This window comes from Anoxybacillus sp. LAT27 (assembly GCF_022030075.1).
Taxonomy (GTDB): domain Bacteria; phylum Bacillota; class Bacilli; order Bacillales; family Anoxybacillaceae; genus Anoxybacillus; species Anoxybacillus kestanbolensis.
In genome coordinates, this window is sequence record NZ_JAIWYK010000422.1 from 1 (window position 1) to 115,343 (window position 115,343).

Genomic DNA, 115,343 nt, shown 5'->3' on the forward strand with positions numbered 1-115,343 from the left:
CACCCCTCATCATTGATAGATTTACTGTACATTTCTCTATTCGTTGTGTCTATAATCTAGACTAACATCACTTCTCTGAATCGGGGGATTATATTGTTCTCACTCCCGGAAATTTCAAAGAAAATGGGGGAATAAAATCTAAGGGAGAAAAGGAAAAGTTCTATAATGGTGATTTTCCAAAACAATATTTACTAAATGAAGGCGATTTATTAGTTGTGATGACAGATTTAGTGGCTGAAGCACCTTTGCTTGGCAGTCCTGCGTTTATTAACGAAAATGATAAATATCTCCACAATCAGAGACTAGGGAAGGTAATTTTAAAAGATGAAAATCAAACGGATATCTTCTATATTTATGAAACTTTAAACTCACCGTATGTTAGGAATATTATTAGAGCAGGGGCCTCGGGAACGACGGTTAAACATACATCACCTTCGAGAATTGAAGAAATCAAGGTTATTAATCCTCCAAGCGAGATTCAAAAACAATTTGGTCAATACCTATCAGGATTTTTTAACTTAATAAAAAATAATGAGAAAGAAGTAAGAGATTTACAGGCAACAAGAGATTTTCTCCTCCCTCGCCTTTTATCCGGTGAAATTGATTTATCTAAAGCAGAAAAGCAAGTAGAAAAAGTGCTTTAAATAGACTTACATTCGACTAGGAGGTGCAAGCAACATGACGAGACCTCTAGGTGAAACGGAATTTGAAGAAACGACGATTGAACGTTTAAAGAGATTAGGTTATGACTATCTTCATGCGCAGGAATTGTTTCAGCGTGGAGAGCGTAATAGTCTTCACGAAGTAGTTCTTTATGGTCGGTTGGAAGCCTTCTTAAAGAAGGCTTATCCGGCCATACCTGAACATGAAATAAAAGGACTTGCTCAAGTACTAACAGCGCCAGATGGTGTAAAATTGATTAACCGCAATATGCATTTTCACAAAATGTTGACGAAAGGCCTCGAATTCTCTTATGAGGTAAACGATGAAACATACACACCTCATGTTTTCCCGATCGATTGGGAACATCCAGAGAACAATGACTTTTTAGTGGTTAATCAATTGCCGATTGAAGGGCGCATGTCCCGTAGGCCAGATATCGTTATATATATTAACGGTTTACCGCTGATTGTATTTGAGTTAAAAAATCCAAACAACGAGCAAGCGACTGTTTATGATGCGTATACTCAAATTCAAAACTATACGTATGATATCTCACAATTATTTAACTACAACGCTTTTGTTGTCATTTCCGATAACGTGGAAACGAAGCATGGAATGCCGTTTGCCGATTACGATTTCTTTGCTTCATGGAAATCGATTGATGGACGAAATATTGATAACAACCGTGCCAATACGATGCGTACGCTGATTGAAGGATTATTCCCGAAAGATCGTCTACTAAATTATATTCGTAATTTCATTGTCTTTTTGGAGGAAGGTAGTAAAATTACGAAAGTTGGCGCGAAATATCATCAGTTTTTTGGTGTGAACTTCGCTGTTAATGAAGCGATACGTGCGACGCGGCCTGACGGAGACCGAAAAATCGGGGTTATGTATCATACAACGGGTTCGGGTAAATCGCTAAGTATGTTATTTTTCGCAGGAATTTTGTCTCGTCACCCAGAAATGGAAAATCCATCTATTGTTATTCAAGTAGATCGCAATGATTTAGATGAACAACTCTACGATACTTTTGTTCAGGCAGAATCATTTATTGGGAAGGTAAAACGTGCAAAGAATGTTGAAGAATTGCGTACATATCTCAGAGCAGAGGCAACTCCCGTTATATTCTCTACGATTGAAAAATTCCGTAAGAAAGAAGGAGAAACTAAGCACCCAGTTTTATCCGAAAGACGAAACATTGTTGTGATTGCTGATGAAGCACATCGCACCCAAGCCGGTTTTGCAGGTGGATTTGCTGCTCAATTGCGTTATGCTTTGCCGAACGCTTCCCATATTGGATTTACAGGAACTCCAGTCGATTTTGTTGATAACAATACGGAGGAGATTTTTGGACATATTATCCATCGTTACGATATGGCTCAGGCAGTGGCAGATAAAGCGACATTACCAATCTACTATGAAAGTCGCTTAATCCCGCTTGATTTATCGGCTGACGACATTGATGAAAAATACAAGGAAATTATCGTAGAGGCTGGTGGAGACGATGAAGAGTCAGAGAACTATAAAAGAAAATGGGCCGCTCTGGAAAAAGTCGTCGGTACTCCAAAACGGCTCCGTCGTTTAGCCAAAGATATCGTATCACATTTTAACCAAGTCGCCAATCCGTTTCAAAAAGCAATGATTGTCTGTATGAGCCGGCGAATTGCGGTAGATTTGTATAATTATCTAAGAGAGATTCCAGAATGCCCTCCTGTTGAAGTGATAATGACAGGAGATGTATCAAAGGATCCTAAAGAGTGGCGCGAAGTTCAGCCGGGAAGCAAATATGCGCATATTAAATCGAAAAAAGAACAAGAAGAAGTGAAAGCCAAACTTCGTGATCCAGAAGATCCTTTGAAATTTGTCATTGTCGTTGATATGTGGTTAACAGGAATGGACGCCAAACCGCTTTCTTATCTTTATATCGATAAGCCAATGAAGGGACACAACCTGATGCAGGCCATTGCCCGTGTAAACCGTGTGTTTCCGGGAAAAGAAGGCGGAGTAGTCGTTGATTATATTGGAATTGCTACTTTACTGAAAGAAGCAACTCATAAATATACGCAAAGTGGCGGCACGGGAAGTCCTACTTATGATATTTCAGAGGCCGTTAATATCTTCATGGATCATCTGAAGGCAGTAAGAGGATTTATTCCAAGCGAGATTGATGTGCAAAACTGGCGCACAAAACCAAAAATAGAACGAGAGGACTTCATTGCTGACCTTGTTAATGTCCTTTTAAATAGTGATCCGGAAGAATATATTCAAACAGCCACCAAACTAGAAAAATCGTATCAGTTGGTGAAACATCAACCGGAAGTACTTGAACTTGCAGATGAAGTTATGCTCTATTTCATGATGAAAGCACAACTTCGCAAACATTTGCGGCCACCAATTGAAAAACCGAGTGAAAATAAAACATTAGAAGAGCGATTATCAGAACTCATTGATAACAGTCTGTTAGCAAAAGAAACCGTTGACATTTTCCAAATAGCAGGAATTGAACGCCCAGATATCAGCATATTGGACGATGCGTTCTTGGCAGATTTAACAAAAAAAGAGCATGTAGACTTGCGTTTAAAGTTGCTGAAAAAACTTTTAGAGGATCAAATCAAAGTGACATTTAGCCAAGGAAGCCCACAGTCAAAGGCGTTAAGCGAACTTCTAGAGAAAACGTTAAGGGATTATCATAATCGGGTTATTCAGGCTGCCGATGTGGTCAGGGTTATGATTAAAATGCGCAAAGAAATGGAAGAAGAAATACGCAAGCGACACGACTTAGGATTGTCAGAGGAAGAAATTGAATTTTACAAAGCGATCACTGCTATGGAGCAGGAAGCGTTCTCAAACGAGTTTCTTGCTAGTTTAATCCATAAGGTGGTTAAAGCCTTAAAGAAACAATTAGCCGTAGACTGGACAAGTCCTCACCGTCGAGATGTCTACGCTAAAGTGAAATTAGCCGTCAAGCAAGTGCTCATGAAAGAGAAAATTACGGGGCAACAATTACAATTCTTAACAAATAAATTCATGGAACAAGCCGAACAACAATATAAAGACTGGCCAATGAATGCGTAACAACTAGAACAGATGTCTCTTATAGGGGCATCTGTTTTTGTATCCTTTTTCTAAAAAATTGTTGCTTTTGAGCAAAAACTTAAATAATTATTAAGTATATTAAAAAATTTTTGCGTTTTTTTACAAATATGATATAATACACAAAACAGGGTGTATTACAAAACGTCATATAGCATTTCTTCAAAACACGAATTAAAGCAGTCTCCCCTGAGAAAGAGATAAGGAGGAGATAGCGATGGAACAAACTATTAAGTTAAAAAATGTTACTTTGTTAAAGGAAATTTTAAGAAACGAGGGTTATAACAAAATTATTTTTTGGAAAGACGGGTCATGGGATCTCGTAAGCACTAGTTATCGTGGTGAGACAAGTGGAGAACAACCACTGTTTTCAATTCAAAGTGTTCATAATTACAATCTTACGTGGCGTCAAATCAATGAACTTGTCGCAAAGATTAAATGGAGACTTAATAACCCTAAAGAGTATTGGCACTTTTATGAGTAAATTACAAAAACACCCCAGTAAATGAAGATTACGCTTCATTCACTGGGGGTTTTCTATTTTACCCATAAATCACTTACTGCTTTCATCTTGTCCTCATCAGTTGGAGCAGAGTAACGCAGCACCATATCGGCTGAGGAGTGGCCGCTAAGGGCTTGAATAATGCTAATATCCTCGCCATTTCTTACCAGTCTGGTAATAAAAGTATGACGAAGGGCATGAACATTAACCCCGTATTTTTGGAATATGTGCTGAACAGTTCGAGGAGAAATTCGCTTATTTCTGTTTGATAAGAAAAGAGCAGAATTATCATCAGTGCGATGTTCTAGGTATTTTGTAATTGCTCGCCGGGTTTCAGAGTTTAATGGAATCTTCCGTTCTTTCGCTCCTTTTCCCTTTCTAATAATTACTTCTCCTTTGCGTTCGGATATGACAACATCCGTTTTTTCTAAAGCAACTAATTCGCTGAGTCTTATACCAGTATTAATGAGTAGTTGTGCAATTGCCATATCTCTAAGGTTTCCTGTTCGATCAATTTCTCCAAGTAGGCGATTAACCTCATTTCTTTCGAGAGCCTTCGGAGCCTCATGCAATATGTTTCTCGGCTTTACGACAGAGATGTCTTCAATAGTTTGTTCTTTATTCGCCCAAATGCTGAATTTTTTTATAGCATTCCAAATTTTATTAATCGTAGCCGCACTTTTCCCACGACTAGCCAAAAAATCAATATACTGTTGAACGTCCATGCGTGAGTAATGTTGTAAATCTGTTCCGGCACCTTCTAACCACTTTGAAAACTGTTCTAAAGCATGACAATACGTTTTAATGGTCTCTTTTGACTTTCCTCTCAATGCTTCTTGGGCAAACTGCTGTATCATGTTTCACTCTCCCAGAAAAATTAGGATAAATAATTCTACGACAAAATTTTCTTTTGTTAATGGCTAAAAAAAGAGCATAAAACCATGAAAAATGAGTCTAGAATGGCGTAGAATGCTAATTCTATGCCAGAAATCTACGCAATTCTCATCTCCTTTCTTTAGTAAAGTTATACTTTATGTACTTTATAATTCGGCATTCACAAATGATTCCCTTGAAAAAACTATTTTTGACAAATATATTATGAAATATCTATATTGCATATTGACTGACAATTCTAACTTCTATTAAAATCAAAACACAGTCCAATGATATGACAAAATATCTTTTGTTGAACCAATTTTTAAAACAGAAAGGAGAGTTCTCATAACACAATTTAAAAACATGTAATTAAAAGACCGATCATAGCATTATAACTCTCCCTTTTTAAGAAAAAGGGGGAATGTCGTATGTTAAAAGAAACATTACCAAAAGTGAAAATTAGTCTCGATTCACAGCGCTTTCAGCGAAAGCCTGAAAAATGGGAAACAGCGATTATTTCTAATCGCATTGCTAGTTTACCGACAGAAGTAACGATGCAAGAATTTGCGCAGGCTGTTGTCATTCCAAATGGAAGAAGTTTTGCACCTGCTGTTTTTAGAGAAGGGATTAGAAAAAATGCTTACTGGCTTAGTCAACAGGTTTTTGCTCTTGATATTGATGAGGATTTATCGGTGGCTGATGCTATAAACAGATGCGAGCGATACGATATCATGCCAAACTTTGTTTATACAACATTCCGCTCTACTCCGGAACATGAAAAATTTAGAATGGTGTTCTTGGTAAATGAAGAAATTCATGATATCCGAGTACGAGAGTTGATACAACGTTCGTTAATGACACTCTTCTCGGAAGCAGATATCCAAGCAAAGGATGCTTCAAGACTGTTATTTGGAGGCAAGGAACTGGTCTATGAAGCATATGACAACGTCATAAGCGTTCCAGACTTATTAAATGCTGTTATATTGCACATAAAAGCAGGTTCTAATCCATCACGTGATATGGAACGTTTCTGTCGAAATGTTGGCATTGATTTAATCAACGGTTACCCGAATTATAAGTTGATTGATGAGAATGATGAAATAGCATCAGAAGATAACTTGTTTATTTCAATGACTAAAAAGCGCACCAATCCTATTATATTTAATAGGGAACGCCCGAAAATTAGTCATGGTTCCTATATGATTAAGTTTTCTAAAGAAAATACCGAGGAGTACCATAGAAAAGACGAAGGGGAATTGCTTAAAGATCATTGTTTTAAGATTGATAAGTTGAAAGAAAGTTTTACGCAAATTAGAGACTTTCCATTTGAAAAACTAGAAGAGAACTGTAAACTTTATCGCCAGTCCATATGTGGAGAGTATTGGTTGTATCACAACGAGATGTTTGGAGTTATGACTAACTTGTTGAGAGTAAAAGGTGGTAAAACGAAAGTCGAACAGATCCTCAACAGCAGACCAGAATACGCACAAAAGAAAACGGAATGGAAGGTCATGATTAATCAAATACAGAAGTCGAATTATGCTCCAAGCCGGTGTGATTCGTACTGTCCTTTTGCTACGGAGTGTGAACATGCCCTCAACATGATTGAACAAGGGAAACTGTTCAGAGGCAGAATTCAAGTGACTCAAAAACCGAATTTTCAACCTTTGGAGGATGCGGAAAAGAAACTGAAGCAGTATTTTCACGAAGCGCTTAATTCTGAAGAAAATGGCGTATTTGTGATTAAAGCGCCGACCGGAATTGGAAAAACTCAGTTGTACGTCAACGCTGCTCAAACTCATACGTTTACGATTGCATTACCTACCCATCGGTTGAAGGAAGAAGTTTCACAGCGATTGAACCGCTTAGGCTGCAAGCATGTAAAAGTGCCACAACTACCGGATTTAGATATTGAGTTTGCTGAAAAGATTGAACGTTTGTACAACAATGGTGCATATAAAGCAGTGAATGCTTTTTTAAAGAAAATGGCTCGGCAAAATGAAAAGATTCAAGAGTATCTTCAGGAACTTGAAAACGTTCATAAAGCCCGAAACCAAATTATTTTAACTACTCATCAACGAATTTTATTTACAAAAGATGATACGAACGACACATTAGTCATTGATGAAGATATCATACCAAGTCTGTTGGCTGTTTCAAAAATGAGTGTTTCAGATTTTACGCTTGTGTGTTCCAAGTTAATGCAGAGTAAAGAAAATAGAGCCGCTATCTTTACGATTCAAAACATGGTCTTAAATGCACCTACCGACCTCGTTCAAGAGAGAGCGTCCTACTTGCTCCCCAATGCTAACGAGGTAGAAAAGATTATTGTAGAAGACAGCGCTATAAAATCAGACATTTTGGGCTTCTTAAATTGCTCATATTTTGTAAAAACAAAAGGTCCAAATGGAAATGAGTTCATCTACTTCATTCAACGTCATCAGTTGCCTAAAAAGAAAGTGATTATTCTCAGCGCTACTATCAGCGAAGCGATTGCCAAAATGATGTTTGGTCCAGAAGTTAAATACCGTGATATTGGATTAACGGAATCAAAAGGAGAAATTGTACAAATTCCCATCAAAAGTTTTAGCCGCTACGCGATAAAAGAAAACCAAGAACTCTTGGACTTGGCAAAAAAGTTAATAGACATGTACAATCCTAACAGCGCTATCATTACCTATAAAGGCTTTATGGAGCAAGATGAAACGATTCCTACGTTTGGAAATACAGAAGGGATCGATTCGCTCAAAGGGCAGAACATTACGGTGTTAGGAACGCCTCATGTTAATCCAATCACATATTTGCTCTATTCAGCCGTACTAGGGTATAAACTTGGATTAAATGACAGCGAAATGGAGTATCAACCCGTTCAGCGCAATGGATTTAGATTTTTCTTCAATACGTATGGAAGTAACGAAATATTGCAAGAAATCCAATTTTACTTGATAGAAAGTCAGTTGATTCAAGCCATTGGCAGAGCGCGAATACTTAGAGAAGACGCAAAAGTATTAGTTTTAAGCAATCTTCCGGTACAAGGTGCTCGGTTTATCCATTTATCTCAACGAGACATACAAAATTTATTGCATTCCTAAGTTTTAGAAAAAATGGAGTTACTGGTTGGCACGGAGGCCACTTTCAAATAATATTACGTTACATATTACTATTCATCATACATAACCACTTCACCTGCTTAAAGTTTTAACTACGAAACACTGCGTATTCCACTTCATACAGCACCATTTAGCACTACTACACAAACTGTCTCCTTAAATTGCAAATCCGCTTACATATTTTATCCCTTTGTATTTTAAACATTCATATTGATTATCGTTTATTAATAATGAATATGAACATTTATAATGATTAGTATTGATTAGATTAAATAGTATTCATTCTAAGTGATTAATAACAAAGCATAATCATTATTTACAATAAAATTTTTTCGTGAAGAAGATGAAAAAAATGATTTTTTTCATGTATGTGTCTCATACATAGGTAAATTAGTCTGAAGAAATAAGATAAAAAACGAATAAATTAGGAGAAAATAGATTTATAGCAGCATAAAATCATTTTGGCTTTAAAACGGCTCATATTGCCTAAAATGGTGGATTTCTCACTACTTGTAACAATTGATGAGAGAACGGAATTAGACACACGTTCACACAGTTGGCACGTAAAATTATTAGATTAACTTCTTAAACAGTTTACATTTTTGGCTTAAAAAACAAGGAAATCCCCCCTCCTATTTTGAATCAGATGAGTTAAAAGGGGGGATTTTTATGGTTAAAATTTTGCTTGAGTATAATTTGCTTATATTTCAATGTTGTTTTAAATATACCGTGTTCAAATTCACAAACATTGATAAAACGTATTATGCCGCTGTGGTGGAAATGTCTAATCGTGGGGGAGAATTTGAAATCATTCAGAGCAAAGTGCTGGATCGTTTGTCTGATGCAAAAAAATATTTGCTGGAGTTAAACGAATTCAACTTTCGAACGGATGATATTGATGAATTGAACGAGTTTATTCATTTTTTAGAGGAATAGAGTTTTCGATAAAAGCAATTCAAATGATGCAGCCGATTGTGGGCTGCTTTTTTGTTTAGATAAAAAAAGGAATGTATGTTCGGTGTCTAATTATAAATGTGTAAAATAATTAACAAATGAAAGGATTGAGCGTACTCATGTCAAATAAGGACAAACAACATGGATTAAGGGAAACAAGTTTTATTAAGTTTAGACATGATGATTATATGATTATCATTGCTAGGCATAGCCGCTTCGCTTGGATACAGCATACAGACAGTAAGTACATGTACTTTATGTACATCACACGTTTACAAAAACGTTTAATTGGAGACAACACATCCGAAGTCGCAGAATTTAACATTTTATGCTTTTTCGGTATGTATAACAGTTTTAGTCATTTAATTCAAAACGTGCAGCCGATTCTATCCGAATATATTTTAGACTCAAAAAAGATAGTGGAGATAGTGATGTTATGCGAAGAGTTGTATGACAATGAAGAAGATCATGTAGATGGAGAAGGAATACGGTAAAACAGCAAGGGGAGTCCTTGCTGTTTTGTATTTTATAAACATAAATGGAACAATCGTATAAATTAGGTCCTGTTTTTTGATTTTGGTCGAGATATAATCATATTAAGCGAAAGAGGAATCGTAGGAGAGTGATTAGGGTGGAAAGAATTTTGCCTAAAAAGCAGGAGAGGCTCGTCTTTTATATGTATAACTTTGTTTTAAGGATATTTTTAATCTTGCTCGCTGCTAAATTGAGTCAAAAATATTTTCTACATGGTTTTTGGCTATATGCATTCATTGCTTATCTTAGTATGACAGGGGGCGCTTTTATTTATAGGCGAATGTATATTCCAACATACCAGATGCTTGTTATACAAGATGGGAAAGAGAAAATACCAGTAATCTTCGTTTATTGTATGCTCACATTGATCATGATTGTTTGTATATTTGGTGGACTGATTTTATTTTTTCAACAAAAGGATATTTTTACGGTCATTTTTGTGCCCTTTTTCTTTTTTATGGGAGCGTTGATTTGGGAGATAACGATTAGCCGGATGATTACTCTTTTGGGCAGAACATGAGTGAAAAATCTTAATATTGCTACTAAAATACCATTACATTAAAATGGTTATTTAGTATAATTTAGTTATATTTATCTTTAATTTACCTTATCAGTAAAAAAGGGGTGCCAATAGTGGAGCAACTAGAACTAATAAGAAAAATACTCATGTGGGGGTCAATTGTACTACTCATTTTATCTGTTGCTTTTTTTAGAAAAGGTAAAAAAATGTCTAGACTTTATGGAAAAAATCATATGGGTAGGATGAACAAAGTCAACCTACGAGCGACAATGCCAGTTAAGTTTTCTGAAGACAGCATTATAAAGGCAGCACATGTTATAAAGAGTTTACCTAACTGCTATCTTGCTTTTGATACAAACATTTTGCTTGATTATCCGTACGTGCTTGTCAATTTGGTGGAAGATACCAAAATTTTAATTAGTGAGCAAGTTCGCAGGGAACTAGATAAGATTAAAGATAGTGGTTCAGAAGCGAGCGACGCCGCTAGAATTGCTCTAAAAAACATTTCTAATCTTCATAAAGACAACAGGCTCGAAATTGTCCAAGTGGATAAAAAGAAAGCGGAGGAATTAGGGCTTGATCCTAATTCGGGAGACGATTTGATTATCGGTTCCTATCTTGAAAGAGTAAAGAATGGAAGACAAGTTGTTTTTATTACGAATGACAATAATGCTAGAACAACCGCTAGAACAACAAAATTGAAAGTGCTAGAACTTGATTGGGAAGAAAAACTATTGAGAGAAAACAAAAAACGGAAAACGTCTGTATATCGCCCCGGATATGCCTATAAACTTTTTGCGATTATTTCGTTTTCTTTGTTTATTGGATTCTTAGCAGGAATGGGACACATAGAGAAAAAGATGGAGCAAGAAGCCCAACCAGCAATGGCCACCTCTTCTGGAAAAGGAGGACCAGCATATGTAAAAGGAGATTATCCTTATGTCATCAAGAATGAGTACGGAAACTCGTTTCAAGGAAAAAAAGCAGGGGATTGGGGCGCAAGCGCGATTGTAGATATTCGTTATTCTGACTCATTTTTTGCACGTACTCTCGGAAATTACAAAGTGACACTTGGGGTTTGGAATACAAAACAAGTTGAGGAAAAAACAAATAAGTTGACATATTTGATTGTCTTGAAAAATGGAAAGCAATATGAGCCGCAGTCAACAAACTTTTTTAATTATGATAAGAAGCAAGGAATTGAAATTCCTAGCGTTAACAGCCGTGTTAAGTTTGAAAACGTTAACGGATATGACAGCGTTGGTTTCAATATAGAGAAAACTGAATTGAAAGATTTAGAGAATGCTGAACTTCGTTTAGTACATAAAGTGACGAAAGAAGTCATCCAAACATTGCCGTTGAAAGTCTTGAAAAAATAATGGAAAGGACAGATACAGATGTCATTTTCGGACTGGTTATCATTGGCTTGGCACATCTTATACCCAAGTGTTGTGATTTTTGTTGTTTTGTTTTCCTTATGGAGAATTACCGCATTTTTGATGAATGGTTTTAATCGCTTAGTCCAAAAAATTGATGGTACTGATCTAGCAAGTGGAAGTAATCTGACAGGTAGATATAATACTAAACGATATCATGTATTTTCAAAAACAGACAAGTACGATGGATTAGATGAACTAATGGATGATATGGATAGGAAGTTTCAAGAAGATAGTTTGCGATTTAGCGAGGAAAGTTTAAGGGAAAGTATGCGGTTTCAAGAAGAGTCGCTGCGTTCGTTTAACGAAGATTCTATGCGCTTTAACGATCATCATGACCACCATAACCATCATCAGTGGTAGTCATGCTTTAGGAAAAATCACGCATTTTTTGCACCAAAGAGGTGAGTATCCTAGAAATGTCCGTGATAAAAGTTGTGCAAACAGCATTAAGATGGCTTTTCCCATTTTCAAATAAACATGAAATAGAAATTGTTGACCAGTTTCATGAACATTGCGCTGATGAGCGTATGCCAATCACAGTTGAAGACGTTAAATGGTATGTAGAGCAAGTCGAAAAAAAAGATCCGCACGCATTAAAAGGCATTAAATCAATCATCTTGTGCAATATGGAGCCTCAATTTCATCCGAATATTCGAGGAAGTTATACTCCTACAAAAAAAGGGGCAATTATTCGATTGTATGGAATGGCGTATTGTTCTAATGTTGATAAATATACGCTCGATTTTAATAATAGAGAAGAAATAAAATTAGGGTTTACACCTGTGCAAGCGAGAGACCTCATGCTTTCAACTTTAGGACATGAAATTGGCCATAATGTAGAATACAGAAGATCAGGCCGATTGTTTGGCGACGATGTTGAAAAGTTTTGCGATCAATACGCAGATGAATTGAATATTGTTGTAGACCCTGAGCGTAGTGGGCAAGGGAAAGTGGTTTACGTTGACGATATCCTCCTATCGCGAGTTTAGTAACGATTTTGGAAAAGAATGCTTAGAAGGAGTGACTCCATGTGAATATGATAAAGCGTGTAGCCGCCATTATTGTCACCTTATCTTTGTGTTTTACATTATTCGTAATGAATGGCTCAGCCCAATCCAAATTTAAAGACATTCCTAACAACTATTGGGCGAAGAAAGAAATTGAAGAACTAGTATCCAAAGGGATTATCAATGGATATCCAGATGGCACTTTTAAACCTAACCAATATGTTACGAGAGCACAAGCCGCCGTTATCGTTGGTAAAGCGATGCAAATCAACACGAAATACCGCCCAAATCCGGGATTCATAGATGTCAAATCGAAAGATGCTGCTTATCCATATATTGCGGCTTTAGTGGAACGTGGGATTTTTTCGAAAGGAAAGAAGTTTAATCCTAATAACTCATTAACACGGGAACAGTTGGCAAAGATTTTAGTAGAAGCATTTGCTTTACAAGGTACAACAAAAACAGAGTTTAAGGATGTTCCGAAAAATCACTGGGCATATAAATATATCAATACGCTAGTAGCAACAGGAATTACAACAGGCAAAACATCTGACAAATTTGACCCGACTGGAAAAGTAACAAGAGCGCAAATGGCGGTGTTTGTAAAACGAGCATTAGATTACCAAGAAAAACAAATTGCTAATCTAAATCCTTTTGTGAAAGAAGTAGTATCTTTGGTTAATAAAGAACGTGCAAAAGAAAAACGTCCTCCATTAAAGTTAGCGTTAGATGTAACGAGAGTTGCTCAATTGAAAGCCGAAGACATGAGAGATAACGATTATTTTGCTCATGTTTCTCCGAAATATGGAGATCCACGAGATATGTTAAGTAAATTTAATGTATACTATCAGTACGCTGGCGAAAATATTGCAGGTGGTCAAAGGACCCCAGAAGAAGTAATGACTGATTGGATGAACAGTCCGGGGCATCGGAGTAATATTTTAGACCCAGTTTATACAGAGATAGGTGTTGGAGTTGTTGAAATAGGAAGTATAGGAGAGGGGCAATCGGTATATTATTGGGTGCAAATGTTTGTAGCAAGATAATTATTCGCAATCTCCTATTCTTTATGTTCTTCACACGGGGCTTTGGCTCCGTGTTTTTGTTTTGCATATAACAACCGATAAAAAGCAGGATTGGGATCTTCAAAGTCTAAATGATGCTCAGTAAGCGAAATAGCGTAAGACAAAGGAGGAATTCTCATGTCAGCACTGTATTCACTGATTACATGGGCAGAAAAGGCTTCAGACGTTTGTTTGCTGCTGTTTGTTTTTATACTTATAGTTGCACTTGCTGATTTATTTATTAATCTTTGTTTTAAAAATTTGTCTAAAACGAAGGTTTACAGATACGTGAAGTATGTTATTGGGATTTTAATTTTATTATCGATTTTTTGCATAGTTATTTATTCTTTTTTAATGATTTGAGCAGAAGGAAAACGATAGAAGTGGAATTAAGTGTCTTATTAGTTTAATTACTTTGATCATTTTGTATTACATTCGAGATTTACTGAAATGACACACGAATTAAGGTAGAGAACAGTGGGCTTTTTAAGGCTTAACTGTTCTTTATTTTATTCATGAGGATATGATATAAGACTTTTGCGATAAAAACAGGTAATTTTCTATGAATATGTAAACATATAAAGTAAGAGATGAGTTATTAAGAGGGGAGGGAACGGACAATGAAGTACACAGTAGAAGAATTAATCGAAATTAATTTTCTGTACAAAAATTCTGCATTGAAAAGTGTTGTAGAGATTGAGCCGTACAAAAAGGTATCTTTGGTACTTAAAACAGTAGAAGGAACAGTTTTGCACTGGGTCTTGCCGTATTTTGAATACATACAGATTAGTAAGAATTTTTACATAGAGGAAATTCCGATGTTAATTGATTTATTTAAACAAGATATCATTTATGAAATCATAAAAATTCCAAAGTATAACTACTACAAATTAAATTTTCGGGAAATTAAAAGGGACTATATATTGCAGGAAAAAGTGTTTCGTTACGTCATGAGTAATTATTTAATGGAAACGAACCGTAATTAACAATAAGTGGTTCAGGCAGAGAGCGAAGACCAGAGCCGTTTGAGTTGAATTTAATGAACTTTATAAAATAAATTCCACTAATAAATGAAATGCATATCTATAACACAGAAGTTCTTCCTTTACATATGGAGAGATTTCAATAGTTTATTGTAATGTATAATTTCCAACCTAAACACTAAATACACTTTGATAAACAGTAGCAGTTCATCGTAACCAATAATTGTGATGAACTGCCTTTTTGTTTGTAAGAAAAGATTGAGTGTAAGTTCTCGCTACTTACTAATTGTTTAAAATGTTCTTTATTAGGAAAATTTAGTAATAAAAAGCATGCGGAGGAGTATGTATGAGGATACTCTCTAAAATTTCTTTTTATGTTTCAGTGATTTCTAGTGTAGTTCTTTTATCAGCAATTGTGTTGGATTTAGCAATTAATAAACAAAGATTGTTTAATGCTAAGGAGTATTTACAATGTTTTTTATTAATTCTGATTGCAATTACAATGAAGTTTATAATAATTCCCTATTATGAAAGGAAGAAGGGGACAAGGCATGTCTAGTGATTTTCATCTCAGTTAACGGTGCTTATTAGTTATGTAATTTGTCTTAACAACTTCAGATAATAGTCAACAAATAGCGATTGTTAGCAATTATTCACAATCATTTTAATTGTTGTAATGATTATTTTATTATTCGTGAAATAGTTCATGGAATTTTTTAACAATAAAAAGCGAAGAAATAAATCAAGAAGAGGTTGTTTAACGGAAGATTGAAAACGGGGCAATCGCTCCGTTTTTAATTTTTTATAGGAGTTGTCTTTTGCAAAAAGGACAAAATAAGATATGTGTTGAATGTAATAATATATAGTAAATACTACAAAATTTCGATATGTTATACATAAAGTAAGTTCTACTGTTATAATCGTATTTACGGAGGTGACGATATTGAATGAAATAGAACTAAAAAAATTATTGGATGAGTTTAGAAGCCTCCCCTCCGAAAATGAATGGGTAGAGTTTAAAGAAGCCAAGAGTAATTTCCATTTTGATGATTTAGGTGAATACTTTTCAGCGTTGAGCAATGAGGCTAACTTAAAAAATCAGCCTTATGGGTGGCTTATTTTTGGAGTAAAAGATAAAAATAAAGAAATTGTTGGAACACAATACAGAGAAAATAGAGCAGATTTAGATCGCCTTAAATATGAGATATCAAGGCATACAAACGATGGATTATCGTTTGTTGAGATTTATGAACTTTTTTATCCAGAGGGCAGGGTGATTATGTTTCAGATTCCTGCTGCGCCAAAAGGAATGCCAACATCTTGGAAAGGTCATTATTTTGGCCGAAATGGTGAGTCGAAAGGTCCACTCAACATACAAGAAATCGAAAGTATTCGCAATCAACGTATGAAAGAAGATTGGTCGGCTGGGATTTGCCCCGGTGCTACGATTGACGACTTAGATAAAACCGCCATTGAGAAGGCAAGAGAAGAGTATAAAAAGAAGAATCCGCGTTTAGCCGAAGATGTCGATAAATGGGATGATATAACGTTTCTGAATAAAGCAAGGGTAACGATTAACGGACAAATTACAAGAGCAGCCATTATATTGCTTGGTAAACCTGAATCCGAACATTTTTTGGCGCCGGCTGTTGCAAAAATGACATGGATTTTGAAAGACGAACATAATATTGAGAGGGACTATGAGCATTTTGGACCGCCATTTATTTTAAACACAAATGAACTTTTTGCAAAAATCCGCAATTTAAAATATCGCTATATGCCGGACCAAAGTTTGTTCCCTATTGAAGTGAATCAGTATGATCCTTATGTCATTCGTGAAGCGTTGCATAACTGTATTGCTCATCAAGATTACACTCTTCAAGGACGAATTAATGTTGTTGAAAAACCAGAGGAATTAATTTTTACAAATCTTGGTGAGTTTATTCCTAAAACGATTGAGAATGTGATTGAACGTGATGCACCTCAAGAATATTATCGAAATCGCTTTTTAGCCGAAGCAATGGTCAATCTGAATATGATTGATACAATTGGTTCGGGAATTAAGAAAATGTTTTTAGAGCAACGAAAAAGATTCTTTCCAATGCCAGATTATGATTTAAGTGAGCCAAATAAAGTTAAGGTAACTATTTACGGCAAAATACTGGATTACAACTATACTCGCATGCTGATCAATCATACAGATCTGGATCTCAGCGTAGTAATTGCATTAGATAAGGTACAAAAAAAGCAGCGCATCACACAAGAAGAAGCAAAGAAATTAAGGGCATTAAAATTAGTGGAAGGCAGATATCCAAACCTATATGTTTCCGCTAAAATTGCTGAACTTACAGGAGATAAGACTACTTATATTAAAAACAGGGCTTTTAACAAAGAGCATTATAAGCAGATGATTATTTCGTTTTTGCGTCAGTATAAAGTGGCAAGTAGGAAAGATATTGATGATTTGTTGCTAGATAAACTATCTGATGCTCTTGATGAGAAGCAGAAAAGAAAGTACATCGGCAATTTGCTTCAAGAAATGTCTAAAAAGGATAAAACCATTGTCAATCAAGGATCTACCCGCTATCCAAAATGGGTATTAACTAATTAGTTAAACTTAGTTTTAAATTAGTTATAGGTTTAGTTAATAAAATTAGTTATAAAAATGCTTGAATGTTGATTTTACGCGGTTTTTCCATTAACTAATTAGTTATAGGAATAGTTATTGTTAGTTGTAGGATTTAGTTAAAGACATCGGTTAGATTTAAACCGGTGTCTTTAATTTTATGGAGGTTTTTATTTAGGAATGTTGAATTCTAAAATCATAGGGTAATTATTTTGAAGAGAGTAAGGGGGATTTCAGTATTTTAACTGATTCTTTAGCAGAACCGCAGTTGAATAGGTTTATCAGAGGTTAACTCCAGAATAAAGAGAATTAATCATTAATCCATTTGTGAAAAGTAGGTAAAAAGCAAAATAGATAAATGCTGAATAAAATAAGGAAGGGAGTTACATCCTTGTGTATTGTAAATAAGAGTAATCCATATTTTGATATTTTAAAGGACCGGTATAAGGAATTTAAAGAAAATATAGTTGAAAAATTTCCTGTTGAATTTATTGAAGTAGATAATCGAGTAACTGTTGTCTTATCAGATGCAGGTACTGAGTGGTTTCAAATAACTAGAGGAAAAGGGAATTCTGTTATTGTTTCAATAAGTTCTTATTGCAGCAGTTTTGAGTCGACAGATGAAAGTGGGATTTACTACGATGATTTTCAGATAAATCTCATTAATTCAATAGGTATATCTAATTTTGATTTTAATTTTGTGAAAGTATATGGAAAAAAAGATATGGTCGAATTGATTTTCAATAATGAGAAAGATTTAGCCGTATTTGAATTTCATAAATCTCAATGGCTAAAAAAATTACTTGAGGTAACGTATGAATTTCTTGTAAAAATGAGTCTATTTACTTCTATAAATGATGACATAGAAAGTTATGATGAAAATTCAACAGTAAATAAAACTATGGAAAGGCATATTTCTACACTTAAAGATAAAGATATCGAATCGATCCTTAAAAAGATTGAAAACAATCTTGATTTAAATGTTGAAAATAAATCAAGACGTGAGCAAGGCATTCTGCGCAGATACTTATTTAGGGATAAGCGCATTGGAAAATGTGGTATATGTCAAAAAGAATTTCCAATTAATTTCCTTGTTACAGCACATATAAAAAAGAGATCAGAATGTCAATTGGAAGAAAAAATAGATTTTAGGAATATTGTCATGCCTATGTGTAAATTCGGTTGTGATGATTTATTTGAAAAGGGATATATTTCAGTTGTAGATGGTATTGTAGTTAGCATGAAGCATAAAAATAGAACGCCTAGCATTGATGAAATAATTTCAAACATAGAAGGGAAGAAGTGTCCATATTGGAACAAAACAAGCAAGAAATATTTTGAATGGCATTATAAATTCCACTTAAGTAACAATATCTAAAGCACATAACACAATATTTTGGAATTCGATTTAATAAAATGAGTGTATTTTATAATTCGCTATTCTAATTAAAAAAGACCTTACAAATTATGAATGAATGGAAATTATCAGATAGGTATTTATAATTTATTTTTACGTTTTGTTTGCTGATTACATTTTCATTAGCAGAAATAAAAATACGTTAACAATTCAGTCCAATTAGAAAGCCCTCTAATCTCCTAAAAAACGAGATTAGAGGGTTTATTTTATATGTGAACATAAAAGTTTTTAACGAGAACAAAATAGCAAACAATACTCAAGTTTCATGATTAACATTTTAAAATTCTCTGTAAATCGCAATAGGTGTAACAGCAACATTAGGATAACAAACTGTTGCAACAAGTTCTTTGAAGGAGTTTGTCACTTCTACTAGTTCATCTATAATTGTATTTACTGAAGACATTTTTGAGAAAGGGGATAATTTGTGTTTATTTCGTTCATCAATAATACGTTTAGCATTATCTAAGGCGTCTTTGGACGGAATACGACTAATTTGGCAAAACATTTTCCAATCGTAATCTAAATAATTTCCGTATTTGAATAATATATCAGACATGTTTTCACGCAAATATTCTCTCTTTAAATTGCCGATAAATGAGCGTTCCATCCCTGTTTCATCAACAAATTGCATTTTATAAACTATTAAATCAGGCATAACGTTCTCCATGAAAGTCGCCAGTTGCGTAAAAACACTATCCTTAACACGATTTCGTCGCTTTGTTGAACCTGTTTGGAATAAAGATTCAATCTTATCACCGTTGGCTGCCAGAGACCTTAGTTCACTGTAATCCAAAATATTACTATATCCACTAACGATAACAAAAGTTCCTACTTCTACTTGATTCATACAAATTTTATCGTTTTCAGTATCCAATTCTACTAAATTTTTTAAGGATTTCTTAGCCACTTCAAATGAATAGTCGTGGAAAATTTTATTTTCAGTGGTGTTTTTTGCTAGTTCGCCACTTAATCCTAATTTCCATTTTAAAAGAATTTCAGTAATTGAAGATGAGACTTCAGAATTCCCTGTAACTTTTTTCGACTTTTGACTTATGATTGACTCGACCATTCCACTATTTAATTGAGCAATAATCGAATCAATACGATGTCTGTCTAGATAAATAAATTCCTTAAAGGAGCCACTCATGTTTCACACCTCCGGCTATTAGATATTTATATAGTACACAATAATTCAATATATATCAAACGTATGTTCTATATAATCTCACTATAGATTTTAAGTTTTAAACACTAGCCAAAATCAATATTAAAAACCAATCTAATGATTTACGGAATTTACAAGAATTTCTCTAATGGTAATACTTGTTTGTTATTGGATAAATTTATATAATTAACTATATGTAAATAAAAATCTTAGCAAGTGGTTGCCTTTACAACACAATTGGTTAATAAGTATTTACAGAACGATTCAAACTACGGTTTAAACTCCATATGTAAAACAATAATGCTAAAAACACAATTTAAACTACATATTTACAGTACTGTTTAAAATACATACCACTCCTGCTAGCACAGGGGGTATGTGTATGTACGTTAAGGAAAGAATATTACACGAAAATCAGACTCTTCACCTGCATACGATGTATAAACGGCATCGTGCAGGGGTGAAGGAAATGGAAACAGTCACTCAACCTTCCCAACAAATCAAAGAGATCGAGGGGAAGTATGGAGCAATCAAAGTATTTCAATCCCAGAGGGAAGTTTCAAAGACAGACGAGGATATCCATTCTTTAATTGCAAGAGTTCTGCTGATGAAACAGAAAAGACTGGCCAACAACGGCTAGTCTTTTTTGTTTATGAGTGAAATAGATACATATTTTCGTATTTTAGTAGATATCATACTATCACTGATGAATTGATTGTTGCTCATACGAATGAAACAGAGTATCGTTCATTTATTGCGAATAAAAAGAACGAGGCGCTTCATTCGCGAATTATTGTCATGCCGATTCCGTACAACTTAAAAGTGTCAGAAGAAGAGCGCATTTATGAAAAAATGATTCGTGAAAGCGATGTGGCAGATGTGCATATTGCCCCGCATACGCTACGAGTTGCTGCGATGTTTACCATTTTAACGCGATTGAAAGAGCCGAAGCGCGGTGATATCGACCTTGTGAAAAAAATGCGCTTATATGATGGAGAGTTAATCGAAGGATTTAATGAAGTGGATGTCGAAGAGCTGAAAAAAGAATATCCAGACGAAGGAATGAGTGGTATTGATCCACGTTATGTTATTAATCGTATTTCGTCTTGTATCATTCGAAAAGAAGTGCCGTCCATTAATGCATTAGATGTATTGCGAGCATTAAAAGAAGGGCTAGAGCATCATCCGTCTATTTCAAAAGAAGATCGGGAACGTTATTTAAATTTCATTTCGATTGCAAGAAAAGAATACGATGAAATTGCAAAACGTGAAGTACAAAAAGCGTTCGTTTATTCGTATGAAGAATCAGCAAAAACGTTAATGGATAACTATTTAGATAATGTAGAAGCGTATTGTAACAAAGCGAAAATTCGGGACCCGCTCACAGGAGAAGAAATGAATCCAGATGAAAAACTGATGCGTTCGATTGAAGAGCAAATTGGCATTTCGGAGAATGCGAAAAAAGCATTTCGTGAAGAAATTTTAATTCGTATCTCAGCATATGCCCGCAAAGGTCAACGATTCGATTACAATTCGCACGAACGGTTGCGTGAAGCGATCCAGAAAAAGTTGTTTGCAGACTTAAAAGATATTGTCAAAATTACGACGTCTACAAAAACACCTGATGAACAACAACTCAAGAAAATTAATGAAGTTGTTGCGCGGTTAATTGATGAGTATGGTTATAACTCCACTTCAGCAAATGAGTTGCTTCGTTATGTCGGAAGTTTGTTAAACCGATAAAGCATGCCGCACTTGGCATGCTTTGTTTTATCATCGTATAAAACAGGCTTGTCCTTCAGAAAGGGATTTGAACAATTTTCGAAATCATTTGTCAATTTTTTTCGGTCGTCGCATAGGATAAAGTAACCAACCATTCATTTATGATTTTTATTAGCCAACATAGTGTATGCGAGGAAAAAGAATTTGTGCATGATTATTTCATATGTAGGAGGGGAAAAAATGAGTAGAAACTTCATTGTGTCAAAGGAAGATTGGTCCCTCCATCGAAAAGGCCACGATGATCAAAAACGGCACGAAGAAAAAGTGAAAGAGGCGATTAAAAATAATCTCGGTGACTTAATTACAGAAGAAAGCATCATTATGTCCAACGGTCGCGACGTCATTAAAATACCGATTCGTTCGTTAGATGAATATAAAATTCGTTACAACTATGATAAAAATAAACATGTCGGCCAAGGCGATGGGGACAGTCAAGTTGGTGATGTTATTGCGCGAGACGGTTCTGGTGACGGTCAAAAAGGACCCGGAAAAGGGCAAGGAGCAGGTGATTTGGCAGGGCAAGATTATTATGAAGCAGAAGTATCTTTAATGGAACTAGAAGAAGCTCTGTTTGGTCAATTAGAGCTTCCTGATTTAAAGAAAAAGCAACACGCCGACCATGTTGTTCAACATATTGAGTTTAACGATATTCGCCGAACGGGATTGATGGGGAACATCGACAAGAAAAAAACAATGATGGCTGCGTTTAAACGAAATGCATTAAGTGGTAATCCAAGTTTTTATCCAATTTATCCCGAAGATTTAAAATTTAAAACGTGGAATGAAGTCATTAAGCCGGATTCGAAAGCGGTTGTCATCGCAATGATGGACACGAGCGGATCGATGGGTGTATGGGAAAAGTATATGGCTAGAAGCTTCTTCTTCTGGATGACGCGATTTTTACGGACGAAATACGAAACGGTCGATATTGTTTTTATCGCGCATCATACCGAAGCGAAAATTGTAACGGAAGAAGAATTTTTTACAAAAGGGGAAAGTGGCGGGACGATATGTTCATCAGCGTATCGAAAGGCACTTGAAGTAATCGAAACAAAATACTCGCCGACAAAATATAATATTTATCCGTTCCATTTTTCCGATGGCGATAATTTAACGTCCGATAACGCCCGCTGTGTCAAGCTTGTGCAAGAGTTAATGAAAGTTTCAAATATGTTCGGATACGGGGAAGTGAATCAGTACAATCGCCACTCGACTCTCATGTCAGCATATAAACATATTAAAGATGAAAAATTTCGCTACTACATTTTGAAGCAAAAGTCGGATGTGTTACAGGCAATGAGGACGTTTTTCCGGAAAGAAGAATTGAAAACACTCGTTTAAATCCTTGTGTCATGCAAGGTTTTTTTTTGGAGAAAAAACAGTTGACAAACGGGTGGGGGTTTTGTAATATACTCATAGAGGTAATGGTAATAAATTATTTTTTGAGATTAAAAATACCCTTATGAGTATAGAGAGGTGAGCGAAATGAAACACATACTTCCACAAGAAGTCGAACAACAATTAAAAGAAGGGCGTGCGCTAAGTATTATTGATGTGCGCGAAGATGAGGAAGTAGCTCAAGGAAAAATCCCAGGGGCTCGTCATATTCCGCTCGGTCAACTGCTTGAGCGGATGAATGAAATTGATAAAAACGAAGAGCATATTCTTGTTTGCCGTTCAGGAAATCGAAGTGGTATGGCTTGTCAACTGTTAGAAAGTTACGGATACCGCGTTGTAAATATGACAGGCGGTATGCTTGAATGGACAGGTGAAATTGAACGATAGGGGGGAATGGAATGACGATTCACGTCGATCTTGTCGTGGATGCAAAGGGACTTACGTGTCCGATGCCGATTGTTCGCACGAAAAAGGCGATGGAACAGCTACAACCTGGCCAAGTGCTTGAAGTGCAAGCGACAGATAAAGGTTCACTTGCGGATATTCAAGGTTGGGCGAAAAACACAGGGCATCAATATATCGGCACGATTGAGGAAGGTGATGTACTGAAACATTATCTTCGTAAAGCAAATCCTACAGAAGTAAGAGAAGAAACAAAATATCCTCACGTTATTGCTTTAGAGGACTTACAAAAGAAAGTAGAAAACAACGAACAACTATTTATTTTAGATGTGCGCGAGGAAGCGGAATATGCGTTTGGTCATATTCCAGGAGCATATCATATCCCGCTCGGACAATTAGAAGAGCGATTAAATGAATTAAATAAAGATGAAACGATTTATGTGATTTGTCGAACAGGTAATCGTAGTGATTTGGCTGCACAGCAACTCGCTGAAAAAGGATTTACACATGTATTTAACGTTATTCCAGGTATGACACAATGGAAAGGAACAATTACTAAAGGGGGAAATGAACAATGAAAAAACGTGTAGCTATTATTGCAGCAAATGGTGGTTTATTTGACGCATATAAAGTATTTAACATTGCAACAGCAGCAGCAGCAACAGAAGCAGAGGTAGCCATTTTCTTTACATTCGAAGGATTAAATTTAATTCATAAAGAAGCGTATAAACAATTGCCACTTCCAGAAGGAAAAGAACAAATTCAACAAGGATTTGCCCAAGCAAACGTGCCATCTATACCAGAACTTGTAAGCATGGCGCAAGAAATGGGTGTGAAATTTATCGCTTGTCAAATGACAATGGATGTTATGGGGCTAACAAAAGAACATTTTGTTGACGGCATTGATGTAGGTGGAGCTGTTACATTCCTTGACTTTGCGAAAGATGCTGACATCACGTTAACATTTTAAGGAGGAAGAACATGAAAGCAGATCTTCTCGTTGATGCAAAGGGTCTTGCATGTCCAATGCCAATCGTTCGCACGAAAAAAGGAATGGACACATTACAATCTGGTCAAGTTTTGGAAATTCATGTAACGGATAAAGGGGCTAAAAACGACTTATCTGCATGGGCAAAGTCAGCTGGTCATGAAATGATCGATATGGTCGAAGAAGGAGACGTACTAAAATTTTGGATTCGGAAAGCGTAATAAGCATCGGGCATATGTCCCGATGCTTCATATAAGGAGTGAATAAGCATGGCCATCGGTTTTATTATTACAATTTTTTTAATTGGATTTATCGGTTCGTTTATTTCAGGGATGGTTGGAATTGGCGGATCGATTATTAAATATCCGATGTTGCTTTACATCCCACCATTGCTAGGTTACGCCGCGTTTAGCGCCCATGAAGTATCAGGAATTAGCGCCATTCAAGTATTGTTTGCGACGATTGGAGGCGTTTGGGCGTACCGTAAAGGTGGATATTTAAATAAAACGTTAATTATTTATATGGGAACGAGCATTTTAATCGGTAGTTTCATTGGTGGTTATGGTTCGAAATTAATGAGCGAAGGTGGCATTAACATCGTTTATGCGGTGTTAGCGACGATTGCTGCGGTGATGATGTTTGTGCCGAAAAAAGGAATTGATAATATTCCACTCGATCAAGTTACATTCAATAAATGGCTTGCAACAGCGTTAGCATTCGCTGTCGGAGTGAGCGCTGGTATTGTTGGTGCCGCAGGGGCATTTATTCTTGTACCAATTATGCTTGTTGTATTAAAAATTCCAACGCGTATGACGATCGCTACATCATTAGCGATTACGTTTATTTCATCCATTGGAGCAACTGTAGGGAAAATTACAACAGGTCAATTTGACTTTTGGACGGCGTTTATTATGGTTGTTGCCAGTTTAATTGCTTCTCCGATCGGAGCGAATGTCGGAAAAAAAGTAAATACAAAAGTATTGCAGTTTATTTTAGCTGCGCTTATTGTAGCAACAGCAATAAAAATTTGGTTGGATATTTTGTAAAAGTTGTTGAAAAGTTCATCCTTTATGTTATAATACGTATAGGGGTATATGGAATACCGAGACATAAAGGAGGAATAATCATATGATTACAGTATATACGACAACAACATGTCCATATTGTACATTATTGAAAAACTTTTTAGCTGAACGCGGCATCCCATTTAAAGAAGTGAATTTGCATCAACATCCTGAGGCTATTGATTATGTTGTTCGCTCAACTGGACAAATGGGTGTGCCACAAACTGAAATTAATGGACGTTGGGTGATTGGATTTGATCCGCAACGCATTATGCAATTGTTACAACAATAATTTTTTTATCTATAAAAATACCCTATAAGGTATAAAGGAGAGGTGGAGAGTATATGGCAGTACATGCATTAACAGCACAGCAAATAAATGAGATGATTGTAAACAAAGAACCATTTTTCTTATTTGACGTTCGCAACGAATCTGATTTTGCTGACTGGAAAATCGAAGGAGAACATATTGAATATTTAAACGTTCCTTATTTTGAACTTATTGATGGTGTGGAGCCTGTGTTAGAGCGTTTACCGAAAGACAAAAAAATCGTCGTCGTTTGTGCTAAAGAAGGTTCTTCGATGATGGTCGCTGACATGCTTGCTGAAAAAGGATTAGAAGTGTTTTATTTAAAAGGCGGCATGAAAGCTTGGAGCGAATATTTATATCCAGTTGTTGTTTACCAAGATAACGACATAAAAGTATATCAATTTATTCGTGTCGGTAAAGGTTGTCTTTCTTACATGGTCGTATCAGGAAAAGAAGCGCTAATCGTCGATCCATCTCGCTTTATTGATGTGTATAAAGAAGTGGCGCAAAAAGAAAACGTAGCGATTACACATATCGTTGATTCGCATTTACACGCGGACCATATTTCTGGTGGATATGAATTAGCGAAACAAACAGGTGCGACGTATTATTTAATGAAGAGTGAAGGGGCAGTATTTGAATTTGAACCGTTAGAAAACCACGATCGCATCGAATTTGAAAAAGTAAGCTTAGAAGTGTTAGCGATTAAAACACCAGGCCATACACCAGGCAGTGTATCGTTTTTCGTAAATAATAAATTGTTGTTCTCTGGCGATACGATTTTCGTTAGCGGTCTCGGGCGACCAGACTTAGGCGGAAAAGCACGTGAGTGGGCAAAAGACTTATACGACACAGTATATAACAAAGTCGCACAAATTGCAGATGATGTCATTGTCCTGCCTGCACACTATGCAAACTTCGATCAAGAAGTGAATGAGCAAGGATATATTGGCAATACGTTAGGAAACATTCGTCAAATGAATGAAATTATGCAAGGAAAAACAGAAGAAGAATTTGTGGAACATGTGGCACAATCGGCATCTTCTGAAACACCGCCAAACTTTGAAGACATTATTGCTATTAACCGCGGCGTAAAAGATGCTACACAAGAGCAACAACAAGAACTTGAAATCGGTCCAAACCGTTGTGCTGTTCACCATACGCATTAAAAAGGAATTTGATTTAACCTCGCGATTTGCGAGGTTTTTTTTCGATGTTGTGAAACTTTTTGGACACAATAGTCGTATGTAATGTATGTGAAGGCATTCTCTTTCATTTTCATTCACTTTCCATTAAAATATAAAGTAACGGAGGGATGATTGTATGTTTTTTCATCCAATGGATTTTTTAATTTTAATCGCCTTCGGGGTATCGATTTGGGCGCAATTTAAAGTAAAAGGAAACTTCAGCAAGTGGTCAGACGTACCTGCTTCGTCTGGTTTGACAGGTGCAGAAGTGGCGCGTCTCATTTTAGATCGCAACGGACTATACGATGTGCCAGTTGAGCTCGTTCCTGGTACGTTGACAGATCATTATGATCCGATTGCACGTGCGGTTCGTTTATCAGAGCCGGTTTACTACGGCCGTTCAATCGCGGCTGTGTCTGTAGCTGCCCATGAAGTTGGCCATGCGGTGCAACATCAACAAGCGTATGGTGCGCTCGTTTTACGTCATCGTATGTTTCCGCTTGTGAATTTTACATCTGGCATTGCGCCGTTCCTTCTTCTTGGTGGCTTTTTAATGCAACAGTTTTCATTGATTGGATTAGGGATCATTTTATTCTCGTTTGCCGTTGCATTCCAAGTTATTACATTGCCAGTTGAGTTTAATGCAAGCTCACGCGCCAAAGACTTTATGATTGCGGAAGGCATTATTCGCAACGAAGAAGAGCGTGGGGTAAATAAAGTATTAAACGCCGCAGCGTTAACATATGTTGCTGCAGCGCTTATTTCGGTGTTAGAATTAATTAAGTATGTGCTTATTTTTGCACAAGGAAACGATGAAGATTAATCAATAGGAGGTGACATCCGCACGCATTCATGCGTGCGGACGTTCGTTGGACATATTTAGTTTATGGATGATTGTTTTTCTTATTGCCTTGACCGGTTTTTTTGTCGCTTCAGAATTTGCGATTGTAAAAGTGCGCCCATCGCGCATCGATCAACTCATGGAGGAAGGAAACAAAAAAGCAGTAGCAGCCAAACATGTCATCACCCATTTAGATGAGTATTTATCTGCAAATCAATTAGGAATTACAATGACATCACTCGGGCTCGGTTGGCTTGGGGAACCGACGGTAGAACGAGCACTTCGCCCACTTTTTGATCAGTGGAACGTATCTTCATCATTTGCACATGGTGCATCATTTATTGTTGCATTTGCAACGATTACGTTCATTCATGTCGTTGTTGGTGAATTAGCACCGAAGACGATCGCTATTCAAAAGGCAGAGGCGATTACATTGTGGACAGCTCGTCCGCTCATGTTATTTTATCGCGTCATGTATCCGTTCATTTGGTTGTTAAATGGGTCTGCGCGTTTAGTCGTCCGTTTATTTGGTTTTCAATTGTCGAATGAAAAAGAATTAGCACATTCCGAAGAGGAATTGCGCCTGCTTTTATCAGCGAGTTATAAGAGCGGGGAAATTAACCACACGGAATATAAATACGTCAATAACATTTTCCGCTTTGACGATCGTGTCGCAAAGGAAATTATGGTTCCGCGCAAAGAAATTATTGCATTAGATGTGAATGACTCCATGGATCACGTGTTGCAAACCATTCGTGAAGAAAAGTATACACGTTATCCTGTCATTGATGGCGATAAAGATCATATTCTTGGATTAGTAAACGTAAAAGAGTTGTTTACGGATCTCGTTGCGAATTGTCACGAACGCAAACAGCTGCGTGATTATATTCGTCCAATTATTCAAGTGATTGAAACGATCCCGATTCAAGATTTGCTTGTGCAAATGCAAAAAGAACGTATTCATATGGCCATTTTAGTTGATGAATATGGGGGTACATCTGGTTTAGTGACCGTCGAAGATATTTTGGAAGAAATTGTAGGGGAAATTCGAGACGAATTTGATACTGATGAAACCCCGCTTATTCAAATGATCGATGACAATCGTGCGATCGTCGATGGAAAAGTGCTTATTAGTGAAATTAACGATTTATTCGGCTTAGAAATTGACGACACAGACGTCGACACGATTGGTGGATGGATGTTAACAGAGCGCTATAACATTCGCCCTGGAGAGCAAATTGAATTTGGTGGCTACGTTTTTAAAGTCTTGCAATTGGACGGTCATCATGTGAAAAAAATTGAAGTAACACGTCTTCCACATAACGTAGATGTGGCAACTGACGTGAATGAAGAGGCAGCGTTATAATAACGTGCCTCTTTTTATGTGACCGAAAATGGTTTCATCAGGCAAAGCGGAACAAGTGATACGCTCCCCAGTAAACGGATGTAGGAACGATAAAGAGAACGCATGTAACGCTTGCCGATCAATCCACGGTTTTCCTCCATATAACGTATCACCAACTAATGGATGGCCAATATAGCTCATGTGGACACGAATTTGGTGCGTTCGCCCTGTATCAAGCGTGAGACGAACAAGTGATACGTGCTTTTGTTTGTCATATTGGAGACGTTCATAGTGCGTGATAGCTGTATCTCCTGTTTTTGATACGCGGCGTCTTGTTGGATGATGGCGATCACGGCCAATCGGTGCTTCGATCGTTCCTTTTTTTTGTTTGACATATCCGTGAACAAGTGCAATATATGTGCGACGAATCGTTCGTTTCGCTAAATATTGATCCAGAATAGCCCCAGCCAGTGCATGCTTGGCGAATAAAATAACGCCGCTTGTATCGCGATCGAGCCGATGAATATGACGAACTTTACTATAAATGCCTTCACATTGAAAGTGGAAGGCTACAGCGTTTGCTAATGTATTTGTTTGATTCGGCTGAGTTGGATGGACATCTATATGCGCTCGTTTGTTAACGACAAGCACATGATCGTCTTCAAATACAATATGAAGCGGTGCGTATGTCGGAGTTGGTTCGATTTGTTCTTCTTTTATACGAACACGAATGCGATCGTTCGGTGAAATGATTGTATGAAAAGGAACGATGTTGTCGTTGATGGCTACACCTTTTGTCATTCGCCATTCGTGTAACATTTTTTTAGGAACGAACCATTTCGTTTGGAATGCTTGTTCGAGCGATAAACCGCTCCATGATTTTGGCGCTTCAAACAGAAGCCAATTTCCTTTCTTTTGCACATTCATTCGTCTCACTCTTTCTGTACAATAAATTACCAACACCATAAAGTGCGTTGATATGTTACAATTTCGTTATACATTAGGAAATGAAATGGAAAAAAGGTGAGGCAATTGAAAACCGTTTACGTTGCTACGGAAGAACAAAAGCAATATATTCATTCGCTTATTGAACAGTTTTATACATGTATTTTTCCAAAATATTTTACAGACGATGAAATTGAAACGTTTCAATCGCTCGGTGTATTACAATTTGAAGCGTCCACATATGACGGAACGTTGAAAGAGGCATTTACGATTATTTCTGCATTGCAATCACTACAAGCCATCATTGAGTTTGTTTCGTTCCATCATCGTTCCGCTCATTATGAACAGCTATTTCAGCGAAATATTGAGCAGCTAGAACAGCATGGTATTAGTTTTCCACTCACTCTTGAACATTTTTTGCATCAAAGAGATGAGTATGTAAGCATGTATATGAAGCCTATTCATGCTTGGGTGATGTAAAAAAGCCTTCGTGATGAAGGCTTTTTATTCCATTTGTTCAAACCATTTTCGAAATACGTCTTCCTCGTAATATCCTTCAATACGCGCGACTTCTTGTCCATTTTTAAAGTGAACAATGGTCGGTGTTGCCTCGATATGATACTCATCCCAACCTTCTTCAAATTCAAGCAGGTTAAATTGTTTTAAGTCAATGCCCATCTTCTGCGCGAGTGGAGCAACGATTGGTGTCGTTTTTTTACAAAATTCACATGTGGAACTGTAAAAGTAAACGGTTATCGTTTCTTTCTTGTTTAATGCTTCTCTTAATTCGTTAGGTAAAATAATGTTTTGATAGTTCGGGTCATCGAGAAGATCGATCGTCGCTGGGTGCAACTCTTCTTTTCCGAATGGATTTCCTTCTGCTTTTTGTTTTTGCGTATAAGACGTAATCCAAGCGAGCGCCCCGAATAAAATGATAATGATCCCACCGAAAATAAGCAATTTTTTCATTCGTCTTTCCCTTCTTTCTCCATTTTTATAAGACGATAGCTTATGATGCTAATGAAAATAAAAGCAATAAGTGCTAAAAACGGAATGGTAATAAATCCGAACCAGTTGATGTACTGTCCTGTACATGGTACAATGCCGCACGATGGAGCTGTATCACGGAAAAATGTTATTTTTTGAATGAGATAATGATAAGAAGAAATCGTGCCACCGATAATAGATAACATTAGTGTGTAACGGGCGATTTTAAAATCTTTGCGCACAAAAGCCATGCCAAGTAAAAATACTTGCGGATACATAAAAATGCGCTGATACCAGCAAAGTTCACATGGAATAAACTTCATTATTTCGGAAAAATAAAGGCTGCCAAGTGTAGCGATTAGCGCAACGATCCACGCAGTTAATAAATGATTTTCTTTCTGCGCCATGATTCCACCTTCTTATTTTTTACTCTTTGTTCATTATAGTACATCAAAAGAAATAATGTAAATTGCGACGATATTTTACTTACATAATGAACGCATGAACGCACACAATAAAAAGCGAAAGGGGAGGATGATATTGAATCATACAGTTGAATCGATTATGACGCGCCAAGTGGCAACGGTCACACCAGATCAGTCCGTTCAAGAGGCAGCACAGTTAATGAACGAACATAACATCGGTGCCATTCCTGTTGTTGAAAACGGAAAAGTAAAAGGAATGATTACTGACCGTGACATCACTCTTCGTACAACAGCACAAGGGTTAACCCCTTCGACACCTGTTTCACAAGTGATGACAAGCGATGTTGTCACAGGTACGCCAAACATGAGCGTGAATGAAGCAGCGAAAGTGATGGCGAAAAATCAAATTCGTCGTTTGCCGATCGTACAAAATAATGAGCTTTGTGGTATTGTTGCACTTGGTGATATCGCAACAAACCAAGCATATGATGAGGCGGCAGAACAAGCGTTATCTGAGATTTCCGAACCTTCATATCATTAAACAAAAAAGGGGCTTCTTTTGAAGGAGCTCCTTTTTATAATTAATTAAAGGATAAAATTTCGGATTCAGGGAGCTGTCTAGCTTCAAGCGCCATCGGCTCGAGTCGCTCCGCCCCACACTGCGGCGGCGACAGCCTCCTCGGTGGGGCTTGTGCGCTCTTCGCCGATAGGCGAGCGCTTTGCGCTTTTCTTATTAAAAAAGGAATTTGTATAAAAAAGCGAGAATAAGTTACAATGAGCAACGGATATGGAGGGATAAACGTGACTTGGAAAACAGTATACGAACGTTGGAAAGAAGCGCAGTTAGATGAAGAACTGCGTGCACATTTAGAGCAACTAGAGCAAGATGAAAAATTGCTAGAAGACTGCTTTTACAAAACGTTAGAGTTCGGTACAGGAGGCATGCGCGGCGAAATCGGGCCGGGAACGAACCGCATGAACATATATACGGTGCGAAAAGCATCGGCAGGATTAGCACGATACATCGCGTCGTTTGGGGAGGAGGCGAAAAGAAGAGGAGTTGTGATCGCGTACGACTCGCGTCACAAGTCGCAACAGTTTGCGATGGAAGCAGCCAAAACGCTTGCCACCCATGGTATTCAGACGTACGTATTCGATGAGCTTCGCCCGACACCGGAGCTTTCATTTGCCGTCCGTCATTTACATGCTTTTTCGGGCATTGTCATTACCGCAAGCCACAATCCACCGGAGTATAACGGTTATAAAGTATACGGAGAAGATGGTGCACAGTTACCGCCACATATTGCTGATGTTGTTATAGAACATGTCAATGCAATTGAAAATGAATGGGAGCTTGCGGTTGAACAAGAAGATGTATTAAAAGAAAAAGGGTTGATTCAAATCATCGGTGCCGAGATTGACGATGCATACATACAAAAATTAAAAACGATTTCGCTACACCCAGAACTCTCTCACGAAGTTGATGTCAAAGTCGTATTTACACCGCTTCATGGCACAGCAAATAAACTCGTTCAACGTGGATTAAAGGAATTCGGCTATGAACACGTGTTTGTTGTAAAGGAACAAGAACAACCGGACCCGAATTTTTCAACGGTAAAGTCACCAAATCCAGAAGAACATGCTGCGTTTGAATTAGCGATTCAGCTTGGAAAACAAGTCGATGCAGACGTGTTAATTGCAACAGACCCGGATGCGGATCGTTTAGGCATTGCGGTAAAAAATGAACAAGGAGAATACATCGTTTTAACAGGCAATCAAACAGGTGGATTGCTACTTCATTACATTCTTTCACAAAAAAAAGAAAAAGGGATATTGCCACCAAACGGGATTGTATTTAAAACGATCGTCACATCTGAATTTGGGCGTGCGATTGCCAAGTCGTTTGGAATCGAAACGATGGATACATTGACAGGGTTTAAATTTATCGGTGAAAAAATTAAACAATATGAACAAACAGGAGAATATGTATTCCAATTTGGATACGAAGAAAGCTACGGCTATTTAATCGGTGATTTTGCCCGTGATAAAGACGCGATTCAAGCTGCTGTGTTAGCTGTTGAAGTGTGCGCGTTTTATAAAAAGCAGGGCTTATCTTTATATGAAGCGCTTATGCAATTGTTTGAGCAATACGGGTATTACCAAGAAGGATTACGCTCGCTCACACTAAAAGGAAAAGAAGGAGCGGAGCGAATCGAGGCGTTACTCGCCACGTTCCGAAATGAACCGCCAACAGTTGTCGGAAAGCAACGTGTCGTTATTCGCGAAGACTACAAAGCGAGCGAACGAGTGTATGTGGATACAGGTAAAAAAGAAACGATCCATTTGCCGAAATCGAACGTATTAAAATATGTGCTAGAAGATGGCTCGTGGTTTTGTGCGCGCCCGTCTGGCACAGAGCCAAAAATGAAATTTTATTTTGGTGTAAAAGGGCAGACACTTGCAGAAGCAAAACAACAATTGGAACAATTAGAAACAGCGGTGATGGAGCGAGTATATACGTTAACAGCTGATAAGGTGTAATGCCTTATCAGTTGTTTTTTGAATGTAGAACAAGTAATATGAAGGCGATGATGTGGAAAGGGTGAGTTCAGCATGTTACAAGGACAAGTAGCAATTGTGACGGGGGCATCTCGTGGCATCGGTTTAGCGATTGCACATAAATTAGCGGAACAAGGGATGCAGCTCGTATTAATCGGTAGTTCGTCGGATATTCACCGTGTAGGTGAGCAATTAAAAGATGTAAAAACGTTTCAAGCAGATGTATCAAATGAACAACAAATGAATGAAGTGGTTGAAGCGACCATAGCTGCATTCGGTCGCATTGATTTGCTTGTGAATAATGCAGGTATTGGTGTATTTAAATCGGTTGAAGAAACGACTGTCGAAGAATGGAAGCGATTGTTTGAAGTAAATGTACAAGGTGTATTTATCGGGACGAAAGCCGTTCTCCCACAAATGAAAAAGCAACGTTCTGGTACGATTATTACCGTTTCATCCGACGTTGGACGATACACCATCGCAAACGGTTCCGCATATACAGCGACGAAATATGCGGTTCAAGGATTTTCAGGAAGTGTGGCTCAAGAAGTGCGCCCATACGGCATTCGTGTCGGTACGATCAATCCGGGGATGGTTGATACATACTTTGCTAACTCGACGCAAGGATTGCCTGAAAAAGCAGAATGGTTAAAGGCAGAAGACGTCGCCGAAGCCGTTGTCTATATGGCAAGCGCACCGAAACATATGTTGGTCGATGAAATCGTATTACATCCGCTTATTCAAACGTATCCGGTCGTATAAAAAGCGAAAGGAGAACGTTCCTTTCGCTCTAATAATCATATTGCATCGTAAGTGTTGGCTCTTGTTCGTACACATCCAACGCGTGGTCGATGTAACGCAACAATGCATTTAATCGCTTTTGGACGACGGTATAATCTTTTTCGAAGTTGTATGCATGAAGAAACTGTTCAATTTTTTTTGAAAGTAAATCGTCTTTTGTGCGTACCATAAGAATGAGTAAATGATCCCATTCCGATCGGTACGTATAGTAAAGCGCTTTGTCGTAATCGGCTGTATGCACCGCAAACCCTCCTTATCGTGAGGAGCTATATGTAGTTTATGAAAAAACGGTCATTTTTCTCGCTGTAAATGTTGTGCGATTTGGCAGAGGAGAGTTGGACATGGAGAAACACGTTGTGTATTATGAATCACCGATCGGTTGGTTACAAATCGTTGGAACGAATGAAGGAATCGAGCGGATTGATGTCGTTGAACGAGGTGAAGATCAGAACGAAAAAGTGGCGGAGCCTCTCATGCAATCGCTAGAAGAACTTGAACAATACTTCCAAAAGAAACGGACGTCGTTTTCGATGCCCTTAAAGCTCGTGGGCACTCCGTTTCAACTGCGTGTATGGGAAGCATTACAAACGATTCCTTATGGACAAACGGTTTCATATGCCGATATTGCCAAACAAATTGGGCAACCGAAAGCGGTACGAGCGGTTGGCAACGCTGTCGGCAACAATCCCATAACGATCGTTGTTCCTTGCCATCGCGTCGTTCGTACGGGTGGGGGACTTGGTGGATATGCATGGGGAATCGAAAGAAAAAAATGGTTACTTACACATGAAACGCGCTGAAAGCTCAGCGCGTTTGTCCCAATAGCCATTTCGCATACGGTGAGTTGGCTGGTAAAATGACAACCGTATCTTCGCCGATCGTTGTCTTATACGATTCGAGCGTACGGTAAAATGAGTAAAATTCAGGATCTTTTGCGAATGTTTCGTTATAAATGCGTGCTGCTTCTTGTTCACCTGCTGCGCGAATGCGCTCCGCATCTGCTTGCGCTTTAGCGAGCATTTCTTTCACTTCGCGGTCTGTTTGCGCGATAATACGTTGTTTTTGGGCATCCCCCATTGATAAATATTCTTGTGCTTTTGATTCGCGCTCGGAAATCATACGTTTGTAAACAGACTGTTCGTTTTCTTCCGGTAAGTCAATACGTTTTAAGCGCACATCTACAACGCGAATGCCGTAGCTGTCTTTTTGTAGTAAGTCGTTTACTTTCGCTGTTACTTCGTCATTTAAACTACCGCGTGATGATTTTTCGTCGTTAATAATTTCATCGTAATTTAACCGTCCAAGCTCGGTGCGGACAATGGAGAAAATAAATTCATCCATTTTCGATTCTGCATTTTCTAACGTACGCGCGTTTTGAATCATCTCTTTTGGATTTGTAATTTCCCAAATGGCATAATGATTGACGAGAATACGCTTTTTATCTTTTGTATTAATTTCTGCTTCGGCGACGTCATAAAAAATTTGGGCTTTTGGCAACGATGTTACGCTTTGAATAAAAGGAATTTTAAAGCGTAATCCTGGCGTTTGATCAATGCGAACAATTTCACCAAATTGGCGTACGACTTTATATTCATTTTCATGAACAATGTAGACGTTTGTTAAAGCGATAACGAGTAAAACAAGTCCAATGCCTCCTCCGATGATGAAACGAAACCATTTTGTTGGTAGTTTATCTTTAAAGTGAATGACGTTTTGATCATCTTGGAAGTTTGTCATTCGTTACCACTCCCTTGCTCTTTCTTTTTCTCTGTCGTTTGTTTTTCGATCGGTTGGATTGGTAAATATTTTAACGTATTGCCATCGTCATTCATAATGTAAATGCGCGTGTACGGTAAGACTTGTTCAAGCGTTTCAATCATTAACCGCTGTTTTGTAATGTCTTTTGCGTTTTTATATTCTTCGTATAAGGCATTAAATTTAGCGACATCTCCATACGCTTTTTCAATGCGTGCTACTTTGTCAGCTTCCGCTTGGGAAATGAGAGCGTCTTTTTCCCCTTCGGCTTCTTTCGTTCGTTTGTTGCGATATTTATTCGCTTCGTTAATTTTTGTGTTCATTGTTTCGCGCGCATCTGTGACATTTGTAAATGCTTTGCGCACTTCGTCGTTCGGTAAGTCAACGTCCTGTAATTTCACAGCTAAAATGGAAATACCGATATCATATTTTTTCATTAATGCGGTGAGCGATTCGCGCACATCCGCTTCAATTTTTGCTTTACCTGACGTTAACGCGTCATCAATTTTTGAACTGCCGATGACGCTACGCAAAGAAGCAGACGTCGCATTATATAAAATTTGTTCCGGTTCGTATGAGCGATAAAGAAATTTTGCAGGATCAGTAATTTTCCATTGAACAACCATATCGGCAAGAACAATATTTTCATCGCCTGTAATCATTTTTGTATCGCCTTGGTTTGTAGCGACAACTTTTCCGTTTTCTTCTTTGTAGCCAAACTGTAAACTAAACGTTTCTCGCGACAACGTTTCGACCGTTTGAATCGGCCAAGGAAGTTTAAAATGTAGTCCAGGTGTCGTCACTTCTTCGTCGATTTTTCCAAATGTTAAAATAATGGCTTGTTCTGACTCATCGACGGTGTACCATGATGTTAGTGCAGCAACAAGAAGAAAAATGCCAGCAATCGCCCCGATGACGATGCCTGTAATAGAGCGCTTACCCATATAAACCCACCTTTCTTGTTATTTATATGTATGTACGGAAAAAACAGAAAAAAGTTTCAATAAAAAAGCTACTGATGTGCTCAGTAGCTTATATATATTTTCTTTGTACGTTTCTTCCGTCGTATGTGAATAGCGTCGGTTTGTTTTCAATGATCGTTTCCATATGAACCGCTCGGCCCCAAAGTTGATAAATGTACGGAAGCACTTTTTCTAAATATTTGACGTCTAGTTCAATGCCTTCGTACGAATGTTTTAAATATAGCTCCCCATTGCGCATATAGTCCCCGTCATTGACTGTAATGTATGGAAAGCCACCGTTGACGCGCATGTTCACAAGCTGATCGCGCACATGTTCCCAATGTTTATCAACAATTTTATAGTCTTTTCCTTGTTTTTGGAATAAATACATATCTTCACGCATAACGAGTTCTTTCGTTAAATAGTTGCGCAAAAAGGAAATATCGGATTCCAATTCACGTACTTCAAATATTTTTGCACGCCCTGAACCTGGTTTGACTCCGAGCTTTTTCATTTCTTCCGTCGGATTGTCCCACCGTTTTTCAATATCTTCAAAAATTTTTAATCCTAAGTAATATGGATTAATGCTGGTGCGAGAAGGTTGGACAACACCTGCATTTAATTTGGCAAATTCGATCGCTTCATCACTCGTTAAATCCATTTCGCGTAAAATGCGTTGATGCCAATACGTTGCCCAGCCCTCATTCATAATTTTCGTTTCAAGTTGAGGCCAAAAATAAAGCATCTCTTCACGCATCATCGTTAAAATGTCGCGTTGCCATTCATCAAGCTCGCGGCTATATTCCTCAATAAAAAGCAACAAATCTTTTTCTGGTTGAGGAGGAAATTTTCTTCTTTTTTTTCGATTCGATGGTGTTTTCCTTTTTTCATCAAGCGACCATAAATCGTCATATGGGGACGGTTTCGGTGCTTCATCATCTTCTTCGTATACTTCTGTATCCGCTAACGTCCACGCTAGCTTTGGACGAAGAAGTGAAGGATCAATATGTTCTTGAATAGCTAAAACAGCATCTAAAAATTTTTCAACTTCTTGTTTCCCATATTCATGTTCGTAATGTTTAATTCGTTCGGCTGTTGCCGCCATGCTTTCGACCATGTCTCGTTTTGTGTTGCTAAAGCGAACGTTGTTTTTAAAAAAGTCGCTATGGGCAAGGACGTGTGCGACAATTAATTTATTTTGAATAAGGGTGTTTGTGTTTAATAAAAAGGCATAGCACGGATCGGAGTTAATGACAAGCTCGTAAATTTTACTTAATCCGAGATCATAATGAAGTTTCATTTTATGAAATTGTTTCCCAAAACTCCAATGCGAAAAGCGTGTCGGCATGCCGTACGCTCCGAACGTGTAAATAATATCAGCTGGGCAAATTTCATAGCGCATTTCATAAAAATCAAGCCCAAACCCTTCAGCAATTTCCGTAATTTCCGCAATTGCTTTTTCTAATGCTTTTTGTTCATCTCGTTTCATCGCGCTCCCTCCTTATGACAATGTATGAGCGAGTGCATCATTTGATACGTCAGGAATCATTGATTGACTTTATATTTTCTTTCATTTATATTTAACTATGTTAAATATTTATATCGTTAAAAAGGTGGGGTGTGTATGGAGCAGACGCAGTTCACCGCGCTTGTTGAGCGATTAGAGCATGCGTTTTCGTTAGCCCTTCGCAAATTGGCAGCTGACTTAGCTAAGAAGGAAATCGGCTTAACGAAACCGCAGTTTTTTATTTTAAACTTGTTGTCGAAGCGTGGGAAATGTACAGTAAGTGAATTGGCGGACGAAATGTTTGTTAAACCGAGCGCCATTACTACGATGATCGATCGCTTATATAAAAGTGGGTTTGTATTGCGTGATCGAGATGAAGAGGACCGGCGTGTCGTGTATGTGCAATTGTCTGAAAAGGGGAAAGAAATGCTTCAGCATGCACGAGCGGAGCGAAGAAAAATTATTGAGCGTTATTTAAGCCAATTACAATTTGATGAGCTTGAACAGTTCGTCTATATTATCGAAAAAATTGCTGCGATAAACGAAAAAGAGGAGAAGTGAGACGTATGAAAGAACAAGCAGCGATACAAACAAGTATTGCGAATATACAACAAAAACGAGGTATTTTAATTACGGGGCTTCTTGTTGCGATGTTGTTTGGGGCGTTAGATGGCACGATTGTTGGGACAGCGTTGCCACGCATTGTTGGCGAACTTGGTGGGTTGAGTATGATGGCTTGGCTGACAACAGCATATATGCTCACATCGACAACGATCGTTCCGATTGCAGGGAAACTCGCTGATTTATTTGGACGAAAGTCGATTTATGTTACAGGGTTAGCAATTTTTATTATCGGCTCAGCGCTATGTGGCATGGCGGACACAATGAATCAGCTTATTATTTTCCGAGCCATTCAAGGCATTGGTGGAGGTATTATGATGCCGATGGCGATGATCGTCATTGGTGATTTATTTACGGGAGCAGAGCGGGCGAAATGGCAAGGTGTATTTGGTGGCGTATTTGGATTAGCGTCTATTCTCGGTCCGCAAGTTGGTGGATGGATTGTGGATTCGTTAAATTGGCGTTGGGTATTTTACATTAATCTTCCTGTTGGTATATTAGCCATTGTTCTCATTTCGCTCGGTTTGCATAATCATCGCGTCGCTGAACGAGTAAAGCTTGATTTGGCAGGCATGTTTACGATGGTTGTAGCCGTTGTTTCGTTGTTGCTTGCCTTAACGTTCGGTGGCGATAAATACGATTGGCTATCGTGGCAAATTATTTCTTTACTAGCTAGCTCGGTCGTTTTCTTTAGTTTATTTGTATTTGTAGAGCGAAAAGCAGAAGAGCCGATTATGCCGATTCATTTATTAAAAAATAAAACGTTTGTTGTGCTTAATAGCGTCGGGTTTTTTATGTCTGTCGGCATGTTTGGAGCGATTATGTTTGTACCGCTCTTTATGCAAGGCATTATTGGCATGAGCCCATCAGAATCAGGAACGATGATGTTTCCGATGATGTTTGCGCTTATTATCGCAAGTATGATCGGTGGACGACTTGTACAAAAAATTGGTGTTCGCCCGCAAGTGATTGTTGGGATGGTGCTTGTGGCGCTTGGCTTTTTCTTATTGTCAACGATGGATGTCGATACGAATAAATGGACAGCGATGTCATTTATGGCGACGCTCGGTTTTGGGCTAGGATTCGTCAACCCAGTTATTACGCTCGCGTTGCAAGAAGTATTTCCGAAGTCGCAGCTCGGCATTGTAACATCATCGAGCCAGTTTTTCCGGCAAATTGGAGGAACATTTGGGGCGACGTTGTTAGGGGCGATTATGAATCATCGTTCGAAAGATTTATTAGAAGCGAAGTTTCTTCCGTTGTTAGAACAATTGCCAGCGCAAGCGCAAGCGATGACAGATTCATTTAAGCAACTTGTTGAATCGAACCCGCAAAGCGTATATTCCGTCATTTTAAATCCGGATACGTTGAAAAAAATTCCTGAACAAATGCAACAAATGTTTGTGCCTGTATTAAAACAAACGCTTGTTGATGCGTTAAGCGATGTATTTTTGTATGGACTGATTTTCGTTGGCATCGGCTTTATTTTTGCAATGTTTATTGGTCGCATTACGATTTCCAATCGAACGAATAAAGTGAATGAAATGGAATAAAAATATAAGTATAAAATAGGCAACGATGATGAATCGTTGCTTATTTTTGTTCGCAGTTAAACCGTTTGCACAATAAAAACGAAATTTTTTATGAAAAAGTGCAACTTCCTCTTTCAACAAAGCTGTTTGTATATTAACATGAAAGAGTAAACAATATTGAAAGCGATTTATGCTGAATGGATTGAGGAGGATTTGGCGTGAAAAGAGCTTGGTGGAAAGAAGCGATTGCATATCAAATATATCCAAGAAGCTTTATGGATTCAAACGGGGACGGCATCGGTGATTTACAGGGGATTATCCAAAAGCTTGACTATTTAAAAGACCTTGGAATCGATGTCATATGGATTTGTCCGATTTATAAATCACCGAATGCTGACAATGGCTATGATATTAGTGATTATCAAGACATTATGGAGCAGTTCGGGACGATGGAAGATTTCGATCAATTGCTTGAAGAAATTCATAAGCGTGACATGAAAGTTATTTTAGATCTCGTCATTAACCATACGAGTGATGAACATCCTTGGTTTATTGAATCGCGCTCATCACGGGATAATCCTAAACGTGATTGGTACATTTGGCGCGATGGAAAAAACGGCAAAGAACCGAACAATTGGGAAAGCATTTTTGGCGGTTCTGCTTGGGAATATGACGAGGCGACGGATCAATATTATTTGCATGTGTTTGCAACGAAGCAACCGGATTTAAATTGGGAAAATGAAGATGTTCGTCGTGCGTTATATGACATGATTAATTGGTGGCTCGATAAAGGCATTGATGGGTTTCGTGTTGATGCGATTTCACACATTAAGAAAAAAGAAGGTCTCCCTGATTTACCGAATCCAAAAGGGCTTGACTATGTCCCTTCATTTGACGGACATATGAATCAAGAAGGGATTATGGACTATCTTCGTGAGTTGAAAATGCAAACGTTTGCGCGTTATGACATTATGACAGTTGGAGAAGCGAACGGAGTAACGGTCGAGGAGGCAGAAGATTGGGTCGGTGAAGAAAACGGCATTTTTAATATGATTTTTCAGTTTGAGCATCTTGGACTTTGGCAAAAAGGAACAGATGGCGGTGTCGATGTTCGGAAATTAAAACGTGTATTAACGAAATGGCAAAAAGGATTAGAAGGTGTTGGCTGGAACGCACTATTCCTTGAAAACCATGACCAACCGCGTTCGGTGTCGACGTGGGGAAATGACGAACAATATCTTGTTGAAAGTGCCAAAGCATTAGGGGCATTATATTTCCTTATGCAAGGAACGCCGTTTATTTATCAAGGGCAAGAAATTGGCATGACGAACGTCCGATTTGAAACGATTGATGAATATGATGATGTCGCCATCAAAAATTATTATCGTATTGAACGTGCTAAAGGGCGTTCTCATGAAGAAGTGATGCAATGGATTTGGAAAAACGGTCGTGACAATTCACGCACGCCGATGCAATGGTCTGATGATGAAAACGCCGGATTTACAACAGGAACACCTTGGATTGGTGTGAATGAAAATTATAAACAAATTAATGTCAAAAAACAGTTGCACGACCCGAACTCTGTGTTAAACTTTTACAAACGCATGATTCAACTCCGTAAACAACATGACGTATTTGTTTACGGAACATACGATTTAATATTAGAAAACCATAAAGCAATTTACGCATATACGCGCACGTTAGGTGATGAAAAAGCGATCGTCATCGTGAACTTAACAGACCGAAAAACAATGTATCGTTACGATTCATTGAAATTAAATAGCGAGCAATTGGTGTTAGCAAACTACGATGTAAAACCGCATAAACATGCGACACGCTTTACATTGCGTCCGTATGAAGCGCGTGTATATTTGGTGAAATAATGAAAATCCCCTTTTCCGACATGGAAAAGGGGATTTTCACATTTTTTTCACGTACTTTTCAAACTTCTCGCAAATTCGTATTTTACATTTACATGTGTAAAACATAAGTGAAGTTGGAGGAAGACAGATGAAAAAAACGCGCAATTTGCATTTATGGATTGGACTCATTTGTTCGGTTTTTTTACTTTTGGAAGCGGTGACAGGATTGTTGTTGACTGAGCGTTGGTTAATGGGCATGGGTGGACATTCGCATGGTAGCCATGAACATGCGCATGGTGATGGAGGTGGACATGCGCAGTTAAATATGATCGATGCAGTAAAAAAAGCGAGTGAATCCGGTGCGTTTTCCATGGATGAAGTTGGTGTCGTGATGAATCATGGGATGTATATGGTACGGTTGAACGATAAAGACGGGACGTTAGTGACGATTGCGCCAGACGGTACAGTTGTGAAAAAAGAAGTCAATAAATTTGCCTCATTTGTGCGTGCTATTCATGTTGGCAAACTTGGTCTTTGGAACCGCCTTATCATCGATGCCGCTGCCATTTCAATTATTATTTTAACAGGGACGGGTATTTATTTATCCGCAAAAATTTTGCGGGCGCAAGCGAAAAAAAAACAACGAAAAGCGGTCGCATAAACGAAAAGCACTTCGCATGAACGATTTGTGCGAAGTGCTTTTTAACTAATTCGTTTCGTTGGTGTTTGTTGAATTTTCCCTGTCCCGTTGCATAGTGAGCATGTTTTATAAAGCGATAAACAAATTTTCATTTTCTTTTTTCCGAAGCATTTTGGACAAATTGTTTTTAATGCCATTGTCATCACCTCTTTAGAAAGCGTTTTCAATTATAGTATACCCTGTTTTTGTGTCATGTGTGCACAATCATTTTGTCCATTTTTAAACAGGTTGGCATGAGCCAACCTGTTACTTACGTGAATGTACTTCGTAAATGGCAAATTTCAAATAATTGCCTTCATCGGCGGCAAGTAGTTTTGGATGGTCGTATCCTGCACCGCTCCAATGAATTTGACGTAAAATTTTCTTCGCATCAAACGCTGCTTCTGTAACCATCGCTTGAAACATATCTGGATGCACATGATACGAACAACTTGCCGTCACGAAAAAGCCGCCGTCTTTCACTAACTTTAAGCCGTTTAAATTAATATCTTTGTAGCCGGCAAGCGCCTTTGGCACCGCATGAGCGGATTTTGCAAACGCTGGTGGGTCAATAATGACGACATCCCATTTTTTCCCCTGTTGTACGCATTCGCGTAAGTAGTCAAACGCGTTCGCAACGACGAAATCCACATTTGTAAATCCGTTTAACTCTGCGTTTCGCTTTGCTGTTTCAATCGCATGTTCAGAAATATCGACAGCGGTCACATGTTTTGCTCCGTATAAGCAGGCGTTTAACATAAATGAACCTGTATGCGTAAAACAATCGAGCACGGTTGATTCGCTTGTAATCAGCGGTTTGATGGCAGCACGATTTTGACGTTGATCGAAGAAAAATCCTGTTTTTTGTCCGTTTTCGATATCGACAATGTATTTCACGCCGTTTTCTTCAATTTGTACGTTCGTATCGCACGTGCCGTACCAAAATCCTTTTTCTTGTTTTAATCCTTCTAATTCGCGCACGTGAACGTCGTTGCGCAAATAAATCGCTTTCGGTTGAAAAACGTCAAGAAGCGCTTGTAAAATCCATTCTTTTCTTTTTTCCATGCCGAGCGATAAAATTTGCACAACGAGCACATCTTCGTACTTATCAACGATGAGCCCAGGTAAAAAATCAGCTTCTCCATAAACGGCGCGACATGAACGAACGCCCGGAATCATCCGTTCGCGATACGCCCATGCTTGACGAATACGGTTCATAAAAAATTGCGCGTTTAATTCGTCGTTTGGATTTTGCGTTAACACGCGCACGATCATTTGTGATTTTGGATTAATATATCCTTTCGCTAAAAAGTGACGTTGATGGTTATATACGTTGACGAAATCCCCCGGTTCAAAATCTCCTTCAATATAATCGACTTCGCTTTGAAACACCCACGGATGTCCAAGCTCGAGCCGTTTTTTTCTTTTTCGTTTTAAAAATACATTTGCCATACATCCCACTCCTGACTATATATTCGCTACTTTAGCATACAGGAAGAACACGATGCGCGCAAATGGTGGAGAAAAATATTTGACAATTCCATGAAATATGCTAATATTAGTGACAAAGTGAATGATGCAAATGATTCCACTAGGGGGGCCTTTAGATAGGCTGAGATCAAAGTGTGCCTTTGAGACCCTTAGAACCTGATCTGGATCATACCAGCGTAGGGAAGTGGAAACGGTGCGAAGTGTGTCTTTTATTAATTTCCATCGTTTACAACCACTTTCTTTGCGCAAAGAAAGTGGTTTTTTATTTTTCTTAAGGGGGAGAGGTTATGTTGTTTTCAGAGCAGTTGCGCAAAGCTGTCGATCCGATTTGGGAAGCGAGCTTTCATCATCCGTTCGTGAAGGAGCTCGGGGAAGGAACACTTGATTTACGTTGTTTTCGTTATTATGTATTACAAGATTCATATTATTTGACACACTTTGCAAAAGTGCAAGCGCTTGGCGGGGCGATGGCTGATGATTTACAAACGACCGCAAGCATGGCGCATCATGCGCAAAGTACGTATGAAGCTGAGCTTCGTTTACATGAAACGTTTATGAAAGAGCTCGGCATTACAGAAGAAGAAAAGGCGTCGTTTGTTCCTGCTCCAACTGCGTATGCGTACACGTCCCACATGTATCGCGCGTCGTTTGCAGGACGTTTTGGCGATGTATTAGCTGCCATTTTACCGTGCTATTGGTTGTATTACGAAATTGGTGAGCGGTTAAAACATTGTAAGCCGAATCATCCAATTTATGCACAATGGATTGAAGCGTACGGCTCTGACTGGTTCAAACAGCTTGTCGAACAACAAATTGCGCGTTTAAACGACATCGCAAAAACAGCTAGCGAAAAAGAGTTAGAGCGGATGAAGCAACACTTTGTGATCAGCAGTCAATATGAATATTTATTTTGGGACATGGCGTACAAATTAGAACGTTGGCCAATTGAAGAGGAGGATGTTTATGCAAACGAAAGGGCTTAAATTAACAGACGTATTAACGACCGTTGTGGTGGCGATTGTGTTTGGGATTGTGTATAAAGTGTGGGGACCGCTTTACTATGCGGTAAAACCGCTTGGACTTCATCTTGATCAACTCATTTATGGCATGTGGTTCATTGCGGCAACTGTTGCCTATTTATTAATTCGTAAACCAGGAGTGGCGCTACTTGCGGAAGTGGCTGCGGCATCAGGAGAGTTTTTAGCTGGTTCTGAATGGGGGCTTGAGGTGCTATTTTACGGCTTTGTGCAAGGGTTGCTCGCCGAGCTTGTTTTCGCTGCTTTCCGCTATAAACGTTTTGATGTGGCGGTTGTGTCGCTTGCAGCGGTTGGTTCAACGATCGCTTCATTAGTGCTTGATTTTTACAAAGGATATATCGACCAATTAGCATGGTGGAATTTAACGTTATTTATCGGTGCGCGTTTCATTGGAGCGATCATCATTGCTGGCGTATTTGCTTATTCGCTTGTGAAAGCGCTCGAAGCGACAGGTGTGACGCAATTGTTGCGTCCGACGACAAAAGAAGATTACGACTCGCTTGATAAATAGAAGGTGACATCATTGATCCATATCGAACAATTGCGCTTAAAATTCCCGGGGGCAGAAAAGCGGTTATTTACCGATGTATCGCTTTCGATTAAAAAAGGAGAAAAAGTGTTGCTTTTAGGCCCATCGGGATGCGGAAAATCCACGCTTTTGCAAGTGATGGCGGGCATTATTCCGCGCTCGATCGATGTGCCGATGAAAGCGAGTAAACTGCACATTCCAAATCGTGTAGGCTATGTGTTTCAAGATCCCGATGCCCAGTTTTGTATGCCGTATGTTGATGAAGAAATGGCTTTTGTTCTCGAAAATCTCGGTGTGCCACGTGCAGAGATGGAAGAAAAAATAGCGCACATGCTTCGCCTTGTGCGCCTTCGTCTTCCGCACGTTCATGTACCGATTCAAACATTATCTGGAGGAATGAAACAGCGGTTAGCGATTGCGTCAGTTTTAGCGCTTGAACCTGATGTGTTATGTTTAGACGAACCGACAGCACTTCTTGATGAAGAAGGAACAAAAGCGGTGTGGGAAACGTTAAAAGAAGTGGCGGAGGATCGAACCGTTGTCATTGTTGAACATAAAATTGATCACATTGTTAATTTTGTCGAGCGCATCATTTTATTTAACGAATATGGTGAGATCATCGCTGACGGCGGAACGAATGAAATTTTTTCAACGTATCGTTCGTTTATTACAGAACAAGGGATTTGGCATCCAGACGTGTGGGAAACGTATAAAAAGCCAAAAACAGCGCAACAACCGTATGCACATGGGGATGTTCTTTTACATGTACAGTCGCTTCGCGGCTTTCGACAAAAAGAAGAAAAAATAGCGGTCGACGAGTTAGTGATTCATGCGGGTGAATGGATTGCGGTTACAGGGGAAAACGGTGCAGGGAAAAGTACGTTGTTGCAAAGCTTAATGAAACTTATTCGAACAGAAGGCGATATGTATTGGCAAGGAGAGCTTGTCAAACATGAAGAATTGTTATATGACAACATTGCTTTTGTGTTCCAAAACCCCGAGTTTCAATTTGTTACAAATCGTGTAGATGATGAGTTAGCGTACTCTTTCCGTCTTGAAAAACGTCCAGAGCATGAAATAGCCAAGGAAGTGGAGCAACTGCTCGAACGGTTTCATTTAAGCGCGCAACGGCATTTACATCCATACCAATTGTCGATCGGGCAAAAGCGACGACTAAGTGTTGCTGCGTCGGTGACGGAGCAACATCGCCTATTGCTTCTTGATGAACCGACGTTCGGACAAGATGCAAAAAATACGTTTGCGCTGCTCGAATGGCTTGAAGCGTATCGACAACAAGGAAAGGCAATTGTCATGGTAACACACGATGAACGTATCGTGTCTGAATTCGCGACAAGACGATGGGTCATTGAAAGCGGAAAGATTGTCGCTGATGAAATGATTGCACCGCGAATGCTTGTACGAGGTGAAATAGGATGAGATGGGGCATTGACCATCGCGAAACATGGTTGCATCAAACGAATCCGACAGCGAAATTGCTTTTCTTTTTGCCGATGTTTGTTGTGATTGTTTTTGTCCATAATCCGAACGTACTCATCAACTGGACGATCGGATTTACCGCCTTATTTATGTTGTTTAGCGGTTATCGGATGAAGCATATGCTTTTATTTTTTGCTCCGTTTTTGTTCATTTTCATTTCTACGTCGTCGTCGATGATTTTGTTTGGAAAAGGGGAGACGACGTGGTTTCATTGGGGGCTGATTCATATTACCGAAGAAAGTTTTTACCGCGGCGTTCACCTCGGCTTTCGTACGCTTTTGTTTGCGATTTTCGGATTAATGTTTGCGCTCACGACAAAGCCGGTGCTTTTATTTTACTCGCTTATGCAACAAGCGAAAGTGAAACCGAAATATGCGTATAGTTTTTTAGCAGCTATTCGTTTATTGCCGATCATGTTAGAAGAATTTCAAACGGTTCATCAAGCGCTAAAGGTGCGACGGGCTGCCAAAGCGAAAGGGTTTCGTGGCAAACTTGAATTGGTGAAACGATATGCGATCCCGCTTTTATCACAAAGTATTCGCCGCGCTCAGCGCATTGCGGTGGCGATGGAAGCAAAAGGATTTACAAATGAACGAACACGGACGTTTTATTATGAAGTGACGATGGGGAAATATGACATTTATTTACTTATCGTCATATGCGTTATCGTTGCAGCTGGATATTACGTTGCGGACGTGTTCCCATACGTGGCGATAAAGGATGTGCGGTAAGTATGAAAGAGTTCCATCTCATCTCAACAGGCAATCAGTCGATGGATACGTTTGTTCATATTTCATCGCTCGTCCATTCATATGTTGATTACATTCATATTCGTGAAAAGCATCGCTCAGCGAAAGAAATTAGCATGATTGTGGAAAAACTGCTTCAAGCAGACGTTCCAGCACAAAAAATTATCGTCAATGATCGAGTGGACGTCGCAGTCGTTTATGGCGTTGGCGGCGTTCAGCTCGCTCATCATAGTTTGGCGCCTAAACGAATAAAAGAGAAGTTTCCATTTTTGCGTGTCGGCCGATCCGTTCATACGTTGGAAGAAGCAAAACAAGCGGAAGACGAAGGAGCGGACTACGTCGTTTTCGGACATATATACGAAACGAATTGTAAAGAAGGCTTGAAGCCGCGCGGGCTTTCATCGTTGCAGCAGTTGGCGAGTTACATATGCATTCCTGTCGTTGCTATTGGAGGCATTAAACCTTCTCATGTTCGTGATGTGTTCATGGCGGGGGCAAAAGGGATTGCGGTGATGTCTACTGTATTTGACGCGGATGATCCGCTGTATATGGTTCAACTATATCGGAAACAAATGGGGGCGAATACATGGACGTTTTAATTATTGGGGGAGGCATTATTGGCAGCAGCATCGCTTTTGAGTTAACGAAAAGAGGAGCGTCAGTTGTCGTTATTGAACGTGGTGCGCTCGCACAAGAAGCATCATCGGCCGCAGCCGGAATGCTCGGTGCGCACTCTGAGTTTGCGACAGATCATCCTCTCATTCCGCTTGCTTTAAAGAGTCAAGCGATATTTCCAGACGTCCTCGCTGAATTGTATGAGTTAACGCATATAGTCGTCCATTGGAATGAAACAGGAATGTTAAAACTGGCAACAACGATGGAAGAGTACGAAAAATTAACGGAACATTATGAATTTTGGAGGCGTATTCAATCAACACACGTCCGTTGGTTAACGGCTGATGAAGTGGCGCAAATTGAACCGCACGTACAAAATGAGTACGGTGCGATGTATACGATCGATCAACAAGTGGATGCTAAACAGCTTTCGCTTGCTTTCGCTCGGGCAGCGATGGCAAAAGGGACAAAGTTTTTACCGTATACGGAAGCGTACGATTTTATTGTTGAACAAGAACGTGTTGTAGGGGTAAAAACAACGAGTGGTTCGCTATATGCAAAGCGTATCATTATTGCGTGCGGGGCATGGACGCCAATGTTAGCTGAAAAGTTGCGGTTATCGCTACATATGTATCCGGTCAAAGGAGAATGTGTTTCGGTGATGACAGAAACCCCTCTTTTACAAGCTACTGTATTTGCGAAAAACGGCTGCTACATCGTGCCGAAAGCGAATAATCGACTTGTCATCGGAGCTAGTGCGATTGCACATTCATTTACGAAAAACGTTCAAACATGTAGCGTGCATCAATTGTTAACACGCGCAATGCAAATCGTTCCGGCTATCGCTCATTCCACATTTGAAAAAGCGTGGGCAGGCATTCGGCCGCAAACAGAAGATGGCATGCCTTATATCGGAGCGCATCCACAATATGAGAACGTGTTTATTGTAACAGGACATTATCGCAACGGCATTTTATTAAGTGCGATTACAGGTCGATGTGTGAGCGATATGCTTGAAGGAAAAGAAGTGCCATTTGATATGACACCGTTTTCGCCAACAAGAAAGGGGGAGGGGCATGCGTTGCATCATTAATGGTGAAATGATGGACTTGCCAGCTCACATTCGTACAGTTGCTCAATTGTTGCATCATTTTCATATTCATGAAAAAATCGCAATCGTTGAAATCAATATGGAGATTATTCCGAAAAAGAACTATGAACATAAACAGATTGCTGATGGTGATCGCATTGAAATTGTTCACTTTGTAGGGGGAGGATAATATGTTACAAATCGGTCCGTATACATTTCAATCTCGCTTATTGCTTGGTACAGGGAAATATCCAAATATCGACATTCAAAAAGAAGCGGTTGAAGCGTCGGGGGCAGAAATTTTAACGTTTGCGGTAAGACGGATGAACATTTTCGCACCCGATCAACCGAATTTTTTAGAAAAAATAGATGTAACGAAATATAAACTGCTACCGAATACGGCAGGAGCAAAAACAGCAGAGGAAGCGGTGCGTATCGCCCGTTTAGCGAAAGCTTCTGGGCTTTGTGATATGGTGAAAGTAGAAGTGATTGGGTGCGATCAAACGTTGTTGCCTGATCCTGTCGAGACGTTAAAAGCGACAGAAATGTTATTAGAAGAAGGATTTATCGTTTTGCCGTACACGTCAGATGATGTTGTGCTAGCGAAGCGACTGCAACAACTCGGTTGCCATGCGATCATGCCCGGCGCCTCACCGATCGGATCAGGACAAGGAATTATCAATCCATTAAACCTCCAATTCATTATTGAACAAGCAACTGTTCCGGTTATTATTGATGCGGGCATTGGCGGTCCAGCCGATGCGGCATTGGCAATGGAATTAGGGGCGGATGGAGTATTGCTAAATACAGCTGTTGCTTCTGCGAAAGATCCGGTAAAAATGGCGAAGGCGATGAAGCTTGCGATTGAGGCAGGGAGACTTGGATATGAAGCAGGGCGCATTCCAAAAAAGAAATATGCTACAGCGAGTAGCCCGAGCGAAGGGATGAGCATCGTCTAATGGATCGTTATTCACGCCAACAATTGTTTGCGCCAATCGGAGAAAGAGGGCAGCGATCCATTCGTGAAAAACATGTGCTCCTTATTGGTGCTGGGGCGCTTGGAGCGGCAAATGCAGAGACGCTTGTTCGTGCAGGTGTTGGAAAAATAACGATTGTTGACCGCGATTATGTTGAGTGGAGCAATTTACAGCGACAACAGTTATATACGGAAGAAGATGCGGTGAAACGATTGCCGAAAGCGATTGCGGCTTCTGTTCATTTACGAGCGATCAATAGCGATGTCGTTGTTGAACCGATTGTCGCGGATGCGGACGCCCGATTGATTGAACATATTGTTGGGCGTCATCGCCCCGATGTGATCATTGATAGTACTGATAATTTTGATGTACGTATGATCATCAACGACGTCTCTCAAAAGTATAGTGTGCCGTGGGTTTATGGGGCGTGTGTAGGTAGTTATGGATTAAGTTATGTGATTATCCCAAATGAAACGCCATGTTTACGTTGCTTGCTCGAAGATGTGCCACTTGGTGCTGCCACGTGTGATACAGCCGGAATCATTAGCCCTGTCGTTCATATGGTTGTTGCACATCAAACGGCTGAAGCATTAAAAATTTTAGTAGGTGATAAACGTATAAACCGCAAGCTCGTTTCGTTTGATGTATGGCACGGACAATATCGGATGATCGATGTGCACAAGTTAAAAAAAGACGATTGTTCGTCGTGTGGTAAAAAACGAATATATCCAGCTCTCCAATATGAAAATGAAACGAAATTTGCGGTATTGTGTGGGCGTGAGACGGTACAAATTCGCCCTGCGCAACGAGGGGAGCGTGAATGGGCAACACTTATTTCTTTTTTACAAAAACAAGGCATTCGCATTGAACAAAATGAATATTTACTTGCGTTTACCATTCATCCTTATCGTTTTGTCGTCTTTTCCGATGGGCGTGTATTCATTCATGGGACAAATGATATTCAGGAAGCGAAGAGACTATATTATCAATATTTGGGGTGAAAGAATGGTATATAAAGCATTGACGATTGCCGGTTCCGATAGTGGAGGCGGAGCAGGCATTCAAGCCGATTTGAAAACATTTCATCAATTACACGTGTTTGGCATGTCAGCCATCACAGCTGTAACGGCGCAAAATACGCTCGGTGTACAAGGAGTGTACCCCCTTCCAATCGAAGCGATCGAAAAACAAATCGACTCGATTGCAGTTGACTTGCCGCCAGATGCGGTGAAGACGGGGATGTTATTTAATGAAGAAATTATTGAGCTAGTTGCTCGTAAAATAAAACAGTATGGCTGGGTTCGTGTCGTTGTCGATCCGGTGATGATTGCAAAAGGTGGGGCTCCATTGTTAAAACAAGAAGCGGTAAAAGCGCTACAACGTCATATGTTGCCGCTTGCTTACGTATTAACACCGAACATTCCAGAAGCGGAAGTGTTGACAAATATGCGCATTGAAACATTGGAACAACGAAAAGAAGCTGCTAAAAAACTTCACGATATGGGTGTTCAATACGTTGTCATGAAAGGAGGACATGGAAAAGGGGATGAACTTGTCGACTTGTTATACGACGGAGAACAATTTTACGAATGGGCGAGTCAAAAGATCTATACGAAACATACGCACGGTACAGGATGTACGTTCGCTGCAGCCATAACTGCGCAACTTGCAAAAGGAAAAACGGCATACGAAGCTGTTGACATAGCCAAACGATTTATTCAAAAAGCGATTGAACAAACGCTTCAAATTGGCGGTGGGCATGGACCGACAAACCATTGGGCGTTTCAGGAATAAAAATGTTCACATCATTGACAAACACATTCGTTCTCACCATTGTTAAAATGAAAATGGGGAATATATTCATGGAGGGGAAGAACGAGTGGAAGAACTTTCAATTACGCTAAATATTACGTACGTGTTGCTTTTAACATTTTTTATCGGTACAACGCTAATCGAGTCGTAAGAGTGACTGCGCATATGTGCAGTCGTTTTCTTTTTCAGTTAAATTTGGTATGATTGACGTATATATATTAATGATGACCACTATTTTTTATTAGGAGTGTGAATGTTCGTTGGGAGATTTACCTCTGAGTTTAATGTTTTTACTTATCACTTTAATTTTATTGTCTGCCTTTTTTTCAGCTTCAGAAACAGCGTTTTCGAGCGTCAATAAAATTCGTCTGAAAAATTATGTGGATGAAAAACGACGCGGCAGTAAAAAAGCACTATATATTGCAGAAAACTTCGATCAAGCGCTCTCTACTATTTTAGTCGGGAACAATATCGTGAACATTGCCGCAGCATCCATCTCAGCTAAAGTGGCAACCGATTTGTTTGGTGGCAGCACAGGACTTGTCATTAGCACGGTTGGTATGACGATTTTAATTTTAATTTTCGGGGAAGTGTTGCCAAAGTCATTGGCGAAAGAACATGCCGAGTCGTTTTCGCTTCTTATTTCCGACGTGCTGTATATGTTAATCCAACTGTTTACTCCCGTTACAGCGCTACTTGTCATGTTGAAAAAAGTTGTATCGAAACTTGTTGGTCAGCGAGCAGATGTACCTTCTGTGACAGAAGAAGAAATTAAAGTGATGGTGAACTTAAGTGAAGAAGAAGGAGTAATCGATAATAAAGAGAAAGAACTTGTTCATCGTTCGCTCGATTTTAACGACATTTTAGTTGGCGAAATTTTCACGCCACGTATCGATATGGTTGCAGTAGAAGTGAATCAACCAGTTGAAGAAATTCGCGACATTTTTTTACGCGAACGATATTCGCGCGTTCCTGTATATGAAGGAGACATTGATAACGTCATCGGAATTTTATCGGAAAGCGACTTTTTCAGTCAACTCGTACAAGGAAAAGAAGTAAACGTGCGCCAATTGTTGCGCACGCCGCTATTTGTCGTGGAGTCGATGCGTATTTCCACTTTGTTGCCGGAATTGCAAAAAAGTAAAGTGCATATGGCGATCGTTATCGACGAGTTTGGCGGTACGTCCGGACTCATTACGTTAGAAGACATTTTGGAACAAATTGTCGGCGAAATATGGGATGAACATGATGAGGCGGTAAAAACGTTTCAAAAAATTAATGATTATGAGTACGAATTTAATGCTGAATTGCCACTAGATGAGTTTTGTCATATTTTAGGGATTGATGAGTTAGAAAGCTCGTCCCACACGCTTGGTGGTTGGGTGTTTGAAATGTTTGAACGCATTCCGACCGTTGGGGAGTCGTTTGAATACGAAACGCTAACAGTTACCGTCCGTCAAGTTGAAAATCGGCGCATTCGTAAAGTACTTGTTCGTATTCGCGAGCCAATTGTAGAAAATGTATAAAAAGGAAGGGGCGTTTTGCTCCTTTTTTTATTGACATCTTCTTCAACTTTTATTACGATGAATAAGCATAAAAACCGATAAGAATAATGGGGGTTAGTATAATGAAAAAGTGGCTATTGTTGATCGCGCTATTTATGTTTGGGGCATTGCTTACAGGTTGCAGTCAAAATGAAAAAGAAAATGATTTATTTGCTCAAATAAAAGAAAAGGGAGAATTAAAAATTGGAACGGAAGGCACGTATCCACCATTCACGTTTCACGATGAAACAGGTGAGTTAACAGGATTTGATGTAGAAATTGCTAAAGAAGTAGCGAAGCGTCTCGGAGTGAAACCTGTGTTTGTTGAAACGCAATGGGATGCGATGTTTGCTGGCTTAGATGCGAAACGTTTTGATATGATTGCAAACCAAGTCGGTATTCGTCCAGATCGTCAAGAAAAATATGATTTCTCTAATCCGTATATTACGTCAGCAGCTGTTCTTGTCGTTCATAAAGAAAATCAACAATTGAAATCGTTTGACGACCTAAAAGGAAAAAAAGCAGCGCAATCGATGACGAGCAACTATGCCGATTTAGCTCGTTCGTACGGAGCGGAGGTTGTTGGAGTCGAAGGATTTAACCAAGCGATTGAATTGTTAAGCTCTAAACGAGTGGATGCAACAATTAACGACAAATTATCTGTACTTGATTTTCTAAAACAAAAACCAGACGCGCCAATTCAAATTGTCGCGACACATGATGATGCTTCTCAAAGCGGTCTTATGTTCCGCAAGGGAAGCGACACGCTTGTCGAAGCAGTAAACAAAGCGTTAAAAGAGATGATGGAAGACGGCACGTACGCGAAAATTTCAGAAAAGTGGTTTGGTGAAGATGTATCTAAATAATATGTTGATGGATCCAGAACGGTTAGAAAGATTAATGAATATTGCTGAAAGTTCCCTTCTCCCATTGGCGAAGGGAGCTTTGTTATATACCATTCCGTTAGCCACAATCACGTTTATCATCGGATTAGTCATTGCATTGTTAACGGCTTTAGCTCGCTTATCAAGCATAAAAGCGTTGCAGTGGATGGCGCGGGCGTATGTGTCTGCAATTCGCGGTACCCCGCTTCTTGTGCAATTGTTTATTATTTTTTATGGCTTGCCGACGATCGGAATAATAATTGATCCGTTGCCTGCTGCGATCATTGGTTTTTCATTAAATGTAGGGGCGTATGCATCGGAAATTATTCGAGCTGCGATTTTATCTATTCCAAAGGGGCAATGGGAAGCCGCTTATTCGCTTGGGATGGACGATGTACAAACGTTGCGGCGCATCATTTTACCACAAGCTGCACGCGTGTCCGTTCCACCGTTATCAAATACGTTTATTAGCTTAGTAAAAGATACGTCCCTAGCTTCGCTCATTCTTGTTTCAGAAATGTTTCGGAAAGCACAAGAAATTGCAGCAACAAATTATGAATTTTTGCTACTTTATACTGAAGCGGCGCTTATTTATTGGATTATTTGTTTTTTCCTTTCAATTATTCAAGGGAACATTGAAAGTCGTTTAAGTCGCTACGTTGTTCGATAAACGGATAAGGAGAGCTACGATGTTAATTGTTGAAGGGTTGCGTAAAACGTTTGGAGATCGTGAAGTGTTGAAAGGTGTACATTTAACCGTAAAAAAAGGAGAAGTTGTTGTCATTATCGGTCCATCGGGGTCAGGGAAAACGACGTTATTACGTTGTTTAAACGTATTGGAAATGGCTGATGAAGGAACCGTAACGATTGATGGGAAACAACTTCAGTTTGCAAACAAGCCATCGAAAAAAGAAATCATCAACTTTCGTCGCTTGACGGGAATGGTATTCCAAGCGTATAACTTATTTCCGCACATGACAGCGCTTGAGAATGTGATGGAAGGGCCAATGATAGTTAAACGAATAAACAAACATGAAGCAAAAGAAAGAGCGGAGCAATTGCTTACGAAAGTCGGGTTAAAAGATCAAATGCATATGTATCCGTTCCAACTATCAGGAGGGCAACAACAACGTGTCGGTATTGCGCGAGCACTTGCGATGGAACCGAAAGTATTATTATTTGATGAACCGACGTCGGCATTAGATCCAGAACTTGTCGGTGAAGTGTTAAAAGTGATGAAAGATTTAGCGAATGAAGGGATGACGATGGTCGTTGTGACCCATGAAATGCGCTTTGCTCGTGAAGTGGCTGATGAAGTCATCTTTTTTGACGAAGGAATGATTATTGAGCGTGGTCATCCGGAGCAACTATTTACACATCCGAAACACGAGCGGACGCAACAATTTTTGCGACGTATTCAGTAAAACCCCCAAGCGATTTTCGCTTGGGGGTTTTCAGCCATGTTATTTAGTTGTGTAAGATCCGCCTAATTGTTGTTGCGCCATTGCAACAAGACGTTTTGTAATTTCGCCACCAACTGAACCGTTTGCGCGTGATGTTGCATCTGGTCCAAGGTTTACACCAAATTCTTGAGCGATTTCGTATTTCATTTGATCAATTGCTTGTTGTGCACCGTATACTAATAATTGATTTGTGTTTGCCATGTTCAATCATCTCCTCGTTACATTTTTTATGGTTGGGTTAGCTGGATTTGCACCAGCAACGCGTGATGTTTTTCACGCTGCCAAACTTGGCTTAACCCATCGACTGATGTTTGCTTGCTTGTACTACTATTTTGGGGAAAAAACATGTTATTATTCTTTTTTTTATGTGGTAATTTTTTGTGAAGTGGGAAAGATAATGGAAAATAATAAAGCGAGGGATGAGCATGCATATTTGTCCGTTATGCAACGGTTTACGGACAATCGTTTTTTATTGTGATCAATGTGGGGAAAAATTAAAAGACGAAGGGAAATTAACAGATTATTTTGATGACTACAGTCCGTATATGGATACGGATACGATGAAGATGGTTGATGGATATGCCGATACGAGAAAGCGGCACGTTTGTGTTCATTTGTTTCATTGCTCGCATTGTGATGACGATATCGTTCAATTCATTCAAGAGTAAAAGCCCGCTCAAACGAACGGGCTTATCGATTATTTTTCATTGCTCGAACGGATGCGCAACTCTGTGTTGACATCGAAGAAATGTGCTTTATTCATATCTAACGCAAGGTCAATTGTTTGCCCTGCTTTGACGTCTGTGCGCGCATCAACGCGTGCAACGAACTCTTGGCCGCTAATTTGTGAATATACCATAATTTCTGCGCCAAGCAATTCTGCGACTTCGACATGAGCGCTTACTTTTGTGTTTTGTGATGCTTCAAGAAATACAGGCTCATCGTGGAAGTCTTCTGGACGAATACCTAAAATGACTTCTTTGCCAACGTAACCTTGCTCACGAAGCACTTTCATTTTTCCTTCTGGCACGGCAATTTTTACGTCGCCGATCACGAATACGCCGTCTTGTAGGACGCCACGCAAGAAGTTCATCGCTGGTGAGCCGATAAATCCGCCGACGAAAATATTTTCCGGCTTTTCATACACTTCTTTTGGTGTACCGACTTGTTGAATGACGCCATCTTTCATAACGACAAGGCGCGTCGCCATCGTCATCGCTTCTGTTTGGTCGTGTGTGACATAAATAGTCGTTGTGCCTAAACGTTGATGAAGTTTTGCGATTTCTGCGCGCATTTGTACACGCAATTTTGCATCTAAGTTAGAGAGAGGTTCGTCCATTAAAAATACTTTCGCATCACGTACAATCGCACGTCCTAATGCCACGCGTTGGCGCTGACCGCCAGATAACGCTTTCGGCTTGCGGTCTAAATATTGCTCAAGACCGAGAATGCGTGCAGCTTCGCGAACGCGGCGATCGATTTCATCTTTTGGGAACTTGCGTAATTTTAATCCAAACGCCATGTTGTCATATACGCTCATATGCGGATAAAGCGCATAGTTTTGGAATACCATCGCGATGTCACGATCTTTTGGTGCTACATCGTTCATCCGTTTTCCATCGATGTAAAAATCACCTTTTGAAATTTCCTCAAGTCCCGCAATCATCCGAAGCGTTGTTGATTTTCCGCAACCGGACGGACCGACGAATACGATAAATTCTTTATCTTGAATGTGTAAGTTAAAGTCTTTTACAGCTGTGACGTTGTTGTCATAAATTTTATACACATGTTCTAAACGAAGCTCAGCCATATGTATGCCTCCTTATGCAATCGATTTCATTTGATTTAAGCATATAGAAAAACGAACGAAGCGTAAATGGACAACGTGCACAAAAAAAGAAAACGTTTTCGGGCAATGTGCCTAATGGTGTTCGTGAAGCAAAATCGCTAAATATACGGTTAGTGCCCCTTTAAACTGTTTGATATCAATACTTGTTTTTTCGATAAACTTATCGATACGATATTGCAAACTATTGCGGTGCATATGAAGTTTTTTCGCTGCGAGCGAAACGTTTAAATTGCATTCAAAAAACGTCTTTATTGTTTTCAACATGTCGTGCTCTTGTTTTACCGCCTGTAAAAACATCGTCGCATATGTCATCTCCTCACCGCTAATAAGCAAAAGAGGAAAGACGTCTTCAATACAGTAAACACGTTGAGCGGGATTGTGTTTCAGCCCGACGTGAAAATATCGTTTTTCCGCTGCGAATATACGGGCAAGTTCAACGGAATGGAGGCATTTTTGTCCAATATATGCTCGCAATTGAATGTAAAAATCACTGCATAGCGTGTCGATCCATTCGTGAAGGGTAGAGGCAACGCTTTCTTCTTGTTGTTCAATCACGATCCATTGTTGTTCTGTTTCTGAAATAATCGTCACATCGTAAGGGAAAAGCGACTGGATCGCTTCCGTAAAATCACGTGTGTCAACTGTTCCTTTTTGTATGTAAAAGTAAATAAATCGTGTATGTGTCGAGGGAGGTAATTGTTCAAAAGCATGTTCCGCACCATGAATTAAAAAGCGATACCATGCTTGTTGTTGTTTGTTCATCCAAGTAGTCACTGCTTCATACGGTGTAAACAATGTGGCTAATAGCGCACGTTCTTTTTGTGTGAGCATTTCTTTTTTGATACCGAAAAGCTCACCATGTTCTGTAGAAAACCACTCGTACGCATGTCGTTCATTCACTTGTCCATATTCAACAAGAGCATCTCGATAATATGCTCGTAATTTTTCTAACATGTATGTCCATTCCTTTCGTCTCCCCTCACGACTATTATACAAAAAGCGACGAGAAAATGCTCGCCGCCTCATTTTACTTCATGTGGTGGTTGTTCCGTTTGTACATCACGCGCTTCTTCAATATTCGTGGCGCGATGGCATGAATATACATAGCCTCCCGCCATGCCTTCATTGATCATACGATCGATGTCCCATTCATAATTATCGCGTTCTTTCATCATACATGCCCCCTTATTCATTATTTTGTATGAACGGAAAAAAAGTATACATCATTCACGTTGTGCGCACATATATTCATGACGAGAGGTGAAAATGATGATTGTTCAGCTTTTACATGCATTGACGAATTACGATTTAGATGAAGAGGAAGAAGCGCTTATTCGTTATTTATATGTACTGCACATCGGAAAAGAATGGGATAGAGAAAAGAAAGAGAAAAAAGATGATTGGCGACAACAATTTGAGAAAATGAATATATATAAAGAAGCATGGTGTGCATCAGAACATGCGACAGAACGAGAAGTATTCCGGTTATTGTTATGTAAATGTTTGAAACAGTTGCATAAGCAGTTATCGCACATTTGCGCTCATAGCGGACAAGCCCTATAATGAATGGTTAGAATAGCTTATTGGCAGAAGGGAGATCGTTATGGGGCTTTTTCTTTATTTATTATTTATGATCGTGGTTGGAGCATTTATTGGGGGAATGACAAATTCCCTTGCGATTAAAATGCTTTTTCGACCGTATCGTCCGATATATATTGCAGGAAAAAGACTACCATTCACACCTGGACTTATTCCGAAACGGAGAGAGGAATTAGCGGAACAACTTGGACGTATGGTTGTGGAACATTTATTAACAGCGGAAGGGTTGCGTCGAAAATTAAACGATCCATCGTTCGTTCAAGATATGACGAACTACGTGCAAGAAGAAGTAGGAAAATGGCTACAATCAGATCGAACTGTTGAACAATGGCTGAAGCAATTCGGGATGCCAGATCCGAAACAAGCGGCAGAAACATGGATAGAAACGAAATATAAAACGTTCATGTCGCAATATCGTCAACGTCCGCTTCATGAAATCATTCCAATTGAGGTATTACAAAAAATAGATCATGCTATCCCTTCGATTGTCGATCGCTTATTGCTCCGTTTGCGCACGTATGTTGAGAGTGAGCAAGGAGAGCGTCAAATTGAGCATATGATCAATGAATTTTTACAAAGCCGCGGCATGTTTGGCAATATGCTTCAAATGTTTCTTGGCAACGTTAGTTTGGCGGAAAAAATTCGTCCGGAAATCGTGAAATTTTTACAAAGTGAAGGAGCAAAACAGCTGCTTGTCCAACTATTCATAAACGAATGGGAAAAAGTGAAGGAGATGCGTATACATGAGATGGAGCAAATCATCGATCAAGAAAAAATCGTCGTATGGGTGAAACGTCTCACCGCATTCATTGTACAAGAGCCGCTCCAAAAACCGCTTGGTGCACTCGTTGCACCTTATGTGCGGCATTCATTACCGACGCTCGTTCGTTTCCTTTTACAATTTGCTTCCGAACGCATCGAACGATGGATGAAACAGCTTCATTTGCAAGATATCGTTCGTGAAGAAGTCGCATCGTTTTCTGTTGAACGGCTAGAAGAAATGATTTTAACAATTTCGCGCCGTGAATTTAAAATGATTACATATTTAGGGGCTTTGCTAGGTGGGATCATCGGGCTCATTCAAGGTTGTATCACGTTTTTCGTTCAAATGTAGACATACAGCGGCCGCTTCGATCATAGGGTAAAAAGAAAAGGAAAATGAGAGGAGTGTGCCGCATGGACGTCCTTCAAGCCATTCACGAGCTTTCGATAGCAATTCGTACAAGTGAGCCATTTGCCGAGCTTCGCCGCGCCTACGAGCAAGTGCAGCGCGATCCGACTGCGCACCAATTATTTACGAAATTTCGTGCGCTACAAAAACAGCTTCAACAAAAACAAATGAGCGGATTCCCGGTCAGCGATGCAGATGTCGAATTGTTGCAACAACATTTACATGTTATTGAAATGAATGAAAACATTGCACGGCTCATTCATGCCGAAGAACGTTTAAACGAGTTGTTTGCCAAAGCGATGAATGCGATGATTCAGCCAATTGACGAACTATATGACGGACACTCATAAAAATGGGTGTTCTTTTTTTTACCCCCTTGTCATACGTATGAATGAAGCCAAGACATCGAGGGGGGACGTTCATGTATAAATTACTTGCGCTAAATATTGACGGAACATTATTAAAATCGAATGGCAAGTTGGAGAAAAAAACGAAAGAAGCGATCGATTTTGTGAAGAAAAAAGATGTGTATGTGACTTTGATGACGTCAAGAAACTTTTTATCAGCGAAAAAAGTAGCGAAGGCGTTGAAGCTAGATTCGTATTTAGTGACGTTTCAAGGGGCGCTTGTTGCAAAGTCGTTAGAAGAAAAGCTACACGCCTCTGTCATTCCAGCACAAAAAACGTTCGATATTGTACACGTGCTTGAGCATTTCAATTGCAATATTCGTTTGCTTCACGAACGGTATTCGATCGGAAATCGAAAAAAAATAAAAAACAACATGATTGCGAAGACAATTTTAGGAGATCCATTTTTTTATCCGGCACAATTTGTTGACTCGTTAAGTGACGTGTTGCGCGATGATCCGATTGATGTAATGAAAATCGATGTGTTTTACTCGAAAGAAGATGAATGTGATGAAATTGTTGAAACGATCACACATGCATTTCCAGACGTTTCCCTCAGCGTGAGCGATGGAAAAATTGAATTGTTGCCAACAAACGTTTCAAAACTAAATGGGTTAATTCGGCTTGGAAACGAGCTCGGCATTTCGTTAAAAGAAATGGTCGTCATCGGTGACCATTTGGACGATATGCCAGCCATTGAAGCGGCCGGTCTTGGCGTTGCGATGGGAAATGCTTCAAAAGAAGTCAAAGCTGTTGCTGACTGGGTGACGCGTTCAAACGACCAACTTGGTGTCGCATATATGATTAAAGAACATTTTCGGAAACAACATCGTCCTCAGTTTTTACGTCAAATTCGTACAATAGAGAAAAAATAATTTCCGTTTCTTGACGAGCTTTTCGCTTCTTCTGTACACTTAAATGAGTTTAATACTTCGAAGCGAAAGGTGATTTCATTGCGTATTCATATTTGCGGACTTGAGCCGGTGGATCGTTTTCAACGTTCCCTTGAGGTCATTACCGGTTTATTTTTTGAAGAGGCAACGCTCTCTTTTATGGCGACAGAAGAAGCGGAAGTACGTGTGACGATGGATATACAACAAGGAGACCGGCTCGTTGTTAGTGGTACGTTGCAACATGAACATGGTCGCACGTATGAGGCTTATTACGCACGATCATGGAAGACAGAAGAAGAAAAAGGACGCATGAAACAAGTGAAACATGCGGTTTCCTATATATATTTATCTCTTATGCAACAATATACAGACTTTGTGCAACAATGGGGTATTTTAACAGGTGTTCGTCCAGTGAAATTATTGCATCAAAAATTGCGCTCTGGCTTAACGAGAGAAGAAGCACATCGCGAGTTGCGCGAAGATTATTTAGTGACGGATGAAAAAATTCAGCTTATGCAACAAATTGTTGATCGTCAGTTGACAGTTGTTCCAGATCTTTACGATTTATCGAACGAAGTAAGCATTTATATTGGCATTCCGTTTTGTCCTACGAAATGCGCGTATTGTACATTCCCAGCCTACGCGATTCAAGGAAAACAAGGATCTGTTGATTCCTTTTTATTCGGATTGCATTACGAAATGGAACAAATCGGGAAATTTTTAAAAGAGCGCAACATTCCGATTACGACTATTTATTACGGTGGCGGCACGCCAACAAGCATTACGGCAGAGGAAATGGATGCACTATATGCGCACATGTATCGCGTGTTCCCAAACGTTGAACGTGTACGTGAAATTACAGTTGAAGCCGGAAGGCCTGATACGATTACACCGGAGAAGCTTGCGGTGTTAAAAAAATGGAACATCGACCGTATAAGCATTAACCCGCAATCATATATTCAAGAAACGTTGCGAGCGATTGGACGTCATCATACGGTGGAAGAGACGATTGAAAAATTTCATCTTGCTCGCGAGGCAGGGATGAACAATATTAATATGGATTTAATTATCGGTTTGCCAGGAGAAGGTGTAAAACAGTTTGATTTTACACTTGCCCAAACAGAAAAACTTATGCCGGAGTCGTTGACGGTGCATACGTTGTCGTTTAAGCGTGCATCGGAAATGACGAAAAATAAGGAAAAGTATAAAGTAGCAGATCGTGATGAAATTAATGAAATGATGAAACGTGCGGAACGATGGACGAAAGAAAAAGGGTATGTGCCGTATTATTTATATCGTCAAAAAAATATTCTCGGCAATTTAGAAAACGTCGGTTACGCTTTACCGGGTCAAGAAAGCATTTATAACATTATGATTATGGAAGAGCAACAGTCGATCATCGGGCTAGGATGTGGAGCGTCAAGCAAATTCGTGCATCCAAAAACAAAAGCGATTACGCATTTTGCCAACCCGAAAGAGCCAAAAGCGTATAACGAAAATTACGAACATTACACAAGCGAAAAATTAAAAATGATGGAACAGTTATTTTAGCCCCGAGATGATCGGGGCTTTATCGATGGAATAAAATCAATTTGCCGCTCGATGTTGTACAGCGATGCGTTTTATGTTCAAATTGTTTTTCTTTTAATTTTTGCTCGCCGATTCGTTTTGCTTCGTCATCGTTTGCAGCAGTAAATGTTTCATCAAGCAGTTTTTCTCCCGTTTTTTCAAAAACAGTAAGCGTATATGTCTTCATCTTCCCCACCCCTTTCCTTTGCATGTATTCGCTCATTCACGCTTATTTCCTTCTTTATACGTCTATTTTTCTAGTTGTTTGCATATGTGTAAAGTAAGACAAGCTTAAAGGAGGATGCACATGCTTATTACATTGCTTCTTGCAGGCATTATCATTAGCGGATATATGGCCATCCGCACAGCAAGAGAAGAAAAGAAAATAGATGAAAAGTTGTTAGAAAAAGAAGGAGAAGTGTATATGGAGCGCATTCGGCAAGCGCGCGAGCAACGTCAGAAGGCCTTGGAATAAACAAGGTCTTTTATTTTTTAAAAAATTCACAAAAATTTTTCTTCATTTTTTTATGTTTCATGTTAGGATATATATTATTACATATATGAGGGGGAGAAAGGCGTGAAGCGAGCGTACAATTTTAACGCAGGACCATCTGCTTTGCCGCTTGCTGTGTTAGAGCGAGCGCAAAAAGAATTGCTCAACTTTCAACAAACAGGTATGTCTATTATGGAGTTAAGCCATCGAAGCAAAGAATATGATGCGGTGCATGAGCGCGCAGAAACGTTGTTGCGCAAACTGATGAACATTCCTGATACGCATGATGTGCTTTTTTTACAAGGAGGAGCTAGTTTGCAATTTTCGATGGTGCCGATGAACTTGTTAAAAGAAGGGGAAGTCGGTAACTATGTGTTAACAGACTCATGGTCGGATAAAGCGATGAAAGAAGCGAAAAAAGTAGGGACAACGCACGTGGCAGCTTCGTCGAAAGAAGAACAATATACATATATTCCGACGAATATCGAATTGTCTGAACGCGCTGCGTATTTGCACATTACATCAAACAACACGATTGCAGGGACACAATGGCGTGAATTTCCTAATGTAGCTGTCGATTTAATTGCGGATATGTCGAGCGATATTTTAAGCCGCAATATTGATGTGAGTCGTTTTGCTCTTATTTATGCGGGGGCGCAGAAAAATTTAGGTCCTTCAGGCGTGACGGTTGTCATCATTCGGAAAGATTTGCTCGCAAAAGGAGACGATCATTTGCCGACAATGTTAAACTATCGCACATATAGCGAAAGCCGTTCGTTATATAACACGCCACCAACGTTTGCGATTTATATGTTATCGCTCGTTCTTGAATGGGTAGAGGAACAAGGTGGTGTTCAAGCGATTGAAAAGAAAAATGCGGAAAAAGCTGCGATATTGTACCGTTGTATTGATGAAAGTGAAGGTTTTTACAAAGGGCATGCAAAAAAAGAAAGCCGCTCGCATATGAACGTAACGTTTACGTTGCCGAATGAGGAGCTTACAAAGAAGTTTTTATCGGAAGCAAAAGAAAGAGGATTCATTGGATTAGCTGGTCATCGATCTGTCGGTGGATGCCGGGCATCTATTTATAACGCAGTAGATATGGAAGCGTGTGAAGCGCTTGTACAGTTTATGGAAACGTTCCGAAAAAATATTTTTTGAAAATTTTTATTTTACCTTGGCACTTTAAAGTGCTATAATATTGTTAAACTTGCTTACAAGCTGAGAAGAGAAAAGAATGAGATGAGGAGAGATGAGAAATGAATACGAGAACGTTAGTATTGTTGTCGCTTTTTGTAGGCATTGGTGCAGTTTTGCATACGGTTATTCCGGGGTTTTTCTTCGGAATGAAGCCGGATATGATGTTGACGATGATGTTTTTAGGCATTATGCTTTTTCCGAACAAAACAGCTGTTAGTTTGTTAGCTATTGCCACAGGCATTATTTCTGGAGTGACAACGAGTTTCCCAGGAGGGTTTATCCCGAACATCGTTGATAAAGTTGTGACGGCCACGCTCTTTTTCGGCTTGTTTACGTTACTAAAGGCGAAAGCGACGCCAATAAAGGCGGCATTGCTTACGGCTGTGGGCACGTTCATCTCTGGTGCGACGTTTTTAGCTGTTGCGCTAATCATTGTTGGGTTGCCGGGAGGAGCAACGTTTGGCGGGCTGTTTATCGCTGTTGTCATTCCAACAGCGTTTGTCAATACGATTGCAATGATCGTCATTTATCCGATCGTACAGTCGCTCATGAGACGAACATATACAGTTCCGCAACAATAATAAAAAGAACCCGATCGTTTATGGTCGGGTTTTCCTTATATCGTTCTTACTGTATACGCATGAGCAAAAGAGTGACAGCGATAAAAAAAATAGCAAGACTTCCGAACACGCTTATGCGTTGCTTTAACACTTTTTTTGGGGGATACATGCGTGCTTTATTCAACATAGAAAACGTGGCAATCGTCAAATATAAAAAAATGAACCCAATCGTCGCCGTCGCGATGATCATGTTTGTTCCTCCTAATTTGAAAAGTTATATATTTCAATTTATTAAAAAATTCTAATATTTAATACTTTATTATTTATTGTTTTACTGGCATAATAAAAGATAAAAAGAAGGAAATACGAAAAAGTGGGTGGAGAGATGAAAAGCACGGAACGACATTATTCTGTTAAAGAGGCGATGTTATTTAGTCAAAGGGTTGCCCAATTAAGTAAAGCGTTATGGAAATCAATCGAAAAAGATTGGCAACAATGGATTAAACCGTTTGATTTAAACATTAACGAGCATCATATTTTGTGGATTGCCTACCATTTGAAAGGGGCTTCCATTTCTGAAATCGCCAAGTTTGGTGTCATGCACGTATCGACGGCATTTAACTTTTCAAAAAAATTAGAGGAACGCGGATTGTTGTCGTTTTCGAAAAAAGAAGACGATAAACGAAATACGTACATTGAACTGACGGAAAAAGGAGAAGAAGTTTTATTAAAATTAATGGAGTCGTACGATCCAAAACGGACGTCTGTGCTCCAAGGCATTCAACCTTTATATGAATTGTATGGTAAATTTCCAGAAATGTTAGAAATTATGTGTATGATCCGAAATGTGTACGGGGACGATTTTATGGAAATTTTCGAACGTTCTTTTCAAAACATCGAGCAAGAGTTTGTTGAAGAAAGCGGGAAGTTAAAAAAGAAAGATGAGCAGCAAGAAGAAGTAGCTTCATTCGTTGAGCGTATGTAATAAACGTTGAAACTCTGTCATAAGCGGAACGAATAGCTGTTGTTGTTTTAACGCATCAATCGTCTCAGCAAGGGGAAGGTTCGGATGAAGCGCATTCGCAAACTGTGTAAAAAGCGAGGTGAAGATGACGAAACCTTCCTCTTTTTGTTGTTTATATTGTTCACTTAGTTGTTCGCATAGGCGCAATATGCTTTCCACTTCTTCTTTTGCTAAGCCATAACGGATGACGAGCGCGTAAAACGGCTTTTTTTCCGGTGCGATCATGTCTAACATGAGCGAACAGTAATACTCCAGCTTTTCAATACGTTGTTCAATGCTCATCTTTCGGAACTCCTTTAGCGTACTTATGTGTATTATTTTACAGGAATTGTTGCATAAATGAAATGTCCATTATTGATTTATCGAAAAAATCGTTGTAAAGTAGGGGAGTAAATACATAAAAACAGGAGGGGACTCGTTTGGCGCTTTATTTTATACCCCTTGCGACAGTTATTCTTTTTATCGTTAATCAGCTAACAAATACGCTTTGTATTCAAAAAGAAATTCCAGAAGAGAAACAACCAAAAGTATTTCGTACCATTAATGTCCTTATTACCATTTTACTCATTTCTTCTTACATCGAAGTGTTGTTTGCGTAAAAAAGCTAAGCTGACAGTGTCCCTGTCAGCTTCTTTCATTTAGTATAACCAAGCGGCACCAACGATAATTAATAAAATAAACAACACAACGATTAACGCAAATCCGTTTGCATAACCTGCTCCTGCACCCATAGACGACACCTCCTTTCGTATATGAAGGCGTTGCGACGCTTTGACAATGTATTGTATGTCAAAAGGAGCAAAAAGGTATGGGCGCAGCTTTGCTTTATTTTAGCTTTCGGAAAAAATATGGTATAGTATGTTTTGTGTATATTTAAAGATAGGAGTTGTGAGAACATGAAAAAATGGACAGTTGCCATGTCGGCAGCAGCGATGCTTGCGCTTTCGGCTTGCAATAACGGATCGGATGTTGTTGTCGAAACGAAGGAAGGCAACATTACAAAAGAAGAATTGTACAACGAAATGAAAGAACGTTACGGCAAAGATGTGTTACGCGATCTCGTACATGAGAAAGTGTTAAGTAAAAAGTTTAAAGTAACGGATGAAGAGCTAAATAAGGAAATCGAAAATTTAAAAGAAATGTACGGTATCCAATATGACTTAGCGGTGCAACAAAATGGCGAAGAAGCGATTCGCGATATGGTAAAGCTTGATTTATTGCGCCAAAAAGCAGCGATGGAAGACATTAAAGTAACCGATGAAGAATTGAAAAAATACTACAATGAATATAAGCCGAAAGTGAAAGCAAGTCACATTTTAGTCGACGATGAAAAAACAGCAAAAGACATTAAAGCAAAGTTAGAAAAAGGTGAAGACTTTGCGGAATTGGCAAAAGAATATTCAAAAGATACAGGTTCAGCACAAAATGGCGGCGACTTAGGCTGGTTTGGACCTGGGAAAATGGTGGAAGAGTTTGAAAAGGCAGCGTATGCGTTAAAAGTCGGTGAAATTAGTGATCCAGTGAAAACACAATTTGGCTACCATATCATTAAAGTAACGGATAAAGAAGAGAAAAAGTCATTTGATGAAATGAAAGAAGAAATTGAATTCGAAGTGAAAAAAAGCAAACTCGATACATCGAAAGTGCAATCGAAGCTTGATGAGCTGATGAAGGAAGCAAATGTCGACATTAAAGACAAATCGTTAAAAGACGCATTAAAAAGCGAGTAATAATGACGAAAGAAGGTGTCCGTGCGGGACACCTTCTTTTCATAAAGCTTGTTTGATTTGTGCAGCGATGTGCTGTAACTCATCAAACGTATAGTTGCTTTGATTGGATTTCCACACAGCTCCAAATCCGTCTCCTTTACCGTACCGCGGAATGATATGCATATGATAATGGAAAACGGTTTGGCCTGCAATTTCTCCGTTGTTGTTTAAAATATTGATGCCTTCTGGGGAAAACTGTTCACGAATCGCGTTGGCGATTGTAGGAACAACTTCAAATACACGTTGCGCAAGTTCAGGTGTTAGCTCGTAAATGTTTCCTTTATGTATTTTCGGTACAACGAGCGTATGCCCCTTTGTCACTTGACTAATGTCTAAAAAGGCGATGACATGTTCATTTTCAAATACTTTCGCACAAGGAATGTCGCCGTTTATAATTTTACAAAAAATACAGTCGCTCATGTTGATGCCACCTTTCTTTCCATTTTGTCTTTATTTTACCACACGATCGTCGTTTCGAAAAACGGAAAGAGCAGGATGCGTATCGCATCCTGCCCATTGAAGAGGGATCTTCATGATTACGTGTCTTTTGGGAACACCTCATTTACGAGTAGAATCAGTTACGCGTTTGTGAGTGCGACATTGTTCAAGATGACCATCCCCTTTTCAAGGGAGTGTTTTCGTTGTTACAGGCTAGCTAATGTGCGGCCCGTAGACACCTCATTTCATCATGTTCTTGAACTTGCTTTGTTGCTCACTGCGACTTGCTACTTGTTTGTCCCTCTTCGCTACTTATCATAACCCGTTTTTCTTTTTATTATTCATTTGTTAAAATAAAAAATAATGACGGAAGAAAGGAAAGCGATGATGGCACTATTACAAGTTCAGCATATATTCGGTGGCTATACGAACCAAAATATTTTAGATGACGTATCGTTTACCGTGCAAAAAGGGGAAGTTGTCGCGCTGATCGGGTTAAATGGAGCAGGAAAAAGCACGACAATTAAACATATTATCGGATTGATGCAACCGCGTAAAGGAACAATTACAATAAACGGTATGACGTTTCAAGATGATCCACAAGCATATCGCACACAATTTACATACATTCCGGAAATGCCTGCGCTATACGAAGAATTGACGCTTGAAGAACATTTACGTCTCACCGCCATGGCGTATGGTGTGACGGATCGAGCATACGAACAGCGCGTGCCACAGTTGTTGAAGGCGTTTCGGCTTGAGAAAAAGTTAAGTTCGTTTCCTGCATTTTTTTCAAAAGGAATGAAACAAAAAGTAATGATTATGTGCGCTTTTTTAGTCGATGTGCCGCTTTATATTATTGATGAACCATTTGTTGGATTAGATCCGCTCGCCATTCAAGCGCTACTTCAGCTTATTGAGGAAAGAAAAAAGGAGGGAGCGGGTGTGCTGTTGTCGACGCACATTTTAGCGACAGCCGAGCGATATTGTGATTCGTTTATCATTTTACATGATGGGCAAGTGAAAGCAAGCGGATCATTGCCAATGCTTCAAGAGCAGTTACATATGCCTCATGCCACACTTGATGATATATATATCGAATTAACAAAGGAAGAGACGAACGATGATTGATGGACAACAGTTATGGAAAAAGCGGATGATTGCTCATCTCGCCGAGGTGAGACGGTACGGTCGTTATATGTTCAACGATCATTTGTTGCTCGTCTTATTTATCGGAATCGGGGCAAGTGCGGTATTTTATAAGCGAGCAGTTGATGAACTGGTGTCTTTTCCCTATGCTGTTGTTGCTTCGCTTTTGCTCGCTTTTGCGGTGACGCAAGGTGGAGTGCGGACGTTTGTTAAAGAAGCAGATGCGGTATTTTTTCTTCCGATCGAGCGACGGCTTCGTCCGTATTTTTGGCGTGCTGCGATATATAGTTTTTTTCTTCATTTGTACGTTTCGCTCATCGTATTTGTTGTCCTTTTGCCTTTACATTTTAAATTTTCATCACAGCCGTTGTTTATCGTCCTGTTGGTGATTGTCTTTCTAACGGGATGGAATATGTTCGTTCAATGGCAAGAGGAGGCACGAATTGGGCGAGATCATTTTCATACGTTTGTTCGCTTTTTAACGAATGCAACGTTTTTTTATTTTTTATTTCTCCAACAATATGTGTGGATGTTTGTCCCTTTGTTATTTATGGTTATCCTTGCGCGATATGTGGAGCAAAAAGGACGCAAAAGCGGGCTTCAATGGGAGCAATTGCTTGCTGATGAACGGCGACGAATGCAAGCGTTTTATCGGATTGCGCATGCATTTGTTGATGTTCCTCACATGAAACATACGGTAAAAAAACGGACGTCACTTCGTTTCCTTTTCCGTTTGCTCGCTCGTTTGCATATGCGCCCGTATACGTATTTGTATGTACGTACATTTTTCCGTGCGGGCGATTATTTCGGTTTGTTCGTTCGTTTGACTGCGATCGGTAGCGTCTTTATTTTTACATTGCCTCGCGGTGTGGAGTGGTTTGCTCTTTTATGTTCGTATGCAACAGCGGTACAATTGCTTTCGCTTCGCTTGCACCATCGCGGGCATCCGCTTCTCTCCCTTTATCCGATCTCGTCTGTTGAGGCGCACCGATCGTTTATGAGTGTGTTATTGACTATTGGGGTGAATCAAGCGTTTATTTTTGGTATGGTTGCATATATCGCTCATGGTGTTTTCACTATGTTATCGACGTTTTTCATTGTTTTCATATGCTACGGTGCGATTATCGTTTATATGAGAAAAAAACGGGAAGCGGCTTGAACCGCTTCTTTTACTTTTCCGCATATTGAATGGCTGCAAGACCGAGTGTTTTCGCCGCAATAAGCATCGCGCGTTCATCAAAGTCAAATTTCGGATGATGATGCGGATAAGCGATTGTTGTTGTTTCGGCTTTTGCCCCTGTAAAGAAAAACGTTCCTTTTACACGTTGTAAATAATAGGCGAAATCTTCTCCGCCCATATGCGGAGGAATTTCGACGACATCGGTGACTTCATCTATTTCATGGGCGATAAAGGCGAGAAATTTCGTTTCTTCTTCATGGTTCACAACAGGCGGATAACTGCGGTTGTACGTGTATTCATACGTACAACCGTTGGCGATGCATGTACCTTTAACAATTTGCTCAATTTCTCGTTCAATATCGTCACGTACTCGCTCAGAAAATGTTCGCACTGTTCCGATTAATGTGGCGCGATCGGCGATGACGTTAAATGCGTTGTCGGAAACGAAAGAGCCGATAGAGACGACAGCAGGTTCAAGCGGATTGACGCGACGGCTAACGATTTGCTGCAAATGTAGTACGAGTTGCGAGGCGGTAACGATTGCATCTTTTGTTTTGTGCGGCTCTGCTCCGTGACCGCCAGAACCTCGGATGACGACTTGGAATCGGTCTGCCGCTGCCATAATCGGTCCTGTCCGATATTGAATGACACCTGTTGGCGCTGTCGCCCATATATGTGTGCCGAAAATGGCATCTACTCCTTCTAAACAGCCGTCTTCAATCATCGCCTTTGCCCCGCCTGGTGCGTATTCCTCTGCATGTTGATGGATGCAAACAATCGTACCTCTCCAATGTTCACGTAATTCATATAGCGCTTTGGCAAGAACGAGAAGCGTGGCCGTATGCCCATCGTGCCCACATGCGTGCATGACACCCGGAACGGTTGATTTATATGGCACATCTTTTTCATCTTGAATCGGAAGGGCGTCAAAATCCGCCCGAAGCGCTACTGTTTTTCCGCCTTGTTGGCCATGAATAGTTGCGACGATCCCGTTTCCTCCAACATTTGTTCGCACAGGAATGCCAAGTTGTTTATAGTAATTGGCAATATATGCGGCTGTTTTATACTCTTGAAACGATAGTTCGGGATGTTGATGCAAATAACGGCGAATCGTAACCATTTCGTCGTAATATTCACGAAGCTTAGCAAATAGTAATGTTTTCACGTGAACCGCTCCTTCTGTTTTTTTTCATTATACCATCGTTGACAAATGATCGAAAACGGGTTAATATACCCATATACGTATTTAGGAGGAGCATATATGGGCACGTGGATCAATGTTGTTCTAATTATTTTGCTTATTTATTTTGTTGCAGCAAAAATGTTGCCGACAAAAGGTGTGGAGCATATTACACCAGATGAGTTAAAAGAAAAATTAAAACAAACGAAAGACCGCCAATTTATTGATGTACGCACACCTGCGGAATATCGTGCGCGCAACATTCGTCAATTTAAAAATATCCCGCTTCATCAGTTGGCTGATCAACTACATGAGCTCGATCGCGAGAAAGAGACGATTGTGATTTGTCAAAGTGGTATGCGTAGCAATCAAGCGGCAAAAATATTAGCGAAAAATGGATTTAAGCGCGTCGTGAACGTGCGCGGCGGCATGAACGCTTGGAATGGATAGGGCTGACGAAATGTCAGCCTTCTTTTACAACTGCATATGTTGTCACATAGGATGGACGCGGAAAAATGGACCGTTGTTGATCGATTCCTTTTTCTGTGCCACGTTTTTGGTGCGCTTTTTCGTAAGCTTTAGACTGTTGCCAACGACGAAAGGCACTTTCATTTTCCCACATCGTCATAATGACGTATGTATCGCTTTTTAACGGACGTAACACGCGAATGGCGACGAACCCTGGCTCTTTCTCAATTAACCGTGCCCGCTGTTGAAAACGATGTTCAAATAACGGTCTTCCTTCGTCCGTGACCGGAATATTATTGCAAACAACAAACGTTCCCCCAAATGATCCGACGGCATCAAGCACTTCGTACGGACGCGGCTCGTGAAAGACGCTTGTTCCTTCTGTTTCATGAATAAGCATACCATTATCTTCATCGTATACAAGCAACATACGCTCATTTGCGTATTGGCTACGCAATCGTTGCAAATAGTCGATTGTGCCATTTGTCATAAATACGTACACCGATATCATCCCCTTCCTTTTCTTGCTCATATTTTACCACTTTCTTTTCTTCTTGGCGATTTCATGAACGTTGCACATTATTACTACCCAGACGGTGAAAAAATCGGTATAGTTGTGTTAGTGGAAACAAATAAACAATTTCGCTACACTATAATATAAGCGATTACATAACATGAAAGGATGGACATGATGATTAAAAACGATACATTTTTACGTGCCTGTCGCGGAGAAGCGACGGAATACGTTCCTGTTTGGTATATGAGACAAGCAGGGCGTTCGCAACCGGAATACCGCGCGTTGAAAGAAAAATATTCGCTTTTTGAAATTACACACCAACCAGAGCTATGCGCCTATGTGACGCGTTTGCCTGTTGAACAATATAACGTCGATGCGGCCATTTTATATAAAGATATTATGTCACCGCTTCCAGCGATCGGTGTCGATGTCGATATTAAAGCGGGTATCGGACCAGTTATCGACAATCCGATTCGTTCGCTTGCCGATGTCGAACGTCTCGGTGAAATTGATCCAGAAAACGACGTGCCATACGTGCTTGAAACGATTCGCCTATTGACGAAAGAGCAACTGACTGTTCCGCTCATCGGTTTTGCTGGTGCGCCGTTTACATTAGCGAGCTATATGATTGAAGGTGGCCCTTCGAAAAACTATAATAAAACGAAAGCGTTTATGTATGCGGAACCGAAAGCATGGTTTGCCCTTATGGATAAGCTAGCGGATATGACAATTCGTTACGTGAAAGCGCAAATTCGTGCCGGGGCAAGCGCCATTCAAATTTTTGATTCTTGGGTTGGTGCAGTCAATGTTTCTGATTATCGTCAATTTATTAAACCGACGATGGAGCGTATTTTTACCGCGCTTCGTGACGAACATGTTCCGCTTATTATGTTTGGAGTTGGCGCAAGCCATTTAGCGAAAGAATGGCACGATTTGCCGCTTGATGTCGTCGGTTTAGATTGGCGCTTATCGATTCGTGAAGCGCGCGAGATGGGGCTGACAAAAGCGTTACAAGGCAATTTAGATCCAGCCGTATTGCTTGCCCCATGGGAGGTTATCGAAGCGCGCGTCAAACAAATTTTAGACGAAGGCATGGCGCATGAAGGTGGGTACGTATTTAACTTAGGGCATGGCATTTTCCCACAAATCAAGCCAGAAACGTTAAAACGACTTACAGCGTTTATCCACGATTATTCAGCAAAAAGAAAAGGATGAATAAACGATGTCAAAAAAAGTAATGGGATTGCTTGTCATGGCGTACGGCACGCCGTATAAAGAAGAGGATTTAGAGCGATATTACACGCACATTCGTCATGGTCGCAAACCGTCGGAAGAGATGCTAGCCGATCTTCGCGAGCGTTACGAAGCGATCGGAGGCATCTCACCGCTTGTAGCTATTACAAAACAACAGGCGGAAAAACTTGCCGAGCGACTTAATGAAGTACAAGATGAGATTGAATTTCGCATGTATTTAGGATTAAAGCATATTGAGCCGTTCGTTGAAGATGCCGTTCGGCAAATGCATGAAGACGGAATAGAAGAAGCGGTTTCGATCGTATTAGCGCCGCATTTTTCGACATTTAGTGTCAAATCATACAACGGACGAGCAAAAGAAGAAGCGGCCCGTTTAGGTGGACCGAAGTTGACGTGTGTGGAAAGTTGGTATACTGAACCGAAATTTATTCAATATTGGGCAGAACGGGTAAAAGAAACGTATGCTTCGATGTCTGAACGAGAGCGGGAAAAAGCGGTGTTGATCGTTTCCGCCCACAGCTTGCCTAAAAAAATTATCGCAATGGGAGATCCATACCCAAAACAACTACAAGAAACAGCCGATTTCATTGCGAAAGAAGCAGGTGTTTCGGAATACGTCATTGGTTGGCAAAGTGCAGGCAATACGCCAGAGCCTTGGCTAGGTCCTGATGTGCAAGATTTAACGCGACAACTATATGAAGAAAAAGGGTACGAGGCATTCGTATACGTTCCAGCAGGATTTGTGTCCGATCATTTAGAAGTGTTGTACGATAACGACATTGAATGTAAACAAGTAACAGATGAACTTGGCGTCAGTTACTATCGCCCGCCGATGCCAAACGCCCATCCACAGTTTATTGACGCCCTTGCAACAGTTGTTTTAAATCATTTACGTAAAGAAGGCGAGTCATTATGAAAAGGAAAGTCGTCATTATTGGCGGGGGGATGACGGGACTTGCGGCAGCGTATTACTTACAAAAAGAAGCGCGCGAAAAACAGTTGCCCATTTCGTGTGAATTAATTGAAGCGAGTCATCGACTTGGCGGAAAAGTGCAAACGGTGTATCGCGATGGTTTTGTCATTGAGCGCGGACCGGATTCTTTTTTGGCACGAAAAATGAGCGCCTCACGCCTCATTCACGAAGTCGGGCTTGAGAAAGAGCTCGTGCATAATACGGCAGGTCAATCATACATTCTCGTCAATCGAACGCTTCATCCGATTCCAGGCGGAGCGGTGATGGGCATTCCGACGAAGCTGGCACCGTTTGTTGTAACGCGACTGTTTTCGCCATTTGGAAAGTTGCGAGCTGCAGCTGACTTTGTTTTGCCACCGTTAAAAACGAAGGGGGACGTATCGCTCGGGCAATTTTTCCGCCGTCGTCTCGGAAATGAAGTGGTGGATCGCCTCATTGAACCTTTATTATCAGGCATTTATGCAGGCGATATTGACCAACTTAGCTTAATGGCAACGTTTCCTCAATATTTCCACTTAGAGCAAAAACACGGAAGTCTCGTGCTCGGCATGAAGCGGTCGATGCCGAAACAAAAAACGAAACAAAAAAGCGACAAAGGCATTTTTCAAACGTTAAAAACGGGGTTGGCTTCGCTTGTTGATGCGATTGAGCAAAGGTTGGAAAAAGGAACGGTGCATAAGGGAGTCCGTGTTGAGCGGATTGAGAAGGTTGAGGAACGATATGTGTTAATGTTAAGCAACGGGGAGAAAAAAGAAGCGGATAGCGTTGTAGTCGCTGTTCCGCATCAATCATTGCCATCGCTTTTTCCGAATGAAACAACGTTTTCTTCTTTTGAAACGATGCCATCGACGTCTGTTGCAACGGTCGCATTAGCGTTTCCGAAAGAAGCGATAGCGAAGGATATGAATGGAACGGGATTTGTTGTTTCGCGCGATAGCGATTATACAATAACTGCATGTACGTGGACGCATAAAAAATGGCCACATACAACTCCAGAAGGTTATGTTTTGTTGCGTTGTTATGTCGGACGTCCTGGGGATGAGGCGATTGTTGATCAAACAGACGAAGATATCGTTCAAGTCGTGATGGACGATTTAAATAAAGTGATGAACATTACGATGAATCCGATGTTTTCGATTGTGACACGTTGGAAACAATCGATGCCGCAATATACGGTTGGTCATCGTGAACGGATGGAACGGGTGAAACAACATATGCAACAACATCTTCCAGGCATCTTTTTAGCAGGAAGTTCGTATGAAGGGCTTGGGCTCCCGGATTGCATCGATCAAGGGGAAGAGGCAGTTAAAAAAGTATTGCATTATTTAGCTTATACGAAAGAAAAGGTGTCGCTATAAAAGGCACCTTTTTTCTTGCAACTACAGATCATATGTGTTACGATATAAAACGAAATGACCAAAATGTTCATTTAGTCAAAATAAAGGATGAACGCCTATGTCAGATAAAAGAAAACAAATTATTGAAGCGGCAGCGAAGTCATTTTCGCTTTTTGGCTATAAAGCAACGACGATGGAGCAAGTAGCGAAAATGGCGAATGTCGGAAAAGGGACGATTTACACGTTTTTTAAAAGTAAAGAAGAGCTGCTTGAAGACATCGTTTCTTCGATCATTTCTGAAATTAAGCATGAGGCAGACGCGGCAATCGATCAACGCTTATCGTTTAACGAAAACGTGCAACGTGCTTTGCAACGTATTTTTACGTTTCGCAAAGAACATGAGTTGACGATTAAGCTGTTACAAGAAGTGCGCGATATCGGCACGCCAGCTGTACGTGATGTGATGAAGCGACTTGATCGTGAAATGATCGCTTATGTGCGGGAAAAAATAGAAGAGGCGATGGCAAAAGGGGAAATTCGTTCGTGCGATGCAGAGCTAACGGCGTTTTTAATGTTCAAGATGTATATCGCGTTACATGTCGATTGGGGAAAAGAGCATGAGCCGTTGTCGCAACAAAAAATTGCCGAACTGTTTGATTCGTATTTATTAAAAGGATTATCTCGATGATGATCCTTCTCTTTTTTGTGTAAAATGACTAAATGAACAAATTGGTCAATATTTTAAAAAGGGGGTTGAGCAAATTGTTTATAAAAGAAATAAAAGCGGTCACGTCCAATCGGAAAGTGCTTATTCCGATTATCGCTGTTTTATTTATTCCGCTTTTATATAGTGGTATGTTTTTATGGGCGTTTTGGGATCCGTACGATCATTTAGACGATTTGCCTGTCGCTGTTGTCAATAATGACAAAGGTGCGACATTTGAAGGAGAAGAGCTCCATATTGGTGATGATCTCGTCGACAAGCTAAAGGAAAAGAAACAGTTTGATTGGCATTTTGTAAGCCAAAGTGAAGGGGAAAAAGGATTAAAAGAGCAACGGTATTATATGCTGATTGAAATTCCTGAAGATTTTTCTAAAAACGCAACGACGTTACAAGATGATCATCCGAAAAAGCTTCAACTTATTTACAAGCCAAATGAAGGGTTTAACTTTTTATCTGCCCAAATCGGTGGAACAGCAGTAGAAAGAATTAAAACAGAGGTAGCAAAAACATTAACCGAAACGTACGCCGAAAACATGTTTGAAAACGTAAAAACGTTGGCGGACGGACTAACAAAAGCGAGCGACGGGGCAAACAAATTGCATGACGGATTGATAGATGCAAAAGACGGAACGAACAGGCTATATGATGGGATGACGCGCATCGTTGATGGACAGAAGCAGTTGCTTGAGGGCACTAAACAAGCAGAAGAAGGAACTTCGGAGCTTGTCTCTGGTGCACGTGATCTATTGGAAGGAATGAAAGCGCTCGATGCTCGCATGCCACTACTTTTACAAGGCTCAGAGCAATTAAGTGGCGGGACGGAACAACTAGTTACATCGCTCGCCGAGTGGCAACAAGGAGCTACGCAAGTTCAAGCGGGTGCCACGCAAGTGACAAGTGGATTAGAGCAACTCGTTGCGCAACTTAATACGCTTATTGCGCAGACGTCAGATCCAGTACAAAAAGCGGTATACGAGCAATTAAAACAACATGTTGAGCAATTATCACTAGGGAGCAAACAAGTAGAAACAGGCGTTGTACAGTTAAACGATGGAGCTAAAGCGTTACAAGTAGGTGCGACGTCTTTAAGCGAAGGGGCAAAGCAACTACATGAAGGGCATGTGGCTCTCGATAGCGGCGTAAACGAACTGCTTGCTGGACAACAGCAACTTGTCGGGGGGATGAATCAACTGCAAGATGGTGCGCATCGGTTAGCGGATGGTGCACAACAATTAGCGAACGGAATGAATGAACTAACAAACGGAACTGAAACATTGCAAGATGGAATGAATCAGCTTGCAGACGGTTCAGGAGAACTAGCAGATAAATTGAAAGAAGGTGCTGAAAAAGCAAGCAACGTTAAAGCAAACGAAGACGTATATAACATGTTTGCCGAACCGGTGAAAGTAAAAGATAAAAAAATCAATGAAGTGCCAAACTACGGAACAGGGTTTACACCATATTTCTTGTCGTTAGGATTGTTTGTTGGTGCGCTTTTACTTTCGATCGTTTTTCCACTTCGCGAACCGGCTGGAGTGCCACGCTCACCATTTCAATGGTTTTTTGCGAAATTTGGTGTACTCATTGGCGTGGGGGTGTTACAAGCGCTTCTTGCGGACAGCGTATTGCTTTTCGGGCTTGATTTACAGGTGAAAAGCGTTCCGTTGTTCCTTTTATTCAGCGTAGTGACAAGCATTACCTTTTTATCAGTCATTCAATTTCTCGTGACGGTTTTTGGAGATCCGGGACGATTTATCGGAATTGTCGTCTTAATTTTACAATTAACGACAAGCGCAGGTACGTTTCCGCTTGAGTTAATTCCACGTGCATTGCAACATTTTAACGCATGGCTGCCGATGACATATTCTGTTTTCGGATTTAAAGCGGTCATTTCAAGCGGTGATTTTGCGTTTATGTGGGAAAACGTCGGCAAATTGCTTATGTTTATCGTCGTTATGATGGCGGGAACGATGACGTATTTTACGATCCAACATCGTCGCCAATTCACAACAATTGTGGAACAAGCTTCTGAAGCGTAATAGGCTTCGGAAGCTTTTTTTCTATGAAAAAATTTTTAAAAAATTAACTTGCATATACAAGATGGGGCGAGTATAATATGAATATGAAAACGATTTCATTCGTTTCTTTTCGATTGAAACAAGAGGGGGAATGGGAGGATGGCGACAATTGAAGATGTCGCCAAGCTAACAGGGCTTTCACGGACGACGATTTCGCGCGTCATAAACAATCACCCGTACGTGTCAGAAGAGAAACGAAAGCTCGTGCTTGAAGCGATGGAAAAATTAGGATATGTGCCTAATTCATCGGCGAGAAGTTTGCGGAATCAAAAAACGAGCATTTTAGCGCTATTTATTCCGCGCATTACGAATCCATTTTTTAGTGAGCTTGTCGAAGCGACAGAAATGGCGGCTACGGAACATGGCTATCAGCTCATTATTTGTCAAACGCGCTATTCGCCAGAAAAAGAGTTAAACTATATGAATTTATTAAAAACAAAACAAGTCGACGGAGTCATTTTAGCTTCCATTCAAAACGAGTGGAAAAAGCTAAAGCCGTTTTTACAGTACGGGCCGATTGTTCTTTGTAACGAGTTTGATGACTGTGCAAACGTTCCAACTGTTCGGCTCGATCAAGTATATGGGGGATACATAGCAACGAAACATTTACTCGAACAAGGTCATACGAAAATCGCCTATTGTTCTGGTGGCTATCGAAGCAATGTCGCAAAATCGCGGGAAATCGGTTTTAAAAAAGCGTTAGCAGAATATAAACTGACATTCGATGAACGATACGCTTTTCGCGATGCGTTTCACATTGCGGATGGAAAGCGCGTATTTCATCAAATGATGGCGCTTTCAGAACGACCGACGGCTGTATTCACCGGAAGCGATGAAGTAGCGGCCGGCATTATATCTGAGGCGTTAAGATGTGGCTATCGCATCCCTGAACATTTAGCTGTTGTTGGTTTTGACAATCAAGCGATTACTGAGCTAACAAACCCGACGATTACAACTGTGCATCAGCCAGTCAAACAAATGGCTCAAAAAGCCGTCGACCTTATCGTAGAAAAAATTCAGACAAAAAGGTATGACGTACAAGAAATTTATGAATTTCCACTTCAGTTGATTGTACGTGCGTCGACAGTTGGTAGCAAGCTTCATAAAAATGAAGCTTGACATACATTTTATCTTAATTCAATAAAGGGGGACTTTTTTATGAAGAAGGCAACGAAATTTTCTTCTGCATTGTTAGCGCTTACGCTCGGCTTGACAGCTTGTTCTGGCGGTCAAGACACAGACAAGAAGGAAACAACGGATAAGAAAGACGATGCAAAAAAATCTGAAGAAGTTGTAAAAATTGTGTACGCTCGCGGTAAAGATGCAACAAAAGCGACAGAAGAAATCGTCAAAGCGTTTGAAGCAAAATATCCAAACATTGATGTTGAATTCCGCGAAATGCCTTCAGACACAGGGGCGCAGCACGATGCATACGTCACGATGTTAAATGCGAAGTCGTCTGAAATCGACGTCATGGATTTAGACGTTATTTGGCCAGCAGAATTTGCACAAGCTGGATATGTTCTTCCGCTCGATCGTTTTATTGAAAAAGACGGCATTGATTTAAATGCATATAACCAAGGTGCGCTCGCAGCTGGAAACTTTGATGGAAAACAATGGGCGATGCCAAAATTTATTGATACAGGATTATTATTTTATCGTAAAGATATCGTACCAGAAGATAAAGTGCCAAAAACATGGGATGAATTGTTAGCCGCTGCACGTGAGTTTAAAGGACAGGGCGGTACACAATTCGGATATTTAATGCAAGCGAAACAATACGAAGGATTAGTATGTAACGCCATTGAGTTTATTGCGGCATACGGTGGAAAAATTGTAGACGAAAACAATAATGTTGTTGTCAATAGCCCTGAAACAATTAAAGGATTAAAGAAAATGGTTGAAATTGCAACATCTGACGTTGTGCCAAGCAACATTACAACATTTACAGAGCCAGAATCTCATACAGCGTTTATTGAAGGACAATCGCCATTTATCCGCAACTGGCCATATCAATATGCGCTAGCGAACGATCCAGAACAATCAAAAATTGTGGATAAAGTCGGCGTTGCGCCACTACCAGCGGGCGATAAAGGTTCAGCGGCGGCATTAGGCGGATGGATGACAGCGATTAACGCATATTCGAAAAATAAAGAAGCGGCTTGGGAATTCGTGAAATTTATGACTGGTCCAGAAGGTCAAAAAATTTCTGCGATTTACGGCGGTTTAGCACCAACGCTTCCAGAACTATTTAAAGACGAAGAAGTGTTAAAAGCGAACCCATTCTTTGCAGAAGAAGGATTTGTTAACGGATTAAACGCAGCGGTACCACGTCCAGTTGTACCAAACTACCCAGAAGTGTCCGAAATTATTCAAATTAACGTATCAAAAGCGATTGCTGGACAAATTACAGTCGAAGAAGCAGTTGCGAACATGGAAAAAGAAATTAAAGCAGTTATGCAGTAATTGCACGTTAGCCTTCAGCCTCATATAAGTGCTGAAGGCTAAATCCTTTGCATAAAGGGGGAACAACGAGTGAAAAACGAAAAAAAATCGGAGCGTCGTTTAGCTTACATTCTTGTTGCTCCGTCGCTCTTGCTTATTTTGGCGGTTGCGATTTGGCCGGTCATTCAGTCATTTTATTTCAGTTTATTTGACTATCGTCTCAACAACCCAGCGAAGTCCTCTCTCCATCTTGATTACAGTTTAAACTTAGAGCGATATTTAGAAAGTTACCCGTTTTTAATGAATGCGTTAAATCAAGAAGTTGCTCAAGCGACAGGTGAGGAAAAAGAGAAGCTCACGTCATTACAAGAGCGACTCCAACAAGTCGATGAAGAAATTCGTGCCGATGAAGACGTGGCGAAACGGTATGAACAAGTAGATGAAATTTTAAATAATTTTGAAGTACCGAGTGAAGAAATAAAAATTGTCCCAATCGATGAACAAGCGGCAAAAGATTTAATGGAAACGATGCAAGATGCTAAACAAACGTTAAAAACACTAAATGAAAACGGACAATTGAAGCAAGGAGATAAATTAACAGGGCTTGCGAACGGATTAAGCGGAGCGGTCATTGAACCGAACTTTGTCGGTTTAGCTCATTATAAAAACTATTTCAGTGATACACGTTTATGGAAAGCGCTTTGGAATACGACGATATTTACTGTCATTTCTGTTGCGCTTGAATTAGTGCTCGGTTTAGCGATTGCGTTGCTAATTAATAAAGCCTTTTTCGGCCGCGGGCTTGTGCGGGCAACGATTTTAATTCCGTGGGCGATTCCGACAGCGGTATCTGCATTAATGTGGAAGTTTTTATATGACGGACAAAACGGGATTGTCGCTAAATATTTTGCGGATATCGGCATTATCAATAATATGAGTGAACTATTAACGACAGGTGCAGGAGCGATGTTTGCTGTCATTTTCTCTGACGTGTGGAAAACAACTCCATACATGGCATTATTATTGCTTGCTGGTTTGCAAACGATTCCGAGCTCCTTATACGAAGCGGCATCGATTGACGGAGCGACAAAATGGCAACAGTTTGTCAAAATTACGTTACCGCTTTTAAAATCAAGTATTCTCGTTGCGCTTTTGTTCCGTACGCTTGATGCGTTTCGTGTGTTTGACTTAATTTTCGTTTTAACAGGTGGAGGACCAGCGAACTCGACAGAAACGATCTCGATCTTAGCGTATAAAGTCATGTTCTCGCAAACAAACTTCGGTGGCGGTTCAGCGTTAGCGGTGATCGTTTTCATTTGCGTAGCGATCATTTCGACAATTTACATTAAATTTTTAGGTGCTGACCTCATTTCTGACCGAAAATAGGAGGTGCAACGATGCAAAAGAAAGCCGGTCCATTGTTTTACGTGTTTTTATTTATTTTCGTTTTTTTAGTCATGTTTCCATTTTTATGGATTTTATTAAGTTCGATTAAGCCGTTAAGTGAATTATTTGGTGAAGAAGCGTTTAATTGGTTTACGAGCCATCCGACGTTAAAAAGTTACGTCTCTGTTTTCGTCAATTATCCGTTTTTAAAATATTTATGGAACAGTACGGTGATCGCGACAATTACAACGGTGTACACTGTGTTTGTTGCTGCGTTTGCCGCATATGCGATTGCTCGTTTAGATTTCAAAGGAAAATCGGTCATTCTTGGCATCGTGTTATCGGTGTCGATGTTTCCGCAAATTGCGACCATTTCGCCGATTTACATGTTTGTGAAAAAGTTTGAGTTAACAAATAGTTATTTAGGGTTGATTATTCCGTATACGACGTTTGCATTGCCGCTTTCGATTTGGTTATTAGTGACGTTTTTCCGTAAAATTCCGTTTGATTTAGAAGAAGCTGCGAAAATGGACGGGGCAACACCGCTTCAAACGTATTTTAAAGTCATTTTACCATTAGCTGTACCAGGTATTTTTACGACATCCATTCTCGTTTTCATCGCCGCATGGAACGAATTTTTATTCGCGCTAACGATTAACACAGCTGAGAAATATAAGACCGTGCCAGTTGGTATTGCGATGTTCCAAGGGCAATATACGATTCCATGGGGCGAAATTTCAGCAGCAACGGTCATTGTGACGATTCCGCTCGTCATTATGGTATTATTATTCCAACGTCGCATCGTATCAGGTTTAACATCTGGTTCTGTAAAAGAATAGAGGGGAGAGGAATAAACATGTGGTGGAAAGAAGCAGTTGTATATCAAATTTATCCGCGCAGTTTTAAAGATTCAAATGGGGACGGAATTGGCGATTTGCGCGGCATCATTGAAAAATTAGATTATTTACAAGAGCTTGGCGTCGATGTCGTTTGGTTATCGCCTGTATATAAGTCGCCAAACGACGATAACGGCTATGACATTAGCGACTATCAAGACATTATGGACGAGTTTGGAACGCTCGCTGACTGGGACGAACTGCTTCACGAAATGCATGCGCGCGGCATGAAATTAGTGATGGATTTAGTCGTCAACCATACGTCAGATGAACATCATTGGTTTATTGAATCGCGCAAGTCAAAAGACAATCCGTATCGCGACTATTACATTTGGCGACCAGGGAAAGACGGAAAAGAGCCGAACAATTGGCAATCGTTTTTCAGCGGTTCAGCTTGGCAATATGATGAAGCGACAGGGGAATATTACTTACATTTATTTTCGAAAAAACAACCAGATTTAAACTGGGAAAACGAAAAGGTGCGCGAAGAAGTTTTCAACATGATGACGTGGTGGCTAGACCGCGGTATTGACGGATTCCGGATGGATGTTATCAACCTATTATCGAAAGTAGAAGGATTGCCTGATGCCCCGGTGACAAATCCTGACGATCGTTATCAATGGGGCGGTCAATATTTTGTGAACGGTCCGAAATTAATGGACTATTTGCGTGAAATGAAAGAAAAAGTATTAAGTAAATACGACATTATGACAGTCGGCGAAACGCCAATGGTCACAACAGATGATGCGATTCGATTTACGAACGAGCAAGATGGCGTCATGAACATGTTGTTTCAATTCGAGCATATGGATGTTGACGCAAAACCGGGAAGTCATCTTGGAAAGTGGGACATTCAACCGTGGAAATTGACCGACTTGAAAAAAATTATGAGCAAATGGCAAGTTGAACTGCACGGGAAAGGTTGGAATTCTCTTTATTTAGAAAATCATGATCAACCGCGTTCTGTTTCACGTTTTGGTGACGACAAAACGTATCGTGTAGAAAGTGCAAAAATGTTAGCGACATGGCTACATATGATGCAAGGAACGCCATACATTTATCAAGGACAAGAAATCGGTATGACGAACGTTTCTTTCCCGTCCATTGAATATTATCGTGACGTGGAAACGATTAACTTATGGAACGATGTTGTGGTAAACAAAGGGTATGATCCAGACAAAATATTAAAGGCGATTCATTATCGCGGTCGCGACAATGCACGTACGCCAATGCAATGGGATGCGACAGAACATGCCGGGTTTACAACAGGCACTCCGTGGATTAATGTAAATCCGAATTATCGCGACATTAACGTCGAACAAGCGTTGAAAGATGAAAACTCGGTGTTCCATTATTATAAAAAACTCATTCGCCTTCGAAAAGAACATCCGATTATCGTATACGGTTCATACGAGTTACTTCTTGAAGATGATGAACAAATTTATGCGTACGTACGCAAGTTCAACGATGAACAACTGCTCGTTATTACAAACTTTAGCAGCGAGCAACCGACATTTACGTTGCCGTCACATATCACGTTCACCGAAAAACAATTGCTTATTAGCAACTATACGGTCGATGAAAATGAATCGATTGACACGATTACGCTTAAACCGTATGAAGCACGTGTATATAAGTTAAAGTAAAAAGCAGCCACGCAGGCTGCTTTTTACTTTAACAAGAAACGTTTAAACATTGCACGCAAACGTTGCCGTAACATTCATGTTGTTCTTCCATTTCTTTGCCGCACTCACAACATGTTTTTGGCGGCAACTTTTTATAAAATTCAGACATTTTTTCTAACATCATTCCCCATCCCCTTCACTTTTGTTAATTTTATTGTATTATAACAGAATATCATATGTCAATAGTTGTTTTATAACATTTGCGTGTGTGAAATTTGTTCAGAAATTTGGTATTGTGTAGTTGTACACATTTTTGCAAGGAAGGTGAATACATATGAAAGTGACAGTGATCGGCTATTGGGGAGCATTTCCGAAAAAAAATGAAGCAACGTCATGTTATTTAGTTGAACATGACGGGTTTCATCTGTTAGTTGACTGCGGAAGCGGAGCGTTAGCCCAGCTCCAAAACGTCATTGACATTGAACAAATTGATGCAGTGATCGTATCGCATTACCATCATGATCACGTAGCAGACATCGGTCCGCTTCAATATGCTCGACTTATTAAGAAAAATTTAGGTGTGGATTTGCCGGAGTTACCGATTTACGGTCATTCCCTCGATCGTGATGGATTTGCACGCCTTGCGCATAAAGGGGTGACAAAAGCGGTCGCGTATGATCCAAATGAGACGCTTCATATCGGTCCGTTTACGATTTCGTTTATGCGAACAGAACACCCAGCGATTTGTTATGCGATGCGAATAACGGCAGGAGGAAAAACGGTCGTGTATACTGCCGATTCAAGCTATTTGCCACAGTTTGTTCCTTTTGCGAAACAGGCACATTTACTCATTTGTGAATGCAATTTTTACGCAGGACAACATGCGAAACAAGCAGGTCATATGACGAGCGAAGAAGCGGCGACGATCGCCCGTGAAGCTGAGGTTGAAACATTGTTACTGACGCACTTGCCTCATTTCGGCAACGTTGAACAACTTGTCGACGAAGCAAAAACGATTTTCCGTGGCGATGTGCAATTAGCAAAAACAAGATGGACATGGGAAGGGTAGCGAATCGCTGCCCTTTTGTTATAATACAGAATAAAAAATTTGAAAATTTTTTGAACAGATGCTTGACGATAGATTGAAAAGTAGAGATAATATGGTTGTGTTAGAATTTTCTTAAAATTTAGTAACACGTGCTAGGAGGTGGATGTTAAAAGAAAATGATAACGCTTACAATTTAAAGGGGGTATTTGTTTGATTGTGTTTTACCTCATCTTAGCGATTACAGTCGTCAGTTTATACGTTGCTTTTCGTAAGCAAAAACCTTTCTTTTTACTCATTCCGTTCTTGTCAGTCTTCGCTTACTTTTTATTTGAAGTCATAACGTTCCCAGCACCATTTTTAGAAACGGTCAAATTTATTTTTAACTTGGGGGTGTGTTTGTTTGAAACAAATTGATAAAAAAGTGGCGGATGCGTACTTCCGTGAGCGTGTGCGGTTAATTGTTATTTTTTTGATTATTTGGTTTATTGTGTCGTTTGGCGTCGTTATGTTCGCGGAGTCATTTAAAAATATGACGTTTAACGGTTTCCCATTCCATTACTTTATGGGGGCACAAGGAGCTGTTGCGACGTTTATCATCTTGTTGTTTATTAACGCGAAAGTAAGCGACAACATTGATAAAAAGTACGGCATTAACGAAGAGAAAAACGAACAATTAAGCGCAGGCAAAGCGCTTGATCATTAAGAGAACAAAGGGGAAGGGGGAGCAATATGGATACACAATTTCTCGTGTCTTTATCCATTATTATCGCATCATTTGCGTTATATATTGGGATTGCAATTTACAATAAGGCGAAAGAAACGTCTGATTTTTACGTCGCAGGTCGTGGCATTTCCCCGTTTTCAAACGGAATGGCGATTGCGGCGGACTGGATGAGTGCGGCCTCCTTTATCGGTATGGCCGGTACGATTATGTTGTTAGGCTATGACGGTCTTGCATACATTATGGGGTGGACAGGTGGATACTTATTATTGACATTTTTACTTGCCCCACAACTTCGCAAATACGGTCGTTATACGGTACCAGAGTTTATCGGCGATCGTTTTGAAAGCCATTCAGCTCGCGTAATTGCAGCGCTCTGTACGATCATTATTTCATTCGTTTATTCGATCGGTCAGCTATCCGGCTCGGGCGTCGTTATCGGACGTTTGCTTGAAGTAGATGCAAAAGTCGGTACGATGATTGGTGTTGTATTAATTGCGTTTTATGCGGCGTTTGGCGGAATGAAAGGAATTACATGGACGCAAGTAGCGCAATACGTCATTTTAATTATCGCTTACTTAATTCCGGTCGTTTTCATGTCGCTTCAATTGACAGGAAACCCGATTCCGTGGCTTTCTTACGGAAAAATTGTCGGTCAGTTTCAAGAGTTGGATCAGCAATTAGGCATTTCACAGTATGCAGAACCATTTTTGAAAGGTAGCAAATGGCAGTTTCTTGCTCTTATGTTTACATTAATGGCTGGAACAGCGGGTCTACCGCACGTCATCGTCCGTTTCTATACGGTATCAACGATGAAAGCAGCCCGTTGGTCAGGGGCATGGGCACTTTTATTCATCGGGTTGCTCTACTTATCAGCGCCTGCGTACGCCGCGTTTTCACGCTTCATTTTAATTAAAAATGTTGTCGGTCAAAAAATTAGCGAATTGCCAGCATGGACAGAAAAGTGGATTAACACAGGGAAGTTGCAAATTGCGGATGCAAATGGCGACGGTATTTTACAATGGCAAGAGATGGTCATTAGCAACGACATCGTCGTTATGGCGACGCCAGAAATCGCAAATCTTGGCATGTTTGTTATCGGCTTAGTCGCAGCTGGAGCGATGGCGGCAGCATTATCAACAGCAGGCGGCCTAATGATTGCCATTTCGTCTTCATTTGCCCATGACATTTACTATCGTATTTTACGTCCGAATGCGTCAGAGCAAAATCGGTTACTTGTTGCGCGCATTTCAATTGTTACTGCGACAGTGTTAGCAGGTTTAGTTGCATTAAATCCACCGGGTGTTATTACACAAATTGTTGCATGGGCGTTTGCTATTGCGGCAAGCACGTTCTTTCCAGCGCTTGTCCTTGGTGTATGGTGGAAACGTTCAAACGCTGCAGGTGCCATTGCAGGAATGCTTGTCGGCTTAGCCGTTTCGCTTGGCTACATTTTAGCGGCAAAGTATGGCGGATTTTCTGTTGCAGGAATTGTTGATACAGGGGCAGGAATTTTTGGAGCAGTTGCGGCCATGTTAGCGAATGTCGTTGTTTCATTAATGACGAAAGAACCTTCACAGTCTGTTCAAGAAGAAGTGTATGATCTTCGTTATCCAGAGCAAATGACATACAAAGACGGTCAAGTGTGGATGAGATAATGTGTTCGGCATCTGTATATACAGATGCCGTTTTTGTAAGGGAGGGGATATTGATGCATCCATTATTTCATGGATTGCCACAATCCGAAATCGAACAGCTTATCGCTGCATGTGAACAAAAGACATTTGATAAAGATGATCTCATTTTAGGGAAAAATGAGCAGCGTAAAGGGCTTGTGTTGTTGCTTGATGGGGTGGCAGAAGTATATGTTGAGCATGAAGGATATGACGAAGTGCTTGAAGTGGTGCAAAAAGGCGGAATTATCGGATTTTCAAGCTTAGCTCATTTTTTAGGTGTATCGAAAAGCGATGGAAAAGAAGAGCTCGTTGCGGTACGGGCGGCGGAACGATGTGAAGTGCTGGTCATGCCGTTTTCCGTGTTAACGCGGTTATGGGATGATCCGAACGTACATGACTATTTACTTGCGCAGGCGTGTGTTCGTTTAAAAGATGTATATGTGTCGCTTGCTGAGCAAATTAAGCAAGCGCGTAAATTCGGGGACGCTACATCGTTTGTTGTTCCTGTGCAAGATGTTATGATTCGCGACGTTGTGACCCTTCCGCCGACGGCAACCGTACAAGAGGCGGCGAAAAAAATGGCGGCGACTCATATTAGTTCGATCGTCGTGACAGACGAACAAACGTTATGTGGAATTTTAACGGAAACGGATCTTGTCGAGCGTGTGCTAGGGCAATCACTTCCGTACGATACGGTTGTTGAACGAGTGATGACAAAAGACGTCGCGACGATTTCGCGATTTGCGTATTATTACGATGCGCTTGCGCTAATGATTGAACGTGGGGTGAAACATTTGCCTGTTGTAGATGACGGAAAAGTGCAAGGTATCGTGACGTTTTCTGATTTAATGCGAAAGAAAAACGAAAGCATGATGCGCACCATTCAACAAATCGATCATGCAGATGAACAAACGTTGCCAAAAGTGAAAACGGCAATTTACGAGTTGTTAGCAACGATGTTGCGCGATCAAGTGCCGATTGCCCAATGTTTACATATGATTACGAAACTGTATGATCGGCTCGTATTGCGTTGTTTGTCGTTAGCGTTGGACAGAGTAGGGGAGCCTCCATGCCGATTCGCTTTTTATCAAATGGGATCAAGCGGCCGAGGAGAGCAGTTTTTACTGACGGATCAAGATCATTTTCTCGTGTATGAAAGCGAGGAGCATCGTTCGTACTTTGCGAACCTTGGCAAGGCGATTGTGCACATGATGGAGAAAGCGGGATATGAGCGATGCAAAGGAAAAATGATGGCGAGCGAAGAAGCATGGCGCGGTTCATTAGAGACGTGGAAAGACCGATTGCGTGAATGGATGATTCATGCGACAAACGACAATTTGTTGTTGGCACAAAACTTTTTTTCATATCGATTTGTATATGGGGATATGGATTTGCATCGCACGTTTAAACAACAAATTCGCGAGCAGTTAAACCGCGCGAAAATTTTCTTTTTTCGGCTCGTGGAGATGGAAAAGCAAAATGAAATTCCGACGCTTGACCGCCCGATTCGTTCGATTTTTGGACTTGAGCGGAAAACGATTGATATGAAAAAAGAAGTGCTATTTCCGTACCACCATAGCGTGCAAATTTTAGGATTAATTCATGGCGTTGTATCTGGCACGCCGTTTGAGCGAATCGAAAAATTAAAAGAAAAACAAATGTTATCTCCAGCGTTTGCGAAAGATGTACAAAAAGCGGCAGAAAACGTGCTAGCCATTTACATTCGCCATAAATGGAATCACTACAAAGCAAATCAACCGTCTTCGTCTGTTTTATCGTTTACGACGATGACGACGCGTGAAAAAGATGAGCTTATTTTAAGCTTAAAAACGTTAAAACAGCTACAAACGCAATTATTTTCTTATTTTTAAGGGGGATGATGATGTTTTTTTTACGCAAGGCGATTGATTATAAGTTAAATGATAACATTCCATTATCGACACCAATTGATGACGTTGTTTTTACCGTATTTGATACAGAAACGACGGGATTTGATGTAGCGACAATGGATCGGTTAATCGAAATCGGTGCGGTGCAAGTGAAAGGAACGAACGTGCTTGAAAACGAGACGTTTCATACGTATGTGAACCCAAATCGTGATATTCCACCCGTTATTGTTGAACTGACGAATATTACAAAGGAAAAAGTTCAGCATGCGCCGATGGCAATTGAAGCATTGCAACAATTTTTCCAGTTTGTTGAACAAAAACAAAGTGTATGCTTTGTCGGTCATTACATTTCATTTGATTTATTTGTGATGAAACACGAATTGCGCCGTGAAAAAATGAAATTTCGCAAACCGACGTTTATCGATACGCTCGACTTAATTGGTTTTATTGCACCGTCATATGATATGCGCGATTTAGAGCGATACGCTCAAGCGTTTGGCACACGTATGTATGAACGTCATTCGGCGATCGGTGATGCGCTTACGACTGCGTATTTATTTGTGGAGCTATTAGAACAATTTCGCCTGCGCGGTTATCGAACGTGGGGAGAACTGTTGCGCGCTACAGATAGCCAAATGCGGTCGTTGTCGTTTTAACAAGGGGCAAGTCCCCTTTTTTATTTTATGGTAAAATATTGATAGAGAAGTAGATGTCTATGAGAGATAAAACATACCTTTGTATTTTTAGGAACAAGGAGAGGATTAGCATGTTTAATCATGTGTTTAAAAGTAATCGCAATCTTAATCATAAAATCGTTATTGAGTTAGATGAAAGATATTTTGATAAAAACAGCTTGATGCACGCCGTTATCCAACATTTAAAAAGTGAAGGAAAGCAATGCGAAATGATCGATGTGAACACGTTATTGCTAGACGGAAAAAAGTATCATTTATACGAAACAAACGTGGCCGCGACATATTGCCCTCCGGTACAACGGGCGATTTTAATCGAAAGCGATTGAATCACTTATAGCAAGCTTGCTGTTCATTGGTTGTGAATAGTAAGCTTTTATTTGTTTTTAAAAGATGTCTCGCTTGCCTGTTTTTTTATTTTAAAATATAATACATTTAGAATTTTTTTAATTTTAAAATGAATGATCATTCATTCACTAAAGGGGTGGGGAAGATGAATTTAGTTTCACGGTTACAGCAAATTGCTACGGAGAAGCCAAATAAGCAGGCGTATATGTATGAGCAAACGTCTGCAACGTACGGTGAATTAAACGGAGCGATTATGAAGTTTGCGAGCGGGCTCGCAAAGCTTGGAGTAAACAAAGGGGATCATGTGGCACTTTTGCTAGGCAATTCACCGTATTTTATTGTCAGTTTGTATGGTGCCATGTGTGCAGGGGCGACAGTCATTCCGATTAACCCAATTTATACGGCGGATGAAATTCATTACATTTTAACGAACGGCGATGTAAAAGTTGTCATTGCGCTTGATCTTGTCATTCCGACGTTTATGAAGCTTGACGGACGCTTGCCAAATGTCGAGCACATGATCATTTGTGAAACACCGCAAGGAAAAGAACACGGGATCGCTGTGCCGGCAAAAATGAAATCGTTTACAAATGTGCTGGCGATAGGTGATGTTCCGTTCTTCGGGCCAGAGCTTCACGATGATGATGTGGCGGTCATTTTATATACATCCGGAACGACCGGAAAACCAAAAGGAGCGATGTTAACGCATAAAAATTTATACCGTAACGCCCAAGATGTCGCGGACTACTTAAAAATTAATGAAGATGATCGCGTCATTGCGACGTTGCCGATGTTTCATGTCTTTTGTTTGACAGTGGCGCTCAATGCCCCGCTTATGAACGGCGGAACGGTGCTGATTCTCCCAAAATTTAGCCCAGCGGAAGTGTTTAAAGTAGCACGTGAACAAAAGGCAACTGTTTTTGCAGGCGTACCGACGATGTATAACTTTTTATATCAATATCCAGACGGAAAAGCGGAAGACTTTGCACATATGCGTCTATGCATTTCAGGCGGTGCGTCAATGCCTGTTGCATTATTGAAAAACTTTGAGAAAAAATTTCATGTCATCGTTTCCGAAGGGTACGGTTTATCGGAAGCGTCACCGGTGACGTGTTTTAATCCGCTCGATCGCCCGCGTAAACCGGGATCGATTGGGACGAGCATTATGAACGTTGAAAATAAAATTGTCAATGAATTAGGGGAAGAAGTGCCTGTTGGGGAAGTCGGGGAATTGATCGTGCGCGGTCCGAATGTGATGAAAGGATATTATAAAATGCCGGAAGAAACGGCGCATACGATTCGAGATGGATGGCTATATACAGGCGATTTAGCGAAAATGGACGAAGAAGGATATTTTTACATTGTTGATCGGAAAAAAGATATGATTATTGTTGGGGGATACAACGTATATCCGCGCGAAGTGGAAGAAGTGCTGTATAGCCATCCAGACGTTGTTGAAGCTGCGGTCATTGGTGTACCTGATCCGAATTTTGGTGAAGCGGTAAAATGTTATGTCGTAAGTAAAAATAAACAGTTAACGGAACAACAGCTGATTGCTTATTGTAGCGAACATTTAGCAAAATATAAAGTGCCAAGTTCAATCGAATTTTTAGACGAGTTACCAAAAAATACGACGGGAAAAATTTTAAGACGTGCGTTAAAAGAGCAAGTCATCTCTCAAAGCGGTGCGATGTGAGCACCGTTTTTTCATTTACTTTTTAGAATTTACTTGATATTTAGAAAATATATTTGTATAATTTAACGCATAAAAGCATAACAGCAAAAAAGTAAGGGGGATAAAAATGAAGTGGTTGAAAACGTGTGGAGCGCTGCTGCTTGCCGGTGGTGTGCTCGCTGGATGTTCTGAAGAGAAAACGACGAAAGAAACGAGTGGGGAAAAAGAAAAAACATATAAAGTCGGTGTGACGCAAATTGTTGAACATCCATCGCTTGATGCGGCGTTTAACGGATTTAAAAAGGCGCTTGAAGAGAAAGGATTAAAAGTCGAATACGATGTGCAAATTGCGCAAGGAGATATGAACAATAACCAAACGATTGCCAACAACTTTGTGGCAGATGGCGTCGATTTAATTTTCGCCAATTCGACGCCGAGTGCGCTTGGTGCATTAAATGCAACGAAAGACATTCCGATCGTCTTTACGTCTGTGACGGATCCGGTTGGCGCGAAACTTGTACAGTCGATGGAACAGCCGGGCGGAAACGTGACAGGAACGACAGACACACATCCAGATGCGATTCCAAAAACGGTGCAATTTATTGATCAATTTGTCGATGGAAATCGCGTCGGGATGATTTACAACGCTGGTGAACAAAACTCCGTCGCGCAAGTGGATGCGGTGAAAAAAGCGATGGAGGGAACCGATTTAACGATTGTACCTGTGTCGGTGTCGACGTCGGCGGAAGTGAAGCAGGCAGCGGAATCGTTAGTCGGCAAAGTGGATTGTTTTTATGTTATTACAGACAATACTGTTGTTTCCGCACTTGAATCCGTCATTCAAGTTGCAAACGATCAAGACATCCCGCTTTTTGTTGGGGAGTTAGATTCGGTCAAACGTGGTGGTTTTGCGGCATACGGCTTTGACTATTATGATATTGGCTACGAAGCGGGTGTGATGGCAGCAGACATTTTAGAAGGGAAGAAAAAGCCGGCTGAACTTCCGGTGCAATATCCGCAAAAATTAAAACTTGTCATTAACAAAAAAGCGGCAGAAGAGATGGGAATCACGTGGCGTAGTGAATGGGATAGCATGGCGGAATTTATCGAATAACGCAAAGGATGGATCGTATGATTACAGCATTGTTTAGTTCTGTAGAAGCAGGGTTGTTATATGCGCTCATGGCGCTTGGTGTGTATATATCATTTCGTATTTTAGATTTTCCTGACTTGACGGTGGACGGAAGTTTTGTGACGGGAGCGGCTGTTGCTTCCGTCCTCATCGTCGCTGGTGTCAATCCGTTTATCGCCTCGCTTGCAGCGCTTGGGGCGGGCTTTATTGCCGGATGTATGACGGGTCTTTTGCATACGAAGGGGAAAATTAATCCGTTATTATCAGGGATTTTAATGATGATTGCTTTATATTCGATTAACTTGCGCATTATGGATAAACCGAACGTCCCGCTTTTACAACAAGAAACGGTCATGACAATCATTACGAAAGCGTTTCAACGTCTCGATCAAGCTTTGGCAACGGTTATTCCTTTCGTTCCGAAAACGTGGGGAATTATCGTTTTTGGGATGTTGTTAGTTGTTATAGTGAAAGTTGTTATTGACTTATTTTTAAAAACAGAAGTCGGTTTGGCGCTTCGTGCAGTCGGGGATAACAAAAAAATGATTGCTAGCTTTTCAGGTAATACCGACCGTTTAACAATCATGGGGCTTGGGCTTTCGAATGCGCTTGTTGCGTTTTCGGGCGCGCTCATTGCGCAATATAGCGGCTTTAGCGATATTGGCATGGGAATCGGCATGATTGTCATCGGTTTAGCATCGGTCATTATTGGGGAAGCGCTATTTGGGGCGAAAACGATTGTACGAGCGACGCTTGCAGTCATTTTCGGAGCCATTGTATATCGTATCGTCATTACGTTGGCGTTGCGCGTCCAATTTTTAGAAACCGGTGATGTGAAGCTAATTACAGCTTTGATCGTCATTTTAGCGCTCGTCGTTCCGCAAATGATCGCGGCGCGTGCTGAAAAACAACGGAAAGCGAGAAAGCGGGGTGCAGCCGTTGCTTCAACTCAAGCAGATTACGAAAGTGTTTAACGAAGGAACGCTCGATGAGAAAGTGGCATTAAAACATATTGATCTCTCGCTTCACTCAGGCGACTTTGTCACCATTATCGGCAGCAATGGGGCAGGAAAATCGACGTTGATGAATATTATTTCAGGAAGACTTGTCCCTGATACCGGTGAAGTGATGATTGACGGGAAAGATGTGACGACGATGAGTGAACATGATCGCGCCCGTTACATCGGTCGCGTCTTTCAAGATCCGATGGCAGGAACCGCACCGAATATGACGATTGAAGAAAATTTAGCGATAGCCTATAACCGAACAACAAAGCGGACGCTTCGTTTCGGCGTGACGAAAAAGCGACGTGAATTTTTTAAAGAAGCGCTTGCAACACTTCAGCTTGGGCTAGAAAATCGTCTGCATGCGAAAGTGGGCTTATTATCTGGCGGAGAACGGCAAGCGTTGTCACTTTTAATGGCGACGTTTACGCAACCGCATGTGCTCCTGCTTGACGAGCACACGGCAGCGTTAGACCCTGCACGCGCTCAATTAATTACCGATTTAACGAAACAAATTGTTGAAACAAATCACCTAACGACCCTAATGGTGACGCACAATATGGAGCAAGCTGTCCAATTAGGAAATCGGCTTATTATGATGGATGGTGGGCAAATTATTTTTGAAGCAAGTGGAGAAGAAAAGAAAAAGTTGACTGTTGAAGTGCTTCTCCAAGAGTTTCAGCGCATTCGCGGTAGCCAATTTGCGAGCGATCGCGCAGTGCTTGTATAAAAAAATCCCCGAGTTACATCGGGGGTTTTAACGTGTCCATTATTTGTTTTAATGATGCGATTGTGCTTGGAAGTTGTTCAAGCGAGACCGGGCGGCTAAAGTAAAAACCTTGCAATTGTTCACATTGTTTTTCAATTAAAAATTGCGCTTGTTGCTCTGTTTCGACTCCTTCAGCCGTTACAGTTAACTGTAAGTTATGCGCTAAAGAAATAATGGCACTTACAATTTCTTTGCTTTTTTCATTGTTTATCATGTTTTGAATAAATGAGCGATCAATTTTTACTTCGTCGATCGGGAAGCGGTTTAAATATTCAAGCGATGAATAACTGACACCAAAGTCGTCTACCGCAATCGAAAAGCCGAGCTTTTTTAAACGCTCTAACGTTTTCACAACTTGTTCCGGGTTTTTAATAATCGTTGTCTCAGTAATTTCCAAAATAAAGCATGAAGCATCGCAATGTTCTTCTTGTAAAATATGTTGAACATCTTCGACAAGATGTTCGTCTAAAAATTGTTTGGCAGATAAGTTGATAGCGATTTTCATGCACCCTGCTACGCTTTGACGCAAAAACGCAACATCGCGGCAAGCTTGGCGCAACACCCATTTTCCAATGTCGTAAATGGCGTCTGTTTCTTCCGCCATTGGAATAAACTCAGCGGGACTGATAAATCCATACTGCGGGTGCTTCCAACGGACGAGCGCTTCTACGCTAAACGAGCGCGTATGGAAATTGACTTTTGGTTGATACAGTAAAAAAAGTTCCCCATTTTCAATAGCAGATGAAAGGGCATATTCGAGCTGCATTTTTCGTGTAAAAACGTTTGACATATGCGGCTCGTATGTTTTAATCACATTTGTTCCTTCTGTTTTCGCGAAATATAATGCTTTTTCCGCATTGTTCGTTAACGTGTCTGCACATAGTTGCGCATCGTACGCGTAACTAATGCCGATGTGAACGCCGATTCGAATGGATTGATCGCCGATTGTGTAAGGTTCTTGAAGTGTTTCTTTTACCATATTAGCAAGTTGCTTTACTTCATCTTGTCTGTCGTATGAAAGGGCAATCGCAAATTGATCGCCACCTATTCGCGTCCACAATGTGTGGGGATCCACAACTTTGTTAAGACGTATCCCAATTTGTTTTAATAGCTCGTTTCCGTTTTCATAACCGAGAAAGCTATTAATGAATTTAAATTGGTACACATCGACTAAAAGAATAGCGACTCCTTCATGTGTAAAAAGAAGGTCAGTTACTTTTTCGATAAACTCGGTTCTTTCTGTATCTGCTTCTTCTTTTTGATTTACAGCAATCGGTTCGATCGGTTTGATCATCATTAGTGTCGTCCGATTCGTTTCATATGGGAATGGAAGTACGTCAATTTGTACGGGGATCATTTCACCGTCTTTTGCTGTGATGGTTTGTTGGACTGTGTTGATCCATTGTTGAATCGGCTTATGTCTTAAATCGTCGAGCGTCGACGCTTTAAACATGCGAAGGGCAACGGAATTGGCGTATGTGATTTCATTGTCTGTTCGGATGATGATCGCTTCAGGAAATGCTTCAACAATGTGGCGATGCAATTTTTCGCTTTGTTTGAATTGCTTTTGTGTCTGAATCAAGTCGGTAATATTTAAAAGACTAGCAAATCCTGCGATAATGTTTCCGTTTTTGTTTAACAGCGGAGAAGCATTGACGGAAACGTATATGTTCTTATTGTTTCTCGTCTTCATTGTCAGACGAATGGCGTGTAACGGTTTTCCTTCGCTTAGCCGTGCCAACGTTTGTTCGATATTTTCTTTGTATGCTGGAATGACATCAAATAATGTTTTCCCGATGATTTCTTCTTTTCGTAATTCAAATAAACGTTCTACTTCTTTGTTTATACGTATAATCCGTCCGAATAAATCAAATAAAATAAACGCTTCTTGTGAATGTGTGAATAAGGAATCAATTAATTGTTGAGCTTCTTCTAGCTGTTCTTCTTTTTGTAGGACGTCAGTAATTTCGCGCGTACATGCGACAATATGCGTCACTTCATTTTTTTCGTTTAAAATCGGGATTAACGTAGACTCCGCAAAACGCATTCCTTCGACGTTCATGCGATCGCGAAAGGTAACGAACGATTTTGTTTCCCACGCTTTCATATACTGTTCGTTTAAATGATTCGCAACGTGATGGTCGTATATATCTTCGATGCATTTTCCGATATCTTTTTCCGTCAAACTTGCTAAATGGAGAGCGGCGGGACTGACACGTTCATAGCGAAAGCGTGGTCCTTCTTCCACTTTCATTAAGAAGACGATATCAAACAGCTGATCCATGATGTTGAACAAAAACTGTTCGTTCGTAAAAAGGGCATGTGGGATATGTATATGTTTTTCCACGGCAAGCCCCTCCCTCAAAGAAAAATAGAATATATGTCTATTATTGTCGAAAAATGTTGATGTTTCAATATAAAATGAAGAGGTCACTAAAAATGGTTCATCACCAAAAGATGTACTTGCATCTGCCATTAAAGTATGTTAGCTGTTTCTAGGCGAACCCGCAAGGCAAAACGATGGATATTTCTGTATCCGTACCCCCTACGTTTGATTAGCTTGATCTTGTTATTCGTTCCCTCCATTTTTCCATTCGAATAAGGTGACAATATGCACGATATGATTTCATCTGTTCGTTTGACAAGCGATTTTGCGATGGCACGTACAGCCGAACAAGGACAACATACATATCGGTAAATCCAAGCCTCCAAACGTCGTTTCGCCTGTTGCTCGTCTTTACTTTTGGACACATAGCGAAAATGTTGGAGCGATTGGTAGACCGACTTTAGATAATCGCTTTCATTACACCATTCTCGTATGATTTGACGTTCTTCCTCTGTCAATTTTTCTGGGCATTGGCTCAATAAACGGCAAACGTAACGAACATTTCCGTGTTTCTTGCCTCCTTTGTCCAAATATTTGCGACAACGTTCTAAAGCATTCGTAAACAGCTGAATGACATGGAAATAATCGACCACGTGAGTCGCCTCTGGACAAATTTCTTGAATCGCTCTTTTCATCGCTGGAGCCAAATCGCTCACGACAACCTGAACAGAACGAGACACATGAGCCAATGCACGCCCAATGGCTTCCTCGTTCTTTCCTTCTTCAATGGCATACACTTCTCCCGTGTCGGCATCCATGACCGCCACTCCATAGTCATGCCCTTTTCGAAACGCAAATTCATCGACACAAACCGCCTTCGGTTGGATATCATTCGATAGGAAGGAAGGGGCATGGGTATAAAACCAACGTTCCACGGTCGTGTAAGGAAGCTTGAGCATGCGAGCTACCGCCTGTATGGATGTCCCGATACAAGATTGCGCCACCCATCGCTGAAAAGCATTCGTTGCCACACTTCGAGGAGGGATCCCTGGATAGGACGTGCTGAACGTCGCGCCACACGTACCACAACGTCTGCGCTCGACAGGAAGTTCAATCCAAAAGATTCCGATTCGCTGAGCATAGCCATGCATCCACTGCTTCTTTTTGCCTGTCATTTTGATCGTGCGCTTCAAGCACACAGGACATAATGGGCATTGTTCGGGGAGAGAAAGTTCAAAAATCCAACGTTCTTCTTCTTTTCGTACCTTTTGAATCAAAACATCTGGTAAATCGATGAGTTCTTTGATAAACTGAGAGTACATGCGAATTTTCCTCCAATGGTTTGGTTTGGTCACCTTTACCATACAGGAAAATTCGCATTTTTTGTACTCTCTATTTTCTCTATGCACACCGATCTTCAATGATCAAGTACAACTTGTGGTGAAGAGCCATATATTCGACAAAAATAGTAAAAAAATGCAAAAGGAATCGACAAAATGAATCACTAATATGTTACGTAAAGAAAAAAGGGAGTGGATGTTAGTGATTCGGATGTTCATGGGGAAAATATTAAAATCAACAAAAAGCTATGATGTAACGTTATTTCAAACACCACAATTTGGTCAAACGAAAGGCTATCGCCAAGTATATCGATTGACGGTGAGTGGTGAGGATCATGATGACGTATTAGCTGAAGTTTATCGCATGTTTAATGTTCCAGATTTAGTACCGAAAGATTATCGTGCGCGATATGTTAGTACAGGTGATATATTGCTTATTGATGAAGGGATATACGGTCAATTTTTTTATCGTTTAAGCTCGGATGGATGGGAACGTATTCACCGTATGCATGTGCGTTAAAAAATGTCTTTAAATGTTCACAAAATTGTGCTATATTGTATATAGACAATGAGCACAAGGTTAGAGTATGATAAAAAATTCCCCTTGTGCGTGCAAGGGGATTATTTTTTTCGTTTATCAGCATTGTACTCTTTATCGTGTGCTTCAGCTTCAGCGATCAATGTTTCTTTCGGAACATGGTTATTTTTCTTTGGGCTATTGATGCGGTTACGATGTTTTTTTCCCAATTAGAAACCTCCTTTACGTGTAGTTACATCCATTAACATCGACAACATCATAAAAAATATACATACAGGGTGGGAAAAACGATGTTTGCATTTATGATTTCTTCCATCGTCGGAATTGTTGCGATTTTTTGTTCCTTGTTCATTAAATTCGAATTAGAGCGGCTCATTGGGCGGAGAAAGAAAATTTTCCTCCTTCATTTGGCGAACATTAGCATCACTAACGTGGTGATTGCAAGCGCTTACTATGTGTTTAGTGGAATGTTTGAAACAAGTGAGCACCCATTTTACCTCATTTATTTAGCGTCTTTAGAAGCGATGTTACCAATTTATGTTGTTTGTTATTTAATATATGAACATTATGAGCAAGCAAAGAAAAAATATGTTGTAAGTGAAGATAAAAAGGTTTTATACGTGAAACCAAAGTATTTTCGCAAAATGTCGTAAAGAGGGGAATCCCCTCTTTTTTTATTACATGAAAAACAATGCTTTAGTGAAATATAGGAGTGTGGTATAGTATATATGCAACGATAAAGATTAAAGGAGGATACATATGAGCGTGCATATTGGAGCAAAAGAACATGAGATTGCAGATAAAATTTTACTTCCAGGAGATCCGCTTCGCGCAAAATACATTGCCGAGACGTTTCTAGAAGGAGCTACTTGCTATAATCAAGTTCGTGGTATGTTAGGATTTACAGGTACATATAAAGGCCATCGTATTTCCGTTCAAGGAACAGGTATGGGTGTACCATCTATTTCTATTTATATTACAGAACTTATGCAAAGCTACAACGTTCAAACATTAATTCGCGTCGGAACATGTGGTGCTATTCAAAAAGATGTAAAAGTTCGTGATGTCATTTTAGCGATGACATCGTCAACCGATTCCCAAATGAATCGCATGACGTTCGGAGGAATTGATTACGCTCCGACAGCTAACTTTGACTTGTTAAAAACAGCGTACGAAATTGGAAAAGAAAAAGGATTACAACTAAAAGTTGGCAGTGTATTTACAGCTGATATGTTTTATAATGAAAATGCACAATTTGAAAAACTGGCACGATACGGTGTACTGGCTGTAGAGATGGAAACAACAGCGCTTTATACATTAGCCGCTAAATTTGGCAGAAAAGCATTATCGGTATTAACAGTAAGCGATCACATTTTAACAGGGGAAGAGACAACGGCTGAAGAGCGCCAAACAACATTTAACGAAATGATCGAAGTCGCTCTTGAAACAGCGATTCGCCAATAAACTAAAAAATAAAGAAAGCTCCTGCGAATCATTTTCCTCGCGGAGCTTTCTTCTATTCGTGAGGGAGAAAAAGATGAAAAAATGGTTATGTTGTTTTTTGATAATAACTAGTGGCTGTCAATCCTTTGGATCACTTGAGCAAGAACAAAAACCGTCTAAACCCCCCGTACAAGTTGAAGAGCGATCTTCTGAAACACCAATGCCATCTTCCGAAACGAAGGAACAAGAAGAGCTTGTACTTGAAGAACAATTTTGGAATCAAATCGAAGTGCAAAATGGGGTAAAAGTTATTATGAATCCAGATAATGTACTAGCTTTAGTAAATAAAGAACAGCAATTACCAGCTGACTACAAGCCAGCTGACTTAGTCATTCCAAATGTTCCGTTTACATTTAAAGAAGCGAATATCGAAAAACGTCACATGCGTTCGGAAGCTGCAAAAGCGTTGGAAGCGCTGTTTACAGCAGCGAAACAACAACAAATCGAGCTATATGCTGTATCAGGATATCGCTCATATGAGCGGCAGCAACAACTATTTGCCTCCGAAGTTCAACGATTAGGGGAAGAGAAAGCAGTTGTTGCTGTGGCGATGCCCGGAAAGAGTGAACACCAAACAGGATTGGCGATCGATATTACAAGCCCGAGTGTTCAATATGCTATTACACCCACATTTGGTGATACACGAGAGGGAAAGTGGGTAGCTCAACATGCACATGAATTTGGTTTTATTATTCGCTATCCGAAGGGAAAAGAGCATATTACGAAATACCAATACGAACCTTGGCATTTGCGTTATGTTGGTAAAAAAGCTGCCAAAGTTATTTATGAGAAACAAATTACGTTGGAAGAATATTTTCAAATCGTAAAAAAAATATAAAGTTACACACATTTGAATACACAATATTTTTCAAATACATGTGCTAGTTTTTTAGAGATGTATATATATAATTCCGATCGATACACGGCGATTAGCGCTTGACGGAAATGCATTTGTTTAACGAATAAATCAATCTGTTTCTTGGCGTATTTCATTGCCTGATGTTGTGAAATAATTTGTTTTTTTATAATTTTTAATTCGATCTCTGTCAATAATGACACAGAAAAGCGAAGGATTGCAGCCTCTGTTTGGCCGATAAATTGCGAAATCATCGTTCTCATTCCTCCTTCGAGCGTATTTACAATTTTGAAATATACTTTACAATACATTAACATATTTCGTTTAAAAAAAATGTCGGAATGTGCGCCGAAATTTCGACAAAAAGGGAGCTACTGTGTGAAAGTAGCTCCCTTTTTATAACACAATTGCTGCGATCCATGCGAAAATAATAACAGGAATATTGTAATGAATAAAAGTTGGGACGCATGTATCCCAAATGTGATGATGTTGACCGTCAACATTTAAACCCGATGTTGGGCCGAGTGTGCTATCAGAGGCAGGTGATCCAGCATCACCAAGTGCACCAGCAGCACCAATAATCGCAATCGTTGCCATCGGACTAAGCCCAAGTTTCATACAAAGCGGAACGAAAATGGTTGCAATAATTGGAATGGTAGAAAACGAAGACCCAATTCCCATTGTGATCAGTAGTCCGACAATTAACATAAGCAATGCACCAAACGTTGCGTTATGACCAATAAGTGAAGCAGCTTGTTCAACGAGTTTTTCAATATGACCAGTTCGTTTTAATACATTGGCGAAGCCTGAGGCACTTAACATAACAAACCCAATAAACGCCATCATGCGCATACCTTCTGTTAATAAACGATCACTTTCTGCTAAACGGATACATCCGCTTAAGTAAATGACGACAATTCCTGCAAATGCTCCAAAAATCATAGAATCGAGAGCAAGTTGCACAGTTAAAGCAACGATGACAGCAATAACAGCAAACCATACCCCACGTCGTTGAAACGACGAAGTTCCTTCACTTTCTAGTTTTACTTGTTTATACGTACGCGGTTTTCGATATGTGAAAAAAGCAAGAAGCAAACCGACAATCATTCCAAGCGAAGGGAAAAACATCGCTTTTGGAATATCTGATTTTGCAACAACCAACCCACCTTGAGCCATGTTTGATTGTACAATGTCATGAAAAATAGCCCCAAATCCAGTCGGCAACCACATATATGGAGTAATTAAACCAAACGTAATTATTGATGCGACTAACCGACGATCCACATGCAACTCATTTAAGATGTGCAAAAGTGACGGAATCAAAATAGGAATAAACGCAATATGGATTGGAATTAAGTTTTGTGAAAAACAAGACATCAATAAAATGAAAAGAAGAACAAGTGCTTTGGAATATTGTGTCCTTTTTTCCTCCCCTTGTTTTCCAACGATTTTTATAATCACATGAACAATGGCATTCGGCAATCCTGTTTTTGAAATAGCGATGGCAAACCCACCTAACAAAGCATAACTTAACGCGACTTCTGCACTATTCCCCAGTCCTTCTGAAAATGATTCAACCGTTTTGGAGAGACCAAGATTTCCGATCCATCCTCCTACTAATGATGCAATTAATAACGAAAATACGACGTTCATTCGCATTAAACTAAGAATGAGCATGACGAGTACTGAGATGACAACTGCATTCATAATCAAGACCTCCGAAAAAACACTTTAGTTTGATAAATTGGTAGAGTGATGAAACATTAAACACTTTATCACATTTTTTTATTAGACGTCAACAGTAAATTTGGTTAAAGGCAATGTTATTGCACGTTTCCTACTGTTCTTCAATGAACCAATTTTGTTGCTATAGACCCACATCATGGGTGCTTGGTACAATGTTAACGCAAAAATGTTCAAGAAGTTGGTGAATATATGAGGCAATTGAAACCAGAATTAGGGGCATGGGTCAGTATCGGCTCGTATATTATTCTCTCTTTAGCTAAGTTGTACATCGGATATATGTCAAATTCTGAGGCATTAAAAGCTGATGGGTGGAATAATTTTACGGATATTCTTGCCTCTACCGCTATTTTAATTGGATTGCTTATTGCAAAAAAACCACGCGATGACAACCATCCATACGGCCATTCCCGAGCAGAACACATTTCATCTTTAATTGCAGCGTTTATCATGATGTCAATTGGAGTGGATGTGTTAATAAATGTGATGCAAACGTTAAAAGAAGGGGAGTATGTCAAACCGGATTGGATAGCGGTATGGACAGCGGGTGCTTCAGCTATATTTATGTTTTTCGTATATATATTTAACAAACGTTTAGCGATGATGACAAATAGTCAAGCACTTGCTGCTGCGGCTAAAGACCATCTATCTGATGTACTTGTTAGTGTAGGCACAGTTGCTGGGGTCATTGGCGCTCAGTTACATATACGTTGGCTTGATCCTGTTACGGCGTTTGTTATTGGATTTATGATTTGTAAGACAGCATGGGATATTTTTAGAGAAGCTTCCCATACATTGACGGACGGTTTTGATGATAATATGTTAAAGCAATATAAACAAGAAATTGAACGTATTGACGGTGTGGAACAAGTAGTAGACATTAAAGGAAGAATGTATGGCAATGAAGTGGCCATCGATGTTACAATTTGTGTTGCCCCCTATTTAAATGTTGTGACAAGTCATGATATTGCAGATCGAGTTGAACAACTGCTCGAGCAAAAATATGGAGTCGTTCATGCACACGTTCATATTGAACCATACAAACAAAACCACATGTTTCGCGGGGAGTGAGAGAAAGAAGGGAGTTACAAAATGGAGAATAAAAAAATAGGGGCGATTTACGCTCTATTTGCCTATGTATTATGGGGAATATTGCCTTTGTACTGGAAAATGCTGCAACATATTAGAGCAGAAGAGATTTTATCTTATCGAATCGTCACTTCTTTTTTATTTATGGTGGCATTGTTATTTATTCAAAAAAGCTGGTCTACATTTTTGCGTACATGTCAATGGTTATGGAAAGAAAAAAAGCAAGCCGTAGCGTCCGTTATGGCAGCGTTTCTTATTAGTGCCAATTGGTTTATTTACATATGGGCTGTCAATCATGATCATATGATTGAAGCAAGTTTAGGGTATTACATGAATCCATTGTTAAATGTCGTATTAGGAGTTATTGTGTTAAAAGAACGACTTTATAAATGGCAAGTTGTATCATTTATTTTAGCGGCTGTTGGTGTGGTGTTTATGACAGTTGAATACGGTAAATTCCCATGGATTGCATTGTCGCTTGCTTGTAGTTTCGCGTTGTATGGCCTTGTGAAAAAAGTGATCAAAGTTGATGCGACAATCGGTTTAACGATAGAAACGATGTTTGTTGCTCCTTTTGCTCTAGCATGGATTATTCATTCATTTAGTCAATGGCATGGGTCTTCTTTTTCGTTGACAACAATGTTTTTGCTTGCGGGTGCTGGCCCCGCAACCGCTCTGCCACTTTTATATTTTTCGAAAGGGGCTCAACATATTTCGTTAACTGTTCTAGGTTTTTTACAGTACATCTCCCCAACATTAAGTTTATTGCTTGGTGTGTTTTTGTTTCACGAGCCGTTTACAAACGCTCATATGTATGCATTTAGTTGTATTTGGACGGCTTTGCTTTTATTTTCACTTTCAAGCACATGGGAGAAACGAAGAGAAAAATCATTAAACGTATAACGTCTGTCGGTGAGACAGGCGTTTTTTTACCCATTTTTTCAAAAACCATAACGTTTTCCCTAGTCGTTGAATAGGTTGTTAGTACAAGAAGGAGGTGTCAAAAGATGAGTGGAGGACATCATCACGGCGGTGGTTTCGCGTTAATTGTTGTATTGTTTATTTTGTTAATCATTGTTGGTAGTGCTTATATTGGTGGCTGGGGATATTAATTAAACGATAAAGGAGGAAATGTATCATGTACGGATATGGCTATGGATATGGTTATGGTTATCCAGGATACGGAAAAACGTTTGTGCTCATCGTCGTACTTTTTATCTTGCTTATTATCGTCGGTGCAGCTTGGTGCTAAAAAGCAAGAGGGGGCTCCCTCTTGCTTTTATATATGTTTCCATTTTTGTCGTAACCGTACGAATAACAATATAGCGCCTGAGGCTAGACCGGTAATAAGACCGATCCAATATCCAAACGGTCCAGCAGTTGTATAATGAGCGAATATATATCCGACAGGCAAACCAACGAACCAATACGATACGAGCGCAATAAAAAACGGAAAACGAACGTCTTTGTATCCACGTAATGCGCCTTGAATAGGGGCAGCAACAGCATCAGAAAATTGGAAAAATAAAACGTATAACAAAAACTGTTTCGTCCATTGCAAAACGTGTTTATCATTCGTATATAGGAAAGCGATCGGTTCACGAAATAATAGTAGAACGATAGAGGCAACAATAGCCATCATTACAGCAGATGAAATACCGATGATACAATACTGTTTTGCGTGCTCTAAGCGACTAGCACCTACTTCAAAACCAACAATAATGGTTAAAGTAAGTGAAACGCTTAGTGGAATCATATATAAAAGTGAACCGAAATTTAATGCCGCTTGATGAGCGGCGATTGCTGTTGTTCCAAATTGACTCATTAACAACGTGACAGCAGAAAAAATACTCGTTTCAAAAAAGATCGCTAGTCCAATAGGTGTACCGATCAAAATTAATTGCTTCCAAATGGATAACGAGATCGGATGAAATTTCTTAAGTATATTGTACGTTGAAAAAGGTTTACGAAAGCGAACGAGCAAAAACGCACATAGTAACAAGCAACAATACGTGATGCTTGTGGCATATCCTGCACCGACTCCCCCGAATGCGGGGATACCCCATCGTCCGAAAATGAATATATCGTTTAGTAAAACGTTTAAAGGGAGTGAGCATAACGTTAACATCATTGTAACCTTTGTTTGACCGAGGGCATCCATAAAGGAGCGGAGAACGTAATAAATAAAAATTGGGATAATGCCAATACATAATGCTTGTAAATATTGATGGGCAACGATTTGAACATTGCTCTCGATATACATGGTTTCCAATAAAATAGGGACGAGAAAATAAATAACTGTCAACACAAAGCAGGCAAAAACGATTGCCAAGTATATTGTCTGCTCGACTGTTCGAGAAATACGCTCATGATCTTTTGCCCCAAATGCTTGGGAAACGATTGGAGTTAGACCTGTCAATACTCCGCCAATTCCTGTAAATATAGCAACCCAAATGTTTGAGCCGATGGCTACACCTGCTAAATCAACTGCGCTATATTTTCCTGTCATTGTCACATCAAAAAAGTTCATCATATATAGGCTGATTTGGGTAAGAAAAACAGGAAGTAGTATATGTAAGAACTGTTTTATTTTTTCTTTTAACGTAGATGTTTCTTTCATTTTTTCCTCCAAAAATACGTGTAAAAATATAGACAGACGATATTATAACATATCATTTTTGCATATTCATAGATAATCCTCTTGCTTTTCATGTTATGTTTTGTTACATTGAAAAAGTCGTTTTTTAATTATAAACATCAGGTGAGGTGACGAGTATGCAATTATTACAAACGATCGTATCATTTTTAAACAACATATTATGGTCGTACGTTTTGATCGCACTTTTAATTATCGTTGGGTTGTACTTTACGTTCCGCACAAAGTTTGTTCAATTTCGTTATTTCGGTGAAATGTTCCGTGTCATTACAGAAGGGCCAGAAAAAACAGGTGCGATTTCGTCGTTACAAGCGTTTTTTATGAGTACAGCGTCCCGCGTTGGAACAGGTAACTTAGCCGGTGTTGCGTTAGCGATTTCTGTCGGTGGACCTGGTGCGGTATTTTGGATGTGGCTAATTGCTCTAATTGGGGGGGCATCAAGTTTTGTGGAAAGCACACTTGCCCAAATTTATAAAATAAAAGATAAAAATGGTTATCGTGGAGGCCCAGCGTATTATATCGAGCAAGGGCTCAAGAAACGTTGGCTTGGTATATTGTTTGCTGTTTTAATTACGTTTTCATTTGGTCTTGTATTTAACTCTGTTCAGGCAAATACGATTACGTTCGCGTTTGAACATGCTTTTCAAATGGACCGTACAGTGATTGGTGTTGTGCTTACTATTTTAACTGCCTTTATTATTTTCGGTGGTGTGCATCGTGTAGCGAAGGTATCATCTGTTATTGTTCCAGTGATGGCGAGTTTGTATTTATTGATTGCGTTTTATGTTGTCTTAACGAACATTACGGAGTTGCCAGCAGTATTTTCTTTAATTTTCAAAAATGCATTTGGTATTGAACAAGCCGTTGGTGGAGGCTTTGGCGCAGCGATCATGATGGGAATTAAGCGCGGTTTATTCTCAAACGAAGCTGGAATGGGTAGTGCGCCAAATGCTGCCGCAACAGCAGAAGTTTCACATCCTGTGAAACAAGGGTTAATTCAAACATTGGGCGTATTCGTTGATACATTAGTTGTTTGTAGTGCGACAGCATTTATGATTTTATTATCAGGCGATTATATGAAAGAAGGTCTTGATGGAATTACTTTAACGCAAACAGCGTTAAGCACACATATTGGCGAATGGGCAAAAGGATTTGTTGCAGTAAGTGTGTTTTTATTCGCATACAGCTCAATTATCGGAAACTACTATTACGGTGAAACAAATATTGAATTTATCCGGTCAAGCAAAACATCGTTGCTTATGTATCGTCTTGCCGTATTAGGAATGGTCATTTGGGGTTCTGTGTCAAGCATTCAAATCGTATGGGATCTAGCTGATTTATTTATGGCATTTATGGTAATCGTGAACTTAGTTTCGATTTTCTTACTCGGCCGAGTTGCTTTTGCAGCATTAAAAGACTATATGACACAACGAAAACAAGGAAAAAATCCTGTATTTTACGCGCGGAATATCGGTGTAGACAATGAAGTGCAATGTTGGAAAGAAAAACAAGTAAACTTGAAAAAAGAGGCGTAAAAATGAGGCTGCACGATTGCAGCCTCATTTTTTTAGATAAGCAGGTAGTTCAATAATAAAACATGAACCGTGACCGAGTTCACTTTGTACACGCATCGATCCTTTATGAAGTTCAACAATTTTTCGCGACAAAGATAAACCGAGACCTGTCCCCGTTGGTTTTGTCGAGAAAAATGGATCGAACACATGATGGATAATGGTAGAAGGAATTCCAGGTCCATTATCACGCACATAAATTTGAACAAGGTTATTGTGCAATTTTGTTTCAATATTTACACGTAACGATTTTTCTGTTTTCGCCTCAATCGCATTGCGAAATAAGTTAATGAGCACTTGCAACAGTTGATTTTTATCGATATAAACAGCGTAATGTTGTAATTTTTCATCTAAATCATATGAAAGTTCTACATTATGAAGAAGTGCTTCACTTTTTAGTAAAAGGTCTACATCATTTTGGATGAAGTGATTTATTTGAATCCATTCTGCTTTTACTTCATTTGGTTTTGCGATGTTTAAAAAGTCTGTAATAATATCATTTGCTCGATCAAGTTCAGGAATTAAAAGTTGATCAATAAGAGTAACAATATGTTCTGGCAATTGTTCTTTTAAAAACTGCAAATACCCTCGCACAGTTGTTAACGGATTTCGAATTTCATGGGCAATCCCTGCCGCAATTCGCCCAGCGATCGCCAGCTTTTCTGCTTCTTTCATTTGATTCAGCGATTGAAACATACTAATAACGCGTTTAATTGATCCATCTTCGTTATATAAAATGCGTGTATTAACGATGCCGTAATATCGATCAAGTACTTCACAATTATAAAGTGGTTGTTTTGTCCGCAACGTTTTTAACGTCATAATTTGTTCATCGGGAATATTCAACAATTCACGAATATGTTTCCCAATAATCTCGTCTCGGTTTACTCCAACATCGTTTGCCGCTTGCAAGTTGCATAATGTAATGATTCCTTCAGCATCAACAAAAACAATATGATGAGAAACGAGATCAAAAATAGGAGCTAAAAATTGTTCCACTTGTTCAAACGGATAATCTTCTTGTAAATCAATATTCCATTTTAGGATCGATGTTTGGTTGATATCCTTTTCTATTGTTTCAATCGTTGGAGAAGGAGCATTTCTTTCTTTTTTTATGACTTTTCCGAGTTCATAATCAACGTATGAAAATGGAAAATTAATATGTTCAACAAAACGTTTATATAATTTTAGTTCTTCCTCAAGTTCATTTATTTTTTGTTTTAGTTTCTCATAACTCTCCATGTTTCTAACTCCTCATTTCCACTATTTCTATGTTGAAGTTTAACGCAAAATGAATGAATCGACTAGTATGTAAATGAAATTTTATAAAACTATGTTCTAAATGAAAAATGTGATAAACAAAAATAGAAATGAAAAAGAAACAATGAGAAGGGGGAGAGAACATGACACCTCAGTTTATGTCTTTCATTGCCCCTTATGTTTATCAAACGTAACAAACGATTAGAGGAAAAGAAGTAGTGATTGAAACAGTGCGTGGAAACGTACACGGTACAGTCGAAGACGTGAAGCCTGATCATATTGTGTTGAAAAGTAACGACACCCTCTTTCTTGTGCGTATACAGCAAATCGTTTGGATTATGCCGAAATAAAAGGGAGAGACTACATGTTTACAAGAATAAACAAACTACAAACAGATCATCCTGTTGCACGAGAAATGATTGGTTATTTACTTGTACGAGGAGGGGTTCACGTCATCGCATATGCCAAAGCTCTTCAAATTGTTACAGGGGTTGACGTAAAATGTTACTAATCCCAAATTTGAGTAACGATAAATTTGATGCAGCAAAAAAGTATGAAGCACAAGGTTGGCATAGAAAATTGTATACATTTAGCGAACATAATTATCAAGATGTAAAGCAAATTTGGAAAGGAACACATCCGATTGATGGAGGACAACTTGAAGTTATTCAAGGAACGCCGGCTGGAGCACCGCTTCCCGACTTAGAAACAGTAGAAGAAACATTTGCCCCAGGTATTTCATACGAAGATTTTCTTGAAATAGCGAAACGTCTTCAACGATCTGCTGGACTGTAACAAGCTGTGCCGAGCGCATAGCTCTTTCTTTTGCACTTTTTAATTAGTTAAACTATGTTCTAAATAATCAATATAAAACAAAAAAAGAAAACAATAGGCAATTGATTGCACCTCTGTAAATCAAATATAATAAAAAGGACACAAAGGAGGATGAAAACCATTGATTACGTTGCAACATATTCAAGAAGCTCAACAACGAATGCAAGCAGTCGTTCATAAAACCCCTCTTGAATTTTCACAAACATTTAGTCGTTTATCGAATAATCGTGTATACATGAAGTTAGAAAATTTACAGAAAACAGGTTCATTTAAAGTACGAGGATCCTATAACAAAATTATGTCATTAAGTGAAGAAGAAAAAAGTCGCGGAGTCATCGCAGCTTCAGCAGGGAACCATGCTCAAGGGGTTGCTTATTCAAGCAGCATGATCGGTATCCCATGCACAATTGTCATGCCTAAAGGAGCTCCATTAAGTAAAATTCAAGCGACACAAAGTTATGGGGCAAACGTCATTTTACACGGAGACGTATTTGATGAATCGTTGGAATATGCTCGAAAGTTGCAACAAGAAACAGGAGCAACGTTTGTTCATCCCTTTGACGATCCAGCTGTGATCGCTGGCCAAGGTACAATCGGGCTAGAATTATTCGAACAACTAGATCATATTGACGCAGTGATTTGTCCGGTTGGAGGAGGTGGTTTGCTCGCTGGTCTAGCCGTTGCGATGAAACAAAAAAACCCCTCTATTCGCGTATATGGCGTTGAGTCGACTGCTTGCGCGAGCACGACAGCAGCGAAACAACATAATCAGCCCGTTATGATTACTCCATTGAATACAATTGCAGATGGCATCGCTGTAAAACGAATTGGAGATTTAACGTTTTCATACATACAAAAATATGTCGACGATATTGTTTGTGTCGAAGAGACGG

Annotated in this window: 124 protein-coding genes, 3 pseudogenes and 1 riboswitch (1 of these 128 running past the window's edge); of the genes and pseudogenes, 97 read left to right on the forward strand and 30 right to left on the reverse strand. The window is 39.8% G+C overall.

All coding sequences use genetic code 11. The annotated features are described in order from the left end of the window. Positions 1 to 83 precede the first annotated feature (83 nt). From LD028_RS10910 to LD028_RS10920, 3 genes and pseudogenes are all read left to right on the forward strand, one after another. Positions 84 to 644: pseudogene (locus LD028_RS10910) on the forward strand (restriction endonuclease subunit S); the annotation flags it as partial. 34 nt (positions 645 to 678) lie between these two features. Beyond that, entirely contained in the window at positions 679 to 3,741 is a 3,063-nt protein-coding gene (locus LD028_RS10915) for a type I restriction endonuclease subunit R (protein WP_237810576.1), read from the forward strand. Between the two features lie 235 nt (positions 3,742 to 3,976). Further along, a complete protein-coding gene (locus LD028_RS10920; RefSeq protein WP_237810577.1) occupies positions 3,977 to 4,243 on the forward strand; it encodes a hypothetical protein in 267 nt (88 codons plus the stop codon). Positions 4,244 to 4,296: 53 nt separating this feature from the next. Here LD028_RS10920 and LD028_RS10925 read toward each other — a convergent pair whose 3' ends face one another. Beyond that, entirely contained in the window at positions 4,297 to 5,118 is an 822-nt protein-coding gene (locus LD028_RS10925; RefSeq protein ID WP_237810578.1) for a tyrosine-type recombinase/integrase, read from the reverse strand. 447 nt (positions 5,119 to 5,565) lie between these two features. On the opposite strand from LD028_RS10925, the gene LD028_RS10930 reads away from it, so the two are divergent. From LD028_RS10930 to LD028_RS10980, 11 genes are all read left to right on the forward strand, one after another. Further along, positions 5,566 to 8,229: a hypothetical protein gene (locus LD028_RS10930; protein ID WP_237810579.1), complete on the forward strand. Its 2,664-nt coding sequence runs from the start codon at positions 5,566 to 5,568 to the stop codon at positions 8,227 to 8,229. 687 nt (positions 8,230 to 8,916) lie between these two features. Further along, positions 8,917 to 9,183, forward strand: coding sequence for a hypothetical protein (locus LD028_RS10935; RefSeq protein WP_111646356.1), 267 nt, complete (start codon positions 8,917 to 8,919; stop codon positions 9,181 to 9,183). 137 nt (positions 9,184 to 9,320) lie between these two features. Beyond that, a complete protein-coding gene (locus LD028_RS10940; RefSeq protein ID WP_237810580.1) occupies positions 9,321 to 9,695 on the forward strand; it encodes a hypothetical protein in 375 nt (124 codons plus the stop codon). Between the two features lie 137 nt (positions 9,696 to 9,832). After that, entirely contained in the window at positions 9,833 to 10,255 is a 423-nt protein-coding gene (locus LD028_RS10945) for a hypothetical protein (protein WP_237810581.1), read from the forward strand. A 113-nt stretch (positions 10,256 to 10,368) separates the two neighbouring features. Further along, on the forward strand, positions 10,369 to 11,634 hold the full coding sequence (locus LD028_RS10950) for a PIN domain-containing protein (RefSeq protein WP_237810582.1): 1,266 nt from the start codon (positions 10,369 to 10,371) through the stop codon (positions 11,632 to 11,634). A gap of 42 nt (positions 11,635 to 11,676) precedes the next feature. Then, complete coding sequence (locus LD028_RS10955) at positions 11,677 to 12,054, forward strand: hypothetical protein (protein WP_146612822.1); 378 nt, start codon at positions 11,677 to 11,679, stop codon at positions 12,052 to 12,054. Positions 12,055 to 12,128: 74 nt separating this feature from the next. Continuing rightward, positions 12,129 to 12,683 carry a hypothetical protein gene (locus LD028_RS10960; protein WP_237810584.1) on the forward strand — a complete coding sequence of 185 codons (555 nt, stop codon included), beginning with the start codon at positions 12,129 to 12,131 and terminating at the stop codon, positions 12,681 to 12,683. Between the two features lie 47 nt (positions 12,684 to 12,730). Continuing rightward, entirely contained in the window at positions 12,731 to 13,747 is a 1,017-nt protein-coding gene (locus LD028_RS10965) for an S-layer homology domain-containing protein (protein WP_237810588.1), read from the forward strand. Positions 13,748 to 14,514: 767 nt separating this feature from the next. Then, positions 14,515 to 14,751, forward strand: a complete 237-nt coding sequence (locus LD028_RS10970; protein WP_237810585.1) for a hypothetical protein — start codon at positions 14,515 to 14,517, stop codon at positions 14,749 to 14,751. Between the two features lie 931 nt (positions 14,752 to 15,682). After that, complete coding sequence (locus LD028_RS10975) at positions 15,683 to 17,359, forward strand: RNA-binding domain-containing protein (RefSeq protein WP_237811829.1); 1,677 nt, start codon at positions 15,683 to 15,685, stop codon at positions 17,357 to 17,359. Positions 17,360 to 17,765: 406 nt separating this feature from the next. Next, entirely contained in the window at positions 17,766 to 18,752 is a 987-nt protein-coding gene (locus LD028_RS10980; RefSeq protein ID WP_052659465.1) for a hypothetical protein, read from the forward strand. A gap of 316 nt (positions 18,753 to 19,068) precedes the next feature. On the opposite strand, the gene LD028_RS10985 is transcribed toward LD028_RS10980, so the two are convergent. Continuing rightward, positions 19,069 to 19,938 (reverse strand): DUF6414 family protein, encoded by an 870-nt coding sequence (locus LD028_RS10985; RefSeq protein ID WP_237811830.1) that lies wholly within the window; start codon positions 19,936 to 19,938, stop codon positions 19,069 to 19,071. A gap of 400 nt (positions 19,939 to 20,338) precedes the next feature. Between LD028_RS10985 and LD028_RS10990 the strand changes: the two genes are divergently transcribed. The 12 genes and pseudogenes from LD028_RS10990 (at position 20,339) to LD028_RS11045 (ending at position 29,294) form a co-directional block, all read left to right on the forward strand. Next, positions 20,339 to 20,596, forward strand: coding sequence for a hypothetical protein (locus tag LD028_RS10990; protein WP_237811831.1), 258 nt, complete (start codon positions 20,339 to 20,341; stop codon positions 20,594 to 20,596). A 65-nt stretch (positions 20,597 to 20,661) separates the two neighbouring features. Then, a pseudogene (locus tag LD028_RS10995) lies at positions 20,662 to 21,699 on the forward strand (protein prkA); the annotation flags it as partial. A gap of 219 nt (positions 21,700 to 21,918) precedes the next feature. After that, positions 21,919 to 23,079, forward strand: coding sequence for a sporulation protein YhbH (yhbH, locus tag LD028_RS11000; protein WP_237811832.1), 1,161 nt, complete (start codon positions 21,919 to 21,921; stop codon positions 23,077 to 23,079). Positions 23,080 to 23,223: 144 nt separating this feature from the next. Further along, positions 23,224 to 23,523 carry a rhodanese-like domain-containing protein gene (locus LD028_RS11005; protein ID WP_035048092.1) on the forward strand — a complete coding sequence of 100 codons (300 nt, stop codon included), beginning with the start codon at positions 23,224 to 23,226 and terminating at the stop codon, positions 23,521 to 23,523. Between the two features lie 11 nt (positions 23,524 to 23,534). Then, a complete protein-coding gene (locus LD028_RS11010; protein ID WP_237811833.1) occupies positions 23,535 to 24,116 on the forward strand; it encodes a sulfurtransferase TusA family protein in 582 nt (193 codons plus the stop codon). After that, positions 24,113 to 24,508: a DsrE/DsrF/DrsH-like family protein gene (locus LD028_RS11015; protein ID WP_006319188.1), complete on the forward strand. Its 396-nt coding sequence runs from the start codon at positions 24,113 to 24,115 to the stop codon at positions 24,506 to 24,508. The genes LD028_RS11010 and LD028_RS11015 overlap by 4 nt, the downstream gene beginning before the upstream one ends. An 11-nt stretch (positions 24,509 to 24,519) precedes the next feature. Beyond that, the gene (locus LD028_RS11020; RefSeq protein WP_006319187.1) at positions 24,520 to 24,747 is read left to right on the forward strand and encodes a sulfurtransferase TusA family protein; all 228 of its coding nucleotides are present in this window, start codon (positions 24,520 to 24,522) and stop codon (positions 24,745 to 24,747) included. A 48-nt stretch (positions 24,748 to 24,795) separates the two neighbouring features. After that, the gene (locus tag LD028_RS11025) at positions 24,796 to 25,572 is read left to right on the forward strand and encodes a sulfite exporter TauE/SafE family protein (protein ID WP_237811834.1); all 777 of its coding nucleotides are present in this window, start codon (positions 24,796 to 24,798) and stop codon (positions 25,570 to 25,572) included. Positions 25,573 to 25,654: 82 nt separating this feature from the next. Beyond that, complete coding sequence (locus LD028_RS11030) at positions 25,655 to 25,882, forward strand: glutaredoxin family protein (protein WP_077427882.1); 228 nt, start codon at positions 25,655 to 25,657, stop codon at positions 25,880 to 25,882. A 53-nt stretch (positions 25,883 to 25,935) separates the two neighbouring features. Next, positions 25,936 to 27,069 (forward strand): MBL fold metallo-hydrolase, encoded by a 1,134-nt coding sequence (locus LD028_RS11035; RefSeq protein WP_077427880.1) that lies wholly within the window; start codon positions 25,936 to 25,938, stop codon positions 27,067 to 27,069. Between the two features lie 154 nt (positions 27,070 to 27,223). Next, complete coding sequence (locus LD028_RS11040) at positions 27,224 to 27,910, forward strand: zinc metallopeptidase (RefSeq protein WP_012575871.1); 687 nt, start codon at positions 27,224 to 27,226, stop codon at positions 27,908 to 27,910. Positions 27,911 to 27,956: 46 nt separating this feature from the next. Further along, positions 27,957 to 29,294, forward strand: coding sequence for a hemolysin family protein (locus tag LD028_RS11045; protein ID WP_237811835.1), 1,338 nt, complete (start codon positions 27,957 to 27,959; stop codon positions 29,292 to 29,294). Here the strand turns inward: LD028_RS11045 and LD028_RS11050 are convergent. Continuing rightward, a complete protein-coding gene (locus tag LD028_RS11050; RefSeq protein ID WP_237811836.1) occupies positions 29,289 to 30,200 on the reverse strand; it encodes an RluA family pseudouridine synthase in 912 nt (303 codons plus the stop codon). The genes LD028_RS11045 and LD028_RS11050 overlap by 6 nt on opposite strands. A 96-nt stretch (positions 30,201 to 30,296) precedes the next feature. On the opposite strand from LD028_RS11050, the gene LD028_RS11055 reads away from it, so the two are divergent. Next, a complete protein-coding gene (locus LD028_RS11055; RefSeq protein ID WP_012575867.1) occupies positions 30,297 to 30,698 on the forward strand; it encodes a YhcU family protein in 402 nt (133 codons plus the stop codon). 24 nt (positions 30,699 to 30,722) lie between these two features. Here the strand turns inward: LD028_RS11055 and LD028_RS11060 are convergent, their stop codons facing one another. Further along, positions 30,723 to 31,187 carry a thioredoxin family protein gene (locus LD028_RS11060; protein ID WP_006319172.1) on the reverse strand — a complete coding sequence of 155 codons (465 nt, stop codon included), beginning with the start codon at positions 31,185 to 31,187 and terminating at the stop codon, positions 30,723 to 30,725. Then, a complete protein-coding gene (locus LD028_RS11065; protein ID WP_237811837.1) occupies positions 31,184 to 31,612 on the reverse strand; it encodes a disulfide formation protein C in 429 nt (142 codons plus the stop codon). Before LD028_RS11065 ends, LD028_RS11060 begins: the two co-directional genes overlap by 4 nt. Before the next feature lie 127 nt (positions 31,613 to 31,739). Between LD028_RS11065 and LD028_RS11070 the strand changes: the two genes are divergently transcribed. From LD028_RS11070 to LD028_RS11080, 3 genes are all read left to right on the forward strand, one after another. Further along, positions 31,740 to 32,171, forward strand: coding sequence for a CBS domain-containing protein (locus tag LD028_RS11070; protein ID WP_006319170.1), 432 nt, complete (start codon positions 31,740 to 31,742; stop codon positions 32,169 to 32,171). A gap of 233 nt (positions 32,172 to 32,404) precedes the next feature. Next, the gene (locus LD028_RS11075) at positions 32,405 to 34,171 is read left to right on the forward strand and encodes a phospho-sugar mutase (RefSeq protein WP_255706675.1); all 1,767 of its coding nucleotides are present in this window, start codon (positions 32,405 to 32,407) and stop codon (positions 34,169 to 34,171) included. A 72-nt stretch (positions 34,172 to 34,243) separates the two neighbouring features. Further along, complete coding sequence (locus LD028_RS11080; RefSeq protein ID WP_128999784.1) at positions 34,244 to 34,951, forward strand: SDR family oxidoreductase; 708 nt, start codon at positions 34,244 to 34,246, stop codon at positions 34,949 to 34,951. A 28-nt stretch (positions 34,952 to 34,979) separates the two neighbouring features. Here the strand turns inward: LD028_RS11080 and LD028_RS11085 are convergent, their stop codons facing one another. Beyond that, positions 34,980 to 35,231 carry a YhdB family protein gene (locus tag LD028_RS11085; RefSeq protein ID WP_004892205.1) on the reverse strand — a complete coding sequence of 84 codons (252 nt, stop codon included), beginning with the start codon at positions 35,229 to 35,231 and terminating at the stop codon, positions 34,980 to 34,982. A gap of 100 nt (positions 35,232 to 35,331) precedes the next feature. Here LD028_RS11085 and LD028_RS11090 point away from each other — a divergent pair, with 100 nt between their 5' ends. Next, positions 35,332 to 35,790, forward strand: a complete 459-nt coding sequence (locus tag LD028_RS11090; protein WP_004892201.1) for a methylated-DNA--[protein]-cysteine S-methyltransferase — start codon at positions 35,332 to 35,334, stop codon at positions 35,788 to 35,790. Between the two features lie 4 nt (positions 35,791 to 35,794). Here the strand turns inward: LD028_RS11090 and hflC are convergent, their stop codons facing one another. The 3 genes from hflC to LD028_RS11105 all read right to left on the reverse strand — a co-directional run bounded on the left by hflC (position 35,795) and on the right by LD028_RS11105 (position 39,196). Next, a complete protein-coding gene (hflC, locus tag LD028_RS11095) occupies positions 35,795 to 36,727 on the reverse strand; it encodes a protease modulator HflC (RefSeq protein WP_237811839.1) in 933 nt (310 codons plus the stop codon). Next, positions 36,724 to 37,689: an FtsH protease activity modulator HflK gene (hflK, locus tag LD028_RS11100; RefSeq protein ID WP_237811840.1), complete on the reverse strand. Its 966-nt coding sequence runs from the start codon at positions 37,687 to 37,689 to the stop codon at positions 36,724 to 36,726. The genes hflC and hflK overlap by 4 nt, the downstream gene beginning before the upstream one ends. An 88-nt stretch (positions 37,690 to 37,777) precedes the next feature. After that, the gene (locus tag LD028_RS11105; RefSeq protein ID WP_006319155.1) at positions 37,778 to 39,196 is read right to left on the reverse strand and encodes a SpoVR family protein; all 1,419 of its coding nucleotides are present in this window, start codon (positions 39,194 to 39,196) and stop codon (positions 37,778 to 37,780) included. Positions 39,197 to 39,331: 135 nt separating this feature from the next. On the opposite strand from LD028_RS11105, the gene LD028_RS11110 reads away from it, so the two are divergent. The 4 genes from LD028_RS11110 to LD028_RS11125 all read left to right on the forward strand — a co-directional run bounded on the left by LD028_RS11110 (position 39,332) and on the right by LD028_RS11125 (position 43,890). Continuing rightward, entirely contained in the window at positions 39,332 to 39,775 is a 444-nt protein-coding gene (locus LD028_RS11110) for a MarR family winged helix-turn-helix transcriptional regulator (RefSeq protein WP_237811841.1), read from the forward strand. Between the two features lie 5 nt (positions 39,776 to 39,780). Continuing rightward, positions 39,781 to 41,388, forward strand: a complete 1,608-nt coding sequence (locus tag LD028_RS11115) for an MDR family MFS transporter (RefSeq protein WP_237811842.1) — start codon at positions 39,781 to 39,783, stop codon at positions 41,386 to 41,388. A 197-nt stretch (positions 41,389 to 41,585) separates the two neighbouring features. Further along, positions 41,586 to 43,250, forward strand: coding sequence for a glycoside hydrolase family 13 protein (locus tag LD028_RS11120; RefSeq protein ID WP_237811843.1), 1,665 nt, complete (start codon positions 41,586 to 41,588; stop codon positions 43,248 to 43,250). 127 nt (positions 43,251 to 43,377) lie between these two features. After that, positions 43,378 to 43,890 (forward strand): PepSY domain-containing protein, encoded by a 513-nt coding sequence (locus LD028_RS11125; protein WP_237811844.1) that lies wholly within the window; start codon positions 43,378 to 43,380, stop codon positions 43,888 to 43,890. Positions 43,891 to 43,931: 41 nt separating this feature from the next. Here the strand turns inward: LD028_RS11125 and LD028_RS18025 are convergent, their stop codons facing one another. Then, positions 43,932 to 44,066, reverse strand: coding sequence for a hypothetical protein (locus LD028_RS18025; RefSeq protein WP_255350573.1), 135 nt, complete (start codon positions 44,064 to 44,066; stop codon positions 43,932 to 43,934). A gap of 109 nt (positions 44,067 to 44,175) precedes the next feature. Beyond that, positions 44,176 to 45,360, reverse strand: coding sequence for a class I SAM-dependent rRNA methyltransferase (locus tag LD028_RS11130; RefSeq protein WP_237811845.1), 1,185 nt, complete (start codon positions 45,358 to 45,360; stop codon positions 44,176 to 44,178). Between the two features lie 131 nt (positions 45,361 to 45,491). After that, positions 45,492 to 45,599: riboswitch (TPP riboswitch) on the forward strand. An 87-nt stretch (positions 45,600 to 45,686) separates the two neighbouring features. Between LD028_RS11130 and tenA the strand changes: the two genes are divergently transcribed. From tenA to LD028_RS11200, 14 genes are all read left to right on the forward strand, one after another. Further along, positions 45,687 to 46,382 carry a thiaminase II gene (gene tenA / locus LD028_RS11135; protein WP_077427848.1) on the forward strand — a complete coding sequence of 232 codons (696 nt, stop codon included), beginning with the start codon at positions 45,687 to 45,689 and terminating at the stop codon, positions 46,380 to 46,382. After that, a complete protein-coding gene (locus LD028_RS11140; protein WP_012575849.1) occupies positions 46,357 to 46,947 on the forward strand; it encodes an ECF transporter S component in 591 nt (196 codons plus the stop codon). Before tenA ends, LD028_RS11140 begins: the two co-directional genes overlap by 26 nt. A 3-nt stretch (positions 46,948 to 46,950) precedes the next feature. Next, positions 46,951 to 48,402 (forward strand): ABC transporter ATP-binding protein, encoded by a 1,452-nt coding sequence (locus tag LD028_RS11145; RefSeq protein WP_237811846.1) that lies wholly within the window; start codon positions 46,951 to 46,953, stop codon positions 48,400 to 48,402. Further along, a complete protein-coding gene (locus LD028_RS11150) occupies positions 48,399 to 49,193 on the forward strand; it encodes an energy-coupling factor transporter transmembrane component T family protein (RefSeq protein ID WP_237811847.1) in 795 nt (264 codons plus the stop codon). Before LD028_RS11145 ends, LD028_RS11150 begins: the two co-directional genes overlap by 4 nt. 2 nt (positions 49,194 to 49,195) lie before the next feature. Next, positions 49,196 to 49,810, forward strand: a complete 615-nt coding sequence (gene tenI / locus LD028_RS11155) for a thiazole tautomerase TenI (RefSeq protein WP_237811848.1) — start codon at positions 49,196 to 49,198, stop codon at positions 49,808 to 49,810. After that, a complete protein-coding gene (thiO, locus tag LD028_RS11160; protein WP_237811849.1) occupies positions 49,798 to 50,919 on the forward strand; it encodes a glycine oxidase ThiO in 1,122 nt (373 codons plus the stop codon). The genes tenI and thiO overlap by 13 nt, the downstream gene beginning before the upstream one ends. Then, positions 50,903 to 51,106, forward strand: a complete 204-nt coding sequence (thiS, locus tag LD028_RS11165; protein WP_077427838.1) for a sulfur carrier protein ThiS — start codon at positions 50,903 to 50,905, stop codon at positions 51,104 to 51,106. Before thiO ends, thiS begins: the two co-directional genes overlap by 17 nt. Before the next feature lies 1 nt (position 51,107). After that, positions 51,108 to 51,875: a thiazole synthase gene (locus LD028_RS11170; protein WP_237811850.1), complete on the forward strand. Its 768-nt coding sequence runs from the start codon at positions 51,108 to 51,110 to the stop codon at positions 51,873 to 51,875. Continuing rightward, on the forward strand, positions 51,875 to 52,894 hold the full coding sequence (locus LD028_RS11175; RefSeq protein ID WP_237811851.1) for a MoeB/ThiF family adenylyltransferase: 1,020 nt from the start codon (positions 51,875 to 51,877) through the stop codon (positions 52,892 to 52,894). Before LD028_RS11170 ends, LD028_RS11175 begins: the two co-directional genes overlap by 1 nt. Positions 52,895 to 52,898: 4 nt before the next feature. Then, entirely contained in the window at positions 52,899 to 53,687 is a 789-nt protein-coding gene (gene thiD / locus LD028_RS11180) for a bifunctional hydroxymethylpyrimidine kinase/phosphomethylpyrimidine kinase (RefSeq protein ID WP_237811852.1), read from the forward strand. Positions 53,688 to 53,965: 278 nt separating this feature from the next. Further along, positions 53,966 to 55,231, forward strand: a complete 1,266-nt coding sequence (locus LD028_RS11185; protein WP_237811853.1) for a hemolysin family protein — start codon at positions 53,966 to 53,968, stop codon at positions 55,229 to 55,231. 101 nt (positions 55,232 to 55,332) lie between these two features. Next, on the forward strand, positions 55,333 to 56,115 hold the full coding sequence (locus LD028_RS11190) for an amino acid ABC transporter substrate-binding protein (protein WP_237811854.1): 783 nt from the start codon (positions 55,333 to 55,335) through the stop codon (positions 56,113 to 56,115). Continuing rightward, a complete protein-coding gene (locus LD028_RS11195; RefSeq protein ID WP_237811855.1) occupies positions 56,102 to 56,803 on the forward strand; it encodes an amino acid ABC transporter permease in 702 nt (233 codons plus the stop codon). The genes LD028_RS11190 and LD028_RS11195 overlap by 14 nt, the downstream gene beginning before the upstream one ends. 19 nt (positions 56,804 to 56,822) lie before the next feature. Continuing rightward, positions 56,823 to 57,557, forward strand: a complete 735-nt coding sequence (locus LD028_RS11200; protein WP_077427824.1) for an amino acid ABC transporter ATP-binding protein — start codon at positions 56,823 to 56,825, stop codon at positions 57,555 to 57,557. A 39-nt stretch (positions 57,558 to 57,596) separates the two neighbouring features. Here LD028_RS11200 and LD028_RS11205 read toward each other — a convergent pair whose 3' ends face one another. Beyond that, positions 57,597 to 57,797: an alpha/beta-type small acid-soluble spore protein gene (locus LD028_RS11205; RefSeq protein WP_003395655.1), complete on the reverse strand. Its 201-nt coding sequence runs from the start codon at positions 57,795 to 57,797 to the stop codon at positions 57,597 to 57,599. A 224-nt stretch (positions 57,798 to 58,021) separates the two neighbouring features. On the opposite strand from LD028_RS11205, the gene LD028_RS11210 reads away from it, so the two are divergent. Beyond that, positions 58,022 to 58,264: a hypothetical protein gene (locus LD028_RS11210; RefSeq protein WP_006319108.1), complete on the forward strand. Its 243-nt coding sequence runs from the start codon at positions 58,022 to 58,024 to the stop codon at positions 58,262 to 58,264. Between the two features lie 29 nt (positions 58,265 to 58,293). Here the strand turns inward: LD028_RS11210 and LD028_RS11215 are convergent, their stop codons facing one another. From LD028_RS11215 to LD028_RS11225, 3 genes are all read right to left on the reverse strand, one after another. After that, a complete protein-coding gene (locus LD028_RS11215) occupies positions 58,294 to 59,406 on the reverse strand; it encodes an ABC transporter ATP-binding protein (protein ID WP_077427820.1) in 1,113 nt (370 codons plus the stop codon). A 111-nt stretch (positions 59,407 to 59,517) separates the two neighbouring features. Further along, positions 59,518 to 60,399 carry a PucR family transcriptional regulator gene (locus LD028_RS11220; RefSeq protein ID WP_237811856.1) on the reverse strand — a complete coding sequence of 294 codons (882 nt, stop codon included), beginning with the start codon at positions 60,397 to 60,399 and terminating at the stop codon, positions 59,518 to 59,520. 68 nt (positions 60,400 to 60,467) lie between these two features. Further along, complete coding sequence (locus LD028_RS11225; RefSeq protein WP_004892152.1) at positions 60,468 to 60,620, reverse strand: hypothetical protein; 153 nt, start codon at positions 60,618 to 60,620, stop codon at positions 60,468 to 60,470. 94 nt (positions 60,621 to 60,714) lie between these two features. Here LD028_RS11225 and LD028_RS11230 point away from each other — a divergent pair, with 94 nt between their 5' ends. The 5 genes from LD028_RS11230 to LD028_RS11250 all read left to right on the forward strand — a co-directional run bounded on the left by LD028_RS11230 (position 60,715) and on the right by LD028_RS11250 (position 65,066). Next, positions 60,715 to 61,008: a hypothetical protein gene (locus tag LD028_RS11230; protein ID WP_194947784.1), complete on the forward strand. Its 294-nt coding sequence runs from the start codon at positions 60,715 to 60,717 to the stop codon at positions 61,006 to 61,008. Between the two features lie 40 nt (positions 61,009 to 61,048). After that, a complete protein-coding gene (locus LD028_RS11235; protein WP_237811857.1) occupies positions 61,049 to 62,158 on the forward strand; it encodes a DUF445 domain-containing protein in 1,110 nt (369 codons plus the stop codon). Between the two features lie 62 nt (positions 62,159 to 62,220). After that, positions 62,221 to 62,565: a YlbF/YmcA family competence regulator gene (locus LD028_RS11240; protein WP_077427814.1), complete on the forward strand. Its 345-nt coding sequence runs from the start codon at positions 62,221 to 62,223 to the stop codon at positions 62,563 to 62,565. Positions 62,566 to 62,636: 71 nt separating this feature from the next. After that, the gene (locus LD028_RS11245; RefSeq protein WP_237811858.1) at positions 62,637 to 63,497 is read left to right on the forward strand and encodes a Cof-type HAD-IIB family hydrolase; all 861 of its coding nucleotides are present in this window, start codon (positions 62,637 to 62,639) and stop codon (positions 63,495 to 63,497) included. A gap of 69 nt (positions 63,498 to 63,566) precedes the next feature. Continuing rightward, positions 63,567 to 65,066: a coproporphyrinogen III oxidase gene (locus tag LD028_RS11250; RefSeq protein ID WP_237811859.1), complete on the forward strand. Its 1,500-nt coding sequence runs from the start codon at positions 63,567 to 63,569 to the stop codon at positions 65,064 to 65,066. A gap of 19 nt (positions 65,067 to 65,085) precedes the next feature. Here LD028_RS11250 and LD028_RS11255 read toward each other — a convergent pair whose 3' ends face one another. Further along, entirely contained in the window at positions 65,086 to 65,271 is a 186-nt protein-coding gene (locus tag LD028_RS11255; RefSeq protein ID WP_012575827.1) for a YhzD family protein, read from the reverse strand. 120 nt (positions 65,272 to 65,391) lie between these two features. Here LD028_RS11255 and LD028_RS11260 point away from each other — a divergent pair, with 120 nt between their 5' ends. From LD028_RS11260 to LD028_RS11270, 3 genes are all read left to right on the forward strand, one after another. Then, entirely contained in the window at positions 65,392 to 65,559 is a 168-nt protein-coding gene (locus LD028_RS11260) for a sporulation YhaL family protein (RefSeq protein WP_035019753.1), read from the forward strand. 102 nt (positions 65,560 to 65,661) lie between these two features. Beyond that, positions 65,662 to 66,738 (forward strand): 3-phosphoserine/phosphohydroxythreonine transaminase, encoded by a 1,077-nt coding sequence (serC, locus tag LD028_RS11265; RefSeq protein ID WP_006319096.1) that lies wholly within the window; start codon positions 65,662 to 65,664, stop codon positions 66,736 to 66,738. A 98-nt stretch (positions 66,739 to 66,836) separates the two neighbouring features. Next, positions 66,837 to 67,358, forward strand: a complete 522-nt coding sequence (locus tag LD028_RS11270; protein ID WP_237811860.1) for a tryptophan transporter — start codon at positions 66,837 to 66,839, stop codon at positions 67,356 to 67,358. Between the two features lie 46 nt (positions 67,359 to 67,404). Here LD028_RS11270 and yhzF read toward each other — a convergent pair whose 3' ends face one another. Beyond that, the gene (gene yhzF / locus LD028_RS11275; protein ID WP_006319095.1) at positions 67,405 to 67,587 is read right to left on the reverse strand and encodes a membrane protein YhzF; all 183 of its coding nucleotides are present in this window, start codon (positions 67,585 to 67,587) and stop codon (positions 67,405 to 67,407) included. A gap of 135 nt (positions 67,588 to 67,722) precedes the next feature. Between yhzF and LD028_RS11280 the strand changes: the two genes are divergently transcribed. After that, complete coding sequence (locus LD028_RS11280; protein WP_237811861.1) at positions 67,723 to 68,322, forward strand: HTH-type transcriptional regulator Hpr; 600 nt, start codon at positions 67,723 to 67,725, stop codon at positions 68,320 to 68,322. Here the strand turns inward: LD028_RS11280 and LD028_RS11285 are convergent. Then, positions 68,302 to 68,643: a YhaI family protein gene (locus LD028_RS11285; RefSeq protein ID WP_094240090.1), complete on the reverse strand. Its 342-nt coding sequence runs from the start codon at positions 68,641 to 68,643 to the stop codon at positions 68,302 to 68,304. The genes LD028_RS11280 and LD028_RS11285 overlap by 21 nt on opposite strands. Positions 68,644 to 68,780: 137 nt before the next feature. Here LD028_RS11285 and LD028_RS11290 point away from each other — a divergent pair, with 137 nt between their 5' ends. Then, positions 68,781 to 68,960 (forward strand): hypothetical protein, encoded by a 180-nt coding sequence (locus tag LD028_RS11290; protein WP_237811862.1) that lies wholly within the window; start codon positions 68,781 to 68,783, stop codon positions 68,958 to 68,960. 39 nt (positions 68,961 to 68,999) lie between these two features. On the opposite strand, the gene LD028_RS11295 is transcribed toward LD028_RS11290, so the two are convergent. Next, on the reverse strand, positions 69,000 to 69,092 hold the full coding sequence (locus tag LD028_RS11295) for a YjcZ family sporulation protein (RefSeq protein WP_019417055.1): 93 nt from the start codon (positions 69,090 to 69,092) through the stop codon (positions 69,000 to 69,002). A 165-nt stretch (positions 69,093 to 69,257) separates the two neighbouring features. On the opposite strand from LD028_RS11295, the gene LD028_RS11300 reads away from it, so the two are divergent. Then, complete coding sequence (locus tag LD028_RS11300) at positions 69,258 to 70,091, forward strand: peptidylprolyl isomerase (protein WP_237811863.1); 834 nt, start codon at positions 69,258 to 69,260, stop codon at positions 70,089 to 70,091. Positions 70,092 to 70,130: 39 nt separating this feature from the next. Here LD028_RS11300 and LD028_RS11305 read toward each other — a convergent pair whose 3' ends face one another. Further along, positions 70,131 to 70,550, reverse strand: coding sequence for an HIT family protein (locus LD028_RS11305; RefSeq protein ID WP_237811864.1), 420 nt, complete (start codon positions 70,548 to 70,550; stop codon positions 70,131 to 70,133). Between the two features lie 402 nt (positions 70,551 to 70,952). Between LD028_RS11305 and LD028_RS11310 the strand changes: the two genes are divergently transcribed. Next, on the forward strand, positions 70,953 to 71,699 hold the full coding sequence (locus LD028_RS11310) for an ABC transporter ATP-binding protein (protein WP_171699894.1): 747 nt from the start codon (positions 70,953 to 70,955) through the stop codon (positions 71,697 to 71,699). Further along, positions 71,692 to 72,876: an ABC transporter permease gene (locus LD028_RS11315; RefSeq protein WP_237811865.1), complete on the forward strand. Its 1,185-nt coding sequence runs from the start codon at positions 71,692 to 71,694 to the stop codon at positions 72,874 to 72,876. Before LD028_RS11310 ends, LD028_RS11315 begins: the two co-directional genes overlap by 8 nt. A gap of 10 nt (positions 72,877 to 72,886) precedes the next feature. Here LD028_RS11315 and LD028_RS11320 read toward each other — a convergent pair whose 3' ends face one another. Continuing rightward, positions 72,887 to 74,062 carry a M20 family metallopeptidase gene (locus tag LD028_RS11320; protein WP_309240416.1) on the reverse strand — a complete coding sequence of 392 codons (1,176 nt, stop codon included), beginning with the start codon at positions 74,060 to 74,062 and terminating at the stop codon, positions 72,887 to 72,889. 96 nt (positions 74,063 to 74,158) lie between these two features. Between LD028_RS11320 and LD028_RS11325 the strand changes: the two genes are divergently transcribed. After that, positions 74,159 to 74,527 carry a rhodanese-like domain-containing protein gene (locus tag LD028_RS11325; RefSeq protein WP_237811866.1) on the forward strand — a complete coding sequence of 123 codons (369 nt, stop codon included), beginning with the start codon at positions 74,159 to 74,161 and terminating at the stop codon, positions 74,525 to 74,527. 13 nt (positions 74,528 to 74,540) lie between these two features. Here the strand turns inward: LD028_RS11325 and LD028_RS11330 are convergent, their stop codons facing one another. Continuing rightward, positions 74,541 to 75,047, reverse strand: coding sequence for an antibiotic biosynthesis monooxygenase family protein (locus LD028_RS11330; protein WP_006319084.1), 507 nt, complete (start codon positions 75,045 to 75,047; stop codon positions 74,541 to 74,543). A 180-nt stretch (positions 75,048 to 75,227) separates the two neighbouring features. Between LD028_RS11330 and hemE the strand changes: the two genes are divergently transcribed. The 10 genes from hemE to LD028_RS11380 all read left to right on the forward strand — a co-directional run bounded on the left by hemE (position 75,228) and on the right by LD028_RS11380 (position 87,801). Further along, the gene (gene hemE, locus LD028_RS11335) at positions 75,228 to 76,277 is read left to right on the forward strand and encodes a uroporphyrinogen decarboxylase (protein ID WP_006319083.1); all 1,050 of its coding nucleotides are present in this window, start codon (positions 75,228 to 75,230) and stop codon (positions 76,275 to 76,277) included. A 7-nt stretch (positions 76,278 to 76,284) separates the two neighbouring features. Then, positions 76,285 to 77,232: a ferrochelatase gene (gene hemH / locus LD028_RS11340; RefSeq protein WP_237811867.1), complete on the forward strand. Its 948-nt coding sequence runs from the start codon at positions 76,285 to 76,287 to the stop codon at positions 77,230 to 77,232. After that, positions 77,229 to 78,647 carry a protoporphyrinogen oxidase gene (hemY, locus tag LD028_RS11345; protein WP_237811868.1) on the forward strand — a complete coding sequence of 473 codons (1,419 nt, stop codon included), beginning with the start codon at positions 77,229 to 77,231 and terminating at the stop codon, positions 78,645 to 78,647. The genes hemH and hemY overlap by 4 nt, the downstream gene beginning before the upstream one ends. A gap of 97 nt (positions 78,648 to 78,744) precedes the next feature. After that, complete coding sequence (locus LD028_RS11350) at positions 78,745 to 79,314, forward strand: TetR/AcrR family transcriptional regulator (protein WP_237811869.1); 570 nt, start codon at positions 78,745 to 78,747, stop codon at positions 79,312 to 79,314. Positions 79,315 to 79,346: 32 nt separating this feature from the next. Beyond that, the gene (locus tag LD028_RS11355; protein ID WP_237811870.1) at positions 79,347 to 81,389 is read left to right on the forward strand and encodes a YhgE/Pip domain-containing protein; all 2,043 of its coding nucleotides are present in this window, start codon (positions 79,347 to 79,349) and stop codon (positions 81,387 to 81,389) included. 138 nt (positions 81,390 to 81,527) lie between these two features. Beyond that, complete coding sequence (locus LD028_RS11360) at positions 81,528 to 82,547, forward strand: LacI family DNA-binding transcriptional regulator (protein ID WP_237811871.1); 1,020 nt, start codon at positions 81,528 to 81,530, stop codon at positions 82,545 to 82,547. A 39-nt stretch (positions 82,548 to 82,586) separates the two neighbouring features. Next, positions 82,587 to 83,894 (forward strand): ABC transporter substrate-binding protein, encoded by a 1,308-nt coding sequence (locus tag LD028_RS11365; RefSeq protein WP_237811872.1) that lies wholly within the window; start codon positions 82,587 to 82,589, stop codon positions 83,892 to 83,894. 69 nt (positions 83,895 to 83,963) lie between these two features. Further along, complete coding sequence (locus LD028_RS11370; protein ID WP_237811873.1) at positions 83,964 to 85,259, forward strand: ABC transporter permease subunit; 1,296 nt, start codon at positions 83,964 to 83,966, stop codon at positions 85,257 to 85,259. Between the two features lie 11 nt (positions 85,260 to 85,270). Next, complete coding sequence (locus LD028_RS11375; RefSeq protein WP_012575804.1) at positions 85,271 to 86,098, forward strand: carbohydrate ABC transporter permease; 828 nt, start codon at positions 85,271 to 85,273, stop codon at positions 86,096 to 86,098. A 17-nt stretch (positions 86,099 to 86,115) separates the two neighbouring features. Continuing rightward, positions 86,116 to 87,801: a glycoside hydrolase family 13 protein gene (locus LD028_RS11380; protein ID WP_237811874.1), complete on the forward strand. Its 1,686-nt coding sequence runs from the start codon at positions 86,116 to 86,118 to the stop codon at positions 87,799 to 87,801. Between the two features lie 28 nt (positions 87,802 to 87,829). On the opposite strand, the gene yhfH is transcribed toward LD028_RS11380, so the two are convergent. Beyond that, positions 87,830 to 87,961, reverse strand: a complete 132-nt coding sequence (gene yhfH / locus LD028_RS11385) for a protein YhfH (RefSeq protein ID WP_021095297.1) — start codon at positions 87,959 to 87,961, stop codon at positions 87,830 to 87,832. Positions 87,962 to 88,114: 153 nt separating this feature from the next. Between yhfH and LD028_RS11390 the strand changes: the two genes are divergently transcribed. The 11 genes from LD028_RS11390 (at position 88,115) to LD028_RS11440 (ending at position 98,695) form a co-directional block, all read left to right on the forward strand. Next, entirely contained in the window at positions 88,115 to 88,849 is a 735-nt protein-coding gene (locus LD028_RS11390; protein ID WP_237811875.1) for an MBL fold metallo-hydrolase, read from the forward strand. 189 nt (positions 88,850 to 89,038) lie between these two features. Continuing rightward, complete coding sequence (locus LD028_RS11395) at positions 89,039 to 89,242, forward strand: hypothetical protein (protein ID WP_237811876.1); 204 nt, start codon at positions 89,039 to 89,041, stop codon at positions 89,240 to 89,242. Then, positions 89,229 to 89,531 carry a DUF4212 domain-containing protein gene (locus LD028_RS11400; RefSeq protein WP_237811877.1) on the forward strand — a complete coding sequence of 101 codons (303 nt, stop codon included), beginning with the start codon at positions 89,229 to 89,231 and terminating at the stop codon, positions 89,529 to 89,531. Before LD028_RS11395 ends, LD028_RS11400 begins: the two co-directional genes overlap by 14 nt. A gap of 26 nt (positions 89,532 to 89,557) precedes the next feature. Then, positions 89,558 to 91,207, forward strand: coding sequence for a sodium:solute symporter family protein (locus LD028_RS11405; protein ID WP_237811878.1), 1,650 nt, complete (start codon positions 89,558 to 89,560; stop codon positions 91,205 to 91,207). Positions 91,208 to 91,260: 53 nt separating this feature from the next. Next, positions 91,261 to 93,096: a DUF294 nucleotidyltransferase-like domain-containing protein gene (locus LD028_RS11410; protein WP_237811879.1), complete on the forward strand. Its 1,836-nt coding sequence runs from the start codon at positions 91,261 to 91,263 to the stop codon at positions 93,094 to 93,096. 11 nt (positions 93,097 to 93,107) lie between these two features. Next, on the forward strand, positions 93,108 to 93,770 hold the full coding sequence (locus LD028_RS11415; RefSeq protein WP_237811880.1) for a 3'-5' exonuclease: 663 nt from the start codon (positions 93,108 to 93,110) through the stop codon (positions 93,768 to 93,770). Between the two features lie 110 nt (positions 93,771 to 93,880). Next, the gene (locus LD028_RS11420; protein ID WP_237811881.1) at positions 93,881 to 94,135 is read left to right on the forward strand and encodes a hypothetical protein; all 255 of its coding nucleotides are present in this window, start codon (positions 93,881 to 93,883) and stop codon (positions 94,133 to 94,135) included. Positions 94,136 to 94,299: 164 nt separating this feature from the next. Next, on the forward strand, positions 94,300 to 95,850 hold the full coding sequence (locus LD028_RS11425) for a fatty acid--CoA ligase family protein (RefSeq protein ID WP_237811882.1): 1,551 nt from the start codon (positions 94,300 to 94,302) through the stop codon (positions 95,848 to 95,850). A gap of 106 nt (positions 95,851 to 95,956) precedes the next feature. After that, positions 95,957 to 96,943, forward strand: a complete 987-nt coding sequence (locus tag LD028_RS11430) for an ABC transporter substrate-binding protein (protein ID WP_237811883.1) — start codon at positions 95,957 to 95,959, stop codon at positions 96,941 to 96,943. 17 nt (positions 96,944 to 96,960) lie between these two features. Further along, positions 96,961 to 97,935 carry an ABC transporter permease gene (locus LD028_RS11435; RefSeq protein WP_237811884.1) on the forward strand — a complete coding sequence of 325 codons (975 nt, stop codon included), beginning with the start codon at positions 96,961 to 96,963 and terminating at the stop codon, positions 97,933 to 97,935. Next, positions 97,901 to 98,695: an ABC transporter ATP-binding protein gene (locus LD028_RS11440; RefSeq protein WP_237811885.1), complete on the forward strand. Its 795-nt coding sequence runs from the start codon at positions 97,901 to 97,903 to the stop codon at positions 98,693 to 98,695. The genes LD028_RS11435 and LD028_RS11440 overlap by 35 nt, the downstream gene beginning before the upstream one ends. 13 nt (positions 98,696 to 98,708) lie before the next feature. On the opposite strand, the gene LD028_RS11445 is transcribed toward LD028_RS11440, so the two are convergent. Both LD028_RS11445 and LD028_RS11450 read right to left on the reverse strand, forming a co-directional pair. Further along, entirely contained in the window at positions 98,709 to 101,081 is a 2,373-nt protein-coding gene (locus LD028_RS11445; protein ID WP_237811886.1) for an EAL domain-containing protein, read from the reverse strand. Between the two features lie 128 nt (positions 101,082 to 101,209). After that, positions 101,210 to 102,382 (reverse strand): ISL3 family transposase, encoded by a 1,173-nt coding sequence (locus LD028_RS11450; RefSeq protein WP_237811887.1) that lies wholly within the window; start codon positions 102,380 to 102,382, stop codon positions 101,210 to 101,212. 187 nt (positions 102,383 to 102,569) lie between these two features. Here LD028_RS11450 and LD028_RS11455 point away from each other — a divergent pair, with 187 nt between their 5' ends. Continuing rightward, positions 102,570 to 102,920 (forward strand): hypothetical protein, encoded by a 351-nt coding sequence (locus tag LD028_RS11455; protein WP_004890336.1) that lies wholly within the window; start codon positions 102,570 to 102,572, stop codon positions 102,918 to 102,920. 101 nt (positions 102,921 to 103,021) lie between these two features. Here LD028_RS11455 and LD028_RS18030 read toward each other — a convergent pair whose 3' ends face one another. After that, positions 103,022 to 103,147, reverse strand: coding sequence for a hypothetical protein (locus LD028_RS18030; protein WP_255707113.1), 126 nt, complete (start codon positions 103,145 to 103,147; stop codon positions 103,022 to 103,024). 81 nt (positions 103,148 to 103,228) lie between these two features. Between LD028_RS18030 and LD028_RS11460 the strand changes: the two genes are divergently transcribed. From LD028_RS11460 to LD028_RS11470, 3 genes are all read left to right on the forward strand, one after another. Further along, positions 103,229 to 103,591 (forward strand): hypothetical protein, encoded by a 363-nt coding sequence (locus tag LD028_RS11460; RefSeq protein WP_035019629.1) that lies wholly within the window; start codon positions 103,229 to 103,231, stop codon positions 103,589 to 103,591. Between the two features lie 106 nt (positions 103,592 to 103,697). Next, positions 103,698 to 104,402, forward strand: coding sequence for a purine-nucleoside phosphorylase (deoD, locus tag LD028_RS11465; protein WP_077428415.1), 705 nt, complete (start codon positions 103,698 to 103,700; stop codon positions 104,400 to 104,402). Between the two features lie 73 nt (positions 104,403 to 104,475). Beyond that, positions 104,476 to 105,279, forward strand: coding sequence for a M15 family metallopeptidase (locus tag LD028_RS11470; RefSeq protein WP_237811888.1), 804 nt, complete (start codon positions 104,476 to 104,478; stop codon positions 105,277 to 105,279). A gap of 2 nt (positions 105,280 to 105,281) precedes the next feature. Here LD028_RS11470 and LD028_RS11475 read toward each other — a convergent pair whose 3' ends face one another. Both LD028_RS11475 and LD028_RS11480 read right to left on the reverse strand, forming a co-directional pair. Further along, complete coding sequence (locus LD028_RS11475) at positions 105,282 to 105,560, reverse strand: hypothetical protein (RefSeq protein WP_237811889.1); 279 nt, start codon at positions 105,558 to 105,560, stop codon at positions 105,282 to 105,284. Positions 105,561 to 105,693: 133 nt separating this feature from the next. Then, positions 105,694 to 107,004 (reverse strand): Na+/H+ antiporter family protein, encoded by a 1,311-nt coding sequence (locus tag LD028_RS11480; RefSeq protein WP_237811890.1) that lies wholly within the window; start codon positions 107,002 to 107,004, stop codon positions 105,694 to 105,696. A gap of 228 nt (positions 107,005 to 107,232) precedes the next feature. Here LD028_RS11480 and LD028_RS11485 point away from each other — a divergent pair, with 228 nt between their 5' ends. From LD028_RS11485 to LD028_RS11500, 4 genes are all read left to right on the forward strand, one after another. Continuing rightward, complete coding sequence (locus LD028_RS11485) at positions 107,233 to 108,111, forward strand: cation diffusion facilitator family transporter (protein ID WP_237811891.1); 879 nt, start codon at positions 107,233 to 107,235, stop codon at positions 108,109 to 108,111. Positions 108,112 to 108,132: 21 nt separating this feature from the next. Continuing rightward, positions 108,133 to 109,032 (forward strand): EamA family transporter RarD, encoded by a 900-nt coding sequence (gene rarD, locus LD028_RS11490; RefSeq protein WP_237811892.1) that lies wholly within the window; start codon positions 108,133 to 108,135, stop codon positions 109,030 to 109,032. Positions 109,033 to 109,136: 104 nt separating this feature from the next. Then, complete coding sequence (locus LD028_RS11495) at positions 109,137 to 109,241, forward strand: YjcZ family sporulation protein (RefSeq protein WP_021094060.1); 105 nt, start codon at positions 109,137 to 109,139, stop codon at positions 109,239 to 109,241. A 26-nt stretch (positions 109,242 to 109,267) separates the two neighbouring features. After that, the gene (locus LD028_RS11500) at positions 109,268 to 109,381 is read left to right on the forward strand and encodes a YjcZ family sporulation protein (protein WP_006318569.1); all 114 of its coding nucleotides are present in this window, start codon (positions 109,268 to 109,270) and stop codon (positions 109,379 to 109,381) included. A gap of 27 nt (positions 109,382 to 109,408) precedes the next feature. Here the strand turns inward: LD028_RS11500 and LD028_RS11505 are convergent, their stop codons facing one another. Beyond that, positions 109,409 to 110,749: an MATE family efflux transporter gene (locus tag LD028_RS11505; protein ID WP_237811893.1), complete on the reverse strand. Its 1,341-nt coding sequence runs from the start codon at positions 110,747 to 110,749 to the stop codon at positions 109,409 to 109,411. Between the two features lie 155 nt (positions 110,750 to 110,904). Between LD028_RS11505 and LD028_RS11510 the strand changes: the two genes are divergently transcribed. After that, complete coding sequence (locus LD028_RS11510) at positions 110,905 to 112,320, forward strand: alanine/glycine:cation symporter family protein (protein ID WP_237811894.1); 1,416 nt, start codon at positions 110,905 to 110,907, stop codon at positions 112,318 to 112,320. A 24-nt stretch (positions 112,321 to 112,344) separates the two neighbouring features. Here LD028_RS11510 and LD028_RS11515 read toward each other — a convergent pair whose 3' ends face one another. Next, a complete protein-coding gene (locus LD028_RS11515; protein ID WP_237811895.1) occupies positions 112,345 to 113,598 on the reverse strand; it encodes a two-component system sensor histidine kinase NtrB in 1,254 nt (417 codons plus the stop codon). Between the two features lie 218 nt (positions 113,599 to 113,816). Here LD028_RS11515 and LD028_RS11520 point away from each other — a divergent pair, with 218 nt between their 5' ends. From LD028_RS11520 to ilvA, 3 genes and pseudogenes are all read left to right on the forward strand, one after another. Next, positions 113,817 to 113,966 carry a DUF2642 domain-containing protein gene (locus tag LD028_RS11520; RefSeq protein ID WP_237811897.1) on the forward strand — a complete coding sequence of 50 codons (150 nt, stop codon included), beginning with the start codon at positions 113,817 to 113,819 and terminating at the stop codon, positions 113,964 to 113,966. A 41-nt stretch (positions 113,967 to 114,007) separates the two neighbouring features. After that, positions 114,008 to 114,411 (forward strand): annotated as a pseudogene (locus LD028_RS11525) (manganese catalase family protein); the annotation flags it as partial. Positions 114,412 to 114,571: 160 nt separating this feature from the next. After that, positions 114,572 to 115,343: the 5' portion of a threonine ammonia-lyase gene (gene ilvA / locus LD028_RS11530; protein ID WP_006318561.1), read on the forward strand. It continues 437 nt past the right edge of the window; 772 of the gene's 1,209 nt are visible here — the first part of the coding sequence; it begins with the start codon at positions 114,572 to 114,574; its stop codon lies beyond the right edge, outside the window.

Excerpts from the sequence above, each read along its gene's own strand:
- LD028_RS10915 (WP_237810576.1), top strand. The coding sequence starts at position 679 with ATGACGAGACCTCTAGGTGAAACGGAATTTGAAGAAACGACGATTGAA.
- LD028_RS10920 (WP_237810577.1), top strand. The coding sequence starts at position 3,977 with ATGGAACAAACTATTAAGTTAAAAAATGTTACTTTGTTAAAGGAAATT.
- LD028_RS10925 (WP_237810578.1), bottom strand. The coding sequence starts at position 5,118 with ATGATACAGCAGTTTGCCCAAGAAGCATTGAGAGGAAAGTCAAAAGAG.
- LD028_RS10930 (WP_237810579.1), top strand. The coding sequence starts at position 5,566 with ATGTTAAAAGAAACATTACCAAAAGTGAAAATTAGTCTCGATTCACAG.
- LD028_RS10935 (WP_111646356.1), top strand. The coding sequence starts at position 8,917 with ATGGTTAAAATTTTGCTTGAGTATAATTTGCTTATATTTCAATGTTGT.
- LD028_RS10940 (WP_237810580.1), top strand. The coding sequence starts at position 9,321 with ATGTCAAATAAGGACAAACAACATGGATTAAGGGAAACAAGTTTTATT.
- LD028_RS10965 (WP_237810588.1), top strand. The coding sequence starts at position 12,731 with ATGATAAAGCGTGTAGCCGCCATTATTGTCACCTTATCTTTGTGTTTT.
- LD028_RS10985 (WP_237811830.1), bottom strand. The coding sequence starts at position 19,938 with ATGAGTGGCTCCTTTAAGGAATTTATTTATCTAGACAGACATCGTATT.
- LD028_RS10990 (WP_237811831.1), top strand. The coding sequence starts at position 20,339 with ATGTACGTTAAGGAAAGAATATTACACGAAAATCAGACTCTTCACCTG.
- yhbH (WP_237811832.1), top strand. The coding sequence starts at position 21,919 with ATGAGTAGAAACTTCATTGTGTCAAAGGAAGATTGGTCCCTCCATCGA.
- LD028_RS11005 (WP_035048092.1), top strand. The coding sequence starts at position 23,224 with ATGAAACACATACTTCCACAAGAAGTCGAACAACAATTAAAAGAAGGG.
- LD028_RS11010 (WP_237811833.1), top strand. The coding sequence starts at position 23,535 with ATGACGATTCACGTCGATCTTGTCGTGGATGCAAAGGGACTTACGTGT.
- LD028_RS11015 (WP_006319188.1), top strand. The coding sequence starts at position 24,113 with ATGAAAAAACGTGTAGCTATTATTGCAGCAAATGGTGGTTTATTTGAC.
- LD028_RS11020 (WP_006319187.1), top strand. The coding sequence starts at position 24,520 with ATGAAAGCAGATCTTCTCGTTGATGCAAAGGGTCTTGCATGTCCAATG.
- LD028_RS11025 (WP_237811834.1), top strand. The coding sequence starts at position 24,796 with ATGGCCATCGGTTTTATTATTACAATTTTTTTAATTGGATTTATCGGT.
- LD028_RS11030 (WP_077427882.1), top strand. The coding sequence starts at position 25,655 with ATGATTACAGTATATACGACAACAACATGTCCATATTGTACATTATTG.
- LD028_RS11035 (WP_077427880.1), top strand. The coding sequence starts at position 25,936 with ATGGCAGTACATGCATTAACAGCACAGCAAATAAATGAGATGATTGTA.
- LD028_RS11040 (WP_012575871.1), top strand. The coding sequence starts at position 27,224 with ATGTTTTTTCATCCAATGGATTTTTTAATTTTAATCGCCTTCGGGGTA.
- LD028_RS11050 (WP_237811836.1), bottom strand. The coding sequence starts at position 30,200 with ATGAATGTGCAAAAGAAAGGAAATTGGCTTCTGTTTGAAGCGCCAAAA.
- LD028_RS11060 (WP_006319172.1), bottom strand. The coding sequence starts at position 31,187 with ATGAAAAAATTGCTTATTTTCGGTGGGATCATTATCATTTTATTCGGG.
- LD028_RS11065 (WP_237811837.1), bottom strand. The coding sequence starts at position 31,612 with ATGGCGCAGAAAGAAAATCATTTATTAACTGCGTGGATCGTTGCGCTA.
- LD028_RS11070 (WP_006319170.1), top strand. The coding sequence starts at position 31,740 with ATGATATTGAATCATACAGTTGAATCGATTATGACGCGCCAAGTGGCA.
- LD028_RS11075 (WP_255706675.1), top strand. The coding sequence starts at position 32,405 with ATGAGCAACGGATATGGAGGGATAAACGTGACTTGGAAAACAGTATAC.
- LD028_RS11080 (WP_128999784.1), top strand. The coding sequence starts at position 34,244 with ATGTTACAAGGACAAGTAGCAATTGTGACGGGGGCATCTCGTGGCATC.
- LD028_RS11090 (WP_004892201.1), top strand. The coding sequence starts at position 35,332 with ATGGAGAAACACGTTGTGTATTATGAATCACCGATCGGTTGGTTACAA.
- hflC (WP_237811839.1), bottom strand. The coding sequence starts at position 36,727 with ATGACAAACTTCCAAGATGATCAAAACGTCATTCACTTTAAAGATAAA.
- hflK (WP_237811840.1), bottom strand. The coding sequence starts at position 37,689 with ATGGGTAAGCGCTCTATTACAGGCATCGTCATCGGGGCGATTGCTGGC.
- LD028_RS11105 (WP_006319155.1), bottom strand. The coding sequence starts at position 39,196 with ATGAAACGAGATGAACAAAAAGCATTAGAAAAAGCAATTGCGGAAATT.
- LD028_RS11110 (WP_237811841.1), top strand. The coding sequence starts at position 39,332 with ATGGAGCAGACGCAGTTCACCGCGCTTGTTGAGCGATTAGAGCATGCG.
- LD028_RS11115 (WP_237811842.1), top strand. The coding sequence starts at position 39,781 with ATGAAAGAACAAGCAGCGATACAAACAAGTATTGCGAATATACAACAA.
- LD028_RS11125 (WP_237811844.1), top strand. The coding sequence starts at position 43,378 with ATGAAAAAAACGCGCAATTTGCATTTATGGATTGGACTCATTTGTTCG.
- LD028_RS18025 (WP_255350573.1), bottom strand. The coding sequence starts at position 44,066 with ATGGCATTAAAAACAATTTGTCCAAAATGCTTCGGAAAAAAGAAAATG.
- LD028_RS11130 (WP_237811845.1), bottom strand. The coding sequence starts at position 45,360 with ATGGCAAATGTATTTTTAAAACGAAAAAGAAAAAAACGGCTCGAGCTT.
- tenA (WP_077427848.1), top strand. The coding sequence starts at position 45,687 with ATGTTGTTTTCAGAGCAGTTGCGCAAAGCTGTCGATCCGATTTGGGAA.
- LD028_RS11140 (WP_012575849.1), top strand. The coding sequence starts at position 46,357 with ATGTTTATGCAAACGAAAGGGCTTAAATTAACAGACGTATTAACGACC.
- LD028_RS11150 (WP_237811847.1), top strand. The coding sequence starts at position 48,399 with ATGAGATGGGGCATTGACCATCGCGAAACATGGTTGCATCAAACGAAT.
- tenI (WP_237811848.1), top strand. The coding sequence starts at position 49,196 with ATGAAAGAGTTCCATCTCATCTCAACAGGCAATCAGTCGATGGATACG.
- thiO (WP_237811849.1), top strand. The coding sequence starts at position 49,798 with ATGGACGTTTTAATTATTGGGGGAGGCATTATTGGCAGCAGCATCGCT.
- thiS (WP_077427838.1), top strand. The coding sequence starts at position 50,903 with ATGCGTTGCATCATTAATGGTGAAATGATGGACTTGCCAGCTCACATT.
- LD028_RS11170 (WP_237811850.1), top strand. The coding sequence starts at position 51,108 with ATGTTACAAATCGGTCCGTATACATTTCAATCTCGCTTATTGCTTGGT.
- LD028_RS11175 (WP_237811851.1), top strand. The coding sequence starts at position 51,875 with ATGGATCGTTATTCACGCCAACAATTGTTTGCGCCAATCGGAGAAAGA.
- thiD (WP_237811852.1), top strand. The coding sequence starts at position 52,899 with ATGGTATATAAAGCATTGACGATTGCCGGTTCCGATAGTGGAGGCGGA.
- LD028_RS11190 (WP_237811854.1), top strand. The coding sequence starts at position 55,333 with ATGAAAAAGTGGCTATTGTTGATCGCGCTATTTATGTTTGGGGCATTG.
- LD028_RS11195 (WP_237811855.1), top strand. The coding sequence starts at position 56,102 with ATGTATCTAAATAATATGTTGATGGATCCAGAACGGTTAGAAAGATTA.
- LD028_RS11200 (WP_077427824.1), top strand. The coding sequence starts at position 56,823 with ATGTTAATTGTTGAAGGGTTGCGTAAAACGTTTGGAGATCGTGAAGTG.
- LD028_RS11205 (WP_003395655.1), bottom strand. The coding sequence starts at position 57,797 with ATGGCAAACACAAATCAATTATTAGTATACGGTGCACAACAAGCAATT.
- LD028_RS11210 (WP_006319108.1), top strand. The coding sequence starts at position 58,022 with ATGCATATTTGTCCGTTATGCAACGGTTTACGGACAATCGTTTTTTAT.
- LD028_RS11215 (WP_077427820.1), bottom strand. The coding sequence starts at position 59,406 with ATGGCTGAGCTTCGTTTAGAACATGTGTATAAAATTTATGACAACAAC.
- LD028_RS11220 (WP_237811856.1), bottom strand. The coding sequence starts at position 60,399 with ATGTTAGAAAAATTACGAGCATATTATCGAGATGCTCTTGTTGAATAT.
- LD028_RS11225 (WP_004892152.1), bottom strand. The coding sequence starts at position 60,620 with ATGATGAAAGAACGCGATAATTATGAATGGGACATCGATCGTATGATC.
- LD028_RS11230 (WP_194947784.1), top strand. The coding sequence starts at position 60,715 with ATGATTGTTCAGCTTTTACATGCATTGACGAATTACGATTTAGATGAA.
- LD028_RS11235 (WP_237811857.1), top strand. The coding sequence starts at position 61,049 with ATGGGGCTTTTTCTTTATTTATTATTTATGATCGTGGTTGGAGCATTT.
- LD028_RS11240 (WP_077427814.1), top strand. The coding sequence starts at position 62,221 with ATGGACGTCCTTCAAGCCATTCACGAGCTTTCGATAGCAATTCGTACA.
- LD028_RS11245 (WP_237811858.1), top strand. The coding sequence starts at position 62,637 with ATGTATAAATTACTTGCGCTAAATATTGACGGAACATTATTAAAATCG.
- LD028_RS11255 (WP_012575827.1), bottom strand. The coding sequence starts at position 65,271 with ATGAAGACATATACGCTTACTGTTTTTGAAAAAACGGGAGAAAAACTG.
- LD028_RS11260 (WP_035019753.1), top strand. The coding sequence starts at position 65,392 with ATGCTTATTACATTGCTTCTTGCAGGCATTATCATTAGCGGATATATG.
- LD028_RS11270 (WP_237811860.1), top strand. The coding sequence starts at position 66,837 with ATGAATACGAGAACGTTAGTATTGTTGTCGCTTTTTGTAGGCATTGGT.
- yhzF (WP_006319095.1), bottom strand. The coding sequence starts at position 67,587 with ATGATCATCGCGACGGCGACGATTGGGTTCATTTTTTTATATTTGACG.
- LD028_RS11280 (WP_237811861.1), top strand. The coding sequence starts at position 67,723 with ATGAAAAGCACGGAACGACATTATTCTGTTAAAGAGGCGATGTTATTT.
- LD028_RS11285 (WP_094240090.1), bottom strand. The coding sequence starts at position 68,643 with ATGAGCATTGAACAACGTATTGAAAAGCTGGAGTATTACTGTTCGCTC.
- LD028_RS11295 (WP_019417055.1), bottom strand. The coding sequence starts at position 69,092 with ATGGGTGCAGGAGCAGGTTATGCAAACGGATTTGCGTTAATCGTTGTG.
- LD028_RS11300 (WP_237811863.1), top strand. The coding sequence starts at position 69,258 with ATGAAAAAATGGACAGTTGCCATGTCGGCAGCAGCGATGCTTGCGCTT.
- LD028_RS11305 (WP_237811864.1), bottom strand. The coding sequence starts at position 70,550 with ATGAGCGACTGTATTTTTTGTAAAATTATAAACGGCGACATTCCTTGT.
- LD028_RS11310 (WP_171699894.1), top strand. The coding sequence starts at position 70,953 with ATGATGGCACTATTACAAGTTCAGCATATATTCGGTGGCTATACGAAC.
- LD028_RS11315 (WP_237811865.1), top strand. The coding sequence starts at position 71,692 with ATGATTGATGGACAACAGTTATGGAAAAAGCGGATGATTGCTCATCTC.
- LD028_RS11325 (WP_237811866.1), top strand. The coding sequence starts at position 74,159 with ATGGGCACGTGGATCAATGTTGTTCTAATTATTTTGCTTATTTATTTT.
- hemE (WP_006319083.1), top strand. The coding sequence starts at position 75,228 with ATGGACATGATGATTAAAAACGATACATTTTTACGTGCCTGTCGCGGA.
- hemH (WP_237811867.1), top strand. The coding sequence starts at position 76,285 with ATGTCAAAAAAAGTAATGGGATTGCTTGTCATGGCGTACGGCACGCCG.
- hemY (WP_237811868.1), top strand. The coding sequence starts at position 77,229 with ATGAAAAGGAAAGTCGTCATTATTGGCGGGGGGATGACGGGACTTGCG.
- LD028_RS11350 (WP_237811869.1), top strand. The coding sequence starts at position 78,745 with ATGTCAGATAAAAGAAAACAAATTATTGAAGCGGCAGCGAAGTCATTT.
- LD028_RS11355 (WP_237811870.1), top strand. The coding sequence starts at position 79,347 with ATGAACAAATTGGTCAATATTTTAAAAAGGGGGTTGAGCAAATTGTTT.
- LD028_RS11360 (WP_237811871.1), top strand. The coding sequence starts at position 81,528 with ATGGCGACAATTGAAGATGTCGCCAAGCTAACAGGGCTTTCACGGACG.
- LD028_RS11365 (WP_237811872.1), top strand. The coding sequence starts at position 82,587 with ATGAAGAAGGCAACGAAATTTTCTTCTGCATTGTTAGCGCTTACGCTC.
- LD028_RS11375 (WP_012575804.1), top strand. The coding sequence starts at position 85,271 with ATGCAAAAGAAAGCCGGTCCATTGTTTTACGTGTTTTTATTTATTTTC.
- LD028_RS11380 (WP_237811874.1), top strand. The coding sequence starts at position 86,116 with ATGTGGTGGAAAGAAGCAGTTGTATATCAAATTTATCCGCGCAGTTTT.
- yhfH (WP_021095297.1), bottom strand. The coding sequence starts at position 87,961 with ATGTTAGAAAAAATGTCTGAATTTTATAAAAAGTTGCCGCCAAAAACA.
- LD028_RS11390 (WP_237811875.1), top strand. The coding sequence starts at position 88,115 with ATGAAAGTGACAGTGATCGGCTATTGGGGAGCATTTCCGAAAAAAAAT.
- LD028_RS11405 (WP_237811878.1), top strand. The coding sequence starts at position 89,558 with ATGGATACACAATTTCTCGTGTCTTTATCCATTATTATCGCATCATTT.
- LD028_RS11410 (WP_237811879.1), top strand. The coding sequence starts at position 91,261 with ATGCATCCATTATTTCATGGATTGCCACAATCCGAAATCGAACAGCTT.
- LD028_RS11415 (WP_237811880.1), top strand. The coding sequence starts at position 93,108 with ATGTTTTTTTTACGCAAGGCGATTGATTATAAGTTAAATGATAACATT.
- LD028_RS11420 (WP_237811881.1), top strand. The coding sequence starts at position 93,881 with ATGTTTAATCATGTGTTTAAAAGTAATCGCAATCTTAATCATAAAATC.
- LD028_RS11425 (WP_237811882.1), top strand. The coding sequence starts at position 94,300 with ATGAATTTAGTTTCACGGTTACAGCAAATTGCTACGGAGAAGCCAAAT.
- LD028_RS11430 (WP_237811883.1), top strand. The coding sequence starts at position 95,957 with ATGAAGTGGTTGAAAACGTGTGGAGCGCTGCTGCTTGCCGGTGGTGTG.
- LD028_RS11435 (WP_237811884.1), top strand. The coding sequence starts at position 96,961 with ATGATTACAGCATTGTTTAGTTCTGTAGAAGCAGGGTTGTTATATGCG.
- LD028_RS11450 (WP_237811887.1), bottom strand. The coding sequence starts at position 102,382 with ATGTACTCTCAGTTTATCAAAGAACTCATCGATTTACCAGATGTTTTG.
- LD028_RS11455 (WP_004890336.1), top strand. The coding sequence starts at position 102,570 with ATGTTACGTAAAGAAAAAAGGGAGTGGATGTTAGTGATTCGGATGTTC.
- LD028_RS11460 (WP_035019629.1), top strand. The coding sequence starts at position 103,229 with ATGTTTGCATTTATGATTTCTTCCATCGTCGGAATTGTTGCGATTTTT.
- deoD (WP_077428415.1), top strand. The coding sequence starts at position 103,698 with ATGAGCGTGCATATTGGAGCAAAAGAACATGAGATTGCAGATAAAATT.
- LD028_RS11470 (WP_237811888.1), top strand. The coding sequence starts at position 104,476 with ATGAAAAAATGGTTATGTTGTTTTTTGATAATAACTAGTGGCTGTCAA.
- LD028_RS11475 (WP_237811889.1), bottom strand. The coding sequence starts at position 105,560 with ATGAGAACGATGATTTCGCAATTTATCGGCCAAACAGAGGCTGCAATC.
- LD028_RS11480 (WP_237811890.1), bottom strand. The coding sequence starts at position 107,004 with ATGAATGCAGTTGTCATCTCAGTACTCGTCATGCTCATTCTTAGTTTA.
- LD028_RS11485 (WP_237811891.1), top strand. The coding sequence starts at position 107,233 with ATGAGGCAATTGAAACCAGAATTAGGGGCATGGGTCAGTATCGGCTCG.
- rarD (WP_237811892.1), top strand. The coding sequence starts at position 108,133 with ATGGAGAATAAAAAAATAGGGGCGATTTACGCTCTATTTGCCTATGTA.
- LD028_RS11495 (WP_021094060.1), top strand. The coding sequence starts at position 109,137 with ATGAGTGGAGGACATCATCACGGCGGTGGTTTCGCGTTAATTGTTGTA.
- LD028_RS11500 (WP_006318569.1), top strand. The coding sequence starts at position 109,268 with ATGTACGGATATGGCTATGGATATGGTTATGGTTATCCAGGATACGGA.
- LD028_RS11505 (WP_237811893.1), bottom strand. The coding sequence starts at position 110,749 with ATGAAAGAAACATCTACGTTAAAAGAAAAAATAAAACAGTTCTTACAT.
- LD028_RS11510 (WP_237811894.1), top strand. The coding sequence starts at position 110,905 with ATGCAATTATTACAAACGATCGTATCATTTTTAAACAACATATTATGG.
- LD028_RS11515 (WP_237811895.1), bottom strand. The coding sequence starts at position 113,598 with ATGGAGAGTTATGAGAAACTAAAACAAAAAATAAATGAACTTGAGGAA.